We start from the raw sequence: 114,665 nt of genomic DNA, 5'->3' as shown, positions 1-114,665 counted from the left end.
ACCGATACCATCAGCCCACCGATGAAGATGAGGGCGAGGCCGGCCAAGAAGTTTCGTTTCAAGCGCACGAGCTTCTCGATGTAACGGCGGTAGAATCCCCAAACGACCGCGACAAGAATCATGAGCATGACGATTTCTTGCATGAACGTGAAAATTGGATAGAGCGGACCGAGCGGGATGTGCGGGAAACGTGTCCCGACAGCAAGCCCTTTCCAGATGAAGTCGATGGCCCCGAACTGGACGAGGATGAACCCATAGAACATCATGACGTGAATGATGCCGCTCTTCTTGTCTTTTAACAATTTCTTTTGGCCGAACACATTGATCATGACCTGTTCGAGCCGTTCCTTATTCGTTTGGCTCCACTCTGCCTGCTTCCCGAGCTTGATGAACGTATAGCGCTGATAGACCAGCGAGGCGAACAAATACAGTCCATAGCCGAGGACGAGCAAGAATAGAATCCAGTTGACGATTAAAAATGTAGACATCCCCAAAACTCCCCCTTATGAAAACGGATTCAATCTTGAATTCAGTATATCAAACAATGAATGAACAGTCATTCATTTTTATCGAAGGGGTCAAAAATTGAGCACATGCTTCAAGAATAAGAGGATGCCGCCATACCCGACTACCGCGAGGACGAACGTCCGGAAGTGGAGGTTGCGGTCGGCTGGAAGTTCGAACTTGACGATATTCAGAATCATCGCCCCGGCGACAAACGCGAACAAGATGGCCTCGACGTGCGAGGCGAGATCGATGAAACGGGAAAATAAACCGCCGATGAGGATGCCGCCGCTCAACAAATAACGTCCTTGCCGAAGGTAGCGTTCCCCGTAATGGCGATACAAGTCGTGACCGACAGCGAGGAAGTGGACGCCGAGCGCCGTTGCGTAGAAGCTGCGGGCGACGAACGTGACGGATGATGCCGTAACGACGTAAGCCGAGAACGACATATATGCCGTCAACAGCGTCACTTGGAGCCAATACGACACGTTCTGATCAATCGTCTCGTCTTTGAAGTGTGGCGTTCGAACGACACGCATCGTCCCATAAAAGAAGGTGAAGCCGAGCAAGCTGATGACATAAATCTCCGACGGCAAGGCCAGGTCGAGCCATTCGACCCGGAGCGTGTCTTGCCGCTTATTCAAAGACGGCAAGAGATACATGAAAAAGTACGTGATGGCGATCCCGCTCGAAAACGAGAACCATTTTTGAGACGGTACCCGGTCTCGTGGAAACAGATAGATTCCCCAAAAATTGATCAGTGCTAAATAGACCACGATCCAATTCGCCATCTCACGTCATCCTTTCAGTTCAATCCAAAACCGCTCGACGATTTTCCCGCCTTCCGCTGTGAACGGTGTGTCCGGTATTCCTCCGTTATTCAAGATGACTTGGCGTGACGCCACGTTCGTCCGGTCACACGTAATCAACGCCCGCTCAATCCCGAGTTCTTTCGCTTTCTCGAGCGCGAGCTCGAGCTGTTTCGTTGCCAGACCGCGTCCACGTGCGCTCGGCTTGATGCCGTAACCGATGTGGCCCCCAAAGTTGAGGAGGTTGTCATTCAATTCGTGGCGGATATTCGCTGCCCCAAGCAACTCGTCCCCGTCCGTCAGCCAATACGTCGTGCTCGGCACCCAACTGACGTTGTTCACCCGTATCTCTTTATCACGAATCTGTTTGACGTACGACGCAAAGTCAGACGCGTCGCGGTCGACCGCGTTCGGGACGATCGTCTCTTCCCGCTCCCGCCACTCCTTTAAAAATTCGAGTACTTGCGCTTGTTGCGCCATCGTTGTTTTGACGAGCTGTAGCATCTGACGTCCCCCTAATTGATTGGTCTCTCTTCATCATAACGAAGCCGATTCACGTTGAAAACAGACGTTCCTGTGACGAGATGTCGCCTTTTTCATAGAATCATCTAGCAAAAAACCCGCAATCGATTGCGGGTCAGTCTTCTAATCCTAGTCGTTTTGGCATCTGTGGGGCGAGCGTACGGGCCTCGTCTAAACGGCCAGCCTCGACGAGCGTGTGGAACCGTAAAAATTCCTCATGTGTCGCGTCACCGATGGCCGCCAAATAATCGATATAGCGTTCGTACACCGACTTGTCTTCCGGCCGCGCCTCGATCAACGCGACGTAAAGCCGGACCGTATCTTCTCCATAAAGAAGCGGGAACTCATCGTTCAACTGGAGCAACTTGTCGACCGAGTCCATATCAACACCGGTCTCGTTGTCATAGTGCCCAACGACCTGCTCAGCATGGTCCTCGAGGCGGCCACGCCACTCTTCATACTCGTCCTCGTTCGTCTCGAGCATCTCGAACCAATCCTCGTTCAACATCTCTTCAATCTTTTTCACGCGTTCTGCAAAATTCATGCGAACTCTCCTCCTTCAAACGTCCATGTGACGTCGACGTCATAATTTCCCGCCACGTCTTCGTTCATCGATAATTCGTAGACGAAGCGGCAACGGCCGTCCGCGACATCGAGTCGCTCTGTCGTCGTCGCCATCGTCATCGACATATATGGGTTTTTATATAGGCTTTGCGTCAAACGTCCTTCAATAAAGGAATGATTCATCTCGATCGGTCCTTTACAGATGAGCGCGAGCCGGCCTGTCGTATATTTGATTGTCGTCGGAACGACACCGTCTTCCCGTTCTTGATCGAACGTCAAGATGAAGCCGGTCTTCAATTCATAATAGAGCCCCTCGGCTTGCAGCTCGATCGGTTCCGCGATCTCACTGATCGTCGTCTTTTGGCGCACACGTACGCGTTTCGGTTCAATTGCCATGGTGATTCCCCTTTCCGCTGTCCCATCGTACCATATCTCGCGAACGGTCCGGAATCGGTAACTTTTTCTTTCACGGTTCGCACGCGCTTCACACGTCGGGCCCGATCAATTTTATATTATGTGCGTGCAAGAAGTCCGCTTCAAGCAAAAGACCGCGGATGTGATCATCCGCGGCCGTTCGTTTCGTTAAAACTTCAGCCAATTCCCTTCCGAAATCACGTCTACACGACCGTCGACGACTCGAATCGCCGTCTCGTCATCGATGGCGTAGCTCGGCCCAGCCAACATGCCTGCCCATTCGGTCGCATGCTCGGACGTGTTCTCCGGCAACATCTCATGATCGAGGTGAGGGAAAATCGAGAAATCGACATACCCTAGTGTCTTATCGCCCTGCTCGCCTGGCGCCTGCCAACCGACAAACGCCTCCCCGATGCGCGGGGTCATGACCATGCTGCCGGCACTCAAACCGACATAGACGCCATTCCAATCCGGTAACAGCTGCGCAACACCGGACTGCTGCATCCAATAATGCAAGAACAGGGGGGCGCCTCCGTTGACCAACAACACATCCGCCTCGTCGAACGCCGGTCTCCACACCGTTTCATCAAGGCTTGGGAGGGCACTCAATTCGAGGACCCCGACCGACTTCCACCCTAACTCACACATCGGCGTCGAGAAATCACCGTTGAAAAAGTTCCACGCGTGATTCGTCCCACCCGGCAACGCGTAAATCGCGGTTGGGATACACAGGGCGGTACACTCCTCGATCGGTTTCCCTAACAACTCGAGTAACGCTTGTTTAATCCGGTCATTTTTAATCCCGGCCGATGTCAGTAACAGTCTCATTCCAACCCCTCCTCGTCTTGTCTATATATGAATTCGTGCTCTCTCGTCATTTCCCTGTACGCAAAAAAAGACAGGGAACGTCCCTGTCTTCGATTAACTCATTTTATAGACGCGCCCCTCGAACGGCTTCAAGTGGACGAGTGTCGTCTCATCATGCGGCTCGAGCGGCATATTTTGCAAGACGACGTCTTCCGAGCGAAGCGTGAGCTCCGTCGCAAAGATGGCTTCTTTGCCCGTCAAGTTCGTCATGACGAGGTATTGCGAGTCACCGAGCGTGCGCGTGTACGCGTAAATCTCCGGGTGTTCCGGCAAGACGATGTCATACGTCCCGTAAACAAACGTCTCGTCTTGCTTGCGAAGACGAATCATCTCTTTATAGAAATTGAGAATCGAGTCGTCGTCTTCGAGCTGGGCGTCGACGTTGATGTCCGTGTAGTTCGGGTTGATGCCGAACCAAGGCGTCTCGGCGAACGTGAAGCCCGCGTTCGGGGCATCGCTCCACTGCATCGGTGTGCGCGTGTTATCACGTGACGAGTTCCACGTGATGTCCATCATCTCCTCATGGCTCTTGCCATGTTCGAGACCGATGTAATAGCGGTTTCGTGTCGCGATATCATCGTACTGGTCGATCGAGTCGAACTTCACGTTCGTCATGCCGATCTCTTGGCCTTGATAGATGAACGGCGTCCCTTGCATGAGGAAATACATCATCGCAATCGATTTCGCGCTCTCTTTCCAATAGCGCTCGTCATCACCCCATGACGACACGGTCCGTGTCTGATCGTGGTTCTCGACATAGAGGGCGTTCCAGCCGTCTTCTTCGAGACCTTTTTGCCATTTCGTCAGGACGTTCTTCAAATGGACGACGTCGAGCTTCGACTCGGCGTCTTCGCGCCAAAGACCCATGTGTTCGAATTGGAACACCATGTTCATCTTGCCTTCCTTCTCGCCGACCCAAAGGTGAGCGTCGTCAGGCGACACGCCGTTCGCTTCCCCGACCGTCATGATGTCGTGCTTGTTGAACGTCTCGTCGCGAAGCTCTTCCAAATAACCGTGAATCCCATCGACGTTCATGTGCATCTCGAACGATGGCACGAAGTCGAGGCCTTCTGGGTTCGGCAAATCGCCGAACGATGGATGTTTGCGGATGTGGCTGATTGCATCGACACGGAAGCCGTCGATGCCTTTGTCGAGCCACCAGTTGATCATGTTATAGATCGTCTGGCGCATCTCGGCGTTCTCCCAGTTCAGGTCCGGTTGTTTCTTCGAGAAGACGTGCAAGAAATATTGCTCCGTCGTCTCATCGAACTCCCAGGCCGACCCGCCAAAGATTGACTCCCAGTTGTTCGGTTTCGAGCCGTCGGGTTTGCCGTCACGCCAAATGTACCAGTCACGCTTCGGATTGTCTTTCGAGCTCTTCGATTCGATGAACCATGGGTGCTCGTCCGACGTATGGTTGACGACGAGGTCGAGCAACAACTTCATGCCGCGTGCATGGACTTCCGTCAACAGTCGATCGAAATCTTCCATCGATCCGAACTCGTCCATGATGTCCTGATAGTCGCTAATGTCATAGCCGTTGTCATCATTCGGCGACTTATACATCGGACAAATCCAGATGACGTCGACGCCGAGGTCTTTCAAATAGTCGAGCTTATCGATGATGCCTTGGATGTCGCCGATTCCATCGCCGTTCGCATCGTAGAAGCTGCGCGGGTAGATTTGATAAGCGACGGCTTCTTTCCACCAGTTTCGTTTCAGTGTTTTCGTTTGTGTGTGTTGGTCACGTTGTAAAAGTTGCATGTCTCAATGATACTCCCTTATCCCTAAACTCACTGCGCATCCTATATACTAATATCAGTGCTGTTCTCTCTATATCGCATTAGCGCAATCGTTTGCACGATGCACTACGTTTATCTTATCAAAAATTCGAAATCAATACAAAGAGTGTTTCAACAGCTTACTCACCGTGTACCCTACACGAATTTGAAATGAAATGAAAGTGAGGCGACTTATATGATTCGTTTGGCCACACAGGCCGATCTTTCGGCAATTGATCAACTAATTTTGCAGAAAGCCCAAGCTTTTCAGGCAGCCGGAAAAACGCAATGGGTGAAATATTTGGAACCGAGCCGGACCGATTTTGTGACTCATGACGTCACGAACGGGACCGTGTATGTATATGAAACAAATGGAACCATCACCGGGTCGGTCAGTTTGATTCCGCCGACGGCTTGGGATGAGAATTTATGGGACGATTCCCGGGGGGCCGTCTATTTACATCGGCTCGTCGTCGACGACCGAATGAAAGGCCAACAAATCGGCGAACAGCTGATGCGTCATGCGCTCGCAGCAACGTCGGACCGGATTCGCCTCGACTGCGTCGCCACGAATTCGTTTTTGAACGCCTATTATCCCCGCTTCGGCTTCCGATATGTCGGCGAACGGGATGGCTTTTCCTTGTTTGAAACAAAGGCTTGACCTTGACGCGACGTCAACGTGTACGCTGAATCCAAGGAGGTGAGGACATGTATACGATTCAACAGCTCGCCACACTCGCCGGCACGACCACACGAACGCTACGGCACTATGATGCGGTCGGTCTGCTTGTTGCCGAGCGTGACGCCAACGGGTATCGACGTTACTCGTCACATGACGCCGAGCGGTTGCAGTCGATTCTGCTGTATCGCTCGCTCGACTTTCCACTCGAGACGATTCAGACGTTGCTCGAAGCCGAACAGTTCGATCGGACTCGTGCCCTCGAGGAGCAGGTGACCGCTCTGCGCGCAAAGGCCGCCTATTTCGCGACACTCGCCGAGACGGCGGAATCGACGCTCACCTCACTGAGAGGAGGAATTTCAATGGAAGACAAATCATTGTTCAACGGCCTGTCGTTTGACGAACTGAAAGCCCACGAAGCGAAACACGAGCCCGAGGTCGTGGAGCGCTGGGGCGAGAGCGAGGCGTACAAGACGTCACGTGCGCGCGCCGACAAGCGCTCGAAAGAAGACTGGGAAGCCCTCAGTCAACAGCAAGTCGATCTCGTCAAACCGCTCGTCGACTTGTTCACGGCCGGTGTCCCGGTCGAAGACCCGCGTGTCCAAGCGGCCGTCCAGGCGAACCACATGTTCATCAACGACCAGTTTTATGACTGCTCGCTCGACATGTTCAGCGGACTCGGACAGATGTACGTCATGGACGAGCGTTTCACCGCATTCTATGACAAGTACGCCCCAGGACTTGCCGTCTACTATAACGACGCCATCCAACACTATTGCATCATCCAAAGCTAAACGGCCAAAGCATCGCGCTTTGGCCGTTATTTCGCCGTTCGGCGGTCATAGACATCTTCCTTTAACAGCAACTCGATTTGCCGTCTCAGGAGGGGCAAAACGGTCGTGAGCTGTAAATACGGGTACGTGGCAAAGTTATCCGTCCCGCCGATATAGAGCACGGCCCGGTCGACCACAGACCAGCCCCGCTCGGTCCACTGTTCGATTCGTGCCTCACAGACGTCCGGTTTGGCCCGAAACGCCCAGTATGCCTCGAGTTGACCTTCGGCGATCGTCGGTTTGACCGTCAGCACCGGACAATCGAATCGAGCGAGGACACTCGGGTCGATCGGTCCCGTCTCATGGGTGACGATCAGTTGTGGGTCGAGACGATCGAGCCACATCGTCGTCTTCGCATCGTTTAACGAAGTGACTCGCAGGATGTGATGGAACGGAATCGGCTCGTCGTTCAACGGATAGCGACCTTTCAATTCTCGAATCCGGGCCCGGCTGGATACGCGCATGAGAGGCGCCATTGACCGGACATAAGCGTGTGTCAGCCAATGGTTGAGCGATTCGGGTCGATGCTCGCTCGGACCATCTTCTCGAATCACATGGGTCACCCCTAGGTTGCGAATCGCCTGATAGACGTAGGCGGATGTGCGATGTTCCCCGATGAGTAACACGATGGGTCGGCCCATGGCGTTTCCCTCCTTCCATTTTCCTAAAACAACGCTCATCCGTGACGCTCCTGCGTCGAGACGACGACCGGGCGGCACCGGTCAGCCACTTCTTCCATCGATAAACTTTCGAATTGGTGTGTCTGGTGGAGCTTCTCATAATGAGCGACGATTTCGCTCAACATCGCCATATTTTCCGATAAGTGCTTCCCGAAGTTATGCGGGTGCCACCAGAGATGGAACACTTGTCCGGTCTTGGCCGCATGCGTCATGCTGCGCTTGATACGACGCAATTTGAGACGGTCGAGGAAGCGGAGCGCCGACACGTACGGACGGAGGAAGCGGCTCGAAGGCACGTTATACGGAGACGACTGTCGAATGGATTCCCATGAGACGGTGTGATGCCCGGTCAAGTTCACGTAGGCGTCCAACAGTCGAAGGGCCCGTCGGCCTAACCCCTCATCCCCTCTCGCATCGGCCCGATAAATGTAATGGGTCTCATTGCCCCGATAGACATCGATTCCGACTTCTTGAGCTGCCTTGAAATGCGCCGGACTCGATTGATTACGTGGATAGACGATACTTTGAATCGGGACATCCCGCCGCGCCGCCACACGCTTCGCCGCCTCAAGGTCGGCCTTGAACGCCTCGATGGTCACACCTTCCTCGAGACAAGAGAGATGACAATACGTATGAGTTCCAATCGTTTGGCCAGGGGTAGCGATGATTTGATCGACGAGTGACTTACCGAAGTGATACGGATCGGTCGCCTCGTCCGCCCCGACGTGCTGCATCCAGTTGTACGAAGAATATTCGGGATGACGGTACGCCGGCTGAATCGTCGGCAAGTCTTTCAACAGTTCCGCTTTCGTCTCATAGAACAGGAAGCCGACGGTCGCCCACGTCACATGAATCTGATGCGCGGCGAACAAGTCGAGCAGGCTTGGAACGACTTGCCGTACCCCGAGTAGATTCTCGCCATACGCCTCGATCGTCGTGCCGTCAAACGTGCCCCAGTTCAATTCGAAATCTAACGAGATGACAAATGCTCCGTTCATCGCGATTCCTCCTCCATGTTCACTTCTTTCCATCACACGACTCACGAAGCTCCAACTCGGCGAGTGCCCGTTTCCAAGAGCCATACCGCCGCGATATTTTGGCAACACTCGGTCGTTTATGTTGTTTGGCCCATTTCTGATACGTGACGGCGTTGAATGGGACCACGACCCGGCTTGCTTCGAGTAACGATTGGACGATTTCTGCTTTTTCACGTTCTGGTTGGACGGTAAAATGGAGTTCTTCTAAACGCTCAACCGTTTTCACGGCCAGACTCCAAGACCCGAAGTGGGAAATAATATCACCTAGGGAAGGGGCAACTTGACCTTTGGCCCACTGTTGATAGTGGGTGCTCGTCAATCTCCCTTCCTGTTCAAGTGCGAGCCGAAGCGCAGCGATGAGTTCTTGTTGGGTATACTGTTTGCGGGATTCGACGAGCCCGGCCGCTTTTAACGCGCCGGTCCATGACCCATAAAAATTGAGAACGTCGAGGAACGTCGGGACGTCTCGGTCTCGGCTCCAGAGCTGATATTGTTTGACAGTGAGGGTCGGAGTCAGAGATGCAGCGGCTCGAAGCGACTGGATAATCTCTGCTTCCCGGTTCATCGTTCGTCCTCCTCAGACACTTTGTTCGGTCACGATTGTACGTGTATCGAGTACCGTCTGGATGACTTGCTGTTGTTCTCCGAGCGTCAAATCAGATCCCGACGGAAGACAGATGCCGTTTTCGAAGAGTCGGCGACTGACGTCTTCTCCGTCGACCGACACGTATTCCGCATCGCGGTAAACGGGCTGTAAGTGCATCGGCTTCCAGACGGGACGCGATTCAATCCCGGCCGTGGCGAGCCGCTGCATCAATGTGTCACGATGCAAGTCGGTTTGGTCCAATTGCATGGCCGTGAGCCAACGGTTGGCCCGTGAATATGGGACCTCTTGTTGATATGTCGTCCCAAGTTGCCGGAACATGCGCTCGTAGCGGGCGAAGACGCGACGTCTCGCTTGGACGCGCTGTTCAATCACTTCGAGCTGTCCCCGACCAATGCCGGCCGAGACATTGCTCAATCGATAGTTGTAACCGACTTGTTCATGCTCATAATGCGGCGCGTCTTCCCGGGCTTGCGTGGCCAACTTGAGCGCTAACTGTTTCGTTTCCGCATTCGGCACCATGAGCATGCCGCCGCCTGAGGTCGTGATGATTTTGTTGCCGTTGAACGAATAGAAGCCGATGTCGCCGATCGTGCCCGTCATCTGCCCGTGCCATGTCGAACCTAGTGATTCGGCCGCATCTTCAATCAACGGGACACCATACTCGCGGCAAATGTGGCGAATCTCACCTATTTTCGCGACGACGCCATAGAGATGCACGACGATGACTGCTTTCGGAAGTTTCCCTTTCGTCGCCGCTTGGACGAACGCTTTCCGGAGCGCGTCCGGCGACATGTTCCACGTCGTCGTTTCCGAATCGATAAAGACCGGGATCGCCCCGACATAACGGATCGGGTTGACCGATGCCACGAACGTGAGCGATTGACAGAAGACTGTGTCATTTGTCCCGACGCCGAGAGTAAGTAGCGCTAAATGGAGGGCGGCCGTGCCCGAACTTGTCGCCAAGGCGTGAGGATGGTCCGCATATGCAGCCACTTCCGCTTCAAACGCATTGACGTTCGGGCCGAGCGGCGCAATCCAATTGCTTGCGAACGCCTCTTCGATATAAGCCATCTCACGTCCGGACATATGCGGCTTTGATAATAAGATGTTCATTTGATGCCCTCCTTCATCATGTTTTTATACGAGATATACCAGTCGACGACTTGCTCGAGCCCTTCAAATAGCGATGTACTCGGGCTGAAACCGACTAAGGTATCGAGCGTCGGAATGTTCGACTGCCGGAGCACGGATGTGCGCATCGGCAACGACGTCTTGGCTGATTTGTTGAGGATGTGCCCGATATCGGACAGTAACGTTTGAACGGTCACGTAGTCCGAGGCTGGAATTTGAAAGTAGCCGACGGGCGACAGTCCCGTTTGAACCAAACGCAATAGCCGAACGACCGACTCGACGACGTCATCGATATAGGAGACGTTGATGATGTCCGTCGCATAATAACCGGAAAGACGGACGCCGCGGTCGACCGCGACAATCGCTTTGGACACGAGTGTCGAGGCGTCATCCCAAGGTCCGAAGACGTCTTCCGTGAATAAGTGGATGGCAGGATCTTCTTCGCTCACTTCCTTTACCGGGAGGTCGAACGTGATGAACGACTCGAGCGGGACTCGTGTCGTATGCAGCCCGATATACCGCTTCATCAACTCATATCGTTCGAGCGGGTCGTCGACGGTACGGGTCGAACATAAGATGATGTGGCGTGGTTCATGTCGCTTCAAGATGCTGCGCATGACCGTCTTGTTCGCGAGTGTCGTACGAATCAACTGAAACTGCGGGTGCGTCAGGACGTAGAGACGTTGTTTGGCAATTCTCGTCTTGTGCCGCCCTTCATCGTCGATTCCGACGACGTCAAACCCTTCCTGTAACAGTCGACGTGCCAGATGGAATCCTTGAAAGCTGGCGACGCCGACGATGAGCACTGTTTGATCGACCATCGTTCTCCCCTCCTCGCTCGTAGTGGCGTTCAGTTCCCATCGGCGAGACGTGATGCGGCGATATGAGGACGCATCCGTTTCACCCCGTGTGTGAACAGCCGTTCGACGTCTCGATCGAGGTCGTCGCTGTTGGCGATGAACAGCAACAGATACATCAACGCGTCACGGTCATCACGGAACGTTTCAATCAAATGCAAGACGGAGGAGACGGTCTTGAACGGCCGGGTCCGACCGACAAAGATTTTTGGGAAGACGTTCGCTTCCGGACCGAGCTCACTTTCGTCCAGCAGTTCTTCGTATAACTTCTCACCAGGACGAATCCCGGTGACCTCGATTCCAATCTGGTCGGTCGTGAAACCGCTCAACTCGATCATTTTCTTCGCCAAATCGATGATTTTGACCGGAGCACCCATATCGAGCACGAACACTTCACCACCTCGCGATAAGACGCTCGCTTGAATGACGAGACGACTCGCTTCCGGGATGGTCATGAAGTAACGGGTCATCTCGGGATCGGTGACGGTGATCGGACCTCCGCGTAGAATTTGTTCTTTAAACAGCGGGACGACCGAGCCACGGCTGCCGAGGACGTTACCGAAGCGGACGACCGCAAAAATCGTATCACTGGAACGAGCTTTCTCTTGGACGACCATTTCGGCGATTCGTTTCGTCGAACCCATCACGTTCGTCGGATTGACCGCCTTGTCCGTCGAGATCATGATGAAGCGATTCACTTTGTGACGGGCCGCGACGTCGACCATATGTTTCGTCCCGTAAATGTTGTTTTTAACGGCTTCGAGCGGATTGTCTTCCATGAGTGGAACGTGTTTGTGGGCAGCGGCGTGATAGACGATGTCCGGTTTATACATCCGGAACACTTCTTCAAGCCGGGCCTCATCCTGCACATCACCGATGACGGGATAAAGCACCGTGTCCGTCCCGAGTTCGCGCAGCTCTCGTTCAATCAAGTAAATACTGTTCTCGCCGTGACCGAGGAGAATCATTTCAGCCGGGGCGAATTTGATGAGCTGACGGCACAGTTCCGAACCGATGGATCCGCCGGCACCTGTGACGAGTACCGTCGCTCCTTCCACATGACTAGAAATTCCAGATATGTCCAACTGGACCGGTTCTCGGCCTAGCAAGTCTTCGATTTTCACTTCGCGGATTTCACTGATGGACACCTTCCCGGTCGCGAGCTCCGAGATCATCGGTAACGCATGGGACTCAGCACCCGTCTTCTCAATCCGTTTGAGCAAGGCAAGGCGTCGCGCATAGGACAGGCTTGGGATGGCCAAAATCACGACTTCAATCCCGTGCTCTTGGATGATGCGCTCTAAATCGTCCGTCACCCCGAGCACTGGAACACCGTGCACGTAAAGCGACTGTAGGTGTGGGTTGTCATCGAGTAGACCGACTACGCAGAGGACGGTCGTCCGATGTTCTTTCAACTCACGGACAATCAACTGGCCCGAATCACCAGCCCCGATGATGAGCGCTTTTCGTCCGGGATGATTGGAGTGCGGTTTGAACACATCGAATACGTGGTTGCGGGCCAAGAATCGCGTGAACAAAATCAAGTTGAAGGCGAGCAACCCTTGGACAGCGATGATCATGCCGAGCCCTGCCCCGAAGTGGAACTGGTTGTAGGCGTACAACACCAAGTCACTGCTCAGTAAGGCGATAGCGACTTGTTTCATCTCATGGACCGAAGCGTAACGCCAGTCGATACGATGGATTTTTAACACCGTCCCGACGAGACTGAAACTGATGATTTTGATACCGACCATCATCAACATTTCGCTCGATTCGAGCGCCGCGTACGACGTAATCGTCGAGAACAGCAATTCAAACGTCGCATAGAGCACAAATGAGACGATCAAGATGTCGAGACATAAGAACAGCAAATTCCGTTGATTCTTCCGATACACGTTCACAAGTGTTGCCATGGTAGTTCGCACCTCCAAGAGTCTGAGTTGTTCGTTCGTGGTGTGGGTTGGAATGCGCAAAAGATGCGTCGATGCTAGTAAACTACCCGACTCTTCTCGACAAATTTAAAGATAAAACAAGCTTTTTCTCATGAACGACACGGATGGCAACAAAGGAGTTCACGAAATTATTATCATGATTTCTTTCACATAATGAATAATTGTCGGACAAACGGGAAATGGGAATATACATAACCCGAATTGGGTATCGTTTACATTATTTTGCATCTCATCAAAACAGAGCATAAGGAGGTAAAAATCGATTTCAAGCATTCTTTTTGACTAGCTCGTTGACTCTTCCAACCAATACAAGCTGTTCATTCACACCAAGAGACCTTCCGAGACGCTCGCTGCGTCTCCCTCCAAAGGAGAGACACCAAGATGAAAAAATGGACACGCCCTCAAATCGTACAAGCATTGCAGTTAGCTGCTCAAGAACATGCCGAGCTCGATTCGAAACGGTACAGTGTTTGGTCGCAAACCAAAAACGTGCCGTCCCTTTCCACCGTCATCCACCAGTTCGGGTCTTGGCGCGAGGCACTCGTCGCCGCCCAAATTCAAATGTCGTTCCATTACTATTCCGATGAAGATATCCTTCGGGCATTGAATCAAGCCGCCGAAGAACTTTCGCTCTTCACGAGCCAAACGTATCGGGAGTGGTCGAAAGTGACCCGTTCCCCGTCGCTCACGTTAATCAGCAGCCGGTTCGGCTCTTGGTCGAACGCGCTCCGGGAAGCGAAACTTCAGACGACCGCGGCGAAAAATAATGAAGAACGGATTATTCAAGCGTTGATTGAAGCGTCAGAGGAACTCGAGCGTCTCACATCCCAGCATTACGCCATCTGGGCCCAAGAGCGCGGCTATCCAACGGTCGCGACGATTGCGCGGAAGTACGGATCGTGGAGCTACGCCTTGTTCGTCCTCGATATCGCCCCACCGAAGCGGAAATGGGATGAAGAAGATGTTATCGAGGCGCTTCGGGTCGCCAGACAAGAGTTGTCTCACTTCAGCATCCTCCATTATCGGAAATGGGCCGAAGGACGAAATGTGCCGAGCACATCGACCATCAACGCCTTATTCGGCAGTTGGACGGCGGCGTTAAAATGTATGGAAGAACAAAAAGTGAATCAATAAAAACAGGCCCGGTCTCCTCGTGAGAACGGGCCTGTTTTCAGGTGACGATTGAAATGAATAGCGGGATGCCGACGAGCAGATTGAACGGGAACGTGACGGCGAGGGCGAGCGTCAAATAAAACGACGGCTCCGCTTCTGGTACCGACGCCTGGAGCATGGCCGGGGCGGCGATATACGACCCACTCGCGGCGAGCGTCATGAAGAGAATCGTCCCCCCGTCCGACAGTCCGGCCATCCCGGCCGCGATGTAACCGATGACGGCCCCGACGAGAGGAAACGTCATGCCAATGACTAAAAACTTGAGGCCATAGGACGGCACCGCCTTCAACTGATGACCGACCTTGACGCCCAGGCTGAGCAGGAACAAGAGCAAGACGCCCGGGAACAAGTCGATGAAAAACGGTTCGAGCGCCGATGTATCCGGTGTGACGATTCCGACGACGAGACCGGCCAACAACAGCAGAATGCTCTTCGAAAGCAGACTGTCGCGGATGACCGTGAGCGATTGAGTCGGGGCCGCCGTAATCCCGAGGACACGGCTCTGATTGTAGAGCAACAGCGCGACGACGAGACCCGGAATCTCGAGCACGACGACGAGCGTCGTCATGAACGGTTCATAGACGATACCAAGACGTTCGAGCTGGGCCGTCGCGGCGACATATGTCACGAGCGAGACCGAGCCGAACGTGGCCGCCATGGCGATCCGTTCCGGGAACGTGAATTTGAGTAGCGAGCCGATTCCAAAGGCGACGAGCGGCAAGATGATGCCGACGACGAGCGTCACTGCCAGTGGGAGTGCCAACTCGTCCATCGACACCGAGGCGAGACCGATTCCCCCTTTCAACCCGATGGCGAGCAGTAAGTACAAGTTGAGCGTGATGCTGAGCGACTCCGGGATTCGTAAATTCGATTTTCCGAGAGCGGCAATCACACCGGTCACGAATAGGAGCACCGGGGCGCTCGTCAATAAAAACGTCAATAGTTCCATACATTTCCTCCTAGACGACAAAAGCGCACACCAAAGAAAGGTGTGCGCTGCATGCCGACGGCTCGAACACGTTCGCTCCGTCTAGCCGACAACTGTCGGATGTGTAGTTAGTCAGCTCCGGGTCAGGACGACGGGGATGTCTCGCGGACACCACCAATCCTGAACCGTCTCTGCTTCTAGTGTAAAAACGTCGTCACGGCTTGTCAATCCCATTCTCCCACGGCGCATCGAGGCGAAAGACGATAAGGCGTTCCCCTGTCTTCGTGCTGATGTCCGTATGGAGCGAGACGAGTCGCCGCCCGAGTACGTCGTGCACGATGGCCTCGAGCTGAGGCCGACCGGATTCGACGAGGTTGTTGCGGTACTTCTTCAATTGCTCGCGTCCGGCCGATTTGGCGGCCAGTTCGTACTCGGCCGGGGTCAAGACGCCTTGGAGCGTCACGATCGCCAGGTCGCGGAGCAAATCTGCTTTACACGTCAAGGAACCGCGTCCGAGATACTCTTTCTCCCATTGGGTGATGCGAGCACTCAGCTCCATCTCGAGCTGACCTTTTTTCGGCATCGTTACTTCACGAACCCGATCATCATCTCGCGAAGAATCTTCGCGGCGGCGATGGCCGTCATGTCCGACTGATCGTACGCCGGTGACACTTCGACGAGGTCGGCCCCGATGACGTCGACGTCAGCGTTCGCGATGGCGTGGACCGCTTCAAGCAATTCTTTCGTCGTGATGCCACCGATCTCTTGCGTTCCCGTTCCCGGTGCAGCCGATGGGTCGAGGACGTCGATGTCGATCGTGACGTACACTTTCTTCCCGGCGAGCGTCGGCAACACGCGTTTGAGCGGTTCGATCACTTCATATTTATACATGTTATAGCCGACTTCTTTGACCCAGTCGAACTCTTCTTTCATCCCAGAACGAATTCCGAACGAGTAACAGTTCGATGGCCCAATTAAGTTGGCCGCTTTTTTGAGCGGTGTCGAGTGCGACAACGGCTCGCCTTCGTATTCGTCACGGAGGTCCGTGTGCGCATCGAAGTGAAGAATGACGAAATCGTCGCCGTATGCATCGTGCATCGCCTTGATGACCGGCCAAGTGACGAGGTGTTCCCCACCCATACCGAGCGGGAACTTGCCTGCTTGGATGACGTCCTTGACGAATGACTCGATCATGTCGAGCGACTTTTGTGCGTTCCCGAACGGAAGCGGGATGTCACCGGCGTCATAGACGGCGGCTTCACTCAAGTCCCCATCCAAGTACGGGCTGTACTCTTCAAGCCCGATTGAGACTTCACGGATCCGGTTCGGGCCGAAACGTGAACCCGGACGGAAACTGACCGTCCAGTCCATCGGCATCCCGTAAAGGACCGTCTTCGCGTCTGCGACTTCTGGCAGGCTCGCGATGAACACTTTGCCTGAATAGGCTTCATCGAAACGTTTAATCATTTCGTCAAGTCCTCCACGAATTTAGGCAGGACGAAGGCCGCATTGTGAAGCTTCGGCGTGTAGTACTTCGTCTCGATGTCATGGAAACGCTCCGGAGCCACTGCTTCCGGATCATACTGCTTCGAACCGATTGTGAACGTCCACATGCCGCTCGGGTACGTCGGTACGTTCGCAGTGTAGAGCTTCGTGATCGGGAAGATTTCTTTCACGTCACGTTGGACTGTCTGGATGAGCTCTGGCGTGAACCATGGGTTGTCCGTCTGCGCGACGAAGATTCCATCGGCTTTGAGCGCTCTCGAGATTCCGGCGTAGAATCCTTTCGTGAACAAGTTGGCCGCTGGGCCGACTGGTTCTGTCGAGTCGACCATGATGACGTCGTACTCGTTCTCAGACTCAGCGATATGCATGAAGCCGTCGCCGACGATGACTTCAACGCGTGGGTTGTCGAGTTCGCCTGCGATGTTTGGTAAGTATTTCTTCGAATATTCAATGACTTTCCCGTCGATGTCGACGAGAACTGCTTTTTCGACTGATGGGTGTTTCATAATCTCACGGATGACGCCGCCGTCTCCGCCGCCGACTACGAGCACATGCTTCGGATTCGGGTGCGTAAAGAGTGGGACGTGAGCCACCATCTCGTGATAGACGAATTCGTCCTTATCCGTCGTCATGACCATTCCGTCAAGTAACAACATTGTTCCGAACTCGTCCGTTTCGACCATTTCTAGTCGTTGAAACTCCGTTTGTTCGCTCTCATAAACGTGGTTTACACGGAACGTGATTCCGTAATCTTCTGTCTGGTGCTCCGTAAACCATAATTTTAATTTTTGGTCCATCGATAGAACCCCTTTCTGATTAAAAAGTTGTTCGTATGCGAGTGGCGTTTTGAGGCGCTTCTTATTCATACGATAGGAAGTATACAAAAACTACCCGCAATTTGCACGATTTTTTTATTTATTTGTCCTACCATGTGAGTTTTATGTGAGTTTTATCCGATAAACTAAATAGAACCAACTTTATCTCTTGGAAAGGAGGAATGTACATGTGGTCTCCCTGTACCGCCTGCTCCACGAACATCCCGTTCTTTGAGCGCGGCCTTGTCGTCGTCAACGACACGTTCCATCCGTATGAATCGTTAGATGAATTAAGCGCACACCTCTCTACCGTCGAGGAGGACGTCTATTGCGTCGATCAAGTGACGAAACGTCAAACCGCAATCATCTCGGCGAGTAACCTACTCGAACAAATCGCCAACCGTGATACGATCGAACTCATTCAACACGGTGAATTCGAGAGCCATCTGCAACCAATCGTCCATCTCGATACCGGTGAACGATTCGGTTACGAAGCGTTACTCCGCAGTCGCAATAACGTCTCTCCCGGAGAACTGTTCCGCGCGGCCAACCGTTTCGGCCTGCATTCCAAGCTTGACCAGCGCGCTCGCGCCGAGGCGATTAAAGCGACCTATCATGCCGTCGCCCCGCACGAAAAGACGTTCATCAACTTCTTGCCGTCGACGATTTATAACCCGGACTATTGTCTTCAACACACGTTCGAGATTATCGATCAATACGGGCTTAGTCCCGACCGTTTCATCTTTGAAGTCGTCGAGACGGAGAAAGTGCAAGACGTGGCCCACTTGCAGCACGTGTTCTCTACATATAAGAAGCGCGGCATGAAAGTCGCCCTCGACGATGTCGGGGCCGGCTTCTCGACGCTCAATATGTTGAAACGCCTCGAACCAGACTATGTCAAAATCGACCGGTCGTACATCTCGTTTTGCGATCAAGACGCCGAAAAACGGACATTCTTGAAAAATGTACGTCAATTGACCAAATCGATGGACATCACGATTCTGGCCGAAGGCATCGAACGCGCCGAAGAAGTCGACGTCTGTCGTGAACTCGGATTCGACCTCGCCCAAGGCTATTACTTTGGCAAACCGTCCCCGTATTCGCTTTGACGCAACGAAGGCCTAGAGCATCCGCTCTAGGCCGTTTTTTTAATCGTCTTCTTCTTCATCCATATCTTCTTGCATTTCTGTATCTTCATTGTTCATCGGTTCTTCGTCTGCTCCCCCGCAAGCCCCGAGAATGATGCCTGTCGCCAAGAGCGACGCGGCCAATGCACCTTTCTTCTTCATCGCTAACACCCCTTTTAAGTTGTGTCGTACAGTTACGATAATTCCCTTCGCCCATATCGTGAAACGTAATTTTAGATTAACAATGTGTAAACGGTGGAATGAATTCAGTGATGACAACTGAACAGAAAGAAGGTGTACGTGTTGAAACGACGCGTCTGGCAACTCCTCACCATGATTGTACTCGGCCTCCTCCTTCTCCTCGTCCTCTACTCCGTGGACGGATTGATCCCATTCCTGATTGGTCTCGCGATCGTGGCGCCGCTCCTCGTCGGCTGGCATATTTTATTCGACCAGGTTCAACCGCAGGCCAAGCTCGCTTGGCTACTCGCCGTCCTGTTCATCCCGTTCCTCGGCGCCCTCGCCTGGGTACTATTCGGACGGACACCGCGACGCCACCGTCGGATTAAACGGACTTCGACCGAGATTCGTATGTTCCGCCAAGCGATTGAAGAGGAACGCGTCGAGACGTCCAATGACGTATCCGATTGTTATCCGCTCACGCGCACGCTCGAAAAACTCGGGGCGACCGGCGCGGACGGCCACACGTCGACGAAACTACTCGTCAATGGCGAGGAAAAATTCGATGCAGTGATTAAAGATATCGAGCAAGCGACCCATCATATCCACGTCCAGTATTATCTGTTCCGGACCGATGAAATCTCGCTCAAGATTCGTGACGCTCTCATCAAGCGATCCAACGAGAACGTCACCGTCCGCTTCTTGTATGACGGCCTCGGCAGTCAAGAGATTAGCGAAGTGTTTCTCGAACCACTCCGCGAGTCCCGTGTCCACGTCGAGGCGTTCGACCCGGTCGTCCACCCGCTCCTCGTCTTTAATGCCAACTTCCGCAATCATCAGAAGTTGATCGTCATCGATGGACGAATCGCTTACACGGGTGGCCTGAACGTCGGAGATGAATATTTGGGCAAACATAAAAAGCTCGGATTTTGGCGCGATACCCATCTGCGTCTCGAAGGGCCGCTCGTCCGGGAATTGCAGCGCCTGTTCGTCGAGAATTGGCTGTATGCCGGTCATGAGGAAGACAAAGAGACGTGGGACTTGTTTGCCGACAGCAAACACTTACCGGAATACTTTATCGATGAGCCGCAACAAGAAAACGGGGCGACGCAACTGCTCGTCACATCACCAGGGAAAGATGTGACGATTCGAGACGGGCTCATGGCTCTGTTGATGCAGGCGAAAGAATCGATTTGGATGACGACCCCTTACTTGATTCCGCCTCCCGAAATGCTCGCGCTGTTAGAAGTCGCCGGCAAGCGAGGCATCGACGTCCGAATCGTCGTCCCCGGAAAAGGAGACGAATGGTTCAGTTTCCATGCGACCGAGTATTATTTTGAGCAATTGCTCAAACGGAACATCCGGATTTATAAATACAATCGTCATTTTATCCACGCAAAAACCGTCCTCATCGATGGCAAGATTGCGCTCGTCGGGACGGCTAACTTTGATTTTCGGAGCATGTATTTGAACCATGAGATGACGATCGCCCAGTTCGAGACGTCATCCATTCAAGAGTTGCACGAAGCGTTCTTGAACGACTTCGATGAATCGATTCTCGTCGACTGGTCGATGATGCGTAAGAAATCGAACGGCAAACGCTTCGTCGAAGCGTTCTGTCATATCTTCTCGCCGCTTCTCTGAGACAAACGCCACACGGCGTACAGCACGGCGAGAACGGCGACGAGAACGAGTTGCCACCCGCTCGCCACGGTCAGGACGGCCGTGACGGCAAGCGCCTCAATCAATAGCGCCGGGACTTTTCCAATCGTGCTCGCTACAGCGAACGAGGGGAGCGACATCCTGCTGAAGGCGGCCGACAGCGTGACGAGACCAGACGGCACGAACGGTAACAGCCGGAGCCCGAGGACGAGGAACCAAGCCTCGACCCCTTCGGCTTCACGGAGACGCCGCAGCCGCTTTCCGTCCGGTGATGTGTAGCGATGGAGTGCCTGCCGATACAGGATAAAGCTGAGCACGGCGCCGACGGCCTCACCGACGATGGAGACGGCGACCCCTGGTCCAAATCCTAGCAGTTGAACGTTCAGTGCCGTCAAAAAGGCGCTCGGCAACACGCCCGCGATGGCGATGATGCTGTTTAAGATGATGCTGACCACGACAAACAGCGGAATCGGCAGAACTTCCCATTCCATGTATGAAAACCTCACTTCATTTGAAAAGGCTGGCCCGGTATGAACCGGGTCAGCCTTTAGGTTATTTTGCGTCCACTTCATCCCACGAGTCTTCGTCGACTGCAGGAAGATGTTTCTCTTCGAGTTTCGAGACGACGACCGCACACGCGGCGTCACCTGTAATGTTGACCGACGTCCGGAGCATATCGAGGATCCGGTCGACACCGATGATCAGGGCAATCCCTTCGACCGGTAAGTTGACTGATTGTAAGACGAGCGCGAGCATGACAAGTCCGACACCTGGTACGCCCGCCGTCCCGATTGAGGCGAGTACCGCTGTGATGACGACCGTTGCGAGCTCCGTGATTGTCAAATCAGCATTAAACACTTGCGCGATGAAAATCGTTGCGACCCCTTGCATGATGGCTGTTCCGTCCATGTTGACCGTCGCACCGAGCGGTTGGACGAACGACGAAATCGAGCGCGGGACACCGAGTTTCGTTTGAGCCACTTCCATCGACACGGGGAGCGTCGCGTTCGACGACGATGTCGAGAATGCGAACGTCATCGCCTCATAGAAGTTTTTAAAGAAGAAGACGGGATTCATTTTCCCGAGGATGGCAACTGCCCCCCCATAGATTAAAATTGAATGTAGTGCCAGTGTAAATACGACCGCAAACATGTACCATGCCATCGCTTGGACAGCCTCTAATCCAATGCCACCGATGGCTGAGGCGATCAAAGCGAACGCACCGTACGGCGCAAGTTTCATGACCAAATGAATCAAGTACATCATGATGCGGTCACCTTGTTTGACGAATCGGCGCCATGTGCGCGCTTTTTCACCGAGTGCGATCATCGCGAATCCGATGAGTGCCGCAAACACGATAATTTGAAGCATATTGCCTTCGGCAAGTGCTTGGACCGGGTTCGTTGGAATCATGTTGACGAACGTCTGCACGATATTCGACGATTCTTCCGAACCTGACGCATCAAACTCTAATCCCGTCGTCGGGAAATCTCCACGTTCTCCTGGTTGGATGACATAAGCGACACCCATCGCCAAGACGATGGCGAGCGCCGTCGTCGTCAAGAAGAAGAGCAATGATTTCGTTCCGACACGACCGAGTTCTTTCGGGTCACCGAGACCCATGACACCAAGAATGATCGAGAAGAAGACGATCGGGACGACTAACATTTTAATTAAGTTCAAAAATACGGTTCCGACTGGCGAGAGGACATACGTATTGGCCATATCATAAATATTGCCCGGTAATCCTGCTAATGCTAAACCGACGGCTACCCCCAACAGTAGCCCAATCATAATTTTCTTAGTTTCACTCATCGTGTCACCCTTTCTCTTTTACACAAGTGCGTTTAGTATAGCATAATGCTGAATATTCATACAATTACGGTGAAATCACAACATCATAACAAATTCATGTTCCCAAATCGGGGCACATGAAAACAAAAAAGATTGGAGACCGAAACGGTCCAATCTTTTCACTCGGCGCTCAAACGCTCAAGCTCGGTTTGAAGTTCGGTCGATTGTTCCCAGATTTCAGGACGATGTTCTTTCAAAAAGGCAGCGAGCACGTCGCGTGACGGTGCATCCATCATGTCAATCAAGATGCGGCCTTTGAGCGACTTGTCCATCTGGTTGACGTGATACGGCAACAGTTTATAGCCGCGCCGTGCCTCGAGGTCGATCGACATGTCACAAGCTGCGACACCGCCGTAATAGAATCCTTCTGGCTTTCGTCCGACCGTGACCCAGACGATCCAATACGGTTTTCCGTTCGGCACCGCTTCTGGATCCGTCAAAAATTTGATGCGTTTCTCGATCGCCGATTTGGCATGCATGGCCCCCATATCGATGACCGCGGTCCCCGCCTCGACATCGATGATGACGGGAGACATATTGTTCAAACTGAGCGAACCGACCCCAAAACCGCCGTGGCCATCGGTCGAATCGTCAGCGACGATGTTAAAATTAATCTCTTTCATGGCATTCCCTCCCTCTCTACTGTACACAAAGACGAGGGAATGTGGCAATCCGGAACGTCAGCACCACTCGATTCGAAACTTCGTGCCCGGTCCGATCGATTGGATGAGCGGCCGGTCTGCCTCGATGACGCGCCCAAGGACGTTGACCCGTTCGTCCGCCAATAAATCGCGTTTCGTCACTTGCAGCTCACCGGCATAGCGCCCGTATTTCGCATTATCGACCGTGATCGTTCCGAGCGGACGCGGTCTTGCTGCCATCGGCTCGAGCAAGCGGTCCCCCGGACGTCCATAGCCCCTCGATTCGACCGAGCGGACGACGTCACGTGCCGGGTCCATCCGGTTCGTCTGGACACGATAGAAGGCGGCCTCAATCGTCGTCTCCGCTTCGGCCCGAAGGACGAGCATTTTGTCGGCGTGTGAGGCGAACTGTTCAATCGTCTCATCAGTGAGTCCCGGGTCGCCGATTAAGATGCGATCGACCGAATCCATGAGGTCCATGTAGCAGGCGAACGTCGACAACAGGCGATGGTCCTCGAGCGTCGGCAGCCGTTCGAACAGCGGTCCTCGGAGTGTCCCGTCACCAGGGATGAACGCCTGGACGCTCAACCCTTGCCGCTTCAGCCAATCGTTCTTGGCATCGAACCAGTTACGATCGAGCCCCGTCTCCGGGCGCGGATAGAAGTTGTGCCACGCCTCGACGTTGTCCGTCACGAGGCCGTGTTGCTTCATCTCTATGAGTTCCGCTTCAGACAGCGTACTCGCGTTCAAGGCGACCGTCATTCGGGTCGACAAGTCGGCGACTTGTTTCGGCGTCACGCCGTAATCGACGCGCAGCCCCGTCACGCCCCAATCGAGAAGTGTATGGGCATCGTCCCACGTCTTGCCGAGCGCGGCGAGCGACGTCGGTGCGATATCCGCAAACAGTTCCATGTCGAGTTCTCGTGCGAGCGTCCCGAGGTCACGAAGCCGTTCCGTATACACCGACGTGTCGTCCTCGGGGATATGCAGTGACGTGAACATCGAGGTGAAGCCAATCTCGCGCATGCGTCCGACCCATATCTTGAACTGCGGTGTGAGCGGTTCGCTCAAATAAACCGATAATCCCTTCATCAGAAATTCCTCCTCATCAAATGAAAAGGCGACTCCAAAGAGCCGCCTCAGTTGTTAAATCCCGTCTGCCATTTCTTCTTTGAAGCCGAAGAAATATGTGAAGATGAAGCCAGCCGTATACGAAATGACAAGACCTGCGATGTACGTCAAGTACATGCCGTTATCGATGAGCGGCGTAAGCGAGAGACCCGAGACCCCAATCCCGAGTGCTGCCGTCTTCATCGTCGCTTGGAAGGCACCGCCGACCGCGGCCCCCATACAAGCCGTCAGGAACGGACGGCCAAGCGGGAGTGTGACCCCGTAAAGGAGCGGCTCGCCGATTCCAAGGAATCCGACCGGGATGGCCCCTTTGATGATGTTACGGAGACGTTGGTTGCGCGTCTTCACGAAAATCGCGAGCGCCGCCCCGACTTGTCCAGCCCCTGCCATCGCCAGGATTGGCAAGAGTGCCGTGTTACCGACCGTGTTCAAGAGTTCCAAGTGAATCGGTGTGAGTCCGTGGTGCAACCCGACCATGACGAGCGGAAGGAAGAATCCAGCAAGGACAGCCCCTGCTACCGGTCCACCGACTTCAAGCACGGCGTTCAATCCTTGCATGATCCCGTCTGACAAGATGCCTGCGACCGGCATGATCGCATAGAGCGCCGTGAAACCGACGACGAGGACCGTGAGAAGCGGTGTAAAGATGATATCGACCGCCGTCGGCATGAAGCGACGAACGTGTTTCTCGATGTACGTCATGAGCCAAGCGGCAAAGATGACCCCGAACAGTCCACCCCGCCCGACAACGAGCGGTTCCCCATAAATGGTGATGTCCGCGAGCACCGGGTTGAAGAGAATCCCCCCGGCGATGGCACCGAGTACCGGCGTCCCGCCGAACTCTTTGGCCGTGTTCCAACCGACGAGGATGGCGAGATACGCGAACACTGTGCTACCGAGCAATAAGAGGATTTGCATCCACGTTTCGGTCGGGTCAACGCCGGCGTTCTTCGCGAAGTTGGCTCCCCCGTTAATGATACCTGAAGCGACAAGCCCTGGAATGAGCGGAATAAAGATGTTCCCTAAGCGACGCAAGAAGCGCTTGAACGGCGACTTCTGTTTGTCTTTCACTTTTTGACGTTCGATGGCCGCCCGTTCGTCCGGCGTCAAATTCGCATCGACCGACTCTTCCCCGATGGCGAGCCCCGTCTCACGACTGAGATGGTCCGCCACGCGGTTGACCGTCCCCGGGCCAACGACGATTTGCAACGTCTCGTCATCGATGACACCCATGACACCATCGATTTGTTTCAATGCGGCGAGATCCGCTTTCGTCGGATCTTTGAGCGCTAAACGCACACGTGTCATACAGTGCGCGAGTTGACGAATGTTATCTTTCCCCCCGACATGCTCTAATATCGCATGTGCAAGAACCTCTTCTTTCTTCATCTCGAATCCCCCTTATAATGCGTCACGGACGAATCCGTTCGCACGCTCTAATCGCTCGACTGCCTCCGCATGCGGGACGTCGGCTAAAATCATGACAATCGCCGTCTTGACGTGACCACCGGATGAATCGAAATAACGCGCGGCCGTCTGTTCGTCGACCCCTGTCGCTTCCGCAATCATCCGTTTGGCCCGCACTTCCAACTTTTCGTTCGTCGGCTGCACGTCGACCATCAAGTTTTGATACACTTTCCCTACCCCAATCATCGACGCCGTCGAGATCATGTTGAGGACGAGTTTTTGCGCCGTCCCTGCTTTCAATCGGGTCGATCCGGTCAATACTTCTGGTCCCGTCTCGACTTCGATTTTGAACTCGGCGTGTTCGCTGATTTTTGAACCTTTGTTACACGATAGCGCGGCTGTCGTCGCGCCGACCTCGCGGGCGTAATCGAGTCCGCCGATGACGTACGGTGTCCGTCCGCTCGCGGCAATCCCGATGACGGTGTCGAACGCATTCAAGTGAAGCGCTTTCAAATCATTGACCGCCAAATCCTTGCTATCCTCTGCTCCCTCGACCGCTTTAATCAACGCCCGTTCGCCACCTGCGATAAGTCCGACGACCATGTCCGGTGACACGCCAAACGTCGGCACACATTCCGCCGCGTCTAAGATTCCGAGCCGTCCGCTCGTCCCTGCGCCGATGTAAATCAAACGTCCGCCTTGTTTGAAGGATGCGATGGCACGCTTCGTCACTTCGGCAATGACCGACAGTTCTTCTTGAATGACGTGTGGGACCGATTGATCTTCCTCATTCATCACTGCAAGGAACTCCTCGACCGCCATCTCGTCCAAGTGCATCGTTCGTTCATTTCGTCTTTCAGTAGCCAGTTTATCTAACATCGCCACCATCCTTTCTTCTCTCTAATTTTATTGTACTAACTTGAAATTAAAAGTCAAACTTATTTAAAAAAATAAGGAAATAAAATTTCATTGCAGGTCAGGCGTATACATGTAGATTTGTATACGTGTATACATCTATAGAAAAACGCCCGGCCCTATTGGACCGAGCGCTTTAGCTGATGACTTTTTTCAACACGTGGACGTGATCGCCGCGTGCCGTGATGGAATCTTTTTCATAGACGTAGCCTTGCCGTTCCCAAAAGCGGCGCGCCCGCTCATTGTGAGGTAACACCCCGAGTCGGAACACCGTCTGGAACGGACGCATATACGTCTGTTCGAGCTGTTCATACAATCGCGTCGCAATCCCGGTGCCGTGCAGCCGTTCATCGACGATGAACAGACCGAGCCAAAGCGAGCCGTCGACCGGGTGTTGCTTCAACAAGTCGGCGACGGCGATGACGTCCCCGTCCTCAAAGACGAGGCTGACGGTCTCCTCCGTCTCAAAATCGGCCACGTTTTCATCGCGGAACGTTTCGGGCGCCTGTCCGTTCAATTCCGCGAACGACCGTTGTTGTAAGAGGAACGCCGCCACCGCATCGCGCCACGTTGGGTCATAGACGTGAATCATCGGCGCAACTTCACCATCTCGTCACGTGCCTCGGCGTAGCGATCAATCAATCCCTCGCCTTTTCGGTGCAACAGCCCCATATAAAGTGTGTCGATAATCGTCAACTGTGTCATCCGTGAAGCGATGCTCGCAATCCGGAAATCACGTTCGACGCTCGGCGTGCATAGTCGGACATCCGCTTCTCGATAGAGCGGAGATTTATCGAGGTCCGTGATGGCGACGACCGGCACCCCTTTTTTCTTGGCGAAGCGGACGAGTTCGAGTACGTCTTTCGTCCGACCCGACGTACTGATGGCGACGAAAACGTCGTTCGGGCCGAGATGCGGAATGAGAGACAACATGTAATGGAAATCTTGCGATGTCTGGGCCGCATAGCCGAGCTTTGTGAATTTATATTGCGCGTCATAGGCGGCCGTCGACGAACCGCCGACCCCATAAAACACGACCCGGTTCGCTCGGGCGAACGTATCGATCGCATGCTCGAGCTCACGCTTGTCCATCGCCTCGGCACATGCCTCGATGGCCATTTTGTTCACATGGATGACTTTTTGAAACGAATCGTAAGGTGTGTCTTTCTGCTGCAACACGTTGAAATCGGTGAGCGTCGTCTCGGTGATCGCCAAGTCTTTGACGAGGGCGAGTTTGAACGCCTTGAAGCTATCGATTCCGACGACACGCGCAAAGCGAACGATACTCGCCTCGGACACGTCCGTCTTTTGAGCAAGCTCTTTCGTCGTCATATTCGGAACGAGCGTCGAGTGGGATAAAATATAGTCGGCGATTTTTTTCTCCACGGACGTCATCTCGCTTTTGGCGAATTCGATTTTTTTGAGTAAGGATTCCATCGGGTCATCCCCTTCCTACTTCTAGTTTCTGTTTCCATGATAGCGGATTCTTTCTGCACAAGCCAACTTGGACATGGAAAAAGGTCAAGCCATCGCTTGACCTCATGGTTATAAGTTTTTGGCGTTGAACGTATCGCCGCCTTGAATCGTCCCGTTTTGAAACCCTTTATCGAACCAACGTTTCCGTTGTTCGGACGTCCCGTGCGTGAACGAATCCGGTGTCACATAGCCGCGCGCCTGTTTCTGAAGGGTGTCATCCCCGATTTGGTGCGCCGCATTCATCGCTTCTTCGACGTCGCCAGCCTCGAGGTAACCCATCCCTTGAGCGTGGTGGGCCCAAACGCCTGCATAATAATCGGCCTGGAGTTCGAAGCGGACCAAATATTTGTTGAACTGTGTCTCACTCAGCTCGTTGCGGAGTGGCATAATCTCGTCCGTCGTGCCGAGCAACGTCTGGACGTGGTGACCGACCTCGTGGGCGACGACGTACGCCATCGCGAAGTCACCCGGTGCGTTAAACTGTTGACTCAGGTCATCATAGAAACTCAAATCGATATACAACTTCTGATCACCCGGACAGTAGAACGGTCCGACAGCCGATCCCGCAATCCCGCACGCCGATTCGACTTGATCTTTATAGATGACGAGCGTCGGCTCCCGATACGTCAATCCGTTCTCCGCAAAAATATCGGTCCACACTTCTTCGGTATCCCTTAGCACGACCGACACGAAGTCGGCCATCTCTTCTTCCCGCGCCGAGCCTTCATACGTTCCAGAGGACTGTTCCGGTTCCCCGAGTCCGATGTTGTTGACGATATCGCCCGGATTGCCCCCGTTGAGCAGTGTGAAGACGATGACCAAGATGAGACCAAAGCCCCCACCGATCCCTGCGATGCCTTTCCCTCCGACACGTTGCCCCCGTCGATCCTCGACGTTTCGACTTGCTTGTCTACCCTTCCATTTCATCCGCCTGTTCCTCCTACGACTAGTCTGTCTTGTTCCTTACCCCGTTTTCACATATTTCGCACCTGCATTTTTTATTTGTACCGTCCGCCCAATCGATTTTCTGCTTTCCACTTGCCTCACCTTTCACTAGAATGAAAGGGAACGAACTAAAAGGAGGAAATGTGATGCCATACGTAACGGTTAAAATGCTCCCAGGTCGCACGGTCGAACAAAAACGTGCGTTGATTGAAAAAGTGACAGACGCCGTCTCCGAGACGACGAACGCCCCGAAAGAAAACATCACCGTCTTCATCGAAGAGATGGACGCGACGCACTACGGCCAAGCCGGCGTCATGCACGCAGATAAGAAGTAAACACAACGACCGCCCTTCCATCTTGGAGGGCGGTCGTTGTTTAGTCTTCCAGATTCACTTCAAACCGCTCGCTCGGGACGGTCGGTTTAATCAGATGACGCGTCGCACGCCAAATGTGATAGCCGATTCGGTCGAGCCAGAGGAGGGCCTGCACCTTTTGAATCGTCTGATCCATCTCGAGTTGATTGGCCGCCGTCTCCTCGAGCAGTTCGGCCCGGTGCGCTTTTCGATATTCAGCGAGCTGTTTCGAGGCCGTCTTCCACTGCCGCGATTCTTCCGGGGGCGTGTGATGATTGAGCGTCTCGACCATGTCGAGTTCATGCAAGACGAGCTGACGCGCGACCAGGAAGTCCGTATCGCGGAGCGCGTCGACCGGGTCGACTTCACGCATGACGAACAGCCACCGCTCCAAGTGGTCGATTGTATGGAGCAGCGACAGATGTTGGCCATAGTCGTTGCGTCCCCGCCCTTCTTCCAATTGAATCGTGCTCAAAAAGACACGGACGTCGCCGAGCGTCTTCTCGACGAGTTGGAGCTCGTCGTCGCGTTTACGTGCCTCGGTCAGCAACAGTTGCGTCTCTTTGGCCAAATAGCGCTCAATCTCAATCAACGAGCGCCGGGCCGCCTCGAGCGCGACCGTCGGGATGCGGGCCATATTCGGGTCGAGGAACCGGGTCAGCTTTTCCGCCCGGCTCGGGATCCACTTGAGCAACTGACGACTGAACGCCTGATGGAACGGCAGGAACGTGAACACCCCGAGCAAATGGAACGAGGTGTGGAACAAGGCGAGCCGCAACAGTTCGTTCCAATTGAGGCGATCGGCCACACCGTTCACGACACCGAACAAGAGCGGGAACATCAGCCAGCCGATGAGTAAAATCGAGCCGTGGACGAGCACGTGCGCCAAGACGATGCGGCGGGCCGACTTCCAACCTCCGATCGACCCGAGCGCGACGACGAGACTTGTCCCGGCACTTTGCCCTAAGACGAGCAGACACGCTTGGGCAAGGGTGACCGTATCGGTCGCGAGCGCCGTCATCGTCAAGACGAGACCGATGCTTGAAGACTGCAATAAAACAGTCATCCACAGGCCCGTACCGAGAAGCGCAAGTTGGTGGAGCGGTGTGTCCGCTTCCCAACTGGCGAACGAGAACGTGACAACTTCCCGCATCGCCTCTTGGAGCGTTCCGATGCCGACAAAAATGAGGCCAAGTCCGACCATGAGCATGCCGATGCGTTTGACGCGCCGCCCAATCAAGCGCAGCGCCATGCCGACCCCGATGAGCGGGAGCAACAGCTCGCGGATATCGACGTTATAACCTAAGAGCGCCACGATCCATCCGGTCGTCGCGCTACCCGCGTTCGCTCCGATGACGAGTGTGAGCGCTTGGGTGAACGTCAGCAGGCCGGCACTGACAAAACTGATTGTCATGAGCGTCGTCACGGTCGAGGACTGAAACAACGTCGTCATCGTCGCTCCGAGAAAGGCACCCGAAACAGGTCCTTCAGCCAAGCGATTCAATCGTTGCCGGAGGCGTTCCCCGGCCATGCTTTTTAACGTATCCGTCAACAGCATCATCCCGAGTAGGAAGATGCCGACTCCCCCGACCAATGTGCCGATTCCCATGGTGTCACTTCCTTTTCAACGATTCAATCGCCTCGTAACGTTGACAACATCCATGTTTTTTCTGATGCGTGATCTTTCAAGTTGAGCAGTACGTCCTCCGGATAATAGATTTTCTCGTCGGACTGTCGTGAGTTTAAAATCGATTGGACGAGCATCGACACTTCCGAAATTTCCCGGCGGTCGCCATCATTCATCTTGAGATAGATGCCTTCGTATGTCCCGTGCCCTTTATACAAATCGTATGGCAATTGGCTGAGCTGATCCTCGAGCAAGTAGTAGCGCGTCGGTAAACCGATTGCCTCCATCGTTGAACGCAAGCGGTCCATATAGCGGACGCGGTTCGCTTCCGGGAAGTTCTTATATTTCAACAAACGACGGTTGACGAAGCGGCTCGCAAGGTCGGCCAAAATCGGGTCCGCCTCATCCATCCATTCCTGAAAATAGAAATAGACGATCGTCTCATCGAGCTTCAAATAATGCTCGAGCGTCATGTCTTCATGGTTAAAAATCGGCAAGAAATGCTTTGGAGTCATCTCGAAAGAATAACCCGATTCGTATAGTTCTTGCGCCCGTTCGAGCACGGCTTTGAGTAATAAATCGCTCGATCGCGTCGCCGGATGCAAGTAAACTTGCCAATACATTTGATAGCGCCGCATGATATAGTCCTCAATCGTATGCATGCCCGACTGTTTGACGACGACTTGGTCCTCATCGGGACGCAACACCCGAAGCATGCGCTCAAGGTCGAACTTACCGTAACTGACACCGGCGAAATGGGCGTCACGGAGCAGATAGTCCATCCGATCGACGTCGAGTTGCGAACTGAGGATATTGACGAGCAGTCGGTTCGGGTGTGTCTTATTGATGATGGCCGCCACTTCTTCCGGGAAGCCGACCCCCATCTCGGACAGCACTTTGTTCACTTCCGTGGCCCCGAGGATGATGCGTTCGGTCCACACCTCGTGACGGACGGCGAAGACGTGCTCGAACGCGTGCGAGAACGGACCGTGTCCGACATCGTGCAGCAGCGCCGCCGCGAGCAACAACTCCCGGTTGCGGTCATCCCACTCCGGATACTCATGGAACTGATCGATTAGCTGTCGGGCGATTTCGTAGACGCCGAGCGAATGATGGAAACGCGTATGCTCGGCCCCGTGGAACGTCAAAAACGACGTCCCGAGCTGTTTGATGCGACGTAACCGTTGAAACTCTTTCGTATTGATCAATTCCCAGACGAGATGATCATAGACGTATATATAACGGTGAACCGGATCTTTAAATACTTTCGACCCCGATAATTGACCTCGTGACGTATACATGACGTTGCCCCCTACGTTTCATTAATGATTGGATTCGACTTCTAGCGCGTGGTTCCTCCCATGTTATAATGGGAAGGAAATTATTTATTGAAAAGGAATTATGTATATGACCCATCCATTATTACGACAACCGACCTACCGTGTCATTGACCAGTCTTCGCTCGGTCCGGCGTTCCAAGCCGAGCAATCGTTCGCGACGGACGATACGCTCTGTGCCTCGACCGCGACGTCAGGTGCCGTCCTGCGGGCCTGGGTTCATCTAAACACGGTCGTGCTCGGGATTCAAGACGCCCGTCTGCCCCACTTGGCAGATGGCATCCGTTTGCTTCATGAACACGGCTTCCGTCCTGTCGTCCGCAATTCAGGAGGACTGGCCGTCGTCTTAGACGCGGACGTGTTGAACTTATCTTTGATTTTACCCGAGAAAGACGGGATTCAAATCGATAGCGGCTACGAGGCGATGACGTCACTCATCCAACTCATGTTCCAAGATGTGACGAACGAGATCGTGCCTGGCGAAATCGTCGGCTCATACTGCCCGGGCAGCTTCGATTTGTCGATTGACGGCAAGAAGTTCGCCGGCATTTCCCAGCGCCGCGTCCGTGGCGGCGTCGCCGTCCAGATTTACTTGAGCGTCCGCAAGAGCGGAAGTGAACGGGCCGCGCTCATCCGTGATTTTTATGCGCAAGCCATCCAAGGTGAAGCGACGCGCTTTACCTATCCGGCCATTGTCCCTGAGACGATGGCGTCACTCGAGGACTTGCTTGGTATCCCGCTCACCGTCGATGACGTGTTGCGCCGCGCCTACACCGTCCTTAGTGACGTGAGCCGGCTCATACCTGGCACTCTCGATGCGGAAGAGCAGGCGACGCTCGTGACCCAGCTCGACCGGATGTGGAAGCGCAATGAACCGATCCGTGAGATTGAACAACAATTAATAGAGGAGTGACCGCATGTTTAAAATCATAACCGATACCGGCGCCGATTTGACCCAAGACCAGATCGTCGAGTACGGTCTCGAAATGCTACCGCTCGGTGTCGTCATCGACAACGACGAATTTTTAGACGGTGAGACGATTCAACCAAAAGACGTGTACGACGCGATGCGTGCCGGGAAGACGCCGAAGACGTTCCAAATCGAGGCGGCCCGCCTCGAACAATGTTTCCGTCAACATCTCGAATCGGAAATCCCGTTCCTGTACCTCGCCTTCTCCGGTGAGCTTTCAGGCACCTATCAGACGGCCGTCATGGTCGGCAACCTACTTAAAGAAGAATACCCGAACAGCACGTTCCATATTCTCGATACACGTGCCGCGTCCGTCGGCCAAGGGCTGTTCGTCAAGACGGTCGCCGAGTATGGCCAAGACCATACGTATGAAGAGACGGTCGCCTACGCGACGTCGCTCGTCGGCAAAATCCGGCATTTGTTCACGGTCGAATCGCTCGAGTATTTGATGCGCGGCGGCCGTGTCTCGAAAGCGAGCGCATTCATCGGGGATTTGTTGACAATTTTACCGCTTTTGACAGTCGAAGACGGCAAACTCGTCCCAATCGAGAAGGTGCGCGGTCACAAGAAAGTGTTACGCCGCATCGTCGAATGGATGACCGAGTCGAAACCGCTCGTCGAGGGTGGGCATGTCTTCATCGGTCACGGGGACGACCCGGTCAAAGCCGATCAGTTCGAGGCGTTGTTACGGGAACACGTGAACCCGGCGAGCGTCACGAAGACGATCGTCGGTTCGGCCATCGGGGCGCACACAGGCCCAGGCCTTCTCGTCGTCGGCTATTTCGAGGCGTGACAATCAAACGAAAAACCGCGAGTACCCTCATGGGGCACTCGCGGTTTTAGTTTACTTGTTCCAGTTGCGGAATCCGTCACCAAACTCGAGGTGCAAGTCGTCTCCGAACACGCCGTTCTCAAACGTCGGTACGTCGACCGGGAGTTTGCCCGTCGGTTTCACTTCACCGAAGATAGCGCGAATGCCGGCCGGGAGGTTCGGTCCTGCCGATTTGGCATTGCCCGCCTCTGAATCCGGTCCGTTCGGGTCACCTTTGAAGCCGTAGATGATGAGCTGGGCCGGTGCGTCCGGCTGAACCGCCACATCGTACGGGTTACGCAGGCTGAGCAAGACTGACTTCTTGCCCGTCTCGTTGGCGTAACGGAACACTTCGGCCGGCACGTAGTTGTCAGCCGACGTCGATTTCAGCTTGGCGCTGTTGTTCACGTTCGAGCCGACGATGATATAGTCGGCCGCGTCGATTTTTTCTTTCAATGCCGGGTTTTGATCCAAGTGCTTCGTCGATGCCGTATAGTTCGCGGCGATGACGTTCACGTCTTTCATGTTGCCGGCGTTCTTCTCGAGCGACTTGATCGTCTTGATCATGCTGTCCGTCTGGTCTTTCGCCGGTGACAAGACGAGGACCGTCTCACCCTTTTTCGGTTTGAACGGAAGCGTCTTGTCGTCATTTTTCACGAGCGTGACGGCCGCCTCGGCGATTTCACGTTCTTTCGCTTTATGCTCGGCACTGCCAACGACCGCATTCGCCTCAGCGAGTTTCGCCTCGAGCGTCGTCGTGTCGACCGATTCTTGCCAAATGCCGCGTTCCGCTTTGAGCGTCAAAATCCGCTCGACCGCTGCATCAATCTTCTCTTCTGACAGGCGTCCATCCTCGACGGCCGCCATGACGTCTTCAAAGATCGTCTCGAGCTTCACGACGTCCGCGTTCGACCGTAAAATCGTCGGCATGAGCGCGATATCCACGCCCGCATCGAACGTCTTGATGACCGCTTCGGCTTCCGTGAAGTTATCGGCAATCGCCTGCATGTTCAAAGCGTCCGTGATGACGATCCCGTCATATCCCATGTCTTCCCGTAACACGCCCGTGATGACGTCGTCCGAGAGCGTCGCCGGGAGCGGGAATGTGCCGCGCGGCGAGTTGACGACCTCATCCTCGATTTGTGGCATCCCGATGTGTGCCGTCATGATCATATCGATGCCTTCGGTGATGGCTCGTTTGAACGGCAACAGTTCGAGACCGCGCAAATCTTCGAGCGATTTGTCGACGATCGGAAGTCCGTAATGCGAGTCGACCGCCGTGTCACCATGACCTGGGAAATGCTTCGCCGTCGCGGCGACGCCCTGGTCTTGGATCCCTTGTGTCATCGCCGAGCCGAGCTCGCCGACGAGTTCTGGGTCGCTCGAGAACGAGCGTACGCCGATGACCGGGTTGGCCGGGTTGTTGTTGACGTCTAGCACCGGACCGAAGTTGACGTTCACCCCGAGAGCGTTCAACTCCGAACCGATAATATTCCCCGCGTCGTATGCGTACTGGCTGCTCCGTGTCGCCCCGAGCGCCATGTTACCCGGCAAGTTCGTGCCCGTTCCGAGACGTGTCACGATTCCACCCTCTTGGTCAATCGTGATGAAGAGCGGTACGTCGTTGCTTTCGTCTTGTTTGACGACTTCTTGGAGGTCGTGGACGAGTTTCGTCGTCTGTTCGGTCTCGGTCACGTTTTCCGCGAACAAGATGACACCCCCGAGGTCAAACCGATCGACGACGCGCGCCACATCTGTCGCGAGTGCCGTATGGTTCGCCCCGTTCCATAATCGGAAGTCTGGCATGATCATTTGACCGAGCTTTTGTTCAAGCGTCATCGACGCGAGCTTGGCGTCCACACGCTGCTCAATCGACGTTGCTGGCGTCTCCTCCGCTACGACCGCAGTCGCCATCGGGACCGATGAGACGAGTAGCGCAGTCGTTAGCCCCAGTGTCGCCGTCCAGTTCAATGCTTTGTTCATGTTCCCCACTCCTTTTTGAAAGTTTCCCCGACCCCCAAACAAAAAGGCATGGAGGAAGAAGCGTTGCCTCACCAACGCTCGTTCACCCCATGCCTGATCGTATCAGTTACATATGGTCCTTATTCAGGTGGTCAACGTCAGTATAGCAATTCAAAAAATGGGAAACAATACTTCACATGAAAGCGTAACCATTTTGAAATATATGTTCTGTTTTGACACACATCCAAGCTGTATTGGCAAAGCTAATAATTTCGCTGGTTCGAATTCGTCCTCATCTTTGGTAAACTCTTTTTGTTAGGGGTTAACTTTCAAAAAGGGGGAAATCATCTTGGCACGAGGGGAACTGAAACGAAAACCGGAATGGTTAAAGATTAAACTGAACACGAACGAGACCTACACCGGTCTCAAAAAGATGATGCGCGAGAAAAATCTACATACGGTCTGCGAGGAAGCGAAATGTCCGAACATCCATGAATGTTGGGCCGTCCGCCGCACCGCGACGTTCATGATTCTTGGAAGCATCTGCACCCGCGCCTGCCGCTTCTGCGCGGTCACGACGGGCAAGCCGAACGAGCTCGACTGGGAAGAACCGAAACGCGTCGCCGAGTCGGTCCGCCTCATGAACTTGAAGCACGTCGTCATCACGGCCGTCGCCCGCGACGATTTGAACGACTACGGCGCGACGGTATTCGCCGAGACGGTCCTCGCTGTCCGTGCCATGAACCCGGAGACGTCGATCGAGGTGCTCCCGTCCGATATGATGGGTGATTTCTCGGCGCTCCAGACGCTCATCGATGCCGGACCGGACATCATGAACCATAACTTGGAGACGGTCCGCCGCTTGACGCCGAGAGTCCGCGCCAAGGCGACGTACGACCGGACGCTCGAATTTTTAAAACGGTCCAAAGAACTGAACCCGGACATCCCGACGAAGTCGTCCATCATGGTCGGACTCGGCGAGACGAAGGAAGAGTTGATTCAAGCGATGGACGACCTCCGGGCCCATCACGTCGACATTCTCACGCTCGGCCAATACTTGCAGCCGACGAAGAAGCACCTCGACGTCGAGCGTTACTATCATCCGGACGAGTTCGCCGAGCTGAAAGAGATCGCCTTAGCGAAAGGCTTCTCCCACTGCGAGGCCGGACCGCTCGTGCGCTCCTCGTATCACGCGGACGAACAAGTCCACAAGGCGCGTCGTCATACGATGCTGCCAATCGACTAAGAGAAAGAAGAGACATATATGATTGGAACGACATGGCATCTGCTTCACACCGCCCCGCTGTCCCCGGCCGAGAACATGGCCATCGACGAGGCCATCGCCGGCTGGGTTGCGCGCGGTGACTTGAAACCGACACTCCGTTTTTACGCCTGGGCCCCGCACGCCATCAGCGTCGGGCGCTTCCAACGGGCGACGCGCGATCTCGACCGCGACGCGCTCACCTCGAACGGCATCCCGGTCGTCCGTCGTTTGACCGGGGGACGGGCCGTCCTGCACGCGGACGAGCTGACGTATAGCGTCAGTCTCCCGGAGACGATGCCGTCTTTGCCGACGAACGTCATCGAGAGCTATCGCCTCCTGACCGAAGGGGTGCGCCGCGGCTATCACGCGCTCGGCGTCCCGGCCGAGTTCTCGGTGCCGCTGACCGAGGCCGACCGCGAGGCACTCCGAAAACCGAAATCGGCCGTCTGTTTCGACGCCGCCTCGTACTATGAGCTCGCCGTCGACGGCAAGAAGATCGCCGGCAGCGCCCAAGTGCGCCACCAAGGCGCCGTCCTGCAGCACGGGTCGATTCCGTTATCGATTGACGATGACGTCTTGTTCGACTGCTTCAATCTCGCGGCCGATGAGAAGGCGGAGGCGAAAGCCCGCTTCGGTGACAAGGCCGTCTCCTTGAACGAGACGCTCGGCCGACCGGTCGCCTTCGACGAGGTCGCCGTGGCGTTCACGGACGGATTCCGCGACGCGTTCGATTTGACGTTCGAACCGCTGACGTTCACCGAGGCGCAACAACAAGAGATTCAGCAACTCGTCGCCAAGTATGAGAGTGACGACTGGGTCTGGAAACGCTAAAAAACGAGTCTCGCGACTCGTTTTTTCTTATTGTTGCGTATAGATGGAGACCGAACCACCATTGACAAAGAACTGGCCCCAGCCGTCGGCGTTGATCGTGACGAGACGGGAGTTGTTGTTCGTCATATCTTTCCATACCTCGCCGGCGTTCTGTTTGCCGACGTACATCCACTTCGAACCGCCCGGACCGTCCGATAGAATCGTCGCGAGACCCGATTTGGCACGGTCGGTCACACCTTCACGTGTCCAGCCGATGACGTCCTGATGATCGAGGTAGTCATGCTGCGTCCCGTAGGCGAAGTCTTTTCGTGCCTTCAAAATCGGTTGGAGCGTGCCCGACATGTTCGGGATTTCGCGGTTCGTCGTCCCTTTCGTGCCGTAATAGTCTCCATAGAAGAGGGCCGGATAACCCTGACCGCGCGTCATGATCGTCGCGTAGGCGAGCGGTTTGAACCAGTTGGCGACCGTCGACTCGAGCGACTGGCCCGGCTGTGAGTCGTGGTTATCGACAATCGTCACGGACAGCGACGGATGCTGTTCGGTGACGGTGCCTTTCAAGATGTTGCGCATATCATAATACCCGCCGCCGTTACCGGCCGCTTGGAAGTTGTAATGGAGCGGCACATCGAAGACGGAGTGCGTGTAGCCCGTCTTATACAGATAGTCGTTGATGGCACCGAGATCGTTCTTCCAATACTCGGCGACCGTGAACATCTCTTTCCCGGTCGTCTGGCGCACGCTCGTCACCCACTCCTTCAAGTACGAGTGGCTGATATGTTTGACCGCATCCAACCGGAAACCGTCGAGCCCGAGCGAGTCGGCGTACCATTTGCCCCAGTTCTTCATCTCTTGGCGGACCTCGGGATGCTCGAAATCGACGTCGGCATACATAAGATAATCATAGTTGCCGTTCTCGTTCGACACGTCCGTGTCCCACGCCTTGCCCGTGCTCTTGAACTTATAGATGCGGCTCAAGCTGCGTGACTGATCCCAATCGGTACCGTCAAAATGGTACCAGCGCCATTTGAACGGCGAGTATGTATTGTTGCGCCCCGCGAAGTTGAACCCGGTCCAGGCCGAGATGCCATACTCACCGGACGTTTCTTGGTTCCGGTTCGACGGATTGACCTCGATCGCCTGAACGGATTCGGTATAATCGGCCCCGCCCTTGTGATTCATGACGACGTCGCCGTACACACCGATCCCTTTACCGCGCAAGTTCGAGATGGCGGTCTGGAGCTGCGCTTTCGTCCCGTACTTCGTCCGGGTCGTCCCTTTTTGGTTGAATTCGCCGAGATCGTATAAATCGTACGCCCCATACCCGACATCGTTCTGTGACGTGCCTTTGTACGCCGGCGGAATCCACACCGTCGTCACCCCGATGTCTTTCAAGTGCTGCGAGTCGTTCGATAGTCGGTTCCAATGCAGCCCGTCGTTCGGGACGTACCATTCAAAGTACTGCATCATCGTACCGTTTTGCGGCGTCGCCGCCTGTGCGACCGGTTGCCCGGCGAGCAGTGCAATCGCGGTGACACCAGCCGTCATCGCTAACCCTTTCCGTCTTTTATCCATGCCCGTTCCTCCTCTTCAAAATGAATGCAAGCGCTTTCATTAATTATCATGCCCGATTCTATTTTGGTTGAATAGAGGATTTCCATAAAACAGTTCTCTGCGCCTAACTATTTTTTTCTTGAATAGTTCAGTCGACCAAAACAAAACGGATGGCTTGTGCCATCCGCCTAGTCATTCATTCCGTTCCAAACGTTTTCGCTTCACGAGGAAACCGAGATACGGGAGTCCTGTGAAGACGAGCCCGATGACGACAAGCGTCTGTAGCACCAAAATGATGGCTTCCGCCGTCTGCGGCCAATCCAATTGGAGCATGAACACAAATCCAAGTGATAACAGCAAGCAGATGAGCGCACCCCGCCCCATCGCACGCTCGACTTGCCCATATTTCTCTTGGGTCGTCTGGCGATCCGTATAAAGAGGCGTCGCGTCCGGACTGCCTTTGAATACATGAATCTCATCGCCGGTCGACGTGACATGTTCCCATCCGCTCGCGGCGAACAGCTCGAAGTAATCTTCGTCCGGCTGTTTGCGATAATCGAGACTGTAGCGTACATCCATCGGTTCCCCTTCGACGAGCGTATAGCCGAGCGGTGCGAACTTCTCTAAATGCCAGCCTCGGGCTGCCATCTGTTCCAGTTTTTTCATTTCGCGCTCCTCAGCGAACGCCAGTCCCCAACTCGACATATATTTCCGTTTCATCGGTGTCCCTCCCCGTCTAAAATGAAGCGTGCATCATCAACGATTGCTTGCCGTCGTTTTACGTCTTCCTCCACGAGCGCTCGTCCTTGGCCCGTGATCACATAGCGCTTCTGCTTCCCGTCCCCGTCGATCGGCGCGATCAACTGGGCGTTCACGAGCTTCTTGATGATCGTGTACATCGACGCCGGACCGATTTTGATCCGTCCGTTCGTCAATTCCTCAACGAACTGCATAATCAAATAGCCGTGACGTGCCTCGGTCAAGGCGAGCAGGATATAGAGCATGCTGTCGGTCAATTCTCCGAGCTCGATTGTGTCATTGCGTGGCATCCCGCCACCTCCTATATCATTCATTGATATATCTTACCGTTAGTATATATCGTTGAATGATATATGTCAATAAATGATACAAAAAAAGCCGCAGACAATTTGTCTGCGACCTTCTTAACTGGTGACGTAATCTAAATCGTGCAAGATGTACGCCAAGAAGAACAACATGCTCGGGTTCTCATAGCGCATCTGCACTTTCCGGAGTTGCTCTCGATACGTGACTTCATATTCGGCCCCGTTCATTTTTCGCTCCATGTTCATCTTGATAAGCGCGTCGAGCTTGTCCATCATATCGACGAGCATGCCTTCATACGTGTCATCTTTCGAGTCGGCCATATAGCGGCGGAATGCCGGCTGCATATAGTCCGGGAGGAGCGACAACAGCGCCTCGCTCTCGGCCCGTTCGTATGCCTCGAACGCCGCCCCGGTCTCGGCGGTCGAATGCTTCACCGGTCCGAGCACGTCCCCGGTCACCCCTTCTACGAGGTCGTGACAGAGAAGTCGGGCCGTCAGTTCGGCGACATCGACGTCGACATCATACTTCTCACGCTCCAACAAGCCGCTGAACATCCCGAGCGCAGCCGCCCGGAAACCATGGATGGCGTCATTGTCGTCAATCGTATTGAAACGGCCTTTCCACCGTCTGACACTGTCCATCCGCATGACGTTCTCAATGAACGTCGCCACGTCGGTCTCTGCCTCGACTTGTTCGTGTAGCCAGCGGACCGATTCGAGCGGATGTTCGCGCAATGCCGCTTTCATCTCCTCCAACTTCGCGACGAAATGGGGCGAGCCGTGTCCGACTTCTCGCCGGACGAACAGCATCGCGTCGAACGAGTCGATTCCATCGACGAGACGCCCTTCGAACGAGTCGTCTTCTGCCTCGACGAGGAAACGATAGAAGTGTGGCCGCAGTGACTGCGACAACAACTCCACAAGACCGAGACTCGCCGTCCGCTCCATCCGTTCGATATGTTCTTTGAGCGTCGGTTCTTTTTTCGTCCGGTGCATGATCGGGCCGGTCTGCACTTCGTTCATATCATGGAACAGCGCCTTGCCGAGCACGTCGAGCAAGTTGACGTCCTGTCCCCGGTTCTCTTCGTAGTATGCCGCGATCAAGCTGAAAACAGCGACGCGGAAACTATGGCTTGCCGCATTGTCGTGATAGTGCGGCGCATACTCGTCCCAACGTTGCACGTTCTGCATGCGTGTCATCTTGCGGATAAACGTTCCGTTATACATCAAATTCCTCCTTGGTTCAGTCGCTCCCACGAGTCATCGTGACAGACGACGTACAACATATCGTTCGCTTGAAGCGGTGTATCGAGCACCGTCGCGTAATCGAGACGGTCGTTGACGGCGATTAACGTGACGCCTTGATGCAACAAGCTTTCCGCTGCATCCCGAATCGTCGTCCATCCTGGTTTCGGCGCGAGCGCCTGGATGTTGCCCCCCGACTGTTTACTGAGCAGTTGACGGAAGATCGACGTCGTCCCCGGCTGCAGCGTCGCTTTCGCCATGAGCAGTGAGACTGAGTCGTTCGCGAGAATGAAGTCGTCAATCCGGACGTGCTTGAATTTCGAGATGTTCCGCTCCTCGCAAACTTCAACGACCGTATGCAAATCGATACCTCGTTCGGACGAAAGCGCTTCGACCGCTGACGCGATTAAGAGCGACTTCCCGTCGGCGAGGAGCGTCTCCGTGATGCGGGCATCCGCGAAGATACCGACCCGGCGTGCCTTTAAAATGTTGGCCTGCAAGAGCACGGCCTCGTCCGACGCGTCACCCTGGACGAAATGGACGTTATCATGGTCGTACGGTTCTTCTTTCAACTGATCGATTAAGACGATCTCGGCCTTCGGCTCATAGACGAGCACCTCATCGATGGCCTTCTTTGTCTTCGGTGACCAGCCGATATAGACGTAATGCCCTTCTCCTCGATACATGAGCTTTCCCTCCCGTTTTAACCGTTGAAACGTCGCACCGACTTCAACGAGTTTTCCAATCAACGCCCCGATAATCCCAATCCCGAACAGGAACAAGAATATCCCGAGCCAGCGTCCTGCGACCGATGTCGGGAAAAAGTCACCGTATCCGACGGTCGTGAGCGTCGTCATCGTCCACCAAAACGAGTCGAACATCGACGGGAACGTCTCGGGCTCGAGCACAAACCCGAGGACGGTACCGGTCAAGATGATGCCGAGCGATGCCAGGACGACGTTCAAAAACGATAATTTCGATAATCCGCGCCAGACACGAAAAAAGATATGCACAGAAAATCCCCTCCTTTTCCTATATACTAGAGACAACTTACTTGATTTACGAAACCACGTTACGTTCGGTTCCGTATAGAAAGAAAAAAGAAAGGACGACGTCATGAACTCAATCGTTTTAGAATATCGACTTTATAAAAATGAGCTTTCCTTCGAGCCACTCTACCATTATACATCGCTCGGCCTCGATGAAGTACTCGCCCGCCGCGAATGCGAATTTTTCGTCAAGGACGGCATGACCTACAAACAGCGCTCATCGGCGCTCGAAGGCGAACAATACTTCTTGATTTACGTCGACCGCTACACGGAAGGCCCCGTCGACAAGCACGAGACGACCGACATTAAAGTCGAGATCCGGACGCTCGACGACCGGTTCGACAACCCGATGCTCGAGGCGTATTACGTCGATCGGCATCTCGACGCACTCGCCATGCTCGGCAGTCAGTATTTGTACGTCGCCGGCAAAGAATATGAGCGCGACTCGGCCGAGACGGACGAAGATCGTGGCGTCTATGTCATTTACGTCACCCCTACAGGTTATACATTGGAGGAATCAACATGAAGACAAGCAAAAAAATCTTGAGCGGTCTGTCGGCTGCTGTCTTGACCGCATCGTTAGCCGCTTGTGGCACCGACGAAACAGAACAAGCGACGTTACCGGAAGAACCGACCGGCTATGAATGCGACGATTGGGACTGGGATGATGAGACGGAGTCATATTACTGTGACGATGATCGCTCCCCTCACTTCGGGAGCTTCTTCTTGCTCGGTAGCCTATTCAATTCAAAGAGTGCATTGAAGAACTCCTCGGCATATAAAAATTACCGCTCGAACGGTGGCGCCAGCAGCATCACCCCGAACAAATCAAACTCAGGCTCCAACTCGGGACTCGGTAGCGGTTCAAAAGGCGGCTTTGGGGGATGAAGCGAGACGCACTGTTTGGCCAAATCCCTTTCTTTTGGTCTGACTTGAACGACGAGGAGTACGCTCTTTACGACTGTCTTACCATGTCTACGGACGCGGTGGGGCAGATTCGGAAAGCGACGCGTGACGTCGATGCGATTTTCCGTAAGACGAACCGCCTATTGCGCACCCTCCCGGACGATACACTCCGCTTGCTCGGTTATCCTGAGGCGAGCCTACCGTTCCTGCGCGACAAGGCGCTGCCGCAAGAGACGATTATCGGTCGCTATGACTGGATCGTCAAAGACGGCACCCTCAAGTTGATGGAATTCAATGCCGATACACCGACGTTCATCAAAGAACTGTTCGACGTGAACGGCTATGTGACGACAGAATTCGGGCTCGACGACCCGAACGCGGCGTCGACCGAAGAGCTCAAGGCCGAACTTCGAAAAGCCGTCATCGCAGCGTGGCAACGACTCGACCGGGATGGGACACCGAAAATCGTCTTCACGGCCCATGACGACAACATCGAGGACAAATGGACGACGCGCTTCCTTCAAGAGACGCTCGATTTACCGTCCGAATTCGTCCCGCTCGACCGATTGCTCGTCAATGCGGACGGCGTCTTCACACCGTCCGGGGAAAAAGTCGACGTGTTATATCGTCAGACGTACCCGATCGAGCATCTGGTCGACGACCGGGCACCCAATGGTGATTTGATTGGCATCCGCCTGCTCGAACTGAACGCAGCCAAACACGTCTCGGTACTCAATCCGCTCTCGGCGTTTCTCATGCAGTCCAAAGGCGTCCAAGCGCTCATTTGGGAACTGTATGAGGCCGATACATATTTCGACGAAGCGGAACGTTCCATCATCGAGACATATTTTTTACCGACGTATCTCGAGCCTGATCCGTTTATCGGCCAGAGCGCGTACGTGCAAAAGCCCGCCTTCGGCCGGGAAGGCGACTCGGTCATCCTCTACGACCAAGCCGGCGTCCCGTTTCATAAAGAGACACTCCAGACGTACGCGGACGAGACGGCGGTGTATCAACAGTTCATCGAGCTGCCGACCCGTCTGACGAACACGGTCAACGGTCCGTTCGAGACGCACTACATGGTCGGCTGTTTTTGCTTGAACGGCCATCCGTCCGCCCTCGGCGTCCGCGCCGGCAGCATGATTACGAATAACCAGTCTTACTACTTAGCCATCGGCACAACAAAGGAGAATAACTTATGACGTTCATCACGCTCGATTCCATCTTGAGCTTCCTCGCTCACCTCGGCACAGGGTTTGGCCTGATTTTAGCCGGACTCGTCGTCTTCGCCCTTACGACGAAGTATTCGGAACGTAAATTGATTAAAGAAGGTAACGTCGCCGTCGCCTTGAAACTTTGGGGGAAAGCAATCGGACTCGCCATCGTCATCTACACGGTGTGGGCGAACAGCGTCAACCTGCTCGACGCCTTCATCTGGGGACTCGTCGGGATTCTTGCCCAAGTGCTCGCCTTCTGGACATTTGAATACGTCCTGACACCAGGCGTGAACTTAGAGAAAGAAGTCGAGAACGGCAACCTCGCCATCGGGATCAGCCTTTTCTCCGCCTCACTCGTCGTCGGCATCATCGTCGCCGCGAGCTTGACGTACTAATCAAACAGCCCATGCGCTCAGGATTGAGGCATGGGCTGTTGCTATAGAAAGGAAGAGACAAATGTTCAAACGAAAAATTATCGGAGTGTTGCTAGCTTGTATCGCACTTATCGCCTTGATACAAAACGGACCTACATTTTTAGAGAATCGAAAGCTTGATCGCTATTTGGCTGATGACGGGTTTCACGCCTATACATACGATCAATTTGATGAATCAAACCTCGCCCTGTTCACAAATGAGGACGAGACAATGCTTGGACTCGCCGAAATGAGTGGTGACGGGTATAGTGCCACAACTGTCGAGACAGTCGATGCAGCTCCGTTCGACTATATCGAGCTTGAACATGAAGGCACTTATTATTGGGGGGTGCGTCTCCACAACAACCCTCAAAAAGTGGCTTCTCTCCGCATCATCGGAGAGCGTATGCAAGGAGAACACGTCCTCAATCGTCCCGAAGAGGATACATTTTCTAAATATCATATCTTGAAATTACATAACGTCCCTCAAGAAGATTGGACGATTCAAACGTTAGACCAAAATGAGCAAGTCATTGACTCGATCGATTTCTGAAAACTGAACAAGGAGAGGCAAAATGTCAAAACGTGGACTCGCATTATTCCTTACAGGTATGATCATCATCATCGCCATTTCAGTCACGGCCGGTATCCGGTCTTATAACGACGAACAACGAAAACAAGCATCCGAACAGGTACAACAAGAATTGAACGACCAGATGACTGCCCAAGGGTGGTCTGCTTACGAATACCATAAATTAGAAGGATCGACCGTCACGCTATTCACGAACGCAGACGACACGATTCTCGGTCTAGGCATCATGAAAACGAACGGTGAGTTTAGTAGCTCGACCCGTGACACAATTGAAGAAACACCATTCGACTGGGCTCATCTTGGCAATGGAACAGACGAATACCTTGGGGTTCGGTTGAACAATCAACCCGAAGACGTCGTGTACTTGCGGTTACAGAATTCCGATTGGAGTAAAACCTACATGGTCAACGATCCTCGAGACGAAGGATATATCAGGACTTACTTGATTACTCTAGAGAAGACGCTACTTGGCGACTGGACAATCGAAACGCTCGACCGCGACAAAAACGTGATCCACGCTGAGCAACTATAAAAACCGCAAACCGATAACCGGTCTGCGGTGATACGACGACTGTTTTCGCAGTCGTCCTTTCTTATGCTCTAGCGAGTACGGCTGATGGACCGAAGAACTCGTAACGGGCTTGTGGAATCGTTTGGACGACCGTCTCCATCATCGCGGTCGGACCGCACGTGTAGACGTCGTGTCCCTCGACATCAAGTGCTTCGAGTTGTGTCGCACTCATGCAACCTGATACGTCATCGACGTGTGTGATGAGCTGGAGACCAGCGTTCACAAGTTCATCGAGCTCTTCACCGAGCGGACGGAGGTTCGTGCTGCGGACAGCATGGAGCAACGTGACCGAACGGCCTTGACCGAGTGCCGTTTTCGCCATGTTGAAGAGCGGTGTGATGCCAATCCCGCCAGCGACGAGTGTGAGCGGACGATCCGATGCTTCGAGCACGAATTCGCCAGCTGGGGCACTCACTGGAATCTCCGTACCGACCGTCTGCTCGTGGAGCCAGTTTGAGACGAGCCCTTCCGCTTTCGGCGCGATCCAGTAACCGTCTTCTGTCGTCTCGACGACGCTATATTGACGGTGGTGCAAGATGTCTTCCCCAGCGATACGGGCTTGAACCGAGATGTATTGACCTGGGATGGCCGTCCCGACGACGCCGTCGTTCGCTTTGATGTGGAATCGTTTCACTTCCGGTGTGTCTTCAATCACTTCAGCAACCGTGAACGGTTTGAAACCGATCCATGGTGCATCATCGTACATCTGTTTCTCGAGCGAGATGAAGACGTCGGCGATGACACCATATGCTTTCGCCCAAGCGTCGATGATATCCGGCGTCGCTGCTTCACCGAGCACGTCTTGAATCGCGCCGAGTAAGTTTTGTCCGACAATCGGATAATGTTCTGGCCGGATGTTCAAGCTCTTATGTTTATGAAGTGCCGGTTGGATGGCCGGAAGGATCGCTTCGAGACGATCGATATGGACGGCTGCCGCATAGACGGCGTTGGCGAGCGCCTCTGGCTGACGACCGCGTTTTTGGTTCGTATGGTTGAAGAATTGACGGACTTCTGGGTTGTTTTCGAACATGCGCTTATAGAAGTGACTCGTGATGGCGACACCATGGTCTTTCAAGACCGGTGCGGTTGCTTTGACGATATCCATGGTTTGTTGATCTAACATTTTGTTTCCCCCTTTTTGAAAGTTCATGTTCATTATGTGAGGTAAGTCACTTCAAAAGCAATATATAAAATACTTGTTTAGATACAAGTTCAAATTTCCGCCTTGAATCCGCCACGCTTTTTTCACATCTTCCATCATCGCGCTTTCAGACGATGTCTTGTACAATGAACGGATAAGAGGTGAAACAACATGCGGCTCACGCAAACGTGCGATTACGCACTCCGAACACTCATGTATAGCGCCACGTTCTCCCATCGTCTCGTAACGATTCAAGAAGTGGCGGACCAATATCAGATTTCAAAGAATCACGTCATGAAAGTCGTCTATGAGCTTGGCAAGCATGGGTATCTCGAATCGGTGCGCGGCCGTGGTGGCGGCTTCCGGCTCGCCCGACCGATGGAGGACATCAACGTCGGCGACGTCGTCCGGACGATGGAACCGTTCGAGCTCGTCGAATGTTTCGGCGAAGGACGATGTGTCATCGCACCCGCATGCGATTTGCGGAGCGTCTTGAACGAGGCGATGCTCGCGTTCCTGCATGTGCTCGACCGCTATACGATTGCCGACCTCGTCGCCAACCGGACGAACGAACTGGCTATGTTGCTAGGCATACAAAACCCGACGGACTGAAATAGTCCGTCGGGTTTTGTATGCCTACATGGTGTTTACGATTTATCCCCACCAACGCTTCATAATTTTCTTCACGTATAACTCAGGAGAAGTATATTCCAGGAAATGATATAAACAATTGTTCAAATCAATCTCGAGGCTTTCATCAAGTTCATTCCCGTCCTCATCGTACAACTCGAAGTGTCCATACTTCCAGTCATCATATGCGTCTTGAAGCAAATCGTGATAAGATATCCAATCCCTTCCGAAATTTGAGATGAAAGTCGGTTTCCATTGATTAATATGGATGTTGTGCAACAACTCCTCAAATGGAGACGAGTACCATTCTTTTTCTCCAAGGTTTTTTACGATGGTTTGAAACACTTCCTTCGTCATCGGCTCAACGTCCCCAGAATAGTCATAGCTGACTTTATTGAATTGGTAGGGGTGTGGAAACGACTCTACTGTTTTAACCCATTGATACGGAGGATATTTCTCGATGATGTCCCCTAACAGTTTAGAAATGACCAAATTGACCTCCTGCTCGTCCAATCGTTTCATCCTCTCACTTATGTTAGCCGTGTAACCAATTATAGCGGTTTCAACTTCGCCTCGATTTCAGCTCGTCGCAGCTCGAGAAACGGCGGCAGCGCCAAGCGTTCCCCGAGTGACTCGACCGGCTCATCGGTCGCAAAGCCCGGCCCGTCCGTCGCGAGTTCCACTAAAATCCCGCTCGGCTCACGGAAATAAATCGATTTGAAATAATAACGGTCGATCAGGCCCGAATGACTGATGCCGAATGAATCGAGCCGCTCGACCCAACGCGCCATCTCGTCGTCATCCTCGACGCGGATCGCGATGTGGTGGACACTGCCTCGTCCTGGACGCTCCGACGGTAAATCGGGACGGTCGACGAGATGAATCTCTGTCGCCACACCGCCATCCCCCGTCTCGAACACACGAACCGATTGACCGTTCCGTTCGAACTCAGACGCGAAGCGATAACCGAGCACGTCCGTCAGCACCCGCTCCGTCTTCTCAATTCGCCGCACCGTCCACTCGCTAAATCCGAGGCCGAAGACGGCGACGTCTGCCGGCACCGGTCCGTTTTTCCGCGGCGTCCCTGATCCGCCCTCGACGAGACAGAGCCGTTGCCCCTCCTCGTCCTCGAAGTAAAGCGTCGGACGACCGAGCACATCCTCTAACGGATCATGGAGTACACCGAATTCGGAAAATCGCTCAAGCCAGTACGACAATGCCCCATCCGGCACCCGAAGCGCCGTCCGCGAGATGCTGCTCGACCCTTTATACGTTTGCCCGAGAAAAGGCAGCTCGAAGAACGTCAAATCCGTCCCCGGTGTCCCCGATTCATCTGCGTAAAACAAGTGATACATCGATGGATCGTCTTGGTTGACCGTCTTTTTGACGAGTCGCATCCCGAGTACCTCCGTATAGAATCGCAAGTTCTTCAACGCGTCCCCTGTCATCGCCGACACGTGATGTTGTCCAAAAATCGCCTTCATCCGACTTCTCCCCTTTCGACTTTGATTATATTGTACCATCCACAAATAAGTAAAGTTAGCTTTACATTAAGTAAAGTTTACTTTACAATAAGGGTAGAAACAAGAAATGAGGTGGCGGCATGCCATTAATCAATCGCGTCAAAGAGTTGCGGGCCCGGCATCAATTGACCCAAGGTGACTTAGCGGCCAAAGTCGGTGTGACGAGACAGACGATCATCTCGCTCGAAAAAGGGAGCTACACGCCGTCGCTTCTGCTGGCGATGCAAATCGCGCGCATATTCGAGGAACCGGTCGAATCTATTTTCACAATCGAGGAGGAAACAAATTGAAACACGTCGTCATCCAATCCATCTCCAGCATCATCTTGTACGTCCTGATGGCATTTCTGTTCAGCTCGTTCTTGTCTGACGTGTCGACCGTCATCGAGACCGACCGATTTGAAATTGAGTTTAACTTATTGCCGCTCTTGCTGTTAGTCGGCTTCTTTATCATTTGGACAATCTATTCGTTCAAGACACGCCCGAACCAAAACTTAAGCTTTGGCCAATGGTCGGTCCGGATGACAGAATTTAGCGAAGTCGACGAACGCGAGCAGATCATCACGGCGAAAGCGACGAAAGCCGCCTACGTCTCGTTCGGGATTACTGTGCCGCTCCTCATGGCGTCATTCATGTTTTATCCGCTGTTCGAGAACGCGCTCCCCGCTTATCCGATTTACGCACTCGCCTCGACACTCATCATCTCGACACTCGTTTATATGACGACTTGGATCCGCGCCTATACCCATTAAGGAATTCACATCGAATTCCTTTTTTTGTGTCGATTTTTCGTCGAGTCGTTCCCTACGATTGCGAATTCAGTCACGTCGTGCTTATATATAACTAAACGGTTATATACTAAATGTATTGAAGGGGTCTTTCATCGTGAAAACCATCGATTTGACGACCGGTCAAGTTCAGCGCGTCATCGTGGCGCTTGCCCTCCCGCTCGTCGGCAGTTCGCTTTTACAATTCACCTATAGTCTCGTCGATATGTTCTGGGTCGGTGCGCTCGGTAGCGACGCCGTCGCCAGCATCGGCGCGGCCAGCTTTTATATCATGCTCGGTCAGGCGATTCAATCCCTTATCGTCGTCGGCGCCGGCATCAAAGTGTCGCAAGCCGTCGGACGGCGGGATCAGGCGTTGATTCAGCGCTACGTCCGGGCCGGGAGGCGGATGAACCTTGGTCTCGGCCTGTTATTCGTCACCGTCCTCGCCGCGTTCGGCCAGGCGCTTATCGGCTTTTTGAACATGGACGCACCGGCTGTCGAGCAGTTGGCGTACAGTTATTTGCTCGTCAGTGCACCGATGCTCATCTTTTCGTTCTTCAACTTGTTGTTCGCCCGACTGTTCAGCGCTTATGGCAATACGACGACGGCGATGCGCATCAACGCGACCGGGGTCACGCTCAATATGATTCTGTCGCCGCTCTTCATCTATCCACTCGGACTCGGCGTCGTCGGAGCCGGTCTGGCGACGCTCGTCGCGAACGTCGTCATGTTCGGCTTCTTCTGGCACCGGGCCCGCGTCTTGTTCGATTGGGAGGAGACGGTTGAACCGAATCGCACAGACTATAGAGAAATTCTTCGCCTCGGCTTCCCGATGGCGACCCAGCGCGTCTTGTTCACCGTCATCAGTATTTTCCTCGCCCGCATGATCGGTTCATACGGGACCGAGGCAATCGCGGCCCAGCGCATCGGGCTTCAAGTCGAGTCGGTCGCCTATATGATGATCGGCGGATTGAACGGTGCCATCGCGAGTTACACGGGGCAAAATCTCGGCGCCCGCAAAGTGGACCGGGTCCATGAGGGGTATCGGGTGACGACGCGTCTCGGTATCCTGTATACCGGGCTGATCACCCTCGTCTTTCTGTTCGTTCCGGACGTCCTCATCGGGCTATTCGTCGATGACCCGACAACGATTGACATCGGCGCGAGCTATTTACGTATCATCGGGATTTCGCTCATCTTCGCCTCATTTGAGATGATCGGGAACGGCTACTTCTCGGGACTCGGCCTGCCAAAAATCCCGGCAACGATCTCCATCGTCTTCACCGTTGCCCGCATCCCGCTCGCGCTTGCCCTCGAACCCTATCTCGGTCTCGATGCCATTTGGTGGAGCATCGCCATCTCAAGCATCATCAAAGGGCTCGTCTCCGTCCTCTATGTCCGACTAATGAAAAAGGAAGTGACTTCCCTTGCAGAAGCGATTTAATGACCTTACTAACCAGTTGTTGCGTGGCCGGTTCGCCATCGAGCGTGAGATGCTCCGCGTGACCCCTGAAGGGACGCTCGCCGTCACGAAACATCCGACAGCACTCGGTGACAAAGCGACGCACCCGTATATCACGACCGACTTCTCAGAAAGTCAGATTGAACTGATTACCCCTACGTTTCCGACCGTCGAAGCCGCGCACAACTTCTTACAGACGCTGTACGATGTCACGGCACTGAACATCGGCGATGAACGGCTCTGGCCACAGTCGATGCCGTGCGCGCTTCCGGACGGCGGCGTCATCCCGCTCGCCGACTTTGGCAGCTCTGGGATCGAGGCCGGACGCTATCGGGAGCACCTGCTCCAAAAATACGGGGCGAAAAAACAGCTCATCTCAGGCATCCATTTCAACTTCTCGTTCGCAGACGAGCTGATTGAGGCGCTCTATGAAGGATCATCCGAGCACTACGAAGGCTTCAAGAACAATTTGTATTTAAAACTCGTCCGCAACTATTTACGGACACGTTGGCTCGTCGTCTATCTGTTAGGCGGGACACCAGCTGTCCATACGAGCTATGAAGAACGTTGCGTCAGTCAGATGCAGGCGCTCAGCGAGGACGTGTATTCGAATACGACGGCGTTGTCATACCGGAATAGCGATTGCGGCTATACGAACGTCGAGCCGCTCTATCCGGACTATTCAACGCTCTCAGACTACACCGCGAGCGTGCGCCGCTTCATCGCCCAAGGTGACATCGCCAACCCGAACGAGCTCTACTCTCCGATTCGACTGAAGACGTCACAGGGCGGCAATGACTTGGAACGACTCGAGACGAACGGCATCGATTACATCGAGATTCGCAACATCGACCTCAACCCGTTCGAGAAGACCGGGATCGCCCTGTCCGATTTGAAGTTCCTGCACGTCTTCCTGCTCTACTTGACGTTGAAAGACGAGACACGGTTCGCGGACTGGCAGGCCGAGGCGTTCCACAACCAGCAACGCGTGGCGAAAGAAGGGCTATCCCCTACGCTCTTGCTGCATCGGGACGGCGAGGCGGTGGCGCTTCAGACGTACGCACGCGATTTGCTCGACGAAGTCGAAGCGTTCAATGAACGGTACACTCTGGGATTCGATGACGTCTTCGCCTCTGTCCGGAAGCGGGTTAACCATGTCGAGTCGACGTATGCGGCTCAATTGACGAATATCATGACAACCGAAGGCTACACGGCCTGGTCGCTCCAGCAAGCGGAACTATTCTATCAAGATGCGTACGCCAACCGGTTCCGGGTGCACGGCTACACGGACATGGAGCTATCGACGCAGATTTTGATAAAGGCGGCGCTGAAACGCGGCTATGCCGTCGACGTGATCGACCGTGACGACCAATTTCTCCGCATCCGCCACGGTAACCAGACCGAATATGTCAAACAGGCGACGAAGACGTCGAAAGACAATTACGTGTCGATACTTATGATGGAGAACAAGACAGTGACAAAACACGTACTCGCCGAACATGGCATCCGCGTGCCGGGCGGGGTCGAGCTGCGCACTGAAGCTGATTTACAGGAAGCCTGGTCTACATTTGCGGACGAGCCGATCGTTTTGAAACCGAAATCGACAAACTTCGGAATCGGCATCCACATCTTCAAAGACGGCACGACGTTCGAGGAGGCGCGCGGGGCGTTCCGTCATGCCCGTTCGTTCGACGACGTCGTCCTGCTCGAGACGTTCCTGCCCGGGAAAGAGTATCGTTTCCTCGTTATCGGTGACGAGGTCGCGGGCATTTTGCACCGCGTCCCGGCGAACGTGACCGGGGACGGCGTGTCGACGATCCGTGAGCTCGTCGACAAGAAGAATGAAGACCCGCTCCGTGGCAAAGGTTATAAGACACCGCTCGAGAAAATCGACATCGATGACATCGTCGTGGCGTTCCTCCGTCCACAAGACAAGACACCGGACAGTGTCCTCGCCGATGGTGAGCTCGTCTTCTTGCGTGAGAACTCGAACATCAGCACGGGCGGGGACAGTATCGACTATACAGACCGGATTGCCGATTCCTACAAACGAATTGCGGTCGAGTCCGCCCGAGCCATCGGCGCGACGATTTGCGGGGTCGATATGATGATTCCATCGCTCGAGCGTGAAGATGACTATGGCATCATCGAGCTGAACTTCAATCCGGCCATCCATATCCATTCCTTCCCGTACGAAGGCAAGGAGCGGCCGATCGGCGAGACCGTGCTCGATTTGATATTTGACGGAAAAGGTTGAAGAGGTCCATGAATCGGGAATAGAGACTACATTGATTAGACATATGCATTTTCTTTCTCGAGAATGGGGGCTTTCCAATGGAAAAAGTGAAATCTCAAGTCGAAGGCAACACGTTAGTTGTCGAACGAAGTTTCAACGCACCGCGTGAGCTCGTGTTCGAGGCTTTCTCGACACCGGCCCACCTCGAAACCTGGTGGGGACCAACTGGATGGAAGACAGAGATTCGCACGTTCGAGTTCGAACCTGGGGGCACGTGGCATTATTGCATGACGTGTGTCGATAAAGGTCAAGGTGATTATTACGGCATGGAGTCATGGGGCAAATCGACGTTCCTCGAGATCGACCCGCATCGGAAAATCGTCTATACGGACGCATTCTCGGACGCGGACGGCCACGTCAATCCCGAGCTTCCCGTCATGACAATTACCAATGAGTTCATCGATATTCCGAACGGCACGCTGTTCATTAGCCGCTCCGAATTCACGGACGCCGAGTCGCTCCGACAAGTCGTCGACATGGGAGCCGTCGAAGGTTTCACCTCACAGCTCGACCGTCTCGACGCCATCGTCTCCAGATAACAGCAAGCACCGCGCCTCGAATGAGGCGCGGTGCTTTTTCGTAAATCTGAAAAGTAACGACACGAATTAACGATACTCTCAATACTCACCGAAGTTCCGCCGGGTCTTCTAATAACGTGAACAAGCGTATAAGTTGGTTAGACTCAATCTCTCCGTACGCATCCCCGATACTGATTTCGGTCGAACAATAGCCGTCCTGCGGTACGAGATAGCCAGTGATACCGATTCCAGTCGCATCTTGAACGGCACGAATCCGGGCCGCGACCTCATCCACTTTTCCTTTAACATGAAGGTGGAACATATTCGTCACCGGGACGTTCGGTGTCGTCCATACCCCATCGAGCGCGTTGAAGCGACGCGCCAGTTCCTTCGCCTGTTCATAGTACGTCCCCATCTTGTCTTTCCGCAATTCATAGTAATAGTCGGCAGGGATGATGTACGGATACAATCCAATCAAATCCCCACCGTACCGCCGTTTCCAAACTCTCGCCTCGGTACAGAACGGTTTCGGTCCGGCCAAGATGGCGCCGGCGATGCCGCCGATGCCTTTGTAGAACGAGACGTAGACGCTGTCGAACAGCGCGCATATTTCTTCCGCGGTCTTCTCATAATAGGGGAGTGTCTCGAGCAAGCGTGCTCCATCGAGATGCAGACGAATCCCCCGCTCCCGACACAAGTGACTGATCGCCTCAAGTTCATCGAATGGTGGCAAGTAGCCCCCGAGTTCCCGTTGTGGCAACTCGATCAACAGGCAGGCGACGTCCGGCAACGCCTGTACTTCCTTGAGCGTCATCAACCGCTTGTTATCTCCGATTAAGATTGGCTCAAGGTGATGTAACTCCTTCAACCCCTCCTGTTCATGAATCTCTAAGTGACAGAGCGGATGATAGGCGACGTTTCGATTACCGGTCTCGTCCGCCCAAATCCGTAACGCAATCTGTTGTGCCATCGTGCCGCTCGGAAAGAATATCGCGTCTTCCATGCCGAGTTCTTGCGCCATTTTTTGCTCGAAGCGTTCGATGACCTCGCCCGTCCCGTAGTGGTCGCTCGCTTGATTCGGATCGACTTCGGCGAACGACTGTTGCAAGACGCCGACGTTCCGTCGGCCGTGACCGCTCAGTTGATGCGACGTTTGTTGATACGATGTCCGTAAATCCATGTCATTCCCTCCACAACAAGCCCCCTGTCCATAGACAGGAGGCCATCAGTTAGTCGCGCATGCGGACGATTAATTTACCGCGTACTTTGCGTGTTTGCAGTTGGTCAAGACCGTCTTTCAGTCGTTCGAACGGCAAGACGTCCGTGACGAGGTCGTTCAACTCGCCCGCCTCGAGCAACTTCATCAATTCTTCGGCCATATACGCCAAGTTGCGGATGGCGCGCTCATCCTCACTCGCATGGGCCGCGCCGAGAGCGACTTCATGGATGGATGGTGACAACGTAAACCCTTTCACGTCCGACGTATCCGGCGGACCGGCGATATAGGCGAGCTGTCCGCTGAACGCGAGCCGATCGAGGTCCGCCGTCGCCACATCACGTCCGACCGTATTCAAGATGAGGTCGACCCCGCGGCCGTCAGTTTCTTCTAAAATCCGTGCCGTCACATCTTCCGTGTTATAGTCGATGGCGACATCGGCACCAAGTTCTTTCACCCAGTCAAAATTATCCGGCGACGCCGTCGTGAACACCTTGAGACCGAGCTTCTTCGCAAGTTGAATCGCATAGCCACCGACTCCGCCCGCACCAGCATGGACGAGAATCGTCTCCTTGTCGCGCGTGTTCAGTTTCTGCATGATGGCCTCATATGCCGTCATCCCGGCACAAAGGATGGCCGCTGCTGCCTCGTCGCTCACTTCCGATGGCACGACGGCACAAGCACGCGCATCGACGACCGCGTACTCGGCAAAGCCGCCGTGGTTTCCGAGACTCGTATGGACGGCGACTCGTGAACCGGTAATGATATTGGCGAGGCTCGAACCGACTTCGACGACTTCCCCGACGAGGTCGACCCCGAGAATATGTGGGTACGACCAATTTGGGTTGCCGTTCGTACCGACTTTATAGTCGACCGGGTTCAATGCGACCGCTTCGACTTTGATGAGTAGTTCGCCCGCACCTGGTGTCGGACGTTCTATCTCACCGACGTGGAGATGTTCAAGTCCTGGTTGATCGAGTAACCATGCTTTCATGCTCAATACGCTCCTTCCGAAGACATCAGCTCATGACGTCTTCATAAATAGTGTTGAGTCATTTAATTTCGATTTCAAGAATAGCCTCGATTTCTTGTTCAATCTCTTTATTCACTAATTGGGAACGTTTTTTTCTCAATTCAAGATCCATTTCTTTATCAATGAAATGATTCGTATGGGTGTCAAAACAATTAAAACAAATCGAGTAAAAGTCTTTTTTCTCTTGTTTTAAGAAATCAAATTCCCACGTTTCAAGTTCTAAATAACTCACTTGATCATTCGTTTCTTTTCCACATAATTCGCAATTCGTCTTCATGATAAAAACCCCCTTTCGCATATCTACTTTTATTTATTTCTTAGCTGACGGTCTTTAATTCTTTTTAGACGTCCATGATATTTCATGATATTCGCTTGTGATTGTTTAGCTTCTTCGCTCGTAGGTTGTAGGTTGGCGATATCCCAGTATTTAACGACCACATCCAATACTTGATCAAAGTATTGTAACGGTCCATAGTTCGCATCAATGGCAATCGTTTTCATTCTCTCGTTAAAGTCTGGCATGACGGCACCCGGCATCGAGAAATTTATAATTACGTTTTCAAAATAAACAATGAAATTCGGGTCTAGTTCAAGGTGTGCTTTCACTGTATCGCGATAGAAAGCATAATGAAGCGCTTCATCTTTCGCTAAACGTCGAAGTAACGTTGCTAAATCTTTGTCATGGGCACCCGCAATTCTAGCTACATTGTTATAAAAAACTAAGGTAGCTAACTCTTGTAAAGAAGTATAAGCCATTGTTGCGAGAGGATTGGTGAAATCTGGGAACCATCCGCTTTCAACGACTCGTTTTCTCAATTCATGCAATCTCGTGGGATTTACGTTTCGTGTCACCAACAAATACGTTTCAAGCAAATTAGAATGTTGGTCTTCTTCAGCCGTCCATGTACGTACGAAATCATTTATTACTTCCATTGAATTTTTAAATGTATAATCCAAATGCGAAGTATACCAAGGTAAATTTACTTCTGTAAGCAATGCTGTTTCTACGGCAATGATGACGCCTTCTGGAAGAGTTACTTGACTCTCGTCCCATGGGACTCGTTTAAAGGACATGGCCTTGTCCCAGGGAATAAATTCGTGATAACTCCAATCAATATTTGCAGATCGTTCCTTATGTAATTGATATAATTCTTTAATACGCGGTTCTAATCGCAAATCCAAATCTGAATTTAACATGATTTTTTCCCCTTTAGTCGTTTTTTTAACTTTAAATCATTTAAATTTTTTTAACAAAGAATATGGCGTGGTCATCAAGTGGGAAAAATTAATTTTAATTAAAAACAGCACCACCGATTGCTCAATATATCTAACAATCGGAGTGCCGTTCGATCAGGCTGCGAATAGACTGATGAGGTTTCCGTCCGGGTCGATGACGATGGCGTAACGTTGCCCCCAAAACGCATCCCACGGTTCCCGATGCGAGGCATAGCCGTGCTCGACGATTGCCTCATAGCGCGCATCTAGCTCCTCCCGACTGTCGCATAAGAAGGCGAGTTCGACCCGATGCCCCGTCGCCGGTCTCCATTCCCCATACACCGATTCGGCCACTTCGACCGTGTCGAAGGCGAGTCGGACACCGCCGTCATCGACCTCGACGTGCGCTTCCCCATCCATCGCTTTCGGGATCGATAGACCGAGCATCCGATAAAAGTCGAGCGCCCGCGTCATGTCTTCGACGACGATGCCAATCATATCTAACTTGATTCCCATAAGATCACCCCAGTTTCCAAGTTGATGGTACTATGATGAGTGTAGCACTACATCCTGCTCGTGAAACGGGGAAATTCACATGACTCATCAATTCACTGTCTTGACCCAGCCACAGGCCGAAACGATTGCCTATGCGTGGCACTATGAAGGCGATTATGCGTTCTATAACATGGAAGCTGACGAGGAAGACTTAGCCGAATTTTTAGACGCCGCACAGCGTGGACAGTCCGTGTTCGCCGTCGCGTCTGATGGTGAATTGGTCGGTTTCGTGAGCGTCGCGCAAACAGATGCCGAGACGGTCGATCTCGGCCTCGGCATGAAGCCTGATTTGACCGGGAATGGGAGCGGACGAGCGTTCGTCACATCGATTCTCGACTTCGTCAACACAACATACTCGCCTCATCGCATCACCTTGTCCGTCGCCGCCTTCAACGTACGGGCGATCCGTGTCTATGAGACGTGCGGTTTCAAACAGACCGGTTCGTTTCAACAATCGACGAACGGGAGCACGTTCGCCTTCATCCAGATGGAACGTCAAGAAAGTCCTCAGAACCAACCGTTCTGAGGACTTTTCCTATGTGAGCTGTTTCTTTTGGATGTATGACAAACCGAGCGCCGCAATCAAAATCGCCCCTTTGACGATATCTTGGGCATAATACGGCACGTCCCACATCGTCAGTCCGTTCAACAAAATCCCAATCAAGATGGCACCAATCAACGTACCGACGACGTTCGGTCGTCCGGTCCCGAAGACGGCGTAGCCGATGTAGGCGGCTGCGACGGCGTCCATCAAGAGTGGTGCGCCGGCCGATACTTGTCCGGTGCCGATGCGCGACGCCAAAATGATGCCGCCGATGGCCGCAAAGAGACCACTCAACACGTAAGCGTACAGCTTAATCCGTGTGACGGCGATGCCGGAGCGGCGGGCCGCCTCGACGTTCGAGCCGACGTAATAAAACTCACGTCCCGTCTTCGAATACGTCAAAAACAGATGGGCCCCGGCGAAGAAAAGAATCATCAAAATGGCGACGAATGGGATTGGGCCGATCGAGCCTTGGCCGATGAAGAGGAACGACGGGATGAACCGTCCGGGTGCCGTCCCTCCTTCAATCGGCATGTTGTCGTAAATCGAGAATCCTTTCGTATACGTCAATTGAACCCCGTTGATGACGTACATGATGGCGAGCGTCGCGAGCAAGTCCGGTAACCGGAACTTGATCGTCACGAGTGCGTTCAAGAGCCCGACGAGCACACCGAGCGCAATCGGGACGAGCAAAGCGACGAGCAGTTCTTGACTATGTAACACGAGGCTTGACGCCGCCCCGATTGTTGCAAGGCTCGCCGTCGAGCCGACCGATAAGTCGAATCCGCCGACGATAAGCGAGAACGTCACCCCGAGGGCGAGCAAGGAGACGATCGATACGGATTTGATGATGTCGCTAAAGTTCGCGTACGTCAAAAACTGGTCGTTCGTCACACCGAAGACGGCGATGAGTGCGAGAATCGCGAACAGTGTCCCATATTGACCGATGCCGCTGAAGCGTTTCGTGCGTTGTTTGATGACGAGTTGGGCCATGTTAGACGCCTCCTTTCTGTTGCCAACGGCCGCGGTCGAGCCAAAGCGTCCGGTTGGCGACCAATTCTAATTCATGCGGTTCGCTCGATGTGAAGATGACGGTTTTCCCGTCTTTGGCGAGGCGGGTGACGAGTTCATAAATGTCCCGTTTCGCCGTCACGTCGACGCCTTTCGTCGGTTCGTCGAGCAGATAGACGTCCCGGTCCTCGAGAAGCCATTTGCTGAGGACAACTTTTTGTTGATTCCCCCCGCTCAGCTCCCGGACCGGTTGCCCGACCTGGTCGTATTTCACTCGCAGCGAGGCCAATACGCGTGTGATCGCGTTCGCCTTCCCTTCAATCGCGAGGACGTTCCGTTCAATCGAATCGTCGAGGAAAAGCCCCTGTTTCCGGCGTTCTTCTGGTACGAGGGCAAATCCGGACCGGACCGCCTGACGCGGTTCACGAATCTTGAGCGGTTTCCCGTCCAACGTCACTTGTTGTTCGACGCCAGAGAGACCGAATAGCGCCTCAATCAACTCCGTCTTCCCGCTCCCGGTGACGCCGCCGATGCCGACGACTTCGCCTTTATACGCCGTGAACGAAAGCCTCGTCCCGAACGTCGGTAACGTGAGGTCTGCCTGAATCCGGATCTCGGTTTCAGGAACGGCTTTCTCTACCGCCTCTGCCATGTCAGATCCGCTCAAATACGTATGGATATCCCGTTCTGACAACGCCTGAAACGGCCCTTCGTAAGCGATGCGCCCATCCCGGAGGAACGTCGTCGTCGTGGTGATGCGCGACAGTTCGTCCGATCGATGGGTGATGAGAAGAATGCCGACGTCCTCTGCTGAGAGCGACTGCAGTAATGTGAGCAGTGCCGCCGCATCATCCGTCGACAAGGCGGCCGTCGGTTCGTCGAGCAAGAGGTAAGCCGCATCGCTCGCGAGCGCCCGGGCAATCAAGACACGTTGTTTGACACTGAGCGGGAAACGCCCGACCGGTTCGGTCACGTCAATCTCTAGCCCGACGCGTTCCAAATAGGCAGCCGCTCGCTGTTTTAGTTCGCGAGGACGAATCCGTTCGACCACCTGCCACGGCACGACGTTCTCATAAATCGGTAAATCGAGGTAGAGGGCGTCATCGACTTCTTGCGACACCGTGATGACCCCGCGGCGAATCGCCTCGGCCGGTGTGAGTGTGACCGCCGTTTCGTCGAGCTCGACCGTCCCGGACGTCGGGATGATGGCGCCACTCAACAGCTTCACGAGCGTACTCTTTCCGGCCCCGTTCAATCCAAGCAAGCCATGAATCTCGCCACGTCGGAGCGTGAAGCTGACATCGTCGAGCACGGTGACGTCGCCATAGCGTTTCGTGACGCGTTCGAGCCGTAACATCAGTCTGTCCCTTTCATCCAGTCCGACCAGGCCGCGTCTGAAGCGCCCCAGTTCGGGACGTATTGACCGAGGTCGTCCATCGTCACTTTCTCGTCCGGCAAGACGTCACGATCGACGAGATACGGGTCGACCGAATGAATCGACGGCGTCTCTTCACCCGCTAATTTTTGATACGCATAACGGACTTGGATCCGTCCAATTTCAGCCGGGTCGGTCGCCGCCGTTACTTTCCACGGGCTACCGTCCTCTTGCATGAGTTGAAGGTCTTCGTCACTCAAATCGATGCCATAGACGGCGATTTCATCACGTCCGGCTTGTTTGATGGCACGGCTCGCACCCTTAGCGAACTCGTCCCACATCGCGAATACGGCATCAATCTCGCCTTCCGGATACTTCTTCAAAATCGCTTCCATCTGGCTCTGTGTGTCGAGCGCCGTATTGTTCGTCGCCGAACCGAACTTGGCGACTTCCGTAATGCCCGGGTAGCGTTTCAAGAACGCATCATAAATCGTGTGGCGTCGTTCCATCGGTGTGAAGCCACCGACCCAAATCGTGACGATGTTGCCTTCGCCGTCCAAATCTTCAGCGAGTGCCTTGAGCGAACGCCAGGCGAGCGAATAGTCGTCCTGGTCGATGACCGTCACCCCGTCGTTCGTCAAATCGTTGTCGAACGCGACGACTTTGATGCCTTTGTCGAGTGCGCGTTGGACCGGTTCTTTCAACGCATCGGCGCGGCCATGGTCAATCAAGATGACATCGACGCCTTGCGTCGTCGCCGTGTCGACGTAGCTCGCCATCTTCGACAAATCGTTGTCGGCGTTGTACACTTTCACGTTGCCGCCGAACGATTCGACTTGTTCCGTCACCCCGTTGATATACTGCGACGAGAACGTCCCAATCGACATTTGCATAATCAAGGCGACGTCGATCTCTTTCGGCAACGTCCCGTTCGAGACCGAGACGGGCTTGGTCTCTGCCGTCTTCTCGACCGGCTTCGATGGGGCCGCTTGCTCGTTCGTGCAACCGACGAGCGCCAAGACGAATGTGAATAACAAAATCAATAGTTTTTTAGACATGAATCGTTCCCCCTACATGATGTGTGATGGCGGCTTCTGTCGGTCCGAACACCCCCGCCTCGGTGATGAGTCCGGTGATGAGGTCGGGCGTCGTGACGTCGAACGCCGGATTGAAGACGGTGATACCGACAGGCGCCGTCGGTTGACCGCCGATATGTGTCACTTCTGACGAGTTCCGCTCCTCGATTTCAATCGTGTCATCCGCCGTCAAATCGAACGTCGAATGCGGCGCCGCGACATAGAACGGAATGCCGTAATGTTTGGCGAGGACGGCGAGCTGCAACGTCCCGATTTTATTGGCGACGTGACCCGTCCGTGTGATACGGTCGGCTCCGACAATGATGGCGTCGACTCGTTTTGACTGAATCGTCCAAGCCACCATATTGTCCGTGATGAGCGTGACGTCGATATCGGCCCGATCGAGCTCCCAAACGGTGAGGCGTGCCCCTTGCAGGAGCGGTCGCGTCTCACAGGCGAAGACGTTGAAGGATACACCTCGTTCTTTTCCGACGTAAAACGGTGCGAGCGCCGTACCGTAACGCGATGTCGCGATGGCACCGGCGTTGCAAATCGTTAACACGTTCCCCCCGGCCGGCAACACCGTCAGTGCATGCTCGCCGATGGCCCGGTACGTATCGACGTCCCGGTCGTACAAAGCGATGGCGCGGCGTTTGATTTCCTCGGCAATCGCCTCAAAATCATCCCCGACATTTAAATCAAGGAGCGATTCAATCACGTTTTGCAGATTGACCGCTGTCGGCCGGGTCGCAATCAAGCGGCGTCCGACGAGGTCGAGCCGACGCGTGAAGTCCGGGTCATCGACTAACCGTCCCGCTTCTTTGGCGAGGACGAACGCCCCGAAGTAAGCGATGGCCGGTGCGCCGCGGACTTGGAGCGTCTCGATGGCATGTTCGGCCTGTTCAAGCGTCTCGATTGTCACGTAACGCTCTTCATGCGGCAACAACGTCTGGTCCAATACGATGAGTTCGTCCGTCGGCGGATGGAAGCGGATGTTTTGGACCGTCATACGCGCACCCCCGACAGGAGTGTCACCAAGTCGTCAATCGATTCGACGCTGTGGCGTTCTTTAATGAGCGCCGTCCCGAGGGCGAGCGCGTCACGTTTTCGTTCGAGCCGCGTCGCTTCCGGCAATGTCTCGAGATCGGCGACACCGGCCAGTCCGACGGCACGGCGAATGAGTTCGCAACCGGCGTAGCCGATCGTGTCGCTGAAGACCGTCCGCAACAACTCGTCGACGAAACCATCCGTATTGAATGGCTCGACGGCGCGCTCAAAATTGGCCCGAAACGTCTTCTCGAACGTCTCCCACACCGTCAAGACGTCCGTGAAACGCTCGAAGCGTTTGAGCGGGTCATGGAACGTCGACAGCGTCAAATGGGCGATGATTTGGCCGAGGTCGAAGCCGAACGGTCCGTAAAATGCGAACTCTGGATCGATGATTTTCGTCTCTTGTTGAGTCGCGAAGATGCTACCCGTATGTAAGTCTCCATGCAGGAGTGCCTCATGTTTTGTGACAAACCCGACTTTCAATTTCGTCACCTCGACCTTGAGCGCCTGGTCTTGCCAAAGGCGTTCGACATCTGCTCGCAGCGCCGTCTCGATGTTGTTCGACTCCGCGTCTTTGAACGGATCGGTGAAGATGAGCTTCTCGGTGATGTCACACAGTTCCGGGTTGTAATAGTTACGTTCAATCCGCTTCTTCGCGATCGGTCCAGCTGCGTAATCCGACGTCGCAAACAGCGTCTCGCCCAAAAATTCACCGACATGACGGGCGAGTTCCGGGTAGCTCTCCCCATTCAAATAGCCGGTGCGGACAATCTCATAATCAGATAGATCTTCTATAATCGTGTAAGCGAGCGTCCGGTCGCTGCCAAGGACAGCCGGGACGAACCGAGACGCGACAGTCGCAAACTCACGGAGTGCCAACTGTTCAATCCATGCCCGCTCGAGCGTGAGCGGCCAGCTCTCACCGACGACTTTGGCGTATGGGAGCGCCTGTTTGACGATCAGGCGCTGTTCGCCTTGGCGAATCCGAAAGACGAGATTCAAGTTGCCGTCCCCGATCTCCTCGCACTCGGCGATTCCTTCTTGCAAGTATCCTAATTGACGGACGTGCTCGACGACGGTCTGTTCTGTAAATGGTTGATATGACATGATGTTTTCCCCTTCCTGTACGTTGCCCACAAAAAAAGCCCCTTTCTCCGCGAGAAAGAGGCACAGCCAAAATGGTTGTTCCTCTCATCTGTCAGACATTCGTCTGGTGGATGTAGCACCGTGCCTAGTGGTCGGTTGCTGCGGCGTCATCGGGCCAATTCCCTCTGCCAACTCGCGATAAGAGTGTGTTATTCGATTCGGTGAACTTATGTGATGAATATTACGGACTCGACGTCACGATTGTCAACGTCATTTTCTCGACGCAACTCCGTCTTTTTTTGTGCATATATGGAAACAACTTCCCAAAATATTTTTTTTTGAAAAAAAGGAATTGACGACGTGATGATTCTGTGCAAAAATTCAATTAAATTTCACAACTTCAAATCACATTCTTATCAAGAGCAGACGGAGGGACGAGCCCGATGATGTCGCAGCAACCGACCAGAGATGGCACGGTGCTAATTCTTGCAGCGAAAGCTGAGAGATAAGAGTTCATTTTTTATGATGACCTCTTGCCTCGGCATGGGGTCATTTTTTGTTTGCCTGGAAGGAGGAACCATATGAGTATCACTGCCACATATGAAATCAAACGAACGGACGCGGTCGCGACCGTCGCCGACAAAATCGCCCTCGAGCTGACGGTCGGTACTTGGACGGAGCTGCCTCACTTAGAGCAAGAGCAGTTACAGGCGTATCGCGGTGAGGTCGTGTCGACCACACATACGGATACGACGAGCCGCTTCACAATCCGCTACCCGTTACATAATGTCAGCCCTGACTTTTCATCCATCTTGACGACGACGTTCGGGAAACTGTCCCTCGACGATTCGATTCGGTTAATCGATTTGACGTTGCCCGAGACGCTCGCCCCTCATTTCAAAGGCGCCAAGTTCGGGGTCACTGGAATTCGCGAGTTACTCGGTGTTCATGATCGCCCGCTCGTCATGAGCATCTTCAAAGGTGTCATCGGCCGTGACCTCGCGTTTCTCGAGCAGCAACTCCGCGATCAGTTCGCCGGAGGCATCGATATCGTCAAAGACGACGAGATTTTATACGACAACCCGCTCACCCCATCGCTCGAACGGGCCCGGATCGGAGCGGACGTCATTCAAGCCCACTTCGAGGCGACCGGGAAACGTGTCCTCTATGCCATCACGCTGAGCGGCCCCGTGTTCGGTCTACGTGACCAGGCGCTCCGTCTTATCGAGGCAGGTGCGACAGCGCTCCTGTTCAACGTCTATACGTACGGTCTCGACGCACTGCGCGAACTCGCGAACGATCCGGATATCCACGTCCCCATCTTGGCACATCCGGCCTTTGCCGGCGCCTTGACCGGATCAATCAGTCATTCGCTCTTACTCGGTAAACTCCCACGCCTCGCCGGGGCCGATTTAACGCTCTTCCCGTCTCCGTACGGCTCCCTCGCGACACCGCGTGACGAGGCGTTCACGATTCGTGACCAGAGCGCCGAACCGCATTGGTCGAAACCGATTTTACCGGTCCCGTCAGCCGGGATTCATCCAGGACTCGTCGCCGATATCATTCGTGATTTCGGGACGGATGTCGTCATCAACGCCGGCGGTGGCATTCACGGACACCCGGACGGCGCAGCCGCCGGGGCTCGTGCTTTCCGACAAGCGATCGCTCACGTTCTCGGCCAAACCGAAGGACAGACGGACGAGCTCGATACCGCGTTGAAGGCGTGGGCGTCACGATGACGGTCCATATCCTCTGCGACTTCGACGGGACGATCACGGCGGAAGACAATATTATCGCGTTGATGAAGGCGTTCGCCCCGCCGGCTTGGGTCGAGTTGAAAGATGCGGTCCTCGAGCAACGGATTTCGATTCGCTCCGGTGTCGGTCAACTGTTTCAACTGTTGCCGAGCGCAGATGCCCCGGCCTACCGTGATTATTTGTTGGAGCGCATCACGCTCCGCCAAGGGTTCCCGGCATTTTTAGAAGAAGTTCGGGCCCATGGCTGGAAGTTTGACGTCGTCAGCGGCGGGATGGACTTCTTCGTGCAGCCGGTCTTGGACGGGCATGTCGCCCCCGAGCATATCTACTGCAACGTCGCCGACTTCTCCGCTGAGACGGTAACCGTCGCTTGGCCACACGCTTGCGATGAACAATGTACGAACGATTGCGGCTGTTGCAAGCCGACGCTCGCTCGTCGCATCGTCAATCCCGCCGACCGCTTGATCGTCATCGGCGACTCAGTGACCGACTTCGAGGTCGCGAAGCGTGCCGACTTCGTCTACGCCCGAGGTCAACTCATCACGCTCTGCGAAGCGGCAGGCATCCGTTACGCACCGTTCGAGACGTTTGACGACATCACCCATCACTTGAAGGAGGTGGTCGTATGAGCCTTGCGACACGTTGGCTTGAACTCGCCGACATTAAAGACGAACTCGCCGCCCGCGACTGGTTCCCCGGAACGAGTGGGAATTTGGCGATTCGCGTTTCCGACGATCCGCTCGAATTTCTCGTCACGGCGAGCGGACGCGATAAACGAAAACGAACATCGGAAGACTTTGTTCACGTCGATGCGGCCGGACGCTTGATCGGCGAACAGACAGGAAAACCATCCGCCGAGACGCTGCTCCACGTTGAAGTGTTCAATCGGACGGACGCGACGTGTTCGCTCCATGTCCATACGGTCGACAATAACGTCATCTCCGAGCTCCATGCTGCCACCGGCGAAGTCGTCTTCACCGGCCAAGAGATCATCAAGGCGCTCGGCTACTGGGACGAGGACGCGGTCGTTCGCGTGCCAATCATCGAGAACCATGCGGACATCCCGACGCTCGCGGCCGCCTTCGCCCCTCACATCCACGCAAGCGCCGGTGCCGTTCTCATCCGCAATCATGGTATCACCGTCTGGGGCGAGACCCCGGACGCGGCCAAACGCTATTTAGAGGCTTACGAATTTTTGTTCAGCTATACATTAAAACTACGCGCCCTAGGCGTCCATTCATAAGGAGGAACCAACCATGGCAACTGTCTATTTCCAACAAACCGAAGAGCGTTACGTCGATCAAACTGAAGTGAGTGCCTTTTTAGAGTCTCGCGGGATTCTGTACGAACAGTGGGACATCACAAAGCTCCCGGAAAACCTGCAAGAGAACTATCAGTTGACGGACGAGGACAAACAAGCGATTTTGTCGACGTTCCGTGACGAGATTCGCGACGTGTCGGAGCGACGTGGCTATGAGACGGCAGACGTCATCTCGTTGTCGGATGCGACGCCGAACTTGGACGAACTGCTCGTCAACTTCCAAAAAGAACATCACCACACAGATGACGAGGTCCGCTTCATCGTCAGCGGCCATGGCATCTTCGCCATCGATGACGCCGAACGTGGCTATTTCAACATCGAGCTCAACCCAGGCGACCTCATCTCGGTGCCGGTGAACACACGCCACTACTTCACGCTCCAAGACGACCGCAAAGTCGTCGCCGTCCGGATTTTCGTGACGACCGAAGGCTGGGTGCCGATTTACGAGAAGCAAGACGTGACAGCATGAAAAATGGTCTCTCGCCCAAAGGTGAGAGACCATTTTTTTAATGTTTGGCAGCGGCTGTCGGTTTTGAAGAGAACCAACCCCATACCGCGATACCGACCATGACCGACCAGAAGAACACGGTCCACGCCGTCGAGTGGACGAATCCGTCCGGAAGACCCATGAATTCGAACGGTGTGCCGGCAATCAATTTCTTGAAGCCAGGGTGTTCAAGCACGAGCACCGTCAACTTCACACCGACCCAGCCGACGATGATGAAAGCAGCTGTTTCGAGTGATGGGCGTTGATGCAACAGTTTGACGAAAATTCGAGCAGCGAAACGCATCAAGATGACCCCGATGAGTCCACCTGTCAAGACGACGAAGAACTGACCAGAGTCGATCCCACCGATTTCACCGAGACCGAGTGGCGGCAAGCTGACCGCGAGCGCGACCGCTGCGAGAATCGAATCGACCGCGAAGGCGATGTCGGCAAACTCGACTTTAGCAACCGTCCACCAGAATTCTTTCTTCGTGACCGGCTTCTCTGTGACAGCCGTCTCTTCTTTCGCCTCAGCAGCGAGATCTTGTTTCGGCTCTAGCTTGCGGGCCTTATAGGTCATATACAGATGTCGTGCACTCATTCCGATCAAGTAAAGCGCACCGAGCGCCTGGACTTGCCAGACGTTGATCAAGAATGAGATTAGGAACAATGCGATGAAGCGGAAAACGAACGCTCCAAGCAAGCCGTAAAATAGTGCCTTCTTCTGTTCCGTCCGCGGCAAGTGCTTGACCATAACCGCCAAGACGAGTGCGTTGTCTGCAGAAAGTAGCCCTTCTAGACCGACGAGTACGACAATGATCCAGGCGTACTGCAGGATTAACTGCCAATCCATTAAAACATCCCCTTTTTCTGTTGTGTTCCTTCATATTTAACAGTGATCTATTTTTTAAATTCACAGGAACATTTTATTCCCGATTTAACACGAAATCAATCTTCTTTTCTTCAATTGCTGAAGTTTTTTTATTTTCAGCACGTTCAAAGCACGTTCACGGAGCAAAATGGTACCCGGTCCGCGTCCATTTCATGATAAAATCCTAACAAGAACGAGTGGCGGTCACTTGCCCTCTTAAAAAAGGAGAATCCGATTATGTCTACAAGCCATGTCGCTTTACCTACTAAAGCAGAACGACATAAATTATTCGGCTCGGTCCCGCCCGTCAAAGGCACGAAGCCAACTGAAAAAGATAAAATGGTCGATTTGCAAAACACACCAAAAAACTTCTTGTTCGCACTCGACAGTGTCGGGATTTCAAACGTCAAGCATCCGGTCAACATCGAGACGCCAGACGGCATCCAAGCGACGGTCGCTACGTTCGAGTTGACGACATCGCTCGTCCAAGACCGCAAAGGGATCAACATGTCGCGTCTGACAGAACAACTCGACGCGTACCACACGCAAGGTTGGACGTTGTCGAACCGTTCACTCATCGAGTTCGCTCAAGAACTTGCTGAGCGTATGGAACAAACGGAAGGTCAATTGACGGTCCGTTACCCATGGTTCTTTAGCCGCAAAGCTCCAGCGACGGGTCTCAGCGGTCTCATGAACGCGGACGTCATGCACAACGTGACGTACAACCTCGAGACAGGTATGGCGAGCGTGACGGTCGGCCTCGTCATCAACGTGACGACACTTTGCCCATGTTCAAAAGAAATTAGCGAATACAGCGCCCATAACCAGCGTGGTTACATCACAATCGAAGCCGGTCTTGATGAAGCGTCACTCGATGGGTTCGATTGGAGACTCGCATTGCTCGATGCGGCTGAGTCGAATGCCTCAGCGCCGCTTCACCCTGTCCTCAAACGTCCGGATGAAAAACGTGCGACAGAAATCGCATACGAGAACCCACGCTTCGTCGAAGACATGGTCCGCTTGATTGCAGCTGACTTGTACGAAATGAAACAAGTCGTCAACTTCTTCGTCGAATGCCGTAACGAAGAGTCGATTCACCAGCACGACGCGATCGCATCGATCACGTTCGATAAGCGCGACAACTAAAAAAACGAGTGAGACCCGCGCGGGTCTCACTCGTTTTTTATACACTTTGGACGAGCCGAATCGTCAACAACATGACGATGACGATGATCCACACCGCCCAGACGAGTCGCCACTTGTCACCATCGACTCGTTTAACAAACGTATAGACGGTCAAATAGAGCGCGATTAACAGTGGGATGACGACCCAGGGATTGTCGAGCATCACGCCTCGATATCGCCGTCCCATGCGAGCATGCCGCCATCGACGTTGACGACTTTGTACCCTTCTGACTCTAAATAGTCGCATGCCGTCTGGCTACGACCGCCCGAGCGACAGATAACGTGATAAACGTTGTCTTGCGCCAATTTTTCGGTCACGCCCGGGAATTCTGAGAGCGGATAAAGCGGTACGTGCGGGATGTGGCCCGCGTCGTACTCGTCTTGTTCGCGCACGTCGATGATGTGGAGCGATTCACCGTTCTCGAGCTTTTCACGTAATTCGGTTGCATGGATGCTTTGCATGATGGTTCCCCCTTTGAATATGTTCCCCTACTAGTTTACCTCAGTTTCGACTCAGACAAACTCCAATTGATTGTCGCATGTTTACAATCGAGTAGGAGGGAGTGATTAACTCCCGACCTCTCACACCACCGTACGTACCGTTCGGTATACGGCGGTTCAATTAAGATGTATGACGCAAAGTTTCATAACGTGATACCAGACTTTTGAGCCCTCGGGAACTCCAGTAGGAGTTCCCGAGGGCTTTGTGCAGTATCGGACTTTTTGAAATCCGCCAGTAACCCTTCCGTGAGTTGCCCCATTCATGGGCCTTCCCTTTCGGGATGCCCAGTCCGGTGAGCTTTCTCACTTTTGTGCTCGGCTTCTTCCAACTCTTCCACACGCACATGCGTAGCCTTCTTCGAATCCACGACTCGAGGGTCTTGAACACACTCGGTGTGTCTGCCAACGCAAAGTATCCGCACCATCCCATCAGGTATTGGTTCAGCTTTTGGATACGGACCTCCATCGAGTATGGTCTCTTTCGCGATGTGATGTCGCGGATTTTATCTTTCATCCGGTTCACACTGGCTTTGGCAATCCGTATTTTCGGTTCTCTGTGCTTCGTGAAGCTGAACCCAAGGAACTTTCGTCTCCATGGGCGGTCTACGGCGGACTTGTTGCCGTTCACTTTCAGCTTCAGCTTCCCTTCGATATAGGAGGTCACCGACCTCATGACCCGATTTCCCGCTTTTGGTGTTTTCACATAGATGTTGCAGTCATCGGCGTAGCGGACGAACTGATGTCCACGTTTCTCGAGTTCCTTGTCCAGTTCGTCTAGGACGATGTTCGAGAGCAGTGGGCTGAGTGGGCCTCCTTGCGGAGTGCCTTCCTCGTTGTCCGTCACGACTCCGTTTATCATGATTCCGGTTTTCAGATACTTGTGGATGAGCTTGAGCAGACACTTGTCCTCGATTCGCTTCGCCAGAAGCCCCATGAGCTTGTCATGGTTCACCCGGTCGAAGAATTTCTCCAGGTCGATATCGACCACCCAGCGATTTCCCTCTGCGATGTACCCTTTTGCTTTCTTGACCGCCCCGTGGGCACTCCGATTCGGTCGGAATCCATAGCTGTGGTCAGAGAACGTGGGGTCGTAGATAGACGACAACACCTGGGCGATCGCCTGTTGAATGAAGCGATCCATCACGGTAGGGATGCCGAGCAGTCTCACACCGCCGTCAGGTTTCGGGATTTCGACCCTGCGGACCGGTTGCGGCTGGTAGGTTCCCGACAGAAGCTCCACCTTCATGGTGTCCCAGTGTTCGATGACATGCGCTCGCAGGTTTTGTACGGGCATTCCGTCGACACCGTGGCTTCCTTTGTTCCGAACCACTCGGTTCAGGGCACGTATTAAATTTTCCCGTGACAGAATCTGTTCCATTAACATTCGTTATGCCTCTTTCCGTGAACAACGCTTCTTCTTTATCCAGTCCCTGCTCCACCCTCTTGATGTCCCCAGTGGAATTCACCACGTCCTCCATTCAAGCAAGCCCTGACGGGTTGTCTGTGTTCATCACAGCGACTGCCTGCCAAGATGTTGTTCTCTCTTAATTGTTCGGCCCTTCCCACTCGTCTCGAGACAAGGTGGTACTATGGCCTCTGCTGACTTCTGATTGTTCAGCCGCCCATCACTGGGCGGGTTACCAAGGGTACTTGGCGTTCCAATCAGAGCTCCCCGGGTAAGGACGCAATCTTTCCCTCCATCTATCTGCTCCATTTACTGCATGCGACCTTCGGCAGAAAGGGCTTTGCCTTGTTCAGCAGGCTCACCCAGTCGCACATAGCCTCGTATGAAGTTCGTGTACCTCAGACCGGAGGTTTGCCGCCCGCTTCCTTCAGATTCCACGTCGCCGTGGACACCCTTGCGCTTGGCTAACTATTACTTCTGCCTTCACAGTTCGGGACTTGCACCCTATAGATTACGCCCATGCCGGGCACACTAAAAAAAGCATCCTCCGCTAAGGAAGGATGCTTAGAACTTACGCTTCGTTGCGCTCGTCGATCGCTTGTGCCGCTGTGATGAGCGTCAATTTGTAGACGTCTTCTTCGTTACAGCCGCGTGACAAGTCGTTGACCGGCTTGTTGAGACCTTGAAGGATTGGTCCGATCGCTTCGAAACCGCCGAAACGTTGAACCATTTTGTAGCCGATGTTCCCAGCTTCGAGGCTCGGGAAGACGAACACGTTGGCGTGACCCGCTACGTCAGAACCCGGTGCTTTTTTCGCCGCCACGCTTGGGACGAACGCCGCATCGAATTGAAGTTCTCCATCGATCGGGAGGTTCGGTGCTTTCTCTTTCGCGAGACGTGTTGCTTCGATGACTTTTTCCGTCTCTGGTGACTTCGCTGAACCTTTTGTCGAGAAGCTGAGAAGCGCGACTTGCGGCTCGATGCCAAACGTCTTCGCCGTCAACGCTGACAAGTAGGCGTTCTCGGCGAGGTCAGCCGCGTCCGGTGCGATGTTGATCGCACAGTCCGAGAAGACGTACTGCTCGTCGTCACGTACCATGATAAAGACGCCTGACGTCTTCTTGATGCCTTCTTGCATCTTGATGATTTGGAGGGCTGGACGGACCGTATCCGCTGTTGCGTGCATCGCGCCCGAGACGAGGCCTTCTGCTTTCCCTGTGTGAACGAGCATCGTACCGAAGTAGTTCACGTCCGACGACAACAATTCACGTGCTTGTTCAGCTGTCGCCTTGCCTTTACGGCGTTCGACGAACGATTCGACGAGCGTGTCGATCTCTTCGTATGTCGCTGGGTCATACTGTGTCAAGTTCGAGATGTCAAAGCCGTGTTTCGCTGCGACTGCATCGATGTCTGCTTTCGGGCCGATGACGATTGGATTGACCATGCCATCATTTTTCAAACGGACGGCAGCACCGAGTACGCGCTCGTCAACACCTTCTGCTAAGACGATTGTTGGACGAATCGGGCTGACTTTTTGCTTCAACGTATCAAATAATTTCATAGTGAATGAACTCCTTTTCGATTGAAAGATCTCTCATTTTTCTCTTTAGGACACAATTGTCCGTATGCGTGTTTTATTATACACAGTCCATTTTTTAAAATAAACTATTCTGCCCATTTCGTCATAAATCGCTTGAAATCAGTCATTATATGAATAGAACAGTTCGCTGTTTCTGACTGGTACAGGTTGCTATGAAGCCGTTTTCATTCCTTTGGCCACTTTTCCCTTTACCCGGTTTCAATTGTGACTACCCTCACAGACAGCGTCAAATTTGCCAGCCGACAAAGCGTCTGTGGTAAAATAAACAGCGAAGCCTAGTCTTGAAAGGAGTTTTTTTATGTCTGAACGTCCAGTACCGACAACCGAAACACAGCACGCAGCCGCCACGTTAGATGGATGGTATACACTCCATGATTTCCGCACAATCGATTGGACTCGCTTGAAAGCGGTCGAGGCGACAGTGCGTCAAGAGATGATCGACGAGTTCGTCGCATTCCTCGGCTCACTCGAAGAAGTCGAAGCGCGCGGCGAAGGCAGTCACGCTTTTTATTCGATCCTCGGTCAAAAAGCGGACGTCGTCCTCATGGTCCTCCGCCCGACGTTCAAAGAGCTCGAGCAAGTCGAACTCGCTCTTCGGAAGACGAAGCTATACGACTACATGATGCCATCGTATTCATACGTTTCAGTCATCGAACTCGGGATGTATCGCGGTTCTGGTGACGGCGATCCGTACGAGAACCCACACATTCGCTCGCGCCTGTATCCGACCCTCCCAAAAGCAGCGCACATTTGCTTCTATCCGATGAGCAAAGCGCGTCGTGACGGGGACAACTGGTACACGCTGTCGATGGATGAGCGTAAAGACCTCATGTATCGCCACAGCATGATCGGCCGCAGCTACGCCGGTAAAATCCAACAGTTCATCGGCGGTTCGACCGGATTTGACGGTTGGGAATGGGGCGTCACGCTCTTCGCGGAAGACTCGCTCCAATTCAAGAAGATTGTTTACGAGATGCGTTTCGACGAAGTCAGCGCCAAATATGGCGAGTTTGGTGACTTCTATGTCGGAAACATCCTTCCAAAAGAAGAACTCGGTACATTCCTCGGCTGAACGAGGTTTACGTGTCTGCCCCCTCGGGAATCATTGTTTATAGAAGCAACATTACAATGATCAATGAGGTGAACAACGATGCGCGTGTTCAAGGAATCAGATCGAGACACTGCAAAACGTTTAGATTCGTTCATTGAACGAATGACACCGACAGCAGAGCTAGTCCAACTTCGATTTGAACAACAATTACAACATACACAGCGAAAGGGTCAGGCAAAATGATATGCTCCCCAATAGGTAGACAGATGAAATAACAAATCTGTTTATTCTATTGGGGAGTGTTTTTTATGGCGAGAAGTCGACATTCAATCGAACAGAAACTGAGTGCACTACGGATGATGGAAGAAGAAACATATACGTGGAAGGAAATCGAGGAGGCTCATCACGTCTCTGAACATACCCTCCGGGTGTGGAAAGTGAAATTCGAGACCGGCGGAATCGACGCCTTGAAGGAGTCGAGGATATGGAAACTGTACACAAAGGAGCAGAAAATAGCGGCCGTGCGTGACTATCTCGACGGGGTCACCATGGTGGAAGTCCTCTCCAGATATCAAATCAGTAGTCGTTCGGTTCTATATCGGTGGATCAAGAAGTATACTAGTCATAGCGAGTTAACAGATTCGAGAAAAGGGATGGATCGAGCTATGACAAAAGGGAGAAAGACCACATTCGAAGAACGCATGAAAATCGTTAGGTATTGCCTGGACAATGGACGGAACTATCAACGGACTGCCGAGATATTCGCCGTATCGTACCACCAGGTCTACGGCTGGACGAAAAAATATGACGCCGACGGCGTGCACGGGCTAGAGGACCGGCGCGGACGGACGAAGCAAGAAGAGGAACTGACCAACGAGGAGAAGCTCGAACGTCGCATCCAACAGATCGAGCGGGAGAACGAGCGCCTGCGGGCCGAGAACCTGTTCCTAAAAAAGTTAGAGGAGATCGAGAGGAGAGGTTGATCAGCCAAATCCGGCTACAATTACGTTACATGGCGATCGAGGAAATGTCGACGACCGATACGTTCCCGGTCGTGCTCCTGTGTGAAATCGCGCAGGTCTCACGGGCCGCCTACTATAAATGGTTGAAGCGTACCGTCTCGGTACGCGAGGAGGAGAACCTAAGCCTATTAGAGGACATCCGCCTCCTCTACGATCAGGTGAACGGGACCTACGGTTATCGACGGATCACCATGACGGTCAACCGGAGACGACGTCAGCATGGCCTGCCGGCATACAACGAGAAGCGTATCTATCGTCTTATGCGTATCCATGAGATCCGTTCGGTCATCCGCCAGAAGCGAAAACGGTACAAAAAGTCATCCCCGCAGCATGTGGCCGAGAACCTGATGAACCGAGAATTCAGCGCGTCCCGACCGGACGAGAAGTGGTGCACCGACGTCACCGAGTTCAAATATGGCGCCGGCAGGAAGGCATATCTGAGCGCGATCATCGACCTCTATGACGGCTCGATCGTCGCCTATCGCATCGGGAAATCCAACAACAACGCGCTCGTATTCCAGACGATGATCCCAGCGATCGCGGGACTCCGTTCAGGAGCGAGTCCGATGATCCATAGCGACCGAGGGTTCCAATATACCTCGAGAGGGTTCAAACGCATGGTAGAAGAGGCGGGGCTGACCCACAGCATGTCCCGGGTCGGACGTTGTCTCGACAACGCCCCGATCGAGGGTTTTTGGGGTACCTTGAAAGTCGAGATGTACTACCTGCGTGAGTTCCAGGCCTACAGCGAACTCACATCAGCCATCGAGACCTACATCTCGTTCTACAACCATGATCGTTTCCAGAAACGACTAAACGGCTTGAGCCCTGTCGAATACAGGTCTCAAGCCGCATAGTCCGGTTTTCATTATTTGCCCTGTCTACTTGACGGGGAGCAGTTCAAAAGCCTGACCCTTCTTTTTGCATTTATTTCGTCGTGACCGCCAAGGCGTCACCGAGGAACGTCGCGAGTTCGAGCATGCCGTACTGACCGGCTTTCTCTTCAGCATCCGAGTTGTAGTTCGTGTTCGTATTGACGTCATACGCGTACACGTTCCCATCCCGGTCTTCGATAATCTCGATTCCGGCGACCGCAATCTGATTATGGTGAAGGAACGCCTCTAACTGCTCGATGATCGGGTCGGCGAAACCGTCGACGATTTCAAATTTGGCGGGCGGCGTCTCCCCGACCGGACAAAACTGATCTTCAATCGAGCACGCATCCGCCGGACATAGTTCGAACCCCTCCGACGTGTCGACCCGCACCGCGTAAACGAACTTGCCACCGATGAACTCACACCGAGTAATGAACGGTTGTGGCGCCTCGACATATTGTTGGATGAGCGTAATGCCATCGATCGACTGTTCGAACGTCGGTCCGTAGACATACTCTTTCAACGCATCGATTGAATGGAACAACTGCACGCCAAGCCCTTTTCCAGCTCGATTATGTTTCGTGATGAACGGACTCATCCCGAGCTTTTCAGCCGCTTCAATGATTTGATTTTTCCCGACGGCTGCAATCGTCTTCGGTACACGGATCCCTTCCTGGCGAAGCGCCGTATACTGATTGACCTTGCTCACTTCAAGTCGGATTGCCCGCGTCCCGTTGAAAACTGTCCGCCCGTTCGCCTCTAGCCAGGCGAGCACCCCCTCGGTCAACTCCGGGGCGTAGCGATGTCCCCGCGTATGCGACGAGGCGCTCATGCGGTTATAGAACACACCTTCGGGCGGCGTCGCCTCGAGATCGATGATGCCTTCGTCTAAATGCCACAACTCGTATGGAAGTGACAATTCTTCAAGCCGTTTGACGAGATGGTTCGTCCATTCATTATTTTCATGTAATACGTGAATTTTAGCCATACGATAACCCCCTCTTAGATGTTCTTACTGTACCATACGGATATCGTATTATTCCAATGAGCATAATCAACAATGCATTTCTTCTTATTTCATAACGATTTCATGGTATAATGAACTTAACAATTCGCACAATACGTGACAATCTCAAAGGAAGTGATGTGTTTGACTGCACCTATTTTAAGTACAGATGTTTTAATCCTTCTGTTCGGTCTGCTGCTCGTCGCCGGGGTGTTGGCGACGCGTGTCTCGACCCGCTTTGGACTGCCAGCCTTGATTCTGTTCATGGGAATCGGCATGGTCATGGGAAGCGATGTCACCGGTCTCATCTTTTTCGACGACTCGAACCTCGCCCAAATGATCGGAGTCGCTGCGCTCATCGTCATTTTATTCGAAGGGGGCCTTCAGACGAAGTGGTCCTCGATTCGGAGCGTCCTCGCTCCCTCTGCCTCGCTGGCGACGATTGGCGTCTTATTGACGACCGGCCTTGTCGCTGTAGCCGTTCGTTTCGTATTTGGTTTCGATTGGATTGAATCTTTCCTGTTCGGTGCCATCATCGGCTCGACCGATGCCGCTGCCGTCTTCGCAGCCTTCAAAGGAAAGAATATCTCGCCGAAAGTCGGCGCGACTCTCGAAGCCGAGTCCGGCACGAATGACCCGATGGCAATGTTTTTAACGATTCTCGCACTCGATTTTATGTTAAAACCGGAAACAACGATTTGGGATGGGATTTGGATGTTCGTTCTCCAAATCATCGTCGGAGCGTTCGCCGGGTATATGCTCGGAAACTTATCACGGCTCATGCTCAATCATTTGCGTCTTGAATCGAGCGGCCTGCATGCTGTCCTCATGATTTCGATGGCATTCATGACTTACGGGGTGGCCGCCTACTTCGCAGGCAGCGGCCTGCTCGCCGTTTATCTCGCCGCGATGATTGTCGGGAACGCCCACACCGCCCATGAAGTGACAATCGTCCAGTTTTCGAAAGCGCTCGCGTGGATTATGCAAATCATCATGTTCGTGATCCTTGGCCTGCTCGTCTACCCGAAACAACTGTTCGATCCAGAACTCATTTGGAAAGGATTGTTGATTTCATTCTTCCTCATGTTTATCGCCCGTCCAATCGCCGTCTATTTGTCGACAATCGCGATGCCGTTCACGCATAAAGAGAAGCTGTTCATCTCTTGGGCTGGTTTAAAAGGAGCGGTCCCGATTGTGCTCGCTACGTTCCCGCTCATCGCAGGCATCGACAATGCCCAATTGATCTTCAACGCCGTCTTCTTCGTCGTCGTGACAAGCGCCTTGATTCAAGGAACGACACTGACACCGCTCGCAGCCAAGCTCGGCCTGCTGGGTCCGGATAAAATCCGTTCGCCCTATACAATTGCACTCGTCTCGAGCAAACAGTCCCAACACCAACTCGTCCCGTATGTCGCGACGGAAGACTCGTCGATGATCGGACGCACACTCGCCGACATCACGTTGCCACCAAACACGGTCGTCAACGCGATCGTCCGCAAAGACTATCTCATCCCACCGACCGGACAGACGAAAATCGAGCCGGGCGACTTGTTATACGTCCTCGCCTCGACGTATCGACACGATCAACTTGATCGTAAATTCGGAGAAGACGGCCTTGAACGCGTCGAACTCTAAATAAACAAGGATCGTGCCACGGCACGATCCTTGTTTTATGCGTTGATCTTTCGCGCTGATGCAATCAAGTCGGCGACGTCTTGTACGCGTCCATCGTGGAGTGCCTCGACGATGAAGCTTCCGACGACGACTCCGTCACACACCTCTCCAAGTGTTCGGACCTGATCTTCACGATGGACACCAAAACCGGCCAGCACTGGGACCGGCGACCGTTCCGTCAATGAACGCAAATGGGCAAGCAGTTCGTCGGGGAAGATGTCCGTTTTTCCAGTCGTCCCTTTCAATGTGACCGCATAGACGAATCCTTCAGCTTGATTTAAAATCGTGTCAATCCGTTGTTGGCTGCTCGTCAACGTGACGAGCGGGACGACTGCGACCCCGTTCCGTTCGATACCCGCGAATAGATCAAGGCTCTCCTCGAACGGCAAATCAGGGATAATCACCCCACTGACACCGCATGCTGCTGCGCGGTCGAAGAACGGTTGAATCCCGAATCGGAACACCGGATTCAAGTAGGTCATCAAGACGATCGGGACTGAAAATCGTCCAGTTCCTTCTATTAAACATTCCAACACGTCAGAGAGCGTCACGCCGTCTGCGAGCGCACGCATACCGGCTGCCTCGATGATTGGCCCGTCCGCTACCGGGTCTGAAAATGGGATACCGAGTTCAATCGCTGTCGCACCCATTGCTTCAAGCTGTTCAATCGTCGGAATGAGTTGATCGAGCCCCCGGTCTCCTGCCATGATATAAGGTACAAAAGCCGCCCCTTCTCGATTTCGAATCGCTGTCTCTAAACTCATTTTTCCCCCAACCTTTCTCGAATCGTATGCACATCTTTATCTCCGCGGCCCGACAAACAGATAACGAGCAACTCGTCTTCCGTCATTGTCTTAGCGAGGGTTTCGGCATAAGCGAGCGCATGTGACGATTCGAGCGCTGGAATGATGCCTTCATTTCTGCTGAGTGACATGCATGCCTCTAACGCGGCCTCGTCCGTCACCGCTGCGTAGCGGACCCGTTCGATGTCTTTTAAGAAACTATGCTCCGGCCCGACACCAGGATAATCGAGACCGGCCGAGATTGAATGCGCTTCTTGGATTTGGCCAGCCGCATCTTGCAGCACGTACATAAGTGATCCGTGGAGGACACCGATTTCACCTTTCGTGAGTGTCGCCGCATGTTTGTCTGTATCGACCCCGCTTCCTGCCGCTTCGACTCCGTATAAAGCGACGTCTTCGTCGTTTAAGAATGGATAAAACATGCCCATGGCGTTGCTGCCGCCGCCGACACAAGCGATGACCGCATCCGGTAGGCGTCCCGTCTGATTCAAAATTTGACGCCGTGTCTCTGTCCCAATCACACTTTGGAAGTCGCGTACCATCGCCGGGAATGGATGTGGTCCAAGCACCGAGCCCATGACATAGTGTGTATCGTCAACGTGTTTTACCCAGTAGCGTAACGCTTCGTTGACCGCATCTTTCAACGTGCGGCTGCCGGACTTCACCGGAATGACGGTCGCGCCGAGTAGTTCCATTCGAAACACGTTCAACTCTTGCCGCTCGACATCGACTTCACCCATGAAAATCGTACATTCTAGATTGAGAAGGGCACACACCGTCGCCGTCGCAACACCATGTTGGCCTGCCCCGGTCTCAGCGACAATTTTCTGTTTCCCCATCCGTTTGGCGAGGAGCGCCTGACCGATCGTGTTGTTGATTTTATGGGCACCTGTATGGTTCAAGTCTTCTCGTTTCAAATAGACGTTCGTCCCGAGGCGTCGGCTCATATTCTCCGCATAGTATAACGGCGTCTCCCGTCCGACATACTCGCTGAGCAACGCACCGAAACGCTTTTGAAATTCCGGATCCAACTTCGCTTCCTCGTACGCCACCTCAAGTTCTTCAACAGCTTGCATGAGCGTCTCCGGTATATATTTTCCTCCATACGGGCCAAATTTCCCGTTCACTGGTTGTGTGTACATGATGTTTCCTCCTTGGCACGTGTGATGAACGTGCGAATTTTATCGATATCTTTTTCTCCATCTGTCTCGACACCGCTTGAGACGTCGACTCCATCCGGTTGAACGTGGCGAATCGCGTCTTTTACATTACCTGCTGTCAAACCACCTGCAAGCCAAAACGGTCGCTCCGGGCGTTTTAATCGTAACCAATCGAGCGTTTCCCCGCTCCCGGGTACCGGTGCATCTAATAAAATGAGATCGGCCTCGGTGTCGGTGCTTGCTTCGATAATCGGAAGCCCGAACTGCCGAAACGTCTCGAGCGGTAACGTGCGGTGATGCAGTTGGATATCGGTCAACCCACAGGTGATTGCCGTCTCCACCTCGTCAAGCGTCGGGTCGAGAAATACCCCGACGACACGAACGCGAGGCGGAATCAACTGCCGTAACCGCTTCGCCGTTGTCACATCAACTTGGCGCGAGCTGTTCGCGAACACGAAGCCGATTGCATCGGCGCCCGCTTCAACCGCAGCTGTCACACTTTCCTCTGTTTTCAATCCACATATTTTAACGAACACGTTTTCAACTCCTCAATCAACGCCGTCGGGTCGTCTTGCCGCATAAGCGCTTCTCCGACGAGAATGGCTTTAGCACCCGCTGCCTGCAATCGGCTTGCGGCTTCGCCAGTGCTGACTCCGCTCTCACTGACGAAGGCGACGTCTGGGTATTTAGTCATCAAGTCGATTGACGTATCAAGCGACACCTCGAACGTTTTCAAGTTGCGGTTATTGATACCGATTAAGACGTCCCCGATTTCAAGTGCTGTTTGGAGTTCTGCTTCATCATGTACTTCGACGAGGACATCAAGTCCAATTGTTCGCGCGTATTGCTTCAACGCGTACAGGCGTGTCGGATGTAACGCCGCGACGATCAACAAGGCTACACTCGCTCCTGCCACTTTCGCCCGGTCGAGCTGTCGTTCATCGATGATAAAGTCTTTGCAGAGGACCGGGATATCAACAGCGGCAGCGACTTGGCGTAAATCTTCGAATGAACCGTTAAAGTACGTCGTATCCGTCAATACCGATATCATCGTCGCACCGGCCCGTTCGTAAGCACGAGCCCGTTCGACCACATCGAGATCGGCCCGGATCACACCTTTTGACGGGGATGCTCGCTTGATTTCAGCGATGATATGGAACCCGTCAGCGACAAGTTCTTGTAACGAAATCGGTGTTGTCGCCGTAACCGCAATGTCCTGCATTTGGTTAACTTCTTCTATTTTCGTTCCAATGATTTTCGTCAAGTAGCTCATGCGCCCACCTCCGTTTTTTGTAATTGCTTCAAGACGTGGGAAGCATGGCCCTCATCGATGCTTCGGCTCGCTTCGGCCACCCCTTCACGTAACGTCTTAGTCGCGCCATATGTGCATAACGCGAGCGCCGCATTCAATAGGACGACGTCTCGGGCTGGTCCTGCCTCTCCGTTCAAGACAGCGACGAGCGTAGCGGCGTTCTCTTCTGGCGTACCACCTCGCAGCGCCGACAGCGGCGCCCGCATCAAGCCGACGTCTCGTGGGTCAACTTGGTAACGCGCCGTCTGATCACCGTCAAAGAAGAACACCTCGTTCGCACCAGCTAAGCTCGCCTCATCGAGTCCGCCGGCCCCATGGACGACCATGCCCCGTTCGACTCCGAGATGGCGCATCGCCGTAGCCATCTTTTCAATCAAGTCCGGACGGTAGACACCAATCAATTGCCGTTTCGGTTTGAGCGGATTCGTCAATGGCCCGATTTGATTAAAGATTGTTGCCGTCGCGAGTTGTTTCCGGACCGGCATGACGTGCTTCATGATTGGATGGATATGTTGGGCGAACAAGAAACTCAAGTTCGTCCGCTCAAGGTCGGCTAATACAGCGTCAGCACTTTGGACGATCGGGATGTTTAACGCCTCGAGTACGTCGGCGCTACCCGATCGGCTCGACACGCTCCGATTCCCATGTTTCGCGACCGGGATACCGAGTCCCGCAAGAACGAACGCAACGGTCGAACTGATATTGAACGTGTTCGCCCCATCCCCGCCCGTCCCGCAGACGTCGAGCACAGGGAGCGTCGTCTCTGGAAATGTTGACGCCTCACGGATGTAATCCGCAAGCCCTGCCATTTCTTCGGCCGTTTCGCCGCGTGCTTTCAATGCGAGGAGCACCTCGGCGATTTGCGTATCTTCGGCTTGAAATAACTCAGAAGCCGCCTGTTTCATCTCGGTCGTCGTCACTTGGTTCGTCAGTAGTCGTGTTAACATATCCGTTCCCCCTTAAGCATTTTAAGTATAAAAAAACTCCATACGACGTCTGTCGTATGGAGGACGGTATTTACCGCGGTGCCACCTCTCGTTGGATCAATCGATCCCACTTTCCGATGCAATCACATCGTATCCCGATAACGGAGGAAACCGTCATGGCCTACTTACTTCAGCCATGCTCTCATGAGCCCATTCACGTGACGGTCTCGGTCAGGATTCCACCACCCCTGACTCTCTGTACGAGACTTTCTTCACGTTACTCTTCTCAATCACCGATTTAAGATTTAATTTGAAAACAAAAAAGGGTCACTCGATCCAACTCATAGCTCACGCTATGAGAAGGACGAGTAACCCCGTGGTGCCACCTTCATTGGTTCATGTCGAACCCGCTTTACGGACAAACATCCGCTTCCCCATGATAACGGTGGGTGACCCGCTAAAGCCTACTAGAAGTTTCGGTTTAGAGCTCGGAAGTCCATTCGCGACATCCCGCATACTGATTCACACCAACCATCAGCTCTCTGTCATGCGGAGACCGTCGTTACTTCTCTTCGTCGACGCCTTTGTTCGTTTCAATTAAGTTAACTCGTACTATACAGGGTGGAAAGATCTGTGTCAAACAAAAGTGTGCGAAAAAACTTTGCTTCTATAGGTGCGAGTGAATCGATCGTCTATTTTGCGATTTTGCGAGTTGACACCGGATTTTTTTGTCTGCTATAGTCGTCCCCAACAACACTTCACTCAGCTAAAGGAGATTTGACTTTGGAAACTAGCAAATTAAAACGTGAGCTGTCCACTCGGCAGTTGACGATGATCTCGCTTGGTAGCGCCATCGGGACCGGTCTTTTCCTCGGAAGCGGCCTTGCCATCCAGACGGCGGGACCGAGCGTGCTCGTCAGTTACGCCATCGGGGCGTTCATCGTCCTTTTACTAATGGGTTGTCTCGCTGAGATGACCGTCGCCCATCCGACTTCCGGCTCGTTCGGCACGATCGCCGAGCGTTACGTCCATCCACTCGCCGGCTTCCTGGTCCGTTATTCGTACTGGGTCGCCAACGTTCTCGCCATCGGCGTCGAAGTGAGCGCAATCGCGATTTATATGCGTTACTGGTTCCCAGATGTGAATGGATTCGTCTGGGTCGCGTTGTTCGGCGGATTGCTTATTTACGTCAACGCCCGTCACGTCCATACGTTCGGGACGACCGAATATTGGTTATCATTCATTAAAGTCACAGCTATCATTTTGTTCATCGTGCTCGGCGCGGCCGCACTGTTCGGTCAGCCCGGCTCACCAATCGAATCGATTACGACCGGAAATGAAGGGTTCTTCGCTTTCGGATTTTACGGCATGTGGGTGACAATCTTCATTTCACTCTTCAGTTTCCTTGGAACCGAGCTCGTCGCCGTCACAGCCGGCGAAGCGAAAGATCCGGACCGCGCCGTCCCGAAAGCGTTACGGGCGACTGTGTTCCGTCTGACATTCTTTTATCTCATCACGATTGGGATCATGCTCATGCTCATCCCATGGCAGCAAGCCGGCATCGATCAAAGCCCGTTCGTTCTCGTCATGCAACAGTTCGACGTGCCTGGCGCTGCTGGCATTTTGAACTTCGTCATCTTAATCGCTGCCTTGTCGGCGATGAATGCACAGCTCTATGCGTCAACGCGAATGATGTATTCCCTCGCCGAGGCCGGTGATGCTCCGCGCATCTTTAAAAAAGTCAGTACGAGCGGTATTCCGATGCCCGCTTTGCTCGTCTCAACAGGCGGGATTATTCTCGCGGCATTGCTTCAAGTGTTCATGGAAACATCGTATCCATTCTTGATGGGCATCTCGATGTTCGGAGCCATCTTCACATGGTTCATGGTATTCGTCTCCCACTTGTTCTTCCGTAAGAAGTGGACAGGACGCAAATTACCGGTCCGCATGATCGGTTACCCGTTCTTGCCGTTACTCGGTGCCGGACTATTGCTCAGCCTCATGATCACAACATGGTTCACCGACTTCAATATTCTGCTCAAGTTCGGGATTCCATGGTTGGTCGGATTGACCGTCATCTATCTCGTCCGTGAGCGGTTCCGCAAAGCAAAAGATCAATCAGACGACATCGAGCAAGCCAACTGAAACAAGCGCCTGTCCGCAACGGATAGGCGCTTGTTTTTAGTTTTGCCGGGACACAAAACGAGGACCTGTCACGATTGACGGGTCCTCGTTGAATATCAGAAGAACTGACGTGGGTTGACTGTGCTTCCCGCGCTCGTTCCTGAATATGAATAGCTTCCTTGGTGAATCTCGAAGTGAAGGTGCGGTCCTGAAGAGTTACCCGTGTTGCCGAGTCCACCGATGTTCGACCCTTGCGTCACACGTTGACCGGCGCTTACTGAGACCGAGTTCAAGTGTGCATAGACCGTCGTCCAGACTTGTCCGTTGATGACGTGGGCGATCATGACGTGATTCCCATATGCGCCACCCCAGCCTGCACGGATGACCGTTCCCGTTGCCGAGGCACGGATTGGTGTTCCGACAGGTCCAGCGATATCGACGCCGTTATGGAACGAGTAGCCGAATTGACCGCTTGCCGGTCCCCATCCTTGTGAGAAACGTCCCGTTGTCGGTTGAATGAACATTGCGCCCGATGGTGCCGGTGCCGATGTGGTCGGTGCCGTCGGAGCTGGTTTAGGCGCTGGTGCCGGCGCCGGCTTTGGTGCTGGCGCAGCCGGTTTCGGTGCCGGTGTGCTATTTTGTGTCGTCTGGTTTGAAGATGAAGACGACTGGGTATTATTGTTATTGTTCTGCTGTTTTTGAGCTGCTGCTCGTTCTGCCTCGGCTTTAGCCGCTGCCGCTCTTGCTTCTTCTGCTTGACGGGCCGCTGCTGCTGCTTGCGCCGCTTCTGCTTGGCGAGCTTCTTCAGCTTTACGCGCTGCTTCTTGACGAGCCGCCTCTTCAGCACGACGACGCGCTTCTTCTTCCTCACGACGTTGCGCTTCAATCTCAGCCGCAATCGCTTCTTCTTGCGCGATTAACGTCGCTTCGATTTCTTGAAGGTCGAAGATTTGCGATTCGAATTTGATATTCTTGTCCTCGAGCTCTTTGATGCGAGCTTCGCGCTGTTTCATCTTCTTCTCGAGTTGAGCCTGACGTACTTCTAGCGCTTTTTGTTGCTTCAAGAGCGATATGCGTTCTTCTTTAAGTGATGCTTGCGCTTCTTGTAACGATTGACGCGTCGCTTCATAGTCTTCAAACAACTCTTGGTCGCTTCGTTGAATCGTTCCGGCCGTGATCATCCGTGTGATCAAGTCCGAGAAGTTTTTCGAACCGAAGATGAACTCAGCCCAATTGATTGAGCCGCCGCCATTCGTTTGCATCGTGGCCATACGCTCTTTCATCATTGCTTCTTGAGCCTTCATCTTCTTCTCATAGCCTTTAATGTCAGCTTCGAGGTCTTCAATTTTCAACTCAGTACGCTTGATTTCTTGGCGTTTCGCTGCGACATCATTGATGATGTCTTGAAGTTGGGCATCCATCTTGTTGACTTCAGCTTGAACTTTCGAGATTTCATTTTTATTTTGCTTAATTTTCGAAGACGTATTCGATTGGTTCTGTTTGACGTTATTCCGTTGCTCTTGCACTTTCTTCTGCTGCTCTTGTTTCTCCTTGATTGACGTCGAGGCATCAGCCACCGAGTGCGTCCCAAGAAGAAGCGCGCTAAGCGTGAGTGTCGAGACGGTGCGTTTCCAATTGATCAATGGGGACATCCTTTCTATTGACGGGGTTAGGGTTCACGTACTATTTAAAGGTCAGTCGTTTTGCTATGTAACAAAAACGATTAATTTTTTAGTTTCAACACGACTAATTATATCGAAGTGTCGAATGTTTTCCTGTTAAAGTTATATTTCACTTTTATTACGACGAAGGGGTGGGAAACCTTATACGGCTCCCCACCCCTTTATATTTCAACATTTTTTCACTTTTCTTTTCTCGAAACATAGTTGTAATAATAGATGAAAATAGGAAATTATTGACCTTATATTAAAAAAGTATAATCCAGGTATTTTTCTAAGTCTAACCATTTCCAAAAAACGTAAAAAGGGCCTGTTTAGTCTCTCGCTCCAGGCGAAAAAGGCTAAACGGGCCAATTGTTCGTTGGTGTGGAGACAAGGGGTCTCACACTCCGAATGATACAGGAGGACTGTTAATCAGGCGTTAACGTTTGATTACAGTTTGAGCGCGCCAATGATAACGAACACCCAGGCCGCGATAAACAAGACGCCGCCAATCGGTGTGACCGCTCCGAGCTTCGTGATTCCGGTCAGCGCCATCACGTAAAGGCTCCCCGAGAAGAAGATGATTCCGGCGAACATGAGCCAGCCTGCCGTGCTGAACTGGCTGATGCTCACTTTCATCAAGACGCTCGCCAAGGCGATAATCCCGATGGCATGAATCATATGGTAGAGCACGCCTGTCTGCCAGTTCGCGAGCATGTTCGGTGTCAGACGTTCTTTCAAGGCGTGGGCCCCGAACGCACCGAACGCGACGCCGAGTGCCATCAAGGCAGCGCCGATGATCAGCAATACTTTCATACTAGTTTCCCCCTTATCGCACTTTGCGTGCAGGTAAATTCCACTTTCGATAGTAGGATATCACTCGAAGCGTCGCCACGACAATTAATAGCGCATACACCGCAAGCCCACCTTCGAGCCGGAAATAATACGTGACGACCGCGATGATGATGGCCCAAATCGCATATACTTCCGATTGTAAGACGAGCGGCTTACGGCCGGCCAACAAATCACGGACAACACCCCCGCCGACACCTGTCAAGACGGCAGCCGCAATCGCTGCCGATAATGGTAAATCGAGCTTGATGGCGACTTGTGCGCCTTGAAACGAAAAGGCGACAAGCCCAATCGCATCGACGATGACACCCCAGCGTTCCCAATGGGGCAAAACGACGCTCGGCAGCAGGAAGATGAGCAATGCGACAAGAAAACAAAGGATGAAGAGATCATTTTGTTGCCAAATCAAGCTGACGGGGTTGCCGAGCAAGACGTTTCGGATTGCTCCGCCGCCGAAGGCTGTCGTAAAGGCGAGCAACCATACCCCAAAAATATCATATTTCTCGTCCATCGCGATGATGGCGCCGCTCGCCGCGAACGCGATCGTCCCGACGACGTTGAGTAATTCCCACTCCATAAACATCCCTTGCCCTTTCTTGAAAGCATTCTGTGGTAAAGTTAAGATACAAAAAATCAGACCAGTCGAGCGACTGCTTGTAAAGGATGTCGGTACTTTATGAAACGAATCGCCTTGTTCCGCATATGGATTATCGTCACAATGTTCGCCCGATTCATCATTAAAATTTATGCCTTCTCACGCAAACAGCAGCAAGGTCTCGCGTCGACCGAAGAATACGAGACACTCATGTTGAATCTCGCCCGCGAGTATAAGCGAAACGCGCTCCGACTCGAGGGGCTGCTAATCAAGCTTGGCCAATTCTTATCGATTCGAGCCGACTTGTTGCCCCCATCCGTTTTAAATGAATTGTCGGAGCTCGTCGACCGTGTCCCGACTTCAGGCTGGGACAAATCCCGCGCCATCTTGGAAGCAGAATGGGGCGTCCCTTACACACAGGTCGTGAAAGACGTCGGCATCGATGCCGTCGCCTCCGCTTCGATTGGGGAAGTATACGGCGCGACCCTGCTTGAGACAGGGAAGCGTGTCGCTCTGAAAATCCAGCGTCCGGACATTGAAAAAATCATTCGGACCGACTTTAAAGCGATGCGAATCGTCACGACGATGCTCAAGCGGACCTCGCTGGCAAAATCGACCGACTTAGATAGCTTATATCGCCAAATGATTTTTGTCATCGGGGATGAATTAAATTTCCAAACCGAATTAAAAAATGCCCTTTATTTCAAAGCGAAGTACGCCGAAAATCCGGACGTCTACATACCGGACTATTATGATCATCTCTGTTCGAACCGGGTGTTGACGATGGATTGGGTCGATGCGCGTCGCATCACCGACCTCGCCTTCTTGAAAGAGAATAACATCGATCGCTCCGCCCTGGCCGAACGCTTATTCACGATGGCGGCCGAGCAACTGTTGTTCGGCGGGAAATTCCACGCCGACCCACACCCGGGTAACGTGCAGATCCGGGCCGATGGCACGATCATCCTGCTCGACTTCGGAATGGTCGGCTCGACGACACCACAAGATATGGCGACCATTCGTAAAATCCTGCAGGCGTTCATCTCGCTCGACTATGACGGGGTCGTCGACGGTCTCGAAGACTTGCGCTTCTTGTTGCCGACGGCGAACAAGCACAATATCCGCCAGGCACTCGAGAAAGCGGTCACGTTCTATTTAGAGACCGATATCGACACGGTCGACACGAAATTGATTGAAAAAGTGTTGCAAGACATCCAGTTGCTCGTCAAGAACGAGCCGATTCAATTGCCAGCCGAGTTCGCGTTCTTCGGTCGAGCCGCCTCGACCTTGCTCGGGATTTTACAAATCCTTGATTCAAAAATCGATTTGTTTACGCTCGGTAAACCGATTGTCATTCAATGGCTCGAGACCGACGGCACGACAATTCAAAACCGTTACGTCATGACGGCGCTCAACTACGGCAAGAAGTTGCTGAACGTCCCGCCGCTCCTCGATAACTATTTGAAAGAGCCGACCCGGAAGCGCCTGTCCGAACAAGCGATGTTCCAACGTGAGCTCGAGTCGAAAGAATTGCTCCATCGTCAAACGTTCAACGCTGGCTTGATTATTCTCGGCCTTGTCGTCGGGCTATTCGGCTATCTCCGACCGGATGAGTGGCTGTTCTGGTCAGGTGGCGTCGTCTCGGTCATCGCTTATTTCAACTCAAGACGCCTCGGTCGAAAGATTCGTCATTTGGCCCGCCAAGATTTCCGCGTCTGAACCCGTCACTCCTTGGAGTGGCGGTTTTTTTCTGGAGCCACGTCCCGATATAGGCGGCGACTTGCTGCAAATCCCGGTCGGTCGTCCATCCCATCGTCGCGACTTGGAGACAGTTCGCGCGCCGCAAATAAACGCTTTCGAACTGGACTTGATAGCCGTGGAACGCCAATTGATATCCTAGCTCAATCGAGGACAGTGTGTCTGGCAGCGTGAGCGAAAAAATGCCCGGCGCTTGGTAGTCCCCGAGTTCAACCGATACACCGCGGCGCACCAGTTCATGTACGAACGCATCAAGTTTGGATTGATGGGTCGCAATCTCCGCGTCCGTCAGTTCGCGCAAGGCGACGTCCATCGCTTGAATGAGCGGGACCGATTGCGTGAAGGCGATTGGGTCATAGCCTGCCAAGTCCAAATAACGAGGAATCGACGGGTTCGGGACAGCTCGTTCTCGCATGGCGACAAACGCCAATCCAGGAGCATTCCGGAGCGCTTTGCCCGAGACGAACGTCACCAGATGCGCGAACGAATAGTCGGTCACTTTCGTCCCGACCACACTGATGGCATCAATTGCAATCTTCATCGGATGTGTTTGTGCATACTGACGCAACTGGTCCAAATCGACCAGCTTCCCCGTCGACGTCTCGCAATGGACCGTCCAAATCCAATCTGGTGCATGTTGTCCGATTCGCTTTAAGTCGAGACGACGCCCAGCCGAAAGCGGGACGACATCAAATTCAAGACCAGCCCGATTGGCATGGTCAATCAGCCGCCGTCCGAACTCCCCTGTGTCGATGATCACGCCACGTCCGCGCAACTGGGCGGCGACGGCATCGTTCGCAATCGTCCCGCTCCCGAGCAATGTGTAAACATGGGGCAACTTGACGAGATGGCTCAGCCTCGACTGGACCGAATGGAGCAAACGGCTGGCCTCGGCCGACCGATGTGATATCGGCTGAGCGGCAAGCGCAGCGCGCACTTGATTCGACAGTTCGACGGGCCCGGCGAGGAGTAGCTTTGGCCGCAACGTTCGCGCGGTCTCTGACTGCATGAACCCAGAGCGCGTCAACTGCATCGGCACGTATAATGCCTCCGCCGTCCCGACCGGTTCTGCGAACGGGATAAACCCGAACCGTCGATATAGCTTCTGTTCGCGTACGGTTCCGCTGATGACAATCCCTTCCACACCCCGGTCTGTCGCTTCCATGAGCATCGCTCGCATAAGTCCGGCAAACGTCCTCGTGTTCCGATAGGCGGGCGTCACGGCCAATAGCCGGACTTCAATCCACTCTCCCGGTGGCAGCGTCACACCTTTTTGTTCAAGTGAAAACGGGTGCTCGTCCCGGATGGCACACATGGCAACGAGCTGCCCGTCCGCCAACCCAATCCAATATGTATTCGTGTCATGAAAGCGGTCGACGAGAAATCGGTCCGCGTTTGGATGGTGCTGCGGGATTTCCTCGACGAACGTCTCATAGTTCAGTCGGTGAATCGCCGAAGCATCCTCCGGCGTTGCTCTTCGAAATTCAATCACGTTGTTTCCCCCTTATGTGGTGATACACGATGAGTAGCATCGTCAAACCGGCCAATCCGACATCTGTTGCGTCCCCCCAGGCCGCGAGCGGTAGGAGCACGAGCATGACGAGCCCCGTCTCGCGCGAGTTACGCGTCACTTTGATGAGAAGCAACAACAGCAGAAGTCCCACGATAAACCATAGCGGGCTGTACGCTAATATAATTCCAGAAAATACGGCGTACCCCTTCCCCCCGGAACGAATATGCCAAATCGGATAAATGTGGCCGAGCGTCAAGGCGAGTCCGGTCTCAAAAAAGTACGGACCGCTGATTGACAACACGAGTACCGTCTTCAAGACGTCGAATCCGTAAACGAACAAAAAGGCTCGCTTCCCGCCAATCCGTAACGCATTGCGGGCACCGGTGTTCCCCGATCCGGTCGTAGCCAGATGTTGACCACTCCACATGCTGTACAAGCGCCCGCCCAGAATACTGCCGACGACATAACCTACGATGATGATCCACATGGCGACCCTCCTCTTTGTAAAATTGTGTATGATTTTTGAAAACGGGTACTTTTACAATGTGACCTAGACGAAAGGGGAAATCAAGATGCGAGTGGAGAACAATTTCATCAATGGAGAATGGATTGATACATCGGACACGATCGAGGTGCGCAACCCCGCCACCGGAAACATCATGGCCACGGTGACAAAGAGTGACACCGCCGAGGCGAAACAGGCTGTCGATGCCGCGCACGATGCCTTGAAGGACTGGCAAGAGAAGACCGCCGAAGAACGCGGCGCTCTCCTGCTCGAATGGAACCGCCTGATTGATGAACATACGGAAGCCATCGCTCGGACGATGGTCGAAGAACAAGGCAAGCCGTTACAAGAAGCCATCGGCGAAGTCCGCTATGCGAATGGCTTCATCGAGTGGTACGCCGCCGAAGGAAGACGCGTGTACGGCGAGACCATCCCGGCCTCGTCGAACAAGAAGCGAATCTTCGCCATCAAGCAACCGGTCGGCGTCGTCGCCGCCATCACGCCATGGAATTTTCCGGCGGCGATGATCACCCGGAAGCTCGCACCGGCTCTGGCTGCAGGCTGCACCGTCGTCCTGAAACCGGCCTCCGCGACGCCGCTGACGGCCATTGAACTCGTCAAACTGGCCGAGAAAGCCGGTTTCCCCCCCGGTGTCATCAATCTCGTCACCGGGAAAGCCTCTGACATCGTGAACACGTGGCAACACGATCCCCGTGTCCGCAAATTGACGTTCACCGGTTCGACCGAGGTCGGCAAGACGCTCATGCGCGGTGCCGCCGATACGATGAAGAAAATCTCGCTCGAGCTCGGTGGTCACGCCCCGCTCATCGTCACAGCGCAGGCAGACCTCGACAAGGCCGTGCCTCAAGCCGTCGCGACGAAATTCCGTAACGGCGGACAGACGTGCGTCTGTGCCAACCGGATTTATGTCGAGCAATCCATCGTCGATGCGTTCTCTGAAAAATTCATTGAGGCCGTCGCGGCGCTCGAAGTCGGGAACGGACTCGACGAAGGGACGGATATCGGCCCGCTCATCGACGAGGCCGCGGTCGAGAAAGTGATGAAGCACTTGGAAGACGCCCAAATCCGGGGCGGGGAAATTACGGGTGGCGAACAGCTAGACGGATTGTTCGTCCGGCCGGCCGTCGTCCGCTATGCGAATGAGGATATGCTATGCATGAACGAGGAGACGTTCGGCCCCGTCGCACCGATTGCGTCGTTCGATACGCTCGAGGAAGTAATTGAGCGGGCGAATGCGACCCCGTTCGGTCTCGCCGCTTATGTCTTCACGCAAGACATCAACGAGGCCCTCTATTTGGCCGAAGCGCTCGAATACGGCATCGTCGGCGTCAATGACGGTCTCCCGTCGACACCGCAAGCACCGTTCGGCGGGTGGAAGCAGAGCGGTCTCGGCCGTGAAGGTGGTCACCATGGCATCGAAGAATTTTTGGAAATCAAATATATCTCGCTTGGACTTTAAAAAAATTCCGGTTGAACATCGCGTTCAACCGGAATTTTTTTATGATTCGATATACGTAATCAAGTCGTTCGGCGTCGCAATCACATGATCCGCGAGCGCCCATTCATCCTCGTTTCCAAACCCAAATCCAGTCAAGACGACCGGGAAGTCATGGGCCCGAGCCGCTTCGACATCCGATTTCCGGTCCCCGACCATCACATAGTCGTTCTCGCCGTGACGGAGGCGATGCGCCGTCAAAATGTCGGCTTTTTTCTCACCACTTACGGATTCGAGGCATTCTGGCGCCGTCATGAACTGGCGAATATTTTGCGAGTCGAGAATCAAGTTCAAATAATGGACACCGCAGTTGCTCGCGGTCGTCAACGTGTGCCCTTTTTTATGAAGCGCCTCGAGCATCTCATAGATGCCGTCGAACAAGACGAGCTGTCCTTCCATCGCCCGCTCGAGCGTCTCATGCCGCAACTTGCGAATTTGGCGAATCTCTTCAATCGTCGCTTCCGGGATGACATGTTCCCAAAATGCGTTGCCGGCCAACCCGTAACCGGAACGGACCGCATCCTCACTCGGTTTCGGTAAATGTGGAAGTTGCTCCAACGCCTCGTGAATCGCTTGCGTCATCGGTCCGGTCGTGTCGACGAGCGTCCCATCGATATCAAATAAAATGACTGCCATTGTCTGGTCCCCTCTCTCTTTCCTATGTTCCTACCGTAGCAGAATCCCCTGAAAACCGAAAGCGGAAACGTCACTAGGCATAAAGTCTGGTGCTTACAAGTGGTCCCATCTTTTTTTACAGATTCTAAAAAAAAGGGAAATGGAACATTTACATTTGTTTTTTATAGTGAGGACTGTAGTGATTACATATGCAGGAGGCAGACAAATGAGCAAACAAAAATGGATGATTGGGACGCTCGCTTTCGGCTTAACGGTCGGCGCGGTCGTTGGCGGAAGCGGGATTCAACCAGAAGCTGGCGCGAACGCCAAACATAACCAGAAGCAAGTGAAAAATGTGATTTTTATGATTCCGGACGGATACTCCGCATCTTACGCCACCAACTATCGATGGTATGCGGACGAGGAAGAGACTACACTCGATCAACATTTGACCGGGATGATGCGGACGTATTCCGCGAACTCGAAAGTGACCGATTCGGCAGCCGCCGGGACAGCGATGGCGACCGGCGTGAAGACGAACAACGGCACAATCAGCATGGACCCGAACGGCAAGGAACTGACGTCAGTGCTCGAAAAAGCGAATCAGATTGGAAAAGCGACCGGACTCGTAGCCACGTCGACCATCACCCATGCGACGCCGGCCGTTTTCGCCTCACACGTCGCGTCGCGCGCGAGCGAGGCCGAGATCGCCAAACAATATATGGATGAGCTCGAGGTGGACGTCTTGCTCGGTGGCGGTCAAAACTATTTCACTACTGAACAAGACGGCGGCTTGCAAAAAGAAGATTTGATTGCTCGAGCGGAGGCAGCTGGGTATACGTATGCAACGAATGCAGACGAGCTTGAAACTGCGAACGCTTCGAAGTTGCTCGGTCTGTTCGCACCAGAGGCGATGGCACCAGAACTCGACCGTGAGATGACCGAGGAGCCGAGCCTTGCCGAGATGACCACGGCCGCTTTGACATCCCTTAACCAAGACAAAGATGGCTTCTTCCTAATGGTTGAGGGCAGTCAAATCGATTGGGCCGGTCACGCCCACGATGCCGCTTGGGCGATGAAAGATTCTGAAGCGTTCCATGACGCTTTCCAGAAAGCCATCCAATTCGCCATGAAGGACAAACAGACACTTGTCGTCGTCGCAGGCGATCACGATACGGGAGGCATGTCGGTCGGCGGTTATAATGAGTACGTGGCCAAACCAGAAGTGCTTCGTTCGGTCACGGCGACGGGCGATTTTATGGTCGATTCGTTTGATGAGTCGCTGACGAATGTTCGGGACGTCGTCGAACGATATACGTCACTCACGCTGACGGAAGCAGAAGTGAAGGCAATCCAAGCGGCCGAATCGCCAAGACGCACGCTCGTACTGAATGAAATCATTAGCAAACGCGCTTACGTTGGTTGGACGACGTCACAACACACGGGTGTGGACGTCCCACTGTATGCCTATGGTCCTCAGCACGACCGCTTCACTGGCGTTCTGGATAACACTGACGTGCCGAAGCAAATTATGCAGGCCCTCAAACTGAAATGATGTGGATGCGTACCAAAAAAACAGCTCTAGTTGAACATATTGTTCGGCTAGAGCTGTTCTCATTATCCACGCCAGAAATTCATACCACCTTTGACCGAATAGACGTCCGTATAACCTGCGCTCTTCAACATGGCGGCGGCTCGTTGGCTTCGCATCCCGCTCTGACAGATGACATAGACCGGACGGGCTTGATCTTTTGGATACTGGGCACTCGCATTGCCGAAGCCAGAGAGTGGCACGTTCTTCGCTTGCTTGATATGCCCACCTCGGTATTCGTGCGGTTCTCGGACATCGAGCAATTGAATGTTCCGCTCTTCGGCAATCTTTCGTTTCAACTCATCCGTCGAGACTGTTTTCGTGCCGTTCCGCTTCGTCCACCAAAAATAAATCAATCCGATCACTACTGCAACAAACAAGAAGTCAAGCATAGTCACGCCTCCGTTAGGTATATTTTAGTCAACCCCATTATACCCCCTACGGTATATAAGTCAACGCGAACGCCTCACAAAAAAAGCTGTGCCACGGGGCACAGCTTAAAAGTCGAGCAATGAATCAGTTTTCGGTTTGTCCTCTTCTTCAAGCGGAATTCCAAGGAACGCCGCCATCTGACGATCGAGCGGCGGCTTCGACTCGACCGGTTGGGCCACGGGAACCACTGCTTGTTGCGTCGGAGCCGAATCGGCGAGCAGTAGCTCGCAATACCCCATCAGCTTGGCCAAATGGCGCTTCTGGGCCTCTCCGCTCGACTGTTCGATTTGTGTCATCACTTGCTTCATCTGCAAGATGACCTGTTGTTCCGTAATCATCTATCGCACACATCCTTTACCGTTCCATTCTGAAGCAAACGAGGGGCTGGCCGCAAGTCCGATGCTCGTTCAGACGTGAGTCTCCGAGCGCGTCGTGAGCCATGTCTGGAACGCTTCAAAATCAAACCGGATTTGATTGGCGTAAAATTGGGACCAACGTGTGATTTGACGGATAAACAGCGGGCGCGACACACCGATGGCCGCCGCGATGCGTTCACTCGCCTCATAATCGAGCACGTTCGCATCCGCATCCGCCCGGGCATGAATCTTGGCGGTGATTTCCGCCTGCACTTTCAACGTCTCGATGAGCGATTCCTCATTCTTGATGTGCTTCGCTTTCACTTTTCGCTTATACGGTGACCGTTGACGGACGTAGTATTCATTCCCATCAATCGTCAAGTAGCCGAGATACGGGTCACGACTGTGCACCATGGCACGCTGAGCCGCGATGACACGGGCCCCTTGATGGGACAGCCCGTCCTCAAACAATGGATGCGTCGGCAAGAAGAGAGACGGGACGGCCGATTGGGCTTGTTTCATTTCAAGGATGATATCCTCGTCATGCTCCTCGTCCGCGCCTTCAATCAAAATATAATATCGTTCGAGTCCAATCGAAGCGGTGCCACTCTCACGTTTAATGGCGATATCTTTAATCTTGTAATGGTCGGCGTGATGGCGATGTTTCTCCGATAACGACGACAAATAGTCCGGCCATGCCTGCTTGATTTGCTTCGCCGTCTTCGGACTGACCGGCACGAGGTCGTCACTCGTCGCAAAGTAGCGCTCCTCGTCCCGCACTTCCGTCCGCTCGGCCATGAACGCGTCTTTCTTCTTCTCGACCTTTTTAATCACTTTCTTGATCGCTTTGCACGTGTTCGCTTTCGTGAACTGGACATCTTCGTCTTTCCCGTTCGCGTAACGCTCAATCGCACGTGCATACGTGTCAGCATATGTCTCGATGGCCCGAGTCGCATCAAAACCTGACTCGGCGGCAAACAAGTCAACTGAGATGGCCATGCGCAGGACGTCAAACAAATAAGAGCCGAGATACGCCTCATCAAAATCGTTCACATCGTAAATGATCGTCCCGGCGCCATCTTCGAACACACCGAAATTCTCAAAATGGAGATCTCCTTGAATGAACGTCGGATGGGACGCATCCGTATCAAACGCGAGCGGCACTTTCGCAAAGTCGTAATAGAACAAGTGCGAACTCCCACGGAAAAACGAGAACGGCGTCGCGCTCATCTTGTTATACTTCTCATCTCTGGCGGCTTCCGATAGATTCCGAATCGATTTGTCGTAGTAGTCCAATACGGTCGCGAGCGTCTCACGACGGATCTGTTGTTTGACGGATGTGAACATGGCCTTCTCTCCTTCACGCATCGAATAGGTGCTTGTACTCTCCATAACCTGCAGACTCGAGTTCTTCTTTTGGAATGAAACGGAGCGCTGCCGAGTTGATGCAGTAGCGCAAGCCACCGAGCTCTTTCGGACCGTCATCGAACAAGTGGCCGAGGTGGCTGTCGGCTCCCTTCGAACGGACCTCCGTCCGGACCATATGGTGCGTCGTGTCCATGTTCATGTCGATGCGCTTCTCTTCGATTGGACGCGCGAAGCTCGGCCAACCGCAATTCGATTGGAATTTATCGCGCGACGTGAAGAGCGGTGTCCCATCGATGACATCGACATACAGCCCTTCCCGCTCCTCATCCCAATATTCGTTTTGGAACGGAGGCTCGGTGCCGTTCTCTTGCGTGACTTTATATTGCATCGGCGTCAGACGATCTTTCAATTCTTTCTGAATCTTCTTGTCACTCCACGCCTCTTTCACGAACTTGGCCCGGCCAGAACCGACCCGGTACATCTCATAACGGAATGGGTTTTTCTTGTAATAGTCCTGATGGTAGTCTTCTGCTTCCCAGAACGTCTTCGCTGGGCGAATCTCCACTTCGATTGGTCGATCGAAGCGGCCTGAGTCTTCGATTTCTTGTTTGGAGCGTTCAGCCGCCGCACGCTGTTCTTCTGAATGATAGAAAATCGCCGGTCGATACGATTCACCCCGATCGTTAAACTGTCCGCCACCATCGGTCGGGTCGATTTGACGCCAATAGATGCGCAACAGTTCCTCGTACGAGATGACTTCCGGATCGAACGTGACCTCGATCGCCTCTAGGTGACCTGTCGTCTCTGAACAGACTTGTTGGTAGGTCGGGTTGTCGACATGTCCGCCCGTATAGCCGGAAATGACGCGCTCGACCCCCTCATATTTATGAAACGGTTTGACCATACACCAAAAACAGCCTCCCGCAAATGTAGCTTTTGTCATAATAAATCCCTCCTTACTATGTAGTGTACCCAAAAAATCTCACAGACAACAAAAAACGAGAACCCCGAACGTGTTCTCGTCAGTCTTCTTCGACCCGATTCATATGTCGCATCACTAAAAATAAGATGACGCCGACGATGGCCGCTCCGAGAGCAGTCAATGCCAGATTGCCTCGAGCCGATAATGTATAAAAGATGGCTAACCCGATCAAGATGAGCGCAATCGGAATGAAGGCTCGTTTGAAATGGTCCCAATACCGCACGGACAGTCCCCCTTTTTCTCTATCATACCAAACTTATTTGCTAAGATAGAGTGGAAGATGATGTTCCATTTCGAAGGAGGCACCTAATATGGAAGTTGAACGATTATGGGCCAATCGCCCGACACTGATGTGGGAAGACCGAATGAACGAGGGAGATGACGTGTATACCGTCGAGATCATCTTTGCCGTCGATGCCGCGCTTCGGCGGTACGTGACCGCCTTGACACAGGCAGACGGCACGGAAGCAAACGTGTTAGCGGCCGTCCGCGACGTCGTATTGCGTTTAAACGAAATTGACGAAGAACACGACCATTTCATCGAGACGGTCGAGCGTGAGGAATTGTACGACTTCATTCAAGCCGGTGCCATTTTAGCCGGTTATGAGACGACAGAAGACGTGACGGAAGAATGGCGAGAATGGTGAACACATTATCCCCATCCATCAAGCGTCAACCTGGTTGTAATGTGCTAAACTGAAACTAATTATTTCCATTTCACGTTAGGGGATGCGTTCATGCTCACAATCATCAACTCATTTTTTCTAAATCTGTGTATCCTATTCACGCTATTCACGATTTCGTTTCTCCCTTTCCGAAACCGTCCACGGCTCACACCGAAATCACCTTTAAAAAGCAGAATTCTGCTCGGCGTTCAAACCGGGCTCGTCGCCTTGATTTTACTAGCGAACGCACTGCCACTTGAAGGGATCCTAATTGATTTGCGCTCCATCCCAATCTCACTCGCCGTCCTGTTCGGTGGATGGGTCAGCGGAACGGTTGCCGCCGTTATCTTTTTGACTGCTCGTTTTTTGATGGTCACCGACGGGGCGTACATCGGCTTTTATCTGGCCGTTTTGAGCATGATTGGGCTCGTCCTTCCCATCAGTCTATTGCGCCTCAAACTCGATAATACCCGCAATACGCTACTCATTTTCACGACAATCAGTATCGCTGTTTTCGGTGCCGCCATCTATTACGCGTTACCGCTTCAATTGTTCTACCCTATCATTTTTGCCTACGTCGTGATGGCATACGGCGGTGCCTGTGCTTCTTACCGGTTGCTCCAAGAGTTGCGACGTCACTTTGAGAACGTCCAGCACCAGCAACAACTTGCTCGGACGGATGCATTGACCGGCATCGCCAACCGACGTCTATTGAATGAAGCCATGGCCAACCTGAACGTCGAGGCGAAAGAGTACGCGTTGATTCTCGTCGACATCGACCACTTTAAACGCGTGAACGACATGTACGGCCATGACGTCGGGGACGATGTATTGCGTGAGCTCGGCATGTTACTCGTCGCCGAGAGCGACGAACGGCATCTTGTCGGTCGTTTCGGCGGAGAAGAATTTTTAATCATCATGCCGAACGCCAATCGAGAGGACGTGACTCGCCTCGCCGAATCTATACGAGAAAAAGTCTCGACGTTCCCGTTCGAGACGAGCGCCGGGACGTTACATATCACGGTCTCGCTCGGCGCCTGCCATTCAAACGACATCGAAGTCGACAGCGTGTTGAAGCATGCCGACGAAGCGTTATACCACGCTAAGGAATCTGGTCGCAATCGCTTCATCTTGGCGTCGTAATCGGCGAATCGTTCGCTAAAGATTGCGGTTTTACGCAGTTTTCCCGCTTTACTTTCAACTAGTGAATCGGTACACTAGGCTAGACTTTGATTCGATGATTCTTACAGTTGATCATAGATTTGGACAGAAAAAGGGGAAACACATTTCATGACAGTATTGTTATCACTATTCGGTTTGATGTTTGTGGGATCGTTCATCCTCGACTATCAACGTGGCAAGACGTTCCGCCAGTCGCTCTTCGGGGGAGTCGACACGATGAAACGGAACTTACTGATCTTTTTACGCACGTCACTCTCAATGATGATTTTCATCGGCCCGCTCTTGCTCATCTCGATGTTTGCGTTCTCAGAGCTCGTCTCGTTCGAAACGGTCGCTGCGTTCATGATTTCCGTGCTTAGCATCGGTTTCGCGGAACGCATCATCGGGATGATCGTCGCTCCGCTCGTCCGGACGTTCTGGCATCAACGTGGCAAATTGATGCCACTCTATCTCGACGCTGGCCTCTACATCTTCTTGCTGTCGATTCTCATCCTCGAGTTCTTGATGAACATTCCAGGTGTTGAACTCGGCGCATCAGCCATCGCTGTATTTTATGCGTTCGCGCTCTTCTATATCCGCTATTTGTTCAGCTTGATTCGCTTCACGTTCCGCAAGGGCGTGCCATCAAGCTGACGATTGACCGCAACCCGAACCGGTTGTGGTTTTTTTATATCATTTTCTAATTGACAATGAGAATCGTTATCATCTATACTCAAGATGTAGCTCCCAAAAGCTTGACGTAACCGTTCCCCAAACTATTGCGTCACGTGGATTCCCCTCCACGACACTCTTTTTGAAAGCAATGCGACAACCCCCATTTGTTGCACCCAAATTTGCCATCCAAAAAACGAGCGGCTCTCCGACGGAGCCGCTCGTTTTTTCATGCGAAAATATCTTGCTCGATCTGTTTCAAGCCATAGAAGACACCGCGGGACCGCATCAGTTCATCATACGTTCCCGTCTCTACGACGCTACCGCCTTCCATGACGATGATGTGATCGAAGCGCTCGAGCCCGGTCAGGCGATGGCTGACCATGACGAGTGTCGATGACTCGGCACGGCGGAAGACTTCGGCGAACACGTCCGCCTCGGTCCGCGCATCGAGGGCCGACGTCGCTTCATCGAGAATCCAGAGCACCCCGTTCTTCAAGAGCGCCCGGGCGATGGCGAGCCGTTGCCGTTCTCCGCCCGACAAGTTCGCCCCTTTCTCGAGGACAGGCTCATCGAGTGAGAAACCGAGCCGGACGCTCGTGAGCGCCGCTTCCATCTCAGCGTCGGTGAACTCTCCGGCGAGCGCCAAGTTCTCGCGCACCGTCCCGAAGAAGAAGTGATTCTCTTGAAGGACGACGCTGGCTTCACGCCAAACCGATGCTTGGGTCACATCATCCAAGCGTTGCCCATTCAATCGGATCTCACCGGAATCAGGTCTGACGAAAGCGAGCAACAGTTGCAGGAGCGTCGATTTCCCTGAGCCGCTCGGCCCGACGATGACCGTCTTCGTTCCGCTTCGTAACGTCACATCCACGTCGCTCAGGACGTCGCGGTACGTATCCGGATAGCGATAGGTCACGCGCTCGAACGATACGTCTGGAGCGGATTCGAGTACCATGTCCGTCCGGGTGGCCTCGGCCGCGACGATTGCTTCACTCGGCTCGACGACTTCGAGCAGTCGATCGGCCGCTTGCTTGCTGTCGGCAAAGTGGCCTGGGAAGACCGCCATCGGTGTCGCGTTCTCAAACGCGGTGAGCGACATCATGATGAGCATGGCCAAAAATAGGCCGTTCAACTCGCCGTCGACGACGAGATACGCCCCGATGGCAAGAACACCCCACGAGACGAGCAGGGATGCCGCCACGACGAGTGACGAGTTGAAGAACTGATTCGTCACATCCCGCTTCTGCGCTTCGGCGTAACGGTCACTCTGTTCGAGCAGCTCGCCGCGTGTCCGTCCAAGTTGATGATGAAGCAACAAATCGCGATATCCGTACATCATCTCTGTCATCCCACTCGACAGGTCACCCCGTAAGGCGCGAAGCTCGCGGTCGTGCTTGGCACGGATTCGGGCGAAGAACGCCGGAATCAAAAAGCCGGTCACGAACACACCGAACAAAATCCAGAGGCTGACCCACATCGAGAAATACGTGACGAAAAAAATCGTACTCAAGAAGACGAGCACCAAGATAATCGGCGGATAGAATACCCGTAAAAAGTAGTTTTGCAAGCTCTCGACGTCACCGACGACGCGAGCGAGCAAATCTCCGCTCCGATACTTGGCAAAGATGCTCGGCACGAGCGGTTCGAGCTGGCGGTAAAACCGGACCCGCAACTCGCTCAAAATCGTGAACGTCGCCCGGTGCGAGGCAAGGCGCTCTTGATAACGCGCACTCGCCCGAATCACACCGAACAATTTAATCAAAACGACAGGCACCATGAGCGCATAGAGCGGCGGTACGAGACCGGCCCGTGAGACGAGGTAACCGCTCGCCGCGAACAAGGCGACGGCCGCGATGCCGGCCACGTACCCAAAAAAGATCGAGAGGACGATATCCTTCTTCTCGCGCATCATCCATTTCGTGATCGTCCAAAGTGAGTTCATCCTCTCACCCCTTTCTGTAGCGTGAACAAGTCAGCGTATTGCGGAACGCTGAGCAATTCGTCATGCGTACCTTGGGCGAGGAGCTTCCCATCGTCCATGAACCAAATCGCGTCCGCCTGCTTGATCGTATGCAAGCGATGCGCGACCGTGACAAGCGTCGCCTCGCGCGACAACTCCTCAATCGAGCGCCGAACGATTTGCTCCGTCACTAAATCGAGCCCTGTCGTCGGTTCATCGAACAAGATGATGCCCGGTCGTTTCAAGAAGGCGCGGGCCAAGGCGAGCCGTTGCCGTTCGCCTCCAGACAATCCATAACCGCCTTCACCGAGTTCGGTATGAATGCCGTTCGGCAATTGCGCGATGACATCGTTCAATCCGGCTGCATTCGTGGCTTCAAGGATGTTTATCTCGTCGGCCGTTTCCCCGAGGGCGATATTATCGGCGACGGTACCGGCGAACAAATACGGATTTTGTGAGATGTAGCCAATCGTGTCATACCATGACGAATCGGTGTATGTCTCGAGCGGTTCTCCGTCGACGAGGACACGTCCACTGTCCGGTTTCACGAGCCCGGACAACACGTTCAATACGGTCGTCTTACCGGACCCGCTCGCCCCGACGAGCGCCACGTGGGCACCGGCAGGAATCACACCGCTTAATGGATGCAGCGTAAAGCGTCCACCTTCATAGGCGAACGAGACGGCGTCGAGCTCGAGGTCGGGTGTCGGGCTCGTCAACGTCCGGTCGCCCCAGGTCAAGCGTTCATCCGGTGCATCGAGCGCCTCGAAAATACGGTCGGCCGCCCCCATGCTGCCTCGTCCGGTGTGGAACGCACCGCCGAGGTCTTTGATGGCCAAATAGTATTCCGGGGCCAAGACGAGAATCAAAAAGCCGGAGAAGAACGTCAAGTTCTCCCAGACGACCATTTGGAGCGCCACTTCGAGTGCGACGACGCCCGTGCTGAGCATCGAGATGAACTCGAGCATGAGACCCGACAGGAACGCCGTCTTCAAGACGACCATCGTCGCGTCGCGGAAATCGAGACTGCTCTTTTCAATCGCTTGCGCCTCACGCTCGGTCCGACCGTATAGTTTGAGCGTCGTTAATCCTTGCAACACGTCCAAGAACTTGCCGGAGAACTGATTCATTTTCTCCATCTGCTGTTCTGACTTCTTCTGGGTCGCAATCCCGATGATGATGAAGAAAATTGGGATGAATGGAGCCGTCACCATCATGATGACGCCTGAAATCCAATGTTGGCTGAAGACGACGACGAGAATGAGTAGTGGAATAATCGACGTTTGAATGACTTGCGGCCAATATTGGCTAAAGTAGGCATCGACTTCGTCGACCGCGTCCATGAACACGCTCACCTTTTTACCGGATTGACCGGATAGTGACGTCTCAATCGGATTCGACGTATAGCGGTCGAGCAATTGCAATCGGAGTGTTCGTTTCGCCTTTTCTGACAGGCTCGCTCCAATCCTCCCCGACATATAGCCGAAACCAGCTCGTGTGACGAGCGCGAGGATGAGCCACCCGAGCGTCGGAACGATGCTTTCAAACGATGCATTTTTTAAAAAGACTTGATCGACAATGTCGACAATCAAATAGGCTTGAGCTAAAATCGACAACCCGATCATCACTGCCGCGATGATGAGTCCGACGATATGGCGTTTTTCTGCTAAAGCGAGAGCTTGCAGTCGTTTCACTGCGTTCATCCTTTCTATCAATCAGGAGACTTTTTCTTTGTGAGGATTCTCACTAATTATACCTGATGCACCCTTGCAAGGCGAACGCTTCGCTTCCTCAGACATGCAAAAAACGCCACGTCCCACACGCGGCGCCATCACAGCGACTGTTCAAAATATTCAGGATGACCGATCATCAATTCCCGCGCATCAAATTGAAGCACGTCTTCTTTTCGCAACCGCGACAAGATGTTCGATACGGTCTCTCGTGACGTGCCCGACAAGCGCGAAATCTCAATCGTCGTGAACGGGCAGCGGACACGAACGTCCGTCGCTTCCGCCTCCCCGAGGTCTTCAATCAAGTAATGAATCGTGTTGAGCACCCGGTCGGTCGCACTCGGTGTGATGATGTCCTGGACACGGCGCTCGTGCAAATCGAGAATCCGGTTCATCTGTCCGACGATGTGGAGCAACATCGATGCGTTCCGCGAGACGAGTTGTTCGAATCGATCGGTCGGCATATAGATGACCTCGATATCGGTCAACGCCTCGGCTGAATGTTGATAGTACGGTTCCGTCAGCAAGCCGCGATACGGGAACAACTGCTTCGGTTTCAAGTAGTCCGTATATTGATGTGTCGCCGTCTCGTTGCAACGTTCAAGCTTCACATAACCGCTAATCAAGAAATAGACCCGTTCCCGGGGATCGCCCTCTATGAACAAGAGTTGACCTTTCCGATACGTGCGGCAATAGACATGCGGCAACAGCGCCTCGAGCTCTCGTGTGGCACATTTGGCGAACACATCAAGCTGTCTCAAATCGTCCACCGTCCATTTTGGTTTCATGTCGCATCCTCCAATCCATCTTGCCTCTCTTTTAAGTATAAAGCGACCTCTTATTGAAAACGCTTACAAAATCCGACGATTTTCTGACAAAAAAAGAAGGGCATGAACCGCCCCTCTTCGTCACAATAAAGTATTCAGTCGAGCATCAATTCCATGATCGCGTCTTGCAGGTCGCGATCGAGTTCGAGCGCATGTAAATCGAACAGCCATGCTTCGAGTCGCGTCTTCGCCGCCGCTGACCGGTATAACCGGTCTTTTAAATCGTATGAGATTTCCGCACGGTCCAAGAAGCGATACAACCGATCGAGACGATGGTCGTTCGCCGTCACATCGACCGGGAGTTCCACGGTCAGCTCGTCTCTGATCGGTCCGAGCTCGAGGCGAAGCGTCTGTGTCTCCCGTTTGTATTCACCAGACCCGGTCACCCCTCGAAGGAGCAACGTGACATGGCGGTCCACCGGTAACACAGACCGGTCACCTGTCACTTGGATATGAAGGCTCCGTTCCTCCCAATCGAGCGTGAACGTCGTCTCGGCGTAGGCTCCCGTCTCATAGCCACGGTCCTTCCCATTGTCTTCATAGAGCGTGAACGTGTTCGAGGCGCCTGGGAAGATGAGCACTTCCAAATCGGCCGGGTTGTCGGTATCGTTTCGACCCGAATGGTGTGGTGCCATCGGGATGATCGCCCCGGCTTTGGCGAACACCGCCTGATCTTCGAGCCCACGGAACATGCGAACCGATTTGTCTCCGCTGTAGCGATGACCCGTGAAGAAGTCGAACCAGTCGCCTTTCGGTAGCCAGACGTTCGTCGCCGCCACGTGGAGCTGTCGATTCATCGGTTCGACGATTGGGGAGACGATGAGTTCACTGCCGAAGTAATACTCATTCGGCACCTCATATGCCGCGTCTTCGTCCGGGTGCTCGTAATACATCGGTAAGACGAGCGGCAAGGCGCCGACATGATTTCGCCAGTTCATCGTATAGGTATATGGAATCAATTGATGGCGCAGACGCAGGAACGTCTTCATCGACCGTTCCGCCTCGAGACCGAAGCGCCACGGCTCCTTGCCGTTGAACGTACTCAATGTCGAGTGCAGTCGCATAATCGGGCTGAATACACCGAATGCGACCCAGCGCGCGGCGAGTTCATCATCTTTCGACCCACGATAATGGCCGCCGATGTCATGACTCCACCAGCCATAGCCGATATTGGCCGCCGTCGCTGTAAAGTATGGTTGGAAGGCCAGGGACGCCCACGAAATCAACGTGTCGCCCGAAAAACCGACCGGATACCGATGGCTGCCCGGCCCGGCGTAACGGGAGAAGATGAGCGGACGGTTGCCGTCACGGGCGATGTCGGCCGCATGATAGTGATTTAACATCCAGAGCGGGTCGAGCCCCTCCATTTTCGAGGTCGAGCCTTGTTGCCAGTCAATCCACCAAAAATCGACGCCGTCGACTTCATGCGGATGGTGCATCTGCTCGAAATAAGCTTGAATGAAGCGCTTATCAGAGAAGTCGAACGGAATGCGGTCACCCTGGGACGGGTCGATGCCCATCGCCTCGGCCATCGCCGTATACTGATCTTCGAAGGCACGCACGCCGTCCGCCGGGTGCAAGTTCAACGTGGCGAGCAGACTCTCTTGTTTGAGCCACGTCAAGAAGCCTTTCGGGTCCGGGAACAGGTTTTTATTCCATGAATAACCCGTCCATCCGCTCCCGTATTCTTCGGGGACATCGGTGACGTGCCAATCCATGTCGATGACGCTGACCGAGAACGGGATGTCTTCTGTCTTAAACCGACGCATGAGTTCTTTATATTCCGTCTCGTCGTAGCGCCAATAGCGGCTCCACCAGTTGCCGAGCGCTTTTCGTGGCAACAGCGGCGTCGGGCCTGTCAGTTGATAGAAGTCACGCAGCGCCTGCTTATATTCATGTCCATATCCGAAGTAGTACAAGTCATGGATGTGTTTCCGTCTCGGTTCCACAAAACGGTCCTCGGTCATGATGAACGAATCGGAATCATCGATGACGGCATATCCTTGTTTTGAGGCGATGCCCTCACCGAGTTCCGTCGCCCCGTCGACATGGTCGAGCGTGCGCGCCGTCCCTTTCAACGTCCGCTCCGGTCCGTTAAATGTATAGCGGCTATAGTACGTACTGAAGTTCCCTTTCACATCGACGTAGAGCGTGTTCGGCGCGAACGGCCCTTTCGTGTAATAGAGGTGGACGTGCTCCGTGATGATTTGCAGTTCCGTCTCATCCTCGATCACGCGAAACTCCGGGACTGCGAACGCCCGGTTAAAGACGACTTGGGTCGGCCGGTCCTCGAACACTCCATCTTCCGCGTATTCCATCCGAATCAGTTGGCTCGTCAGTACCGTGAAGCGATAGCAGCTCCCTTGGACGATTGCTCGATTATCTGCCTGTGGTTTCATTTGTTGCGTATAGACGTTCTCCTCTTCAAATAGACGCATAAGCTCGAGCGTTACCGCTCTTCGTCACTCCCCTTCTAATTTGTGCAAACGTTTACACTCAAAATGATAGCAATGTCTAAATCGACATACAACATTCCTTCCCCATGTCGGACCATAAAAAACGACGAGCTACCAATTCAGAAAAAAAGCCACAGACGCTGTTGTCTGTGGCGTTGAGTTTATTGTTGGAGCGTCGCGGCGAGTCGGACGCGCGTCCCGACTTCGCCTCGGACCGCCGCAAGGGCTTGTTCGAGCGACGTGATGACGGCGACCCGGTCGTGGCCTGACTCGGCGAACTGAAGGGCGGCCCGAACTTTCGGCAACATACTGCCCGGTGCGAACTGGCCTTCGGCGATATACGTCTCGAGCTGTTCTTTCGTCGTCTCCTCGAGCGCCCGAGCCGACGGGGTCCCAAAATCGACGAATACGTGCTCGACGGCCGTCAAAATGAGGAGCATGTCGGCGTCGACGAGATCGGCGAGTTTCGCAGCGGCGAAATCTTTATCGATGACCGCCTCGACACCGACATAACCATCTGGTGTATCGATGACGGGAATCCCGCCGCCGCCAGAGGCGACGACGATGTGCTCATGGGCGACAAGGTCACGGATGACCGCGTGCTCGAGAATCGCCACTGGAAACGGACTCGGGACGACGCGGCGATAGCCGCGACCGGCGTCTTCTTTGAACACATAACCGGTCGTCCGTTCCATCTGCTGCGCTTCCGCCTCGTCGTAGAAGGGACCAATCGGCTTCGTCGGGTGACTGAAGGCACTATCGTTCGGGTCGACGACCGACCGCGTGACGATTGGCGCGACCGAACGTTCCAAACCGCGCGATCTCAGAGCTTTCGTGAGGGCATTCTCGAACCAATAGCCAATCATCCCTTGTGTCATCGCCCCGCAAACGTCGAGTGGCAAGGCCGGCGTCGCCGGACTATCTGACGCAGCCTGTTGCAACATCAAATTCCCGACTTGCGGCCCGTTCCCGTGGGTGATGATGACCTCAATCCCTTCGGCGACAAGCGCGGCCAGAGATTCAGCCGTCGCCTCGACGGCTCGAATTTGAGCCTCGGCCGTCGCATCTTTTCCTTGTTGAATCGCATTTCCACCTAGTGCGATGACTACTCGTTTATTCCGCATATTGGTTTCCCCCGATCAAAAGACTGAGATATTTCCTGAGACGATGCGCACGACGGCCAAGATGGCGAGCGCGGTCAAGACCCCGGCCACAATCCATTCCGTCTTCGTCAACGTCTTGATACCGTTCTCACGCTGTGCCTTGATATAGAGCAACGTACCTGGTGCGTACAGTAAGGTCGTCAAGAGCAGATAGTCGATTCCAGCCGCATAGATGAGCCAAATCCCGTAAATCGAGGCGACGGCTCCGATGATGAGGTCGCGAGTCCGGCGTTCACCGGCGTTATAGCCGATGCCGTTCTTCGCGACTTTGACTTGATAGAAGGCCGAGAAGACGTACGGAATCAAGATGGCGCTCGAAGCGAGCGAGAAAGCGAAATTATACGCCGCATCCGAGAACAGGAACGTGAAGAGGAACAATTGAATCAATCCGTTCGTGAGCCAGAGCGCGTTGGCCGGCGCGCTGTTCTTATTCTCTTTCGTGAACCATTTCGGGAACACGCCGTCTTTCCCGGCCACGAATGGAATCTCGGCGGCAAGTAACGTCCACCCGAGCCACGCCCCGAGGACAGAGATGACGAGACCGCCGTTGATGAGCATCGCGCCCCACGGTCCGACCGCCGACTCGAGCAAGTACGCCATCGCCGGTTGCGAGGCGTTCGCCACGTTCTCTGGATTCATGAGACCGAGCGACATGACCGAGATGAGCAGATAGATGACGAGTGTCCCGAGCAACCCGATGACCGTCGCTTTCCCGACGTCCGAGCGCTTGCGGGCCCGTCCGGATAAGACGACCGCCCCTTCGACACCGATGAACACCCATAGTGTGACGAGCATCGTCGAGACGACCTGGTCTCTCACACTACCCCATGAGAAACCACCCTGGCCCCAGAAATCGAACGTGAAATTATCGAGGTTGAAGAAGAATAAGGTGATGGTGATAAAAGCAAAAATCGGTACGAGTTTCGCAATCGTCGTGATGATGTTGATCATGGATGCTTCATGAATGCCTCGTAAAATGAGCGAATGAACGAGCCACAGCATAATCGAGGCGCCGATGATGGAGGCGATGTTTTGACCGCCTTCGAAGATTGGGAAGAAATAACCGACCGAACTGAACAGGAGCGTCGCATAGGCGACGTTACCAAGCCATGCGGAGAGCCAGTAGCCCCACGCCGAGTTGAACCCCATGAACTGACCGAAGCCGGCCCGGGCGTAACTGTACACCCCTCCGTCGAGGTCTGGACGACGCATCGTCAAATTTTGAAAACTGAGACCGAGTGCGATAATCCCGATTCCGGTGATGACCCACCCAATCAAAATCGCCCCCGCGTTCGCACCTTGGGCCAAATCGGCCGCCAAGTTGAAGGCTCCCCCGCCAATCATCGAACCGACGACGAGTGCCGTCAACGCCCCGAGCCCTAATCGTCGATCCTTTTTCTCCGGTTGTATGCCAGCCGTTCCACTTGAGTCATGCGCTATTTTCGTAGACATTGAACTCATCCCTTTCGTTTAGTACGAACCGGAGGGGAAACCCCTCCCGTCCGTCAGTGTTCAAGCCATTCGTTCGTGTCGGTGAGCGTCGCCGCCATCACAGCTTTAATCGTGTGCATCCGATTCTCCGCCTGATCAAAGACGAAGGAATGACGACTCCGGAACACCTCGTCCGTGACTTCCATCTCGGTCAGACCGTATTCGGCATGGATGGCTCGGCCAACCTCGGTCTCCAAGTCGTGGAAGGCTGGCAGACAGTGAAGGAACATGACGTCTGGATTATTCGTCTTCGTGAGCATGTCCATGTTCACTTGGTAAGGATGGAGCAACTTGATCCGCTCGGCGAATTCTGCCTCTTCGCCCATCGACACCCACACATCGGTGTAAATCACGTCGGCGTCGGCGACCGCTTCATCGATACTCTCGGTCAACGTAATTTTCGCTCCCGTCTCAGCAGCGACCGAGCGGGCAAAATCGACGACCTCATCTGACGGCCAGAGCGATTTCGGCGCGCAGATGCGCATGTCCATCCCGACTTTGGCCCCACCAATCAAGAGCGTGTTGCCCATATTGTTGCGTCCATCGCCGACATAGACGAAGCGAATGCCAGACAACTCGCCTTTCTGTTCTTTGACGGTCAAGAAGTCGGCCAAGATTTGAGTCGGATGATATAAGTCCGTCAACCCGTTCCATACCGGGACACCGGCATCTTTGGCCAAACCTTCGACCGTCTCATGGGCGAACCCACGGAACTGGATGCCGTCGAACATACGTCCGAGCACGATGGCCGTGTCTCGCACCGATTCTTTTTTACCGAACTGGATATCCGATTTCCCGAGGTATTCCGGATGCATGCCGAGATCGATGGCCGCCACAGTAAACGCACAACGCGTCCGTGTCGATGGTTTTTCAAACAAGAGCGCCACGTTCTTCCCTTCACAGATGCGATGCGGGACGCCTTGTTGCTTTTGACGCTTGAAGGCGGCCGATAAATCGATCAAATAGTTCAACTCGTCTCCTGAAAAATCGTTCAATGATAGAAAATGACGGCCTTTCAAATCAAAGTTGTACGTTGTGGACATGCTCGTTTCCTCCTCGTTAAATGTCTTCGCGGATAATCGGACAGCTCATACAGCGTGGACCCCCACGACCACGCGACAGTTCACTCGACATGATTTCGATGACTTCAACGCCCTCGGAACGGAGCAACTCGTTCGAAACGTAGTTGCGGTCGTACGTGACGACGACGCCTGGGGCGATGGCGAGCGTGTTCGACCCATCGTTCCATTGCTCGCGGGCAGCGGCAATCGGGTCCCCGCCCCCACATGGAATTAAGACGATCTCATCGAGACCGAGTGCGGCTTTTAACACGTTCAACAGATCCGTATGCTGCGTGATGTGAAGTTCGCCTACGGCGTTCAACGTCAGTTCAAAGATATTCATCTTGCCTCCTGGACCTTGGATGAACGGATGAATCGTGAACTTGTCATGGTCGACCATCGTAAAGACCGTGTCGAGATGCATGAACGCGCGCGATTTCGGAATCTCGATGGCGATGACTTTCTTGAATGTACCGCCTTTTTTCAACAAGTTGAGGGCGACCCGTTCAATCCCTTGGGCCGTCGTTCGTTCGGAAATCCCGATGGCGACGACTTCCTTCGACAACACGAGCTCGTCCCCCCCCTCCATCGCGAAACGATAGTCGCGGTCCGACCAAATCGGGATGTCGTGTTTCGCGAATCGCGGGTGATAACGCATAATATATTGTGTGAACAACGATTCACGACGACGAGCCGGCTCTTTCATCCGGTTGATGGATAGCCCGTTGCCGATTGCTGCCGCCGGGTCACGGGTGAAGTATAAGTTCGGCATCGGATCGAGATAGAACGGATACGTGTCCTCAATCATCTCGTGTAAGTGGCGCCGTTTTTCGGGCTTAATCTCGGATTTCCGAATCCCGGCCATGACGGTCTCAATCAACTTTTCATTGTCGTAGGCGAGCAAATATTCTTTCAGCGTCTCGTACGAACCGTTGATATTTGATTTGGACTCTGACAAGATATCAGCGACGAAACGTTCACGGACACCCGGCAACGACAACGTCTCAGCCATTAAATTTTCTAGATAAAGCACTTCGACGCCTCGGTTTTGGAGCACGCTCGCAAAGTAATCGTGTTCTTTTTGAATGACTGGAAGATGAGGAATGTCGTCAAACAGGAGTCGTTCCAAATATTCCGGGGTCAAATTTTCGAGTTCGCGTCCTGGACGTTTTAAAAGGACGGTCCTGAGTTCACCAATTTCTGAATACACGTGGATCGGATGTTTCAGCGTAGTATCCCGTGCGGTTTGTTGATCCGTCATCGATATCATCTCGCTTCCTCCTTGTGATTCGGGTGTGTTGCTACCCTTACATTATCAACTTACCCATTTCCACGATGGGCAAGTCCGACGTTTGGACTGTGGTGGATTCCACAGAAAAGTGCATAGATCAT

At 53.6% G+C, this 114,665-nt stretch carries 116 protein-coding genes, 2 riboswitches and 2 other annotated features (1 of these 120 running past the window's edge); of the genes, 38 read left to right on the top strand and 78 right to left on the bottom strand.

Annotated elements, in window-relative coordinates:
• The 7 genes from KNP68_RS03535 to KNP68_RS03505 all read right to left on the bottom strand — a co-directional run.
• Positions 1–488, bottom strand: partial view of a (Fe-S)-binding protein gene (locus tag KNP68_RS03535; protein WP_214798682.1) — the start only. It extends 1,642 nt beyond the left edge of the window; the window shows 488 of its 2,130 coding nt (coding positions 1–488); its start codon is at positions 486–488; its stop codon lies off the left edge, out of view.
• Positions 489–578: 90 nt separating this feature from the next.
• Positions 579–1,295, bottom strand: coding sequence for a hypothetical protein (locus KNP68_RS03530; protein WP_131471467.1), 717 nt, complete (start codon positions 1,293–1,295; stop codon positions 579–581).
• Positions 1,296–1,301: 6 nt separating this feature from the next.
• Positions 1,302–1,817, bottom strand: a complete 516-nt coding sequence (locus KNP68_RS03525; RefSeq protein WP_029594648.1) for a GNAT family N-acetyltransferase — start codon at positions 1,815–1,817, stop codon at positions 1,302–1,304.
• 133 nt (positions 1,818–1,950) lie between these two features.
• Positions 1,951–2,379 (bottom strand): hypothetical protein, encoded by a 429-nt coding sequence (locus KNP68_RS03520; RefSeq protein WP_021066082.1) that lies wholly within the window; start codon positions 2,377–2,379, stop codon positions 1,951–1,953.
• Positions 2,376–2,795 carry a YwiB family protein gene (locus KNP68_RS03515; protein WP_021066081.1) on the bottom strand — a complete coding sequence of 140 codons (420 nt, stop codon included), beginning with the start codon at positions 2,793–2,795 and terminating at the stop codon, positions 2,376–2,378. The genes KNP68_RS03520 and KNP68_RS03515 overlap by 4 nt, the downstream gene beginning before the upstream one ends.
• A gap of 186 nt (positions 2,796–2,981) precedes the next feature.
• Positions 2,982–3,641 carry a Type 1 glutamine amidotransferase-like domain-containing protein gene (locus KNP68_RS03510; RefSeq protein ID WP_214798679.1) on the bottom strand — a complete coding sequence of 220 codons (660 nt, stop codon included), beginning with the start codon at positions 3,639–3,641 and terminating at the stop codon, positions 2,982–2,984.
• 93 nt (positions 3,642–3,734) lie between these two features.
• On the bottom strand, positions 3,735–5,444 hold the full coding sequence (locus KNP68_RS03505) for a glycoside hydrolase family 13 protein (RefSeq protein ID WP_285800917.1): 1,710 nt from the start codon (positions 5,442–5,444) through the stop codon (positions 3,735–3,737).
• Positions 5,445–5,657: 213 nt separating this feature from the next.
• Between KNP68_RS03505 and KNP68_RS03500 the strand changes: the two genes are divergently transcribed.
• Entirely contained in the window at positions 5,658–6,122 is a 465-nt protein-coding gene (locus KNP68_RS03500; protein WP_131471471.1) for a GNAT family N-acetyltransferase, read from the top strand.
• 47 nt (positions 6,123–6,169) lie between these two features.
• Positions 6,170–6,934 carry a MerR family transcriptional regulator gene (locus tag KNP68_RS03495; protein WP_131471473.1) on the top strand — a complete coding sequence of 255 codons (765 nt, stop codon included), beginning with the start codon at positions 6,170–6,172 and terminating at the stop codon, positions 6,932–6,934.
• Positions 6,935–6,960: 26 nt separating this feature from the next.
• Here the strand turns inward: KNP68_RS03495 and KNP68_RS03490 are convergent, their stop codons facing one another.
• From KNP68_RS03490 to KNP68_RS03465, 6 genes are read right to left on the bottom strand one after another with little or no spacing between them, the layout of a single operon-like run.
• A complete protein-coding gene (locus KNP68_RS03490; protein WP_131471475.1) occupies positions 6,961–7,614 on the bottom strand; it encodes a hypothetical protein in 654 nt (217 codons plus the stop codon).
• A 35-nt stretch (positions 7,615–7,649) separates the two neighbouring features.
• Entirely contained in the window at positions 7,650–8,651 is a 1,002-nt protein-coding gene (locus KNP68_RS03485) for a polysaccharide deacetylase family protein (RefSeq protein ID WP_165569422.1), read from the bottom strand.
• Between the two features lie 19 nt (positions 8,652–8,670).
• Positions 8,671–9,255 carry a hypothetical protein gene (locus KNP68_RS03480; RefSeq protein ID WP_021066075.1) on the bottom strand — a complete coding sequence of 195 codons (585 nt, stop codon included), beginning with the start codon at positions 9,253–9,255 and terminating at the stop codon, positions 8,671–8,673.
• 12 nt (positions 9,256–9,267) lie between these two features.
• Positions 9,268–10,410 (bottom strand): DegT/DnrJ/EryC1/StrS family aminotransferase, encoded by a 1,143-nt coding sequence (locus KNP68_RS03475; protein WP_029594641.1) that lies wholly within the window; start codon positions 10,408–10,410, stop codon positions 9,268–9,270.
• Positions 10,407–11,249: an NAD-dependent epimerase/dehydratase family protein gene (locus KNP68_RS03470; protein WP_029594640.1), complete on the bottom strand. Its 843-nt coding sequence runs from the start codon at positions 11,247–11,249 to the stop codon at positions 10,407–10,409. Before KNP68_RS03470 ends, KNP68_RS03475 begins: the two co-directional genes overlap by 4 nt.
• Positions 11,250–11,278: 29 nt before the next feature.
• A complete protein-coding gene (locus KNP68_RS03465; RefSeq protein ID WP_131471483.1) occupies positions 11,279–13,198 on the bottom strand; it encodes a polysaccharide biosynthesis protein in 1,920 nt (639 codons plus the stop codon).
• Positions 13,199–13,618: 420 nt separating this feature from the next.
• On the opposite strand from KNP68_RS03465, the gene KNP68_RS03460 reads away from it, so the two are divergent.
• Positions 13,619–14,371: a homing endonuclease associated repeat-containing protein gene (locus KNP68_RS03460; protein ID WP_021066071.1), complete on the top strand. Its 753-nt coding sequence runs from the start codon at positions 13,619–13,621 to the stop codon at positions 14,369–14,371.
• 37 nt (positions 14,372–14,408) lie between these two features.
• Here the strand turns inward: KNP68_RS03460 and KNP68_RS03455 are convergent, their stop codons facing one another.
• From KNP68_RS03455 to speE, 4 genes are all read right to left on the bottom strand, one after another.
• Positions 14,409–15,359, bottom strand: a complete 951-nt coding sequence (locus KNP68_RS03455; RefSeq protein ID WP_029594638.1) for a sodium-dependent bicarbonate transport family permease — start codon at positions 15,357–15,359, stop codon at positions 14,409–14,411.
• Between the two features lie 193 nt (positions 15,360–15,552).
• The gene (locus KNP68_RS03450; protein WP_021066069.1) at positions 15,553–15,921 is read right to left on the bottom strand and encodes a Na-translocating system protein MpsC family protein; all 369 of its coding nucleotides are present in this window, start codon (positions 15,919–15,921) and stop codon (positions 15,553–15,555) included.
• A gap of 2 nt (positions 15,922–15,923) precedes the next feature.
• Entirely contained in the window at positions 15,924–16,805 is an 882-nt protein-coding gene (speB, locus tag KNP68_RS03445; RefSeq protein ID WP_021066068.1) for an agmatinase, read from the bottom strand.
• Complete coding sequence (speE, locus tag KNP68_RS03440; RefSeq protein ID WP_029594637.1) at positions 16,802–17,641, bottom strand: polyamine aminopropyltransferase; 840 nt, start codon at positions 17,639–17,641, stop codon at positions 16,802–16,804. Before speE ends, speB begins: the two co-directional genes overlap by 4 nt.
• 206 nt (positions 17,642–17,847) lie before the next feature.
• Between speE and KNP68_RS03435 the strand changes: the two genes are divergently transcribed.
• A complete protein-coding gene (locus KNP68_RS03435) occupies positions 17,848–18,768 on the top strand; it encodes an EAL domain-containing protein (RefSeq protein WP_029594636.1) in 921 nt (306 codons plus the stop codon).
• A gap of 39 nt (positions 18,769–18,807) precedes the next feature.
• Here the strand turns inward: KNP68_RS03435 and KNP68_RS03430 are convergent, their stop codons facing one another.
• Positions 18,808–18,948 (bottom strand): hypothetical protein, encoded by a 141-nt coding sequence (locus tag KNP68_RS03430; protein ID WP_021066065.1) that lies wholly within the window; start codon positions 18,946–18,948, stop codon positions 18,808–18,810.
• Positions 18,949–19,086: 138 nt separating this feature from the next.
• Between KNP68_RS03430 and cls the strand changes: the two genes are divergently transcribed.
• Positions 19,087–20,610, top strand: coding sequence for a cardiolipin synthase (gene cls / locus KNP68_RS03425; protein WP_241764564.1), 1,524 nt, complete (start codon positions 19,087–19,089; stop codon positions 20,608–20,610).
• On the opposite strand, the gene KNP68_RS03420 is transcribed toward cls, so the two are convergent.
• The 9 genes from KNP68_RS03420 to ypfJ all read right to left on the bottom strand — a co-directional run bounded on the left by KNP68_RS03420 (position 20,586) and on the right by ypfJ (position 28,979).
• Positions 20,586–21,119, bottom strand: a complete 534-nt coding sequence (locus KNP68_RS03420) for a TVP38/TMEM64 family protein (protein ID WP_021066063.1) — start codon at positions 21,117–21,119, stop codon at positions 20,586–20,588. The genes cls and KNP68_RS03420 overlap by 25 nt on opposite strands.
• A gap of 61 nt (positions 21,120–21,180) precedes the next feature.
• Entirely contained in the window at positions 21,181–22,443 is a 1,263-nt protein-coding gene (locus KNP68_RS03415; protein ID WP_131471485.1) for a dicarboxylate/amino acid:cation symporter, read from the bottom strand.
• Positions 22,444–22,601: 158 nt separating this feature from the next.
• Positions 22,602–23,105, bottom strand: a complete 504-nt coding sequence (locus KNP68_RS03410) for a YwhD family protein (RefSeq protein ID WP_021066061.1) — start codon at positions 23,103–23,105, stop codon at positions 22,602–22,604.
• A 57-nt stretch (positions 23,106–23,162) separates the two neighbouring features.
• Entirely contained in the window at positions 23,163–24,215 is a 1,053-nt protein-coding gene (locus KNP68_RS03405) for a DUF871 domain-containing protein (protein ID WP_131471487.1), read from the bottom strand.
• A gap of 54 nt (positions 24,216–24,269) precedes the next feature.
• Positions 24,270–25,643 (bottom strand): PTS transporter subunit EIIC, encoded by a 1,374-nt coding sequence (locus KNP68_RS03400; RefSeq protein ID WP_131471489.1) that lies wholly within the window; start codon positions 25,641–25,643, stop codon positions 24,270–24,272.
• A 12-nt stretch (positions 25,644–25,655) separates the two neighbouring features.
• Positions 25,656–26,549, bottom strand: a complete 894-nt coding sequence (gene murQ, locus KNP68_RS03395) for an N-acetylmuramic acid 6-phosphate etherase (RefSeq protein ID WP_256442315.1) — start codon at positions 26,547–26,549, stop codon at positions 25,656–25,658.
• A gap of 163 nt (positions 26,550–26,712) precedes the next feature.
• Positions 26,713–27,168 (bottom strand): GNAT family N-acetyltransferase, encoded by a 456-nt coding sequence (locus KNP68_RS03390; protein ID WP_214756093.1) that lies wholly within the window; start codon positions 27,166–27,168, stop codon positions 26,713–26,715.
• Positions 27,165–28,013: a MurR/RpiR family transcriptional regulator gene (locus KNP68_RS03385; RefSeq protein ID WP_021066056.1), complete on the bottom strand. Its 849-nt coding sequence runs from the start codon at positions 28,011–28,013 to the stop codon at positions 27,165–27,167. The genes KNP68_RS03390 and KNP68_RS03385 overlap by 4 nt, the downstream gene beginning before the upstream one ends.
• A gap of 108 nt (positions 28,014–28,121) precedes the next feature.
• Entirely contained in the window at positions 28,122–28,979 is an 858-nt protein-coding gene (gene ypfJ, locus KNP68_RS03380; protein WP_029594630.1) for a KPN_02809 family neutral zinc metallopeptidase, read from the bottom strand.
• Between the two features lie 164 nt (positions 28,980–29,143).
• On the opposite strand from ypfJ, the gene KNP68_RS03375 reads away from it, so the two are divergent.
• A complete protein-coding gene (locus KNP68_RS03375; protein WP_012727443.1) occupies positions 29,144–29,332 on the top strand; it encodes a 2-hydroxymuconate tautomerase in 189 nt (62 codons plus the stop codon).
• A 40-nt stretch (positions 29,333–29,372) separates the two neighbouring features.
• On the opposite strand, the gene KNP68_RS03370 is transcribed toward KNP68_RS03375, so the two are convergent.
• The gene (locus tag KNP68_RS03370) at positions 29,373–30,959 is read right to left on the bottom strand and encodes a Na/Pi cotransporter family protein (RefSeq protein ID WP_214756091.1); all 1,587 of its coding nucleotides are present in this window, start codon (positions 30,957–30,959) and stop codon (positions 29,373–29,375) included.
• Between the two features lie 23 nt (positions 30,960–30,982).
• Positions 30,983–32,278: an HD domain-containing protein gene (locus tag KNP68_RS03365; RefSeq protein ID WP_214756088.1), complete on the bottom strand. Its 1,296-nt coding sequence runs from the start codon at positions 32,276–32,278 to the stop codon at positions 30,983–30,985.
• Positions 32,279–32,378: 100 nt separating this feature from the next.
• On the opposite strand from KNP68_RS03365, the gene KNP68_RS03360 reads away from it, so the two are divergent.
• Positions 32,379–33,227, top strand: coding sequence for a lipoate--protein ligase family protein (locus KNP68_RS03360; RefSeq protein ID WP_214756086.1), 849 nt, complete (start codon positions 32,379–32,381; stop codon positions 33,225–33,227).
• A gap of 4 nt (positions 33,228–33,231) precedes the next feature.
• On the top strand, positions 33,232–34,077 hold the full coding sequence (locus KNP68_RS03355; RefSeq protein ID WP_214792161.1) for a DegV family protein: 846 nt from the start codon (positions 33,232–33,234) through the stop codon (positions 34,075–34,077).
• 51 nt (positions 34,078–34,128) lie between these two features.
• Here KNP68_RS03355 and KNP68_RS03350 read toward each other — a convergent pair whose 3' ends face one another.
• The gene (locus KNP68_RS03350) at positions 34,129–36,078 is read right to left on the bottom strand and encodes a glycoside hydrolase family 3 protein (protein ID WP_214756082.1); all 1,950 of its coding nucleotides are present in this window, start codon (positions 36,076–36,078) and stop codon (positions 34,129–34,131) included.
• A gap of 325 nt (positions 36,079–36,403) precedes the next feature.
• Between KNP68_RS03350 and lipA the strand changes: the two genes are divergently transcribed.
• On the top strand, positions 36,404–37,303 hold the full coding sequence (lipA, locus tag KNP68_RS03345; protein WP_353048252.1) for a lipoyl synthase: 900 nt from the start codon (positions 36,404–36,406) through the stop codon (positions 37,301–37,303).
• Between the two features lie 18 nt (positions 37,304–37,321).
• Entirely contained in the window at positions 37,322–38,152 is an 831-nt protein-coding gene (locus KNP68_RS03340; RefSeq protein ID WP_214756080.1) for a lipoate--protein ligase family protein, read from the top strand.
• 27 nt (positions 38,153–38,179) lie between these two features.
• Here KNP68_RS03340 and amyS read toward each other — a convergent pair whose 3' ends face one another.
• From amyS to KNP68_RS03315, 5 genes are all read right to left on the bottom strand, one after another.
• Positions 38,180–39,697, bottom strand: coding sequence for an alpha-amylase (gene amyS, locus KNP68_RS03335; protein ID WP_233004996.1), 1,518 nt, complete (start codon positions 39,695–39,697; stop codon positions 38,180–38,182).
• Between the two features lie 198 nt (positions 39,698–39,895).
• On the bottom strand, positions 39,896–40,423 hold the full coding sequence (locus KNP68_RS03330) for a DUF2812 domain-containing protein (protein ID WP_214756077.1): 528 nt from the start codon (positions 40,421–40,423) through the stop codon (positions 39,896–39,898).
• A complete protein-coding gene (locus KNP68_RS03325) occupies positions 40,420–40,752 on the bottom strand; it encodes a PadR family transcriptional regulator (RefSeq protein WP_214756075.1) in 333 nt (110 codons plus the stop codon). The genes KNP68_RS03330 and KNP68_RS03325 overlap by 4 nt, the downstream gene beginning before the upstream one ends.
• A gap of 114 nt (positions 40,753–40,866) precedes the next feature.
• Positions 40,867–41,994 carry a YfbR-like 5'-deoxynucleotidase gene (locus KNP68_RS03320; RefSeq protein WP_214756074.1) on the bottom strand — a complete coding sequence of 376 codons (1,128 nt, stop codon included), beginning with the start codon at positions 41,992–41,994 and terminating at the stop codon, positions 40,867–40,869.
• Positions 41,994–43,025, bottom strand: a complete 1,032-nt coding sequence (locus tag KNP68_RS03315; RefSeq protein ID WP_214756072.1) for an ion channel — start codon at positions 43,023–43,025, stop codon at positions 41,994–41,996. Before KNP68_RS03315 ends, KNP68_RS03320 begins: the two co-directional genes overlap by 1 nt.
• A 103-nt stretch (positions 43,026–43,128) precedes the next feature.
• Here KNP68_RS03315 and KNP68_RS03310 point away from each other — a divergent pair, with 103 nt between their 5' ends.
• The 6 genes from KNP68_RS03310 to KNP68_RS03285 all read left to right on the top strand — a co-directional run bounded on the left by KNP68_RS03310 (position 43,129) and on the right by KNP68_RS03285 (position 46,721).
• Positions 43,129–43,587, top strand: coding sequence for a hypothetical protein (locus KNP68_RS03310; protein WP_021066042.1), 459 nt, complete (start codon positions 43,129–43,131; stop codon positions 43,585–43,587).
• A complete protein-coding gene (locus KNP68_RS03305; protein ID WP_021066041.1) occupies positions 43,584–43,949 on the top strand; it encodes a hypothetical protein in 366 nt (121 codons plus the stop codon). The genes KNP68_RS03310 and KNP68_RS03305 overlap by 4 nt, the downstream gene beginning before the upstream one ends.
• A complete protein-coding gene (locus tag KNP68_RS03300; RefSeq protein ID WP_029594613.1) occupies positions 43,946–45,169 on the top strand; it encodes a glutathionylspermidine synthase family protein in 1,224 nt (407 codons plus the stop codon). The genes KNP68_RS03305 and KNP68_RS03300 overlap by 4 nt, the downstream gene beginning before the upstream one ends.
• The gene (locus KNP68_RS03295; protein ID WP_021066039.1) at positions 45,166–45,579 is read left to right on the top strand and encodes a DUF350 domain-containing protein; all 414 of its coding nucleotides are present in this window, start codon (positions 45,166–45,168) and stop codon (positions 45,577–45,579) included. Before KNP68_RS03300 ends, KNP68_RS03295 begins: the two co-directional genes overlap by 4 nt.
• A 61-nt stretch (positions 45,580–45,640) precedes the next feature.
• On the top strand, positions 45,641–46,150 hold the full coding sequence (locus tag KNP68_RS03290; RefSeq protein WP_029594611.1) for a hypothetical protein: 510 nt from the start codon (positions 45,641–45,643) through the stop codon (positions 46,148–46,150).
• A gap of 22 nt (positions 46,151–46,172) precedes the next feature.
• Positions 46,173–46,721: a hypothetical protein gene (locus KNP68_RS03285; RefSeq protein WP_029594610.1), complete on the top strand. Its 549-nt coding sequence runs from the start codon at positions 46,173–46,175 to the stop codon at positions 46,719–46,721.
• Positions 46,722–46,782: 61 nt separating this feature from the next.
• Here the strand turns inward: KNP68_RS03285 and KNP68_RS03280 are convergent, their stop codons facing one another.
• Positions 46,783–47,883, bottom strand: a complete 1,101-nt coding sequence (locus KNP68_RS03280; protein ID WP_058764904.1) for a globin domain-containing protein — start codon at positions 47,881–47,883, stop codon at positions 46,783–46,785.
• A gap of 189 nt (positions 47,884–48,072) precedes the next feature.
• Here KNP68_RS03280 and KNP68_RS03275 point away from each other — a divergent pair, with 189 nt between their 5' ends.
• A complete protein-coding gene (locus tag KNP68_RS03275) occupies positions 48,073–48,513 on the top strand; it encodes an RrF2 family transcriptional regulator (RefSeq protein ID WP_021066036.1) in 441 nt (146 codons plus the stop codon).
• Positions 48,514–48,555: 42 nt separating this feature from the next.
• On the opposite strand, the gene KNP68_RS03270 is transcribed toward KNP68_RS03275, so the two are convergent.
• Positions 48,556–49,023: a hypothetical protein gene (locus tag KNP68_RS03270; RefSeq protein ID WP_251131443.1), complete on the bottom strand. Its 468-nt coding sequence runs from the start codon at positions 49,021–49,023 to the stop codon at positions 48,556–48,558.
• 59 nt (positions 49,024–49,082) lie between these two features.
• Positions 49,083–50,015, bottom strand: coding sequence for a ring-cleaving dioxygenase (locus tag KNP68_RS03265; protein ID WP_214798673.1), 933 nt, complete (start codon positions 50,013–50,015; stop codon positions 49,083–49,085).
• Between the two features lie 119 nt (positions 50,016–50,134).
• Between KNP68_RS03265 and KNP68_RS03260 the strand changes: the two genes are divergently transcribed.
• From KNP68_RS03260 to KNP68_RS03240, 5 genes are all read left to right on the top strand, one after another.
• The gene (locus tag KNP68_RS03260; RefSeq protein WP_214756067.1) at positions 50,135–50,344 is read left to right on the top strand and encodes a helix-turn-helix transcriptional regulator; all 210 of its coding nucleotides are present in this window, start codon (positions 50,135–50,137) and stop codon (positions 50,342–50,344) included.
• Entirely contained in the window at positions 50,341–50,805 is a 465-nt protein-coding gene (locus KNP68_RS03255) for a hypothetical protein (protein WP_021066033.1), read from the top strand. The genes KNP68_RS03260 and KNP68_RS03255 overlap by 4 nt, the downstream gene beginning before the upstream one ends.
• Positions 50,806–50,938: 133 nt before the next feature.
• Positions 50,939–52,267 (top strand): MATE family efflux transporter, encoded by a 1,329-nt coding sequence (locus tag KNP68_RS03250; RefSeq protein WP_214756066.1) that lies wholly within the window; start codon positions 50,939–50,941, stop codon positions 52,265–52,267.
• Positions 52,251–54,542 carry a bifunctional glutamate--cysteine ligase GshA/glutathione synthetase GshB gene (gene gshAB, locus KNP68_RS03245; RefSeq protein ID WP_029594606.1) on the top strand — a complete coding sequence of 764 codons (2,292 nt, stop codon included), beginning with the start codon at positions 52,251–52,253 and terminating at the stop codon, positions 54,540–54,542. Before KNP68_RS03250 ends, gshAB begins: the two co-directional genes overlap by 17 nt.
• Before the next feature lie 77 nt (positions 54,543–54,619).
• Positions 54,620–55,120 (top strand): SRPBCC family protein, encoded by a 501-nt coding sequence (locus tag KNP68_RS03240; RefSeq protein ID WP_029594605.1) that lies wholly within the window; start codon positions 54,620–54,622, stop codon positions 55,118–55,120.
• Between the two features lie 85 nt (positions 55,121–55,205).
• Here the strand turns inward: KNP68_RS03240 and KNP68_RS03235 are convergent, their stop codons facing one another.
• The 5 genes from KNP68_RS03235 to KNP68_RS03215 form a co-directional block, all read right to left on the bottom strand.
• Positions 55,206–56,279 carry a threonine aldolase family protein gene (locus KNP68_RS03235; RefSeq protein WP_029594604.1) on the bottom strand — a complete coding sequence of 358 codons (1,074 nt, stop codon included), beginning with the start codon at positions 56,277–56,279 and terminating at the stop codon, positions 55,206–55,208.
• A gap of 49 nt (positions 56,280–56,328) precedes the next feature.
• Positions 56,329–57,309, bottom strand: coding sequence for a zinc-binding dehydrogenase (locus KNP68_RS03230; protein ID WP_131471521.1), 981 nt, complete (start codon positions 57,307–57,309; stop codon positions 56,329–56,331).
• A gap of 58 nt (positions 57,310–57,367) precedes the next feature.
• On the bottom strand, positions 57,368–57,625 hold the full coding sequence (locus KNP68_RS03225) for a hypothetical protein (protein WP_029594602.1): 258 nt from the start codon (positions 57,623–57,625) through the stop codon (positions 57,368–57,370).
• A gap of 29 nt (positions 57,626–57,654) precedes the next feature.
• Positions 57,655–58,545: an acyl-ACP desaturase gene (locus tag KNP68_RS03220; protein ID WP_029594601.1), complete on the bottom strand. Its 891-nt coding sequence runs from the start codon at positions 58,543–58,545 to the stop codon at positions 57,655–57,657.
• Between the two features lie 153 nt (positions 58,546–58,698).
• Positions 58,699–59,079: a VOC family protein gene (locus KNP68_RS03215; protein WP_029594600.1), complete on the bottom strand. Its 381-nt coding sequence runs from the start codon at positions 59,077–59,079 to the stop codon at positions 58,699–58,701.
• Positions 59,080–59,158: 79 nt separating this feature from the next.
• On the opposite strand from KNP68_RS03215, the gene KNP68_RS03210 reads away from it, so the two are divergent.
• Positions 59,159–59,644: a GNAT family N-acetyltransferase gene (locus tag KNP68_RS03210; RefSeq protein WP_029594599.1), complete on the top strand. Its 486-nt coding sequence runs from the start codon at positions 59,159–59,161 to the stop codon at positions 59,642–59,644.
• A gap of 9 nt (positions 59,645–59,653) precedes the next feature.
• On the opposite strand, the gene KNP68_RS03205 is transcribed toward KNP68_RS03210, so the two are convergent.
• From KNP68_RS03205 to mtnK, 5 genes are read right to left on the bottom strand one after another with little or no spacing between them, the layout of a single operon-like run.
• The gene (locus KNP68_RS03205) at positions 59,654–60,655 is read right to left on the bottom strand and encodes an ABC transporter permease (protein WP_214798670.1); all 1,002 of its coding nucleotides are present in this window, start codon (positions 60,653–60,655) and stop codon (positions 59,654–59,656) included.
• Between the two features lies 1 nt (position 60,656).
• A complete protein-coding gene (locus tag KNP68_RS03200) occupies positions 60,657–62,030 on the bottom strand; it encodes a sugar ABC transporter ATP-binding protein (RefSeq protein WP_214798667.1) in 1,374 nt (457 codons plus the stop codon).
• A complete protein-coding gene (locus tag KNP68_RS03195) occupies positions 62,030–63,106 on the bottom strand; it encodes a sugar ABC transporter substrate-binding protein (RefSeq protein ID WP_214798665.1) in 1,077 nt (358 codons plus the stop codon). Before KNP68_RS03195 ends, KNP68_RS03200 begins: the two co-directional genes overlap by 1 nt.
• On the bottom strand, positions 63,099–64,133 hold the full coding sequence (gene mtnA / locus KNP68_RS03190; protein ID WP_214798662.1) for an S-methyl-5-thioribose-1-phosphate isomerase: 1,035 nt from the start codon (positions 64,131–64,133) through the stop codon (positions 63,099–63,101). Before mtnA ends, KNP68_RS03195 begins: the two co-directional genes overlap by 8 nt.
• Positions 64,130–65,281, bottom strand: a complete 1,152-nt coding sequence (gene mtnK / locus KNP68_RS03185) for an S-methyl-5-thioribose kinase (protein ID WP_214798659.1) — start codon at positions 65,279–65,281, stop codon at positions 64,130–64,132. The genes mtnA and mtnK overlap by 4 nt, the downstream gene beginning before the upstream one ends.
• Before the next feature lie 81 nt (positions 65,282–65,362).
• Positions 65,363–65,465, bottom strand: a riboswitch (SAM riboswitch).
• 205 nt (positions 65,466–65,670) lie between these two features.
• Positions 65,671–65,772, top strand: a riboswitch (SAM riboswitch).
• Positions 65,773–65,841: 69 nt separating this feature from the next.
• Between mtnK and KNP68_RS03180 the strand changes: the two genes are divergently transcribed.
• Genes KNP68_RS03180 through KNP68_RS03165 form a run of 4 tightly spaced genes read left to right on the top strand, consistent with a single transcriptional unit; the run spans position 65,842 to position 68,807 of the window.
• Positions 65,842–66,999, top strand: a complete 1,158-nt coding sequence (locus KNP68_RS03180) for a 2,3-diketo-5-methylthiopentyl-1-phosphate enolase (RefSeq protein WP_214798656.1) — start codon at positions 65,842–65,844, stop codon at positions 66,997–66,999.
• Positions 66,996–67,646, top strand: a complete 651-nt coding sequence (locus KNP68_RS03175; RefSeq protein ID WP_021066016.1) for a 2-hydroxy-3-keto-5-methylthiopentenyl-1-phosphate phosphatase — start codon at positions 66,996–66,998, stop codon at positions 67,644–67,646. The genes KNP68_RS03180 and KNP68_RS03175 overlap by 4 nt, the downstream gene beginning before the upstream one ends.
• Positions 67,643–68,260 (top strand): methylthioribulose 1-phosphate dehydratase, encoded by a 618-nt coding sequence (locus KNP68_RS03170; RefSeq protein WP_214798653.1) that lies wholly within the window; start codon positions 67,643–67,645, stop codon positions 68,258–68,260. The genes KNP68_RS03175 and KNP68_RS03170 overlap by 4 nt, the downstream gene beginning before the upstream one ends.
• 13 nt (positions 68,261–68,273) lie before the next feature.
• Positions 68,274–68,807: a 1,2-dihydroxy-3-keto-5-methylthiopentene dioxygenase gene (locus tag KNP68_RS03165; protein ID WP_021066014.1), complete on the top strand. Its 534-nt coding sequence runs from the start codon at positions 68,274–68,276 to the stop codon at positions 68,805–68,807.
• 37 nt (positions 68,808–68,844) lie between these two features.
• Here KNP68_RS03165 and KNP68_RS03160 read toward each other — a convergent pair whose 3' ends face one another.
• Positions 68,845–69,678, bottom strand: coding sequence for a TerC family protein (locus KNP68_RS03160; RefSeq protein ID WP_021066013.1), 834 nt, complete (start codon positions 69,676–69,678; stop codon positions 68,845–68,847).
• 255 nt (positions 69,679–69,933) lie between these two features.
• Here KNP68_RS03160 and folE2 point away from each other — a divergent pair, with 255 nt between their 5' ends.
• Positions 69,934–70,842 (top strand): GTP cyclohydrolase FolE2, encoded by a 909-nt coding sequence (folE2, locus tag KNP68_RS03155; RefSeq protein ID WP_016508342.1) that lies wholly within the window; start codon positions 69,934–69,936, stop codon positions 70,840–70,842.
• A 37-nt stretch (positions 70,843–70,879) separates the two neighbouring features.
• Here the strand turns inward: folE2 and KNP68_RS03150 are convergent, their stop codons facing one another.
• The 4 genes from KNP68_RS03150 to pta form a co-directional block, all read right to left on the bottom strand.
• Positions 70,880–71,068, bottom strand: a complete 189-nt coding sequence (locus KNP68_RS03150; protein ID WP_214798897.1) for a hypothetical protein — start codon at positions 71,066–71,068, stop codon at positions 70,880–70,882.
• On the bottom strand, positions 71,044–71,343 hold the full coding sequence (locus tag KNP68_RS03145) for a rhodanese-like domain-containing protein (RefSeq protein ID WP_214798650.1): 300 nt from the start codon (positions 71,341–71,343) through the stop codon (positions 71,044–71,046). The genes KNP68_RS03150 and KNP68_RS03145 overlap by 25 nt, the downstream gene beginning before the upstream one ends.
• A 160-nt stretch (positions 71,344–71,503) precedes the next feature.
• On the bottom strand, positions 71,504–72,766 hold the full coding sequence (gene ltrA / locus KNP68_RS03140; protein ID WP_214798647.1) for a group II intron reverse transcriptase/maturase: 1,263 nt from the start codon (positions 72,764–72,766) through the stop codon (positions 71,504–71,506).
• Positions 72,767–73,358: 592 nt separating this feature from the next.
• On the bottom strand, positions 73,359–74,348 hold the full coding sequence (gene pta / locus KNP68_RS03135) for a phosphate acetyltransferase (protein WP_214798644.1): 990 nt from the start codon (positions 74,346–74,348) through the stop codon (positions 73,359–73,361).
• Between the two features lie 337 nt (positions 74,349–74,685).
• On the opposite strand from pta, the gene hemQ reads away from it, so the two are divergent.
• On the top strand, positions 74,686–75,459 hold the full coding sequence (hemQ, locus tag KNP68_RS03130; protein ID WP_214798641.1) for a hydrogen peroxide-dependent heme synthase: 774 nt from the start codon (positions 74,686–74,688) through the stop codon (positions 75,457–75,459).
• 287 nt (positions 75,460–75,746) lie between these two features.
• Positions 75,747–77,317 (top strand): IS3 family transposase gene (locus KNP68_RS03125; RefSeq protein WP_214798638.1). Its coding sequence is split into 2 segments (ribosomal slippage): positions 75,747–76,386 and positions 76,386–77,317, totalling 1,572 coding nucleotides; the frame shifts between segments, so codons are not numbered across the junction.
• A 70-nt stretch (positions 77,318–77,387) separates the two neighbouring features.
• Here the strand turns inward: KNP68_RS03125 and KNP68_RS03120 are convergent.
• Positions 77,388–78,323 carry an ATP-grasp domain-containing protein gene (locus KNP68_RS03120; RefSeq protein ID WP_214798636.1) on the bottom strand — a complete coding sequence of 312 codons (936 nt, stop codon included), beginning with the start codon at positions 78,321–78,323 and terminating at the stop codon, positions 77,388–77,390.
• A 156-nt stretch (positions 78,324–78,479) separates the two neighbouring features.
• Here KNP68_RS03120 and KNP68_RS03115 point away from each other — a divergent pair, with 156 nt between their 5' ends.
• Complete coding sequence (locus tag KNP68_RS03115) at positions 78,480–79,976, top strand: potassium/proton antiporter (protein WP_214798633.1); 1,497 nt, start codon at positions 78,480–78,482, stop codon at positions 79,974–79,976.
• Positions 79,977–80,011: 35 nt separating this feature from the next.
• On the opposite strand, the gene trpA is transcribed toward KNP68_RS03115, so the two are convergent.
• From trpA to trpD, 5 genes are read right to left on the bottom strand one after another with little or no spacing between them, the layout of a single operon-like run.
• Positions 80,012–80,779 (bottom strand): tryptophan synthase subunit alpha, encoded by a 768-nt coding sequence (trpA, locus tag KNP68_RS03110; RefSeq protein WP_214798630.1) that lies wholly within the window; start codon positions 80,777–80,779, stop codon positions 80,012–80,014.
• Positions 80,776–81,960 (bottom strand): tryptophan synthase subunit beta, encoded by a 1,185-nt coding sequence (gene trpB / locus KNP68_RS03105; RefSeq protein ID WP_214798627.1) that lies wholly within the window; start codon positions 81,958–81,960, stop codon positions 80,776–80,778. Before trpB ends, trpA begins: the two co-directional genes overlap by 4 nt.
• A complete protein-coding gene (locus KNP68_RS03100) occupies positions 81,942–82,514 on the bottom strand; it encodes a phosphoribosylanthranilate isomerase (protein ID WP_214798624.1) in 573 nt (190 codons plus the stop codon). Before KNP68_RS03100 ends, trpB begins: the two co-directional genes overlap by 19 nt.
• Positions 82,490–83,251 (bottom strand): indole-3-glycerol phosphate synthase TrpC, encoded by a 762-nt coding sequence (trpC, locus tag KNP68_RS03095; protein ID WP_214756061.1) that lies wholly within the window; start codon positions 83,249–83,251, stop codon positions 82,490–82,492. Before trpC ends, KNP68_RS03100 begins: the two co-directional genes overlap by 25 nt.
• Positions 83,248–84,237: an anthranilate phosphoribosyltransferase gene (gene trpD / locus KNP68_RS03090; protein ID WP_214798621.1), complete on the bottom strand. Its 990-nt coding sequence runs from the start codon at positions 84,235–84,237 to the stop codon at positions 83,248–83,250. The genes trpC and trpD overlap by 4 nt, the downstream gene beginning before the upstream one ends.
• Positions 84,238–84,293: 56 nt before the next feature.
• Positions 84,294–84,519, bottom strand: a binding site (T-box leader).
• A 54-nt stretch (positions 84,520–84,573) separates the two neighbouring features.
• Positions 84,574–84,804: a binding site (T-box leader), on the bottom strand.
• Positions 84,805–84,993: 189 nt separating this feature from the next.
• Here trpD and KNP68_RS03085 point away from each other — a divergent pair.
• Positions 84,994–86,361: an amino acid permease gene (locus KNP68_RS03085; protein WP_371819310.1), complete on the top strand. Its 1,368-nt coding sequence runs from the start codon at positions 84,994–84,996 to the stop codon at positions 86,359–86,361.
• Between the two features lie 95 nt (positions 86,362–86,456).
• Here KNP68_RS03085 and KNP68_RS03080 read toward each other — a convergent pair whose 3' ends face one another.
• From KNP68_RS03080 to KNP68_RS03070, 3 genes are all read right to left on the bottom strand, one after another.
• Positions 86,457–87,992, bottom strand: coding sequence for a murein hydrolase activator EnvC family protein (locus KNP68_RS03080; RefSeq protein WP_214798614.1), 1,536 nt, complete (start codon positions 87,990–87,992; stop codon positions 86,457–86,459).
• A gap of 459 nt (positions 87,993–88,451) precedes the next feature.
• Positions 88,452–88,817 carry a DUF423 domain-containing protein gene (locus KNP68_RS03075; protein WP_021065995.1) on the bottom strand — a complete coding sequence of 122 codons (366 nt, stop codon included), beginning with the start codon at positions 88,815–88,817 and terminating at the stop codon, positions 88,452–88,454.
• A gap of 13 nt (positions 88,818–88,830) precedes the next feature.
• Positions 88,831–89,436 carry a trimeric intracellular cation channel family protein gene (locus KNP68_RS03070; protein ID WP_021065994.1) on the bottom strand — a complete coding sequence of 202 codons (606 nt, stop codon included), beginning with the start codon at positions 89,434–89,436 and terminating at the stop codon, positions 88,831–88,833.
• Positions 89,437–89,529: 93 nt separating this feature from the next.
• Between KNP68_RS03070 and KNP68_RS03065 the strand changes: the two genes are divergently transcribed.
• Positions 89,530–91,167, top strand: coding sequence for an ABC1 kinase family protein (locus KNP68_RS03065; RefSeq protein ID WP_214798611.1), 1,638 nt, complete (start codon positions 89,530–89,532; stop codon positions 91,165–91,167).
• On the opposite strand, the gene KNP68_RS03060 is transcribed toward KNP68_RS03065, so the two are convergent.
• The gene (locus tag KNP68_RS03060) at positions 91,106–92,698 is read right to left on the bottom strand and encodes a GNAT family N-acetyltransferase (RefSeq protein WP_214798609.1); all 1,593 of its coding nucleotides are present in this window, start codon (positions 92,696–92,698) and stop codon (positions 91,106–91,108) included. The two genes, KNP68_RS03065 and KNP68_RS03060, sit on opposite strands and share 62 nt — an antisense overlap.
• Positions 92,691–93,206 (bottom strand): glycerol-3-phosphate acyltransferase, encoded by a 516-nt coding sequence (locus tag KNP68_RS03055; protein WP_214798607.1) that lies wholly within the window; start codon positions 93,204–93,206, stop codon positions 92,691–92,693. Before KNP68_RS03055 ends, KNP68_RS03060 begins: the two co-directional genes overlap by 8 nt.
• A gap of 85 nt (positions 93,207–93,291) precedes the next feature.
• Here KNP68_RS03055 and KNP68_RS03050 point away from each other — a divergent pair, with 85 nt between their 5' ends.
• A complete protein-coding gene (locus tag KNP68_RS03050) occupies positions 93,292–94,704 on the top strand; it encodes an NAD-dependent succinate-semialdehyde dehydrogenase (protein ID WP_214716372.1) in 1,413 nt (470 codons plus the stop codon).
• Positions 94,705–94,743: 39 nt separating this feature from the next.
• Here the strand turns inward: KNP68_RS03050 and KNP68_RS03045 are convergent, their stop codons facing one another.
• Positions 94,744–95,376, bottom strand: a complete 633-nt coding sequence (locus tag KNP68_RS03045) for an HAD family hydrolase (RefSeq protein ID WP_021065989.1) — start codon at positions 95,374–95,376, stop codon at positions 94,744–94,746.
• A 205-nt stretch (positions 95,377–95,581) separates the two neighbouring features.
• Between KNP68_RS03045 and KNP68_RS03040 the strand changes: the two genes are divergently transcribed.
• Complete coding sequence (locus KNP68_RS03040) at positions 95,582–96,910, top strand: alkaline phosphatase (RefSeq protein ID WP_214756048.1); 1,329 nt, start codon at positions 95,582–95,584, stop codon at positions 96,908–96,910.
• Positions 96,911–96,972: 62 nt separating this feature from the next.
• On the opposite strand, the gene KNP68_RS03035 is transcribed toward KNP68_RS03040, so the two are convergent.
• The 5 genes from KNP68_RS03035 to KNP68_RS03015 all read right to left on the bottom strand — a co-directional run bounded on the left by KNP68_RS03035 (position 96,973) and on the right by KNP68_RS03015 (position 100,307).
• Positions 96,973–97,338: a rhodanese-like domain-containing protein gene (locus tag KNP68_RS03035; RefSeq protein WP_214756046.1), complete on the bottom strand. Its 366-nt coding sequence runs from the start codon at positions 97,336–97,338 to the stop codon at positions 96,973–96,975.
• 105 nt (positions 97,339–97,443) lie between these two features.
• Positions 97,444–97,716, bottom strand: coding sequence for a DUF5327 family protein (locus tag KNP68_RS03030; RefSeq protein WP_058764957.1), 273 nt, complete (start codon positions 97,714–97,716; stop codon positions 97,444–97,446).
• Positions 97,717–97,785: 69 nt separating this feature from the next.
• On the bottom strand, positions 97,786–99,081 hold the full coding sequence (locus tag KNP68_RS03025; protein WP_214798604.1) for a DUF2252 domain-containing protein: 1,296 nt from the start codon (positions 99,079–99,081) through the stop codon (positions 97,786–97,788).
• A 13-nt stretch (positions 99,082–99,094) separates the two neighbouring features.
• Positions 99,095–100,045, bottom strand: coding sequence for a peptide-methionine (S)-S-oxide reductase MsrA (gene msrA / locus KNP68_RS03020; protein WP_214716380.1), 951 nt, complete (start codon positions 100,043–100,045; stop codon positions 99,095–99,097).
• Between the two features lie 79 nt (positions 100,046–100,124).
• Entirely contained in the window at positions 100,125–100,307 is a 183-nt protein-coding gene (locus KNP68_RS03015) for a hypothetical protein (protein WP_214716382.1), read from the bottom strand.
• 88 nt (positions 100,308–100,395) lie between these two features.
• Here KNP68_RS03015 and KNP68_RS03010 point away from each other — a divergent pair, with 88 nt between their 5' ends.
• From KNP68_RS03010 to KNP68_RS03000, 3 genes are all read left to right on the top strand, one after another.
• Positions 100,396–100,731, top strand: a complete 336-nt coding sequence (locus KNP68_RS03010) for a hypothetical protein (RefSeq protein WP_214716401.1) — start codon at positions 100,396–100,398, stop codon at positions 100,729–100,731.
• Positions 100,732–100,821: 90 nt separating this feature from the next.
• Entirely contained in the window at positions 100,822–101,892 is a 1,071-nt protein-coding gene (locus KNP68_RS03005) for a diguanylate cyclase (protein ID WP_214798601.1), read from the top strand.
• A gap of 147 nt (positions 101,893–102,039) precedes the next feature.
• Complete coding sequence (locus tag KNP68_RS03000; protein ID WP_058764968.1) at positions 102,040–102,564, top strand: hypothetical protein; 525 nt, start codon at positions 102,040–102,042, stop codon at positions 102,562–102,564.
• A gap of 247 nt (positions 102,565–102,811) precedes the next feature.
• Here KNP68_RS03000 and cydC read toward each other — a convergent pair whose 3' ends face one another.
• The 8 genes from cydC to arcA all read right to left on the bottom strand — a co-directional run bounded on the left by cydC (position 102,812) and on the right by arcA (position 114,501).
• Positions 102,812–104,527, bottom strand: coding sequence for a thiol reductant ABC exporter subunit CydC (gene cydC / locus KNP68_RS02995; protein ID WP_214716393.1), 1,716 nt, complete (start codon positions 104,525–104,527; stop codon positions 102,812–102,814).
• Complete coding sequence (gene cydD / locus KNP68_RS02990; protein ID WP_214798598.1) at positions 104,524–106,248, bottom strand: thiol reductant ABC exporter subunit CydD; 1,725 nt, start codon at positions 106,246–106,248, stop codon at positions 104,524–104,526. The genes cydC and cydD overlap by 4 nt, the downstream gene beginning before the upstream one ends.
• Before the next feature lie 128 nt (positions 106,249–106,376).
• Positions 106,377–107,063 carry a Crp/Fnr family transcriptional regulator gene (locus KNP68_RS02985; RefSeq protein ID WP_214798594.1) on the bottom strand — a complete coding sequence of 229 codons (687 nt, stop codon included), beginning with the start codon at positions 107,061–107,063 and terminating at the stop codon, positions 106,377–106,379.
• 134 nt (positions 107,064–107,197) lie between these two features.
• Positions 107,198–109,540, bottom strand: a complete 2,343-nt coding sequence (locus tag KNP68_RS02980; protein WP_214798591.1) for a glycoside hydrolase family 31 protein — start codon at positions 109,538–109,540, stop codon at positions 107,198–107,200.
• A gap of 179 nt (positions 109,541–109,719) precedes the next feature.
• Positions 109,720–110,682: a carbamate kinase gene (gene arcC / locus KNP68_RS02975; RefSeq protein WP_029594557.1), complete on the bottom strand. Its 963-nt coding sequence runs from the start codon at positions 110,680–110,682 to the stop codon at positions 109,720–109,722.
• A gap of 15 nt (positions 110,683–110,697) precedes the next feature.
• Complete coding sequence (arcD, locus tag KNP68_RS02970) at positions 110,698–112,173, bottom strand: arginine-ornithine antiporter (RefSeq protein WP_035385630.1); 1,476 nt, start codon at positions 112,171–112,173, stop codon at positions 110,698–110,700.
• A gap of 53 nt (positions 112,174–112,226) precedes the next feature.
• Complete coding sequence (gene argF / locus KNP68_RS02965; protein WP_029594554.1) at positions 112,227–113,255, bottom strand: ornithine carbamoyltransferase; 1,029 nt, start codon at positions 113,253–113,255, stop codon at positions 112,227–112,229.
• Between the two features lie 16 nt (positions 113,256–113,271).
• A complete protein-coding gene (arcA, locus tag KNP68_RS02960; protein ID WP_029594553.1) occupies positions 113,272–114,501 on the bottom strand; it encodes an arginine deiminase in 1,230 nt (409 codons plus the stop codon).
• Positions 114,502–114,665 lie beyond the last annotated feature (164 nt).

It is taken from the genome of Exiguobacterium sp. s50 (assembly GCF_018618175.1).
Classification (GTDB): Bacteria; Bacillota; Bacilli; order Exiguobacteriales; family Exiguobacteriaceae; genus Exiguobacterium; species Exiguobacterium chiriqhucha.
The sequence above is the reverse complement of the archived record's forward strand: the minus strand, read 5'-3'. Positions and strand labels throughout refer to the sequence as shown.

Coding starts and splice junctions, on each gene's coding strand:
- KNP68_RS03275 (WP_021066036.1), top strand. CDS start 48,073: ATGCGGCTCACGCAAACGTGCGATTACGCACTCCGAACACTCATGTAT.
- KNP68_RS03115 (WP_214798633.1), top strand. CDS start 78,480: ATGTGTTTGACTGCACCTATTTTAAGTACAGATGTTTTAATCCTTCTG.
- KNP68_RS03295 (WP_021066039.1), top strand. CDS start 45,166: ATGACGTTCATCACGCTCGATTCCATCTTGAGCTTCCTCGCTCACCTC.
- KNP68_RS03530 (WP_131471467.1), bottom strand. CDS start 1,295: ATGGCGAATTGGATCGTGGTCTATTTAGCACTGATCAATTTTTGGGGA.
- KNP68_RS03470 (WP_029594640.1), bottom strand. CDS start 11,249: ATGGTCGATCAAACAGTGCTCATCGTCGGCGTCGCCAGCTTTCAAGGA.
- KNP68_RS03050 (WP_214716372.1), top strand. CDS start 93,292: ATGCGAGTGGAGAACAATTTCATCAATGGAGAATGGATTGATACATCG.
- KNP68_RS03350 (WP_214756082.1), bottom strand. CDS start 36,078: ATGAACAAAGCATTGAACTGGACGGCGACACTGGGGCTAACGACTGCG.
- mtnA (WP_214798662.1), bottom strand. CDS start 64,133: ATGACGGTCCAAAACATCCGCTTCCATCCGCCGACGGACGAACTCATC.
- KNP68_RS03340 (WP_214756080.1), top strand. CDS start 37,322: ATGATTGGAACGACATGGCATCTGCTTCACACCGCCCCGCTGTCCCCG.
- KNP68_RS03415 (WP_131471485.1), bottom strand. CDS start 22,443: ATGAGTGAAACTAAGAAAATTATGATTGGGCTACTGTTGGGGGTAGCC.
- arcC (WP_029594557.1), bottom strand. CDS start 110,682: ATGCGGAATAAACGAGTAGTCATCGCACTAGGTGGAAATGCGATTCAA.
- KNP68_RS03160 (WP_021066013.1), bottom strand. CDS start 69,678: ATGGATTGGCAGTTAATCCTGCAGTACGCCTGGATCATTGTCGTACTC.
- KNP68_RS03355 (WP_214792161.1), top strand. CDS start 33,232: ATGTTTAAAATCATAACCGATACCGGCGCCGATTTGACCCAAGACCAG.
- trpD (WP_214798621.1), bottom strand. CDS start 84,237: ATGTTAACACGACTACTGACGAACCAAGTGACGACGACCGAGATGAAA.
- KNP68_RS03080 (WP_214798614.1), bottom strand. CDS start 87,992: ATGTCCCCATTGATCAATTGGAAACGCACCGTCTCGACACTCACGCTT.
- KNP68_RS03230 (WP_131471521.1), bottom strand. CDS start 57,309: ATGAAAGCATGGTTACTCGATCAACCAGGACTTGAACATCTCCACGTC.
- ypfJ (WP_029594630.1), bottom strand. CDS start 28,979: ATGAAATGGAAGGGTAGACAAGCAAGTCGAAACGTCGAGGATCGACGG.
- trpB (WP_214798627.1), bottom strand. CDS start 81,960: ATGTACACACAACCAGTGAACGGGAAATTTGGCCCGTATGGAGGAAAA.
- trpC (WP_214756061.1), bottom strand. CDS start 83,251: ATGAGCTACTTGACGAAAATCATTGGAACGAAAATAGAAGAAGTTAAC.
- KNP68_RS03435 (WP_029594636.1), top strand. CDS start 17,848: ATGTGGTCTCCCTGTACCGCCTGCTCCACGAACATCCCGTTCTTTGAG.
- KNP68_RS03150 (WP_214798897.1), bottom strand. CDS start 71,068: ATGGGACGGCGATATCGAGGCGTGATGCTCGACAATCCCTGGGTCGTC.
- KNP68_RS03280 (WP_058764904.1), bottom strand. CDS start 47,883: ATGTTAGATCAACAAACCATGGATATCGTCAAAGCAACCGCACCGGTC.
- KNP68_RS03165 (WP_021066014.1), top strand. CDS start 68,274: ATGGCAACTGTCTATTTCCAACAAACCGAAGAGCGTTACGTCGATCAA.
- argF (WP_029594554.1), bottom strand. CDS start 113,255: ATGTCCACAACGTACAACTTTGATTTGAAAGGCCGTCATTTTCTATCA.
- ltrA (WP_214798647.1), bottom strand. CDS start 72,766: ATGTTAATGGAACAGATTCTGTCACGGGAAAATTTAATACGTGCCCTG.
- KNP68_RS03485 (WP_165569422.1), bottom strand. CDS start 8,651: ATGAACGGAGCATTTGTCATCTCGTTAGATTTCGAATTGAACTGGGGC.
- KNP68_RS03490 (WP_131471475.1), bottom strand. CDS start 7,614: ATGGGCCGACCCATCGTGTTACTCATCGGGGAACATCGCACATCCGCC.
- KNP68_RS03170 (WP_214798653.1), top strand. CDS start 67,643: ATGAGCCTTGCGACACGTTGGCTTGAACTCGCCGACATTAAAGACGAA.
- KNP68_RS03305 (WP_021066041.1), top strand. CDS start 43,584: ATGAAGACAAGCAAAAAAATCTTGAGCGGTCTGTCGGCTGCTGTCTTG.
- KNP68_RS03310 (WP_021066042.1), top strand. CDS start 43,129: ATGAACTCAATCGTTTTAGAATATCGACTTTATAAAAATGAGCTTTCC.
- mtnK (WP_214798659.1), bottom strand. CDS start 65,281: ATGTCATATCAACCATTTACAGAACAGACCGTCGTCGAGCACGTCCGT.
- KNP68_RS03030 (WP_058764957.1), bottom strand. CDS start 97,716: ATGATTACGGAACAACAGGTCATCTTGCAGATGAAGCAAGTGATGACA.
- KNP68_RS03505 (WP_285800917.1), bottom strand. CDS start 5,444: ATGCAACTTTTACAACGTGACCAACACACACAAACGAAAACACTGAAA.
- KNP68_RS03300 (WP_029594613.1), top strand. CDS start 43,946: ATGAAGCGAGACGCACTGTTTGGCCAAATCCCTTTCTTTTGGTCTGAC.
- pta (WP_214798644.1), bottom strand. CDS start 74,348: ATGAAATTATTTGATACGTTGAAGCAAAAAGTCAGCCCGATTCGTCCA.
- KNP68_RS03025 (WP_214798604.1), bottom strand. CDS start 99,081: ATGTTCACATCCGTCAAACAACAGATCCGTCGTGAGACGCTCGCGACC.
- KNP68_RS03410 (WP_021066061.1), bottom strand. CDS start 23,105: ATGAAAGAGATTAATTTTAACATCGTCGCTGACGATTCGACCGATGGC.
- KNP68_RS03045 (WP_021065989.1), bottom strand. CDS start 95,376: ATGGCAGTCATTTTATTTGATATCGATGGGACGCTCGTCGACACGACC.
- KNP68_RS03040 (WP_214756048.1), top strand. CDS start 95,582: ATGAGCAAACAAAAATGGATGATTGGGACGCTCGCTTTCGGCTTAACG.
- KNP68_RS03420 (WP_021066063.1), bottom strand. CDS start 21,119: ATGGAATGGGAAGTTCTGCCGATTCCGCTGTTTGTCGTGGTCAGCATC.
- murQ (WP_256442315.1), bottom strand. CDS start 26,549: ATGGTGGCGATGTTAGATAAACTGGCTACTGAAAGACGAAATGAACGA.
- KNP68_RS03065 (WP_214798611.1), top strand. CDS start 89,530: ATGAAACGAATCGCCTTGTTCCGCATATGGATTATCGTCACAATGTTC.
- msrA (WP_214716380.1), bottom strand. CDS start 100,045: ATGACAAAAGCTACATTTGCGGGAGGCTGTTTTTGGTGTATGGTCAAA.
- KNP68_RS03400 (WP_131471489.1), bottom strand. CDS start 25,643: ATGAAGAAAGAAGAGGTTCTTGCACATGCGATATTAGAGCATGTCGGG.
- KNP68_RS03480 (WP_021066075.1), bottom strand. CDS start 9,255: ATGAACCGGGAAGCAGAGATTATCCAGTCGCTTCGAGCCGCTGCATCT.
- KNP68_RS03365 (WP_214756088.1), bottom strand. CDS start 32,278: ATGTATACGTCACGAGGTCAATTATCGGGGTCGAAAGTATTTAAAGAT.
- trpA (WP_214798630.1), bottom strand. CDS start 80,779: ATGAGTTTAGAGACAGCGATTCGAAATCGAGAAGGGGCGGCTTTTGTA.
- KNP68_RS03515 (WP_021066081.1), bottom strand. CDS start 2,795: ATGGCAATTGAACCGAAACGCGTACGTGTGCGCCAAAAGACGACGATC.
- KNP68_RS03120 (WP_214798636.1), bottom strand. CDS start 78,323: ATGGCTAAAATTCACGTATTACATGAAAATAATGAATGGACGAACCAT.
- KNP68_RS03525 (WP_029594648.1), bottom strand. CDS start 1,817: ATGCTACAGCTCGTCAAAACAACGATGGCGCAACAAGCGCAAGTACTC.
- speE (WP_029594637.1), bottom strand. CDS start 17,641: ATGGACCAAAAATTAAAATTATGGTTTACGGAGCACCAGACAGAAGAT.
- KNP68_RS03330 (WP_214756077.1), bottom strand. CDS start 40,423: ATGAAACGGAAATATATGTCGAGTTGGGGACTGGCGTTCGCTGAGGAG.
- KNP68_RS03500 (WP_131471471.1), top strand. CDS start 5,658: ATGATTCGTTTGGCCACACAGGCCGATCTTTCGGCAATTGATCAACTA.
- KNP68_RS03145 (WP_214798650.1), bottom strand. CDS start 71,343: ATGCAAAGCATCCATGCAACCGAATTACGTGAAAAGCTCGAGAACGGT.
- KNP68_RS03225 (WP_029594602.1), bottom strand. CDS start 57,625: ATGAAGACGAATTGCGAATTATGTGGAAAAGAAACGAATGATCAAGTG.
- KNP68_RS03265 (WP_214798673.1), bottom strand. CDS start 50,015: ATGAAGGCGATTTTTGGACAACATCACGTGTCGGCGATGACAGGGGAC.
- KNP68_RS02985 (WP_214798594.1), bottom strand. CDS start 107,063: ATGAAACCAAAATGGACGGTGGACGATTTGAGACAGCTTGATGTGTTC.
- folE2 (WP_016508342.1), top strand. CDS start 69,934: ATGTCTACAAGCCATGTCGCTTTACCTACTAAAGCAGAACGACATAAA.
- arcD (WP_035385630.1), bottom strand. CDS start 112,173: ATGTCTACGAAAATAGCGCATGACTCAAGTGGAACGGCTGGCATACAA.
- KNP68_RS03465 (WP_131471483.1), bottom strand. CDS start 13,198: ATGGCAACACTTGTGAACGTGTATCGGAAGAATCAACGGAATTTGCTG.
- KNP68_RS03325 (WP_214756075.1), bottom strand. CDS start 40,752: ATGCCACGCAATGACACAATCGAGCTCGGAGAATTGACCGACAGCATG.
- cydD (WP_214798598.1), bottom strand. CDS start 106,248: ATGAACGCAGTGAAACGACTGCAAGCTCTCGCTTTAGCAGAAAAACGC.
- KNP68_RS03375 (WP_012727443.1), top strand. CDS start 29,144: ATGCCATACGTAACGGTTAAAATGCTCCCAGGTCGCACGGTCGAACAA.
- KNP68_RS03430 (WP_021066065.1), bottom strand. CDS start 18,948: ATGAAGAAGAAAGGTGCATTGGCCGCGTCGCTCTTGGCGACAGGCATC.
- KNP68_RS03035 (WP_214756046.1), bottom strand. CDS start 97,338: ATGCTTGACTTCTTGTTTGTTGCAGTAGTGATCGGATTGATTTATTTT.
- KNP68_RS03180 (WP_214798656.1), top strand. CDS start 65,842: ATGAGTATCACTGCCACATATGAAATCAAACGAACGGACGCGGTCGCG.
- KNP68_RS03405 (WP_131471487.1), bottom strand. CDS start 24,215: ATGAAGGGATTATCGGTTTATTTGAGCGAACCGCTCACACCGCAGTTC.
- KNP68_RS03205 (WP_214798670.1), bottom strand. CDS start 60,655: ATGGCCCAACTCGTCATCAAACAACGCACGAAACGCTTCAGCGGCATC.
- KNP68_RS02980 (WP_214798591.1), bottom strand. CDS start 109,540: ATGCGTCTATTTGAAGAGGAGAACGTCTATACGCAACAAATGAAACCA.
- KNP68_RS03495 (WP_131471473.1), top strand. CDS start 6,170: ATGTATACGATTCAACAGCTCGCCACACTCGCCGGCACGACCACACGA.
- KNP68_RS03475 (WP_029594641.1), bottom strand. CDS start 10,410: ATGAACATCTTATTATCAAAGCCGCATATGTCCGGACGTGAGATGGCT.
- KNP68_RS03320 (WP_214756074.1), bottom strand. CDS start 41,994: ATGTATAACGGAACGTTTATCCGCAAGATGACACGCATGCAGAACGTG.
- KNP68_RS03175 (WP_021066016.1), top strand. CDS start 66,996: ATGACGGTCCATATCCTCTGCGACTTCGACGGGACGATCACGGCGGAA.
- KNP68_RS03520 (WP_021066082.1), bottom strand. CDS start 2,379: ATGAATTTTGCAGAACGCGTGAAAAAGATTGAAGAGATGTTGAACGAG.
- KNP68_RS03195 (WP_214798665.1), bottom strand. CDS start 63,106: ATGTCTAAAAAACTATTGATTTTGTTATTCACATTCGTCTTGGCGCTC.
- KNP68_RS03450 (WP_021066069.1), bottom strand. CDS start 15,921: ATGCCGAAAAAAGGTCAGCTCGAGATGGAGCTGAGTGCTCGCATCACC.
- KNP68_RS03285 (WP_029594610.1), top strand. CDS start 46,173: ATGTCAAAACGTGGACTCGCATTATTCCTTACAGGTATGATCATCATC.
- KNP68_RS03070 (WP_021065994.1), bottom strand. CDS start 89,436: ATGTTTATGGAGTGGGAATTACTCAACGTCGTCGGGACGATCGCGTTC.
- KNP68_RS03210 (WP_029594599.1), top strand. CDS start 59,159: ATGACTCATCAATTCACTGTCTTGACCCAGCCACAGGCCGAAACGATT.
- KNP68_RS03010 (WP_214716401.1), top strand. CDS start 100,396: ATGGAAGTTGAACGATTATGGGCCAATCGCCCGACACTGATGTGGGAA.
- KNP68_RS03240 (WP_029594605.1), top strand. CDS start 54,620: ATGGAAAAAGTGAAATCTCAAGTCGAAGGCAACACGTTAGTTGTCGAA.
- hemQ (WP_214798641.1), top strand. CDS start 74,686: ATGTCTGAACGTCCAGTACCGACAACCGAAACACAGCACGCAGCCGCC.
- KNP68_RS03370 (WP_214756091.1), bottom strand. CDS start 30,959: ATGGGAATCGGCACATTGGTCGGGGGAGTCGGCATCTTCCTACTCGGG.
- speB (WP_021066068.1), bottom strand. CDS start 16,805: ATGATTAAACGTTTCGATGAAGCCTATTCAGGCAAAGTGTTCATCGCG.
- cydC (WP_214716393.1), bottom strand. CDS start 104,527: ATGAACTCACTTTGGACGATCACGAAATGGATGATGCGCGAGAAGAAG.
- KNP68_RS03200 (WP_214798667.1), bottom strand. CDS start 62,030: ATGTTACGGCTCGAACGCGTCACGAAACGCTATGGCGACGTCACCGTG.
- KNP68_RS03385 (WP_021066056.1), bottom strand. CDS start 28,013: ATGGAATCCTTACTCAAAAAAATCGAATTCGCCAAAAGCGAGATGACG.
- KNP68_RS03260 (WP_214756067.1), top strand. CDS start 50,135: ATGCCATTAATCAATCGCGTCAAAGAGTTGCGGGCCCGGCATCAATTG.
- KNP68_RS03235 (WP_029594604.1), bottom strand. CDS start 56,279: ATGGATTTACGGACATCGTATCAACAAACGTCGCATCAACTGAGCGGT.
- KNP68_RS03290 (WP_029594611.1), top strand. CDS start 45,641: ATGTTCAAACGAAAAATTATCGGAGTGTTGCTAGCTTGTATCGCACTT.
- KNP68_RS03215 (WP_029594600.1), bottom strand. CDS start 59,079: ATGGGAATCAAGTTAGATATGATTGGCATCGTCGTCGAAGACATGACG.
- KNP68_RS03055 (WP_214798607.1), bottom strand. CDS start 93,206: ATGTGGATCATCATCGTAGGTTATGTCGTCGGCAGTATTCTGGGCGGG.
- KNP68_RS03075 (WP_021065995.1), bottom strand. CDS start 88,817: ATGAAAGTATTGCTGATCATCGGCGCTGCCTTGATGGCACTCGGCGTC.
- KNP68_RS03220 (WP_029594601.1), bottom strand. CDS start 58,545: ATGTTAAATTCAGATTTGGATTTGCGATTAGAACCGCGTATTAAAGAA.
- KNP68_RS03005 (WP_214798601.1), top strand. CDS start 100,822: ATGCTCACAATCATCAACTCATTTTTTCTAAATCTGTGTATCCTATTC.
- KNP68_RS03455 (WP_029594638.1), bottom strand. CDS start 15,359: ATGGAACTATTGACGTTTTTATTGACGAGCGCCCCGGTGCTCCTATTC.
- KNP68_RS03000 (WP_058764968.1), top strand. CDS start 102,040: ATGACAGTATTGTTATCACTATTCGGTTTGATGTTTGTGGGATCGTTC.
- amyS (WP_233004996.1), bottom strand. CDS start 39,697: ATGACGGCTGGTGTCACCGCGATTGCACTGCTCGCCGGGCAACCGGTC.
- KNP68_RS03360 (WP_214756086.1), top strand. CDS start 32,379: ATGTATATGACCCATCCATTATTACGACAACCGACCTACCGTGTCATT.
- KNP68_RS03390 (WP_214756093.1), bottom strand. CDS start 27,168: ATGATTCACGTCTATGACCCAACGTGGCGCGATGCGGTGGCGGCGTTC.
- KNP68_RS03510 (WP_214798679.1), bottom strand. CDS start 3,641: ATGAGACTGTTACTGACATCGGCCGGGATTAAAAATGACCGGATTAAA.
- KNP68_RS03460 (WP_021066071.1), top strand. CDS start 13,619: ATGAAAAAATGGACACGCCCTCAAATCGTACAAGCATTGCAGTTAGCT.